The organism is Sphingobacterium phlebotomi, assembly GCF_008180195.1.
Taxonomy (GTDB): Bacteria; Bacteroidota; Bacteroidia; order Sphingobacteriales; family Sphingobacteriaceae; genus Sphingobacterium; species Sphingobacterium phlebotomi.
The window spans coordinates 1-115,343 of the sequence record NZ_VTAV01000001.1; the positions used below are offsets into that span (position 1 = coordinate 1).

Annotated in this window: 89 protein-coding genes (1 of these 89 running past the window's edge); 55 read left to right on the forward strand and 34 right to left on the reverse strand. The window is 41.6% G+C overall.

Annotation, left to right across the window (positions count from 1 at the left end; translation table 11 throughout):
- Positions 1-137: 137 nt before the first annotated feature.
- The 13 genes from FXV77_RS00005 to FXV77_RS00065 all read left to right on the forward strand — a co-directional run bounded on the left by FXV77_RS00005 (position 138) and on the right by FXV77_RS00065 (position 13,994).
- Entirely contained in the window at positions 138-788 is a 651-nt protein-coding gene (locus FXV77_RS00005; RefSeq protein WP_148917180.1) for a hypothetical protein, read from the forward strand.
- A 2-nt stretch (positions 789-790) separates the two neighbouring features.
- Positions 791-1,339 carry a 3-oxoacyl-ACP synthase gene (locus tag FXV77_RS00010; RefSeq protein ID WP_148917181.1) on the forward strand — a complete coding sequence of 183 codons (549 nt, stop codon included), beginning with the start codon at positions 791-793 and terminating at the stop codon, positions 1,337-1,339.
- A 47-nt stretch (positions 1,340-1,386) separates the two neighbouring features.
- A complete protein-coding gene (locus FXV77_RS00015; RefSeq protein ID WP_148917182.1) occupies positions 1,387-1,644 on the forward strand; it encodes a phosphopantetheine-binding protein in 258 nt (85 codons plus the stop codon).
- A 2-nt stretch (positions 1,645-1,646) separates the two neighbouring features.
- On the forward strand, positions 1,647-2,843 hold the full coding sequence (locus tag FXV77_RS00020) for a beta-ketoacyl-[acyl-carrier-protein] synthase family protein (RefSeq protein WP_148917183.1): 1,197 nt from the start codon (positions 1,647-1,649) through the stop codon (positions 2,841-2,843).
- Positions 2,840-3,904, forward strand: a complete 1,065-nt coding sequence (locus FXV77_RS00025; RefSeq protein WP_187443953.1) for a beta-ketoacyl synthase N-terminal-like domain-containing protein — start codon at positions 2,840-2,842, stop codon at positions 3,902-3,904. Before FXV77_RS00020 ends, FXV77_RS00025 begins: the two co-directional genes overlap by 4 nt.
- Positions 3,898-4,671, forward strand: coding sequence for a polysaccharide deacetylase family protein (locus FXV77_RS00030; protein WP_148917185.1), 774 nt, complete (start codon positions 3,898-3,900; stop codon positions 4,669-4,671). Before FXV77_RS00025 ends, FXV77_RS00030 begins: the two co-directional genes overlap by 7 nt.
- Positions 4,661-5,287: an outer membrane lipoprotein carrier protein LolA gene (locus tag FXV77_RS00035; protein WP_187443954.1), complete on the forward strand. Its 627-nt coding sequence runs from the start codon at positions 4,661-4,663 to the stop codon at positions 5,285-5,287. The genes FXV77_RS00030 and FXV77_RS00035 overlap by 11 nt, the downstream gene beginning before the upstream one ends.
- The gene (locus FXV77_RS00040; RefSeq protein ID WP_148917187.1) at positions 5,265-5,894 is read left to right on the forward strand and encodes a hypothetical protein; all 630 of its coding nucleotides are present in this window, start codon (positions 5,265-5,267) and stop codon (positions 5,892-5,894) included. Before FXV77_RS00035 ends, FXV77_RS00040 begins: the two co-directional genes overlap by 23 nt.
- Positions 5,895-5,904: 10 nt before the next feature.
- Positions 5,905-6,294: a 3-hydroxyacyl-ACP dehydratase gene (locus FXV77_RS00045; protein WP_148917188.1), complete on the forward strand. Its 390-nt coding sequence runs from the start codon at positions 5,905-5,907 to the stop codon at positions 6,292-6,294.
- 63 nt (positions 6,295-6,357) lie between these two features.
- On the forward strand, positions 6,358-7,542 hold the full coding sequence (locus tag FXV77_RS00050) for a DUF2062 domain-containing protein (protein ID WP_148917189.1): 1,185 nt from the start codon (positions 6,358-6,360) through the stop codon (positions 7,540-7,542).
- A complete protein-coding gene (locus FXV77_RS00055; protein WP_148917190.1) occupies positions 7,542-11,192 on the forward strand; it encodes a 1-acyl-sn-glycerol-3-phosphate acyltransferase in 3,651 nt (1,216 codons plus the stop codon). The genes FXV77_RS00050 and FXV77_RS00055 overlap by 1 nt, the downstream gene beginning before the upstream one ends.
- On the forward strand, positions 11,189-12,748 hold the full coding sequence (locus FXV77_RS00060; protein WP_148917191.1) for a phytoene desaturase family protein: 1,560 nt from the start codon (positions 11,189-11,191) through the stop codon (positions 12,746-12,748). Before FXV77_RS00055 ends, FXV77_RS00060 begins: the two co-directional genes overlap by 4 nt.
- Complete coding sequence (locus FXV77_RS00065) at positions 12,702-13,994, forward strand: phenylacetate--CoA ligase family protein (RefSeq protein WP_148917192.1); 1,293 nt, start codon at positions 12,702-12,704, stop codon at positions 13,992-13,994. The genes FXV77_RS00060 and FXV77_RS00065 overlap by 47 nt, the downstream gene beginning before the upstream one ends.
- A 17-nt stretch (positions 13,995-14,011) precedes the next feature.
- On the opposite strand, the gene FXV77_RS00070 is transcribed toward FXV77_RS00065, so the two are convergent.
- From FXV77_RS00070 to FXV77_RS00080, 3 genes are read right to left on the reverse strand one after another with little or no spacing between them, the layout of a single operon-like run.
- Positions 14,012-14,596, reverse strand: a complete 585-nt coding sequence (locus FXV77_RS00070) for a hypothetical protein (RefSeq protein ID WP_148917193.1) — start codon at positions 14,594-14,596, stop codon at positions 14,012-14,014.
- Positions 14,597-14,625: 29 nt separating this feature from the next.
- Complete coding sequence (locus FXV77_RS00075; RefSeq protein ID WP_246162116.1) at positions 14,626-16,392, reverse strand: RagB/SusD family nutrient uptake outer membrane protein; 1,767 nt, start codon at positions 16,390-16,392, stop codon at positions 14,626-14,628.
- A 9-nt stretch (positions 16,393-16,401) separates the two neighbouring features.
- Positions 16,402-19,653, reverse strand: coding sequence for a SusC/RagA family TonB-linked outer membrane protein (locus tag FXV77_RS00080; protein WP_246162117.1), 3,252 nt, complete (start codon positions 19,651-19,653; stop codon positions 16,402-16,404).
- A gap of 315 nt (positions 19,654-19,968) precedes the next feature.
- Between FXV77_RS00080 and FXV77_RS00085 the strand changes: the two genes are divergently transcribed.
- A complete protein-coding gene (locus tag FXV77_RS00085; protein ID WP_148917195.1) occupies positions 19,969-20,721 on the forward strand; it encodes a rhamnogalacturonan acetylesterase in 753 nt (250 codons plus the stop codon).
- 57 nt (positions 20,722-20,778) lie between these two features.
- Here FXV77_RS00085 and FXV77_RS00090 read toward each other — a convergent pair whose 3' ends face one another.
- Positions 20,779-22,221: a Gfo/Idh/MocA family protein gene (locus FXV77_RS00090; protein WP_148917196.1), complete on the reverse strand. Its 1,443-nt coding sequence runs from the start codon at positions 22,219-22,221 to the stop codon at positions 20,779-20,781.
- A 199-nt stretch (positions 22,222-22,420) separates the two neighbouring features.
- Between FXV77_RS00090 and FXV77_RS00095 the strand changes: the two genes are divergently transcribed.
- On the forward strand, positions 22,421-23,635 hold the full coding sequence (locus FXV77_RS00095; protein ID WP_148917197.1) for a Gfo/Idh/MocA family protein: 1,215 nt from the start codon (positions 22,421-22,423) through the stop codon (positions 23,633-23,635).
- 26 nt (positions 23,636-23,661) lie between these two features.
- Here FXV77_RS00095 and FXV77_RS00100 read toward each other — a convergent pair whose 3' ends face one another.
- Both FXV77_RS00100 and dapF read right to left on the reverse strand, forming a co-directional pair.
- On the reverse strand, positions 23,662-26,538 hold the full coding sequence (locus FXV77_RS00100; RefSeq protein ID WP_148917198.1) for a DEAD/DEAH box helicase: 2,877 nt from the start codon (positions 26,536-26,538) through the stop codon (positions 23,662-23,664).
- 186 nt (positions 26,539-26,724) lie between these two features.
- Positions 26,725-27,513, reverse strand: coding sequence for a diaminopimelate epimerase (gene dapF / locus FXV77_RS00105; protein ID WP_148917199.1), 789 nt, complete (start codon positions 27,511-27,513; stop codon positions 26,725-26,727).
- 306 nt (positions 27,514-27,819) lie between these two features.
- Here dapF and FXV77_RS00110 point away from each other — a divergent pair, with 306 nt between their 5' ends.
- From FXV77_RS00110 to FXV77_RS00125, 4 genes are all read left to right on the forward strand, one after another.
- A complete protein-coding gene (locus tag FXV77_RS00110) occupies positions 27,820-29,367 on the forward strand; it encodes a Do family serine endopeptidase (protein ID WP_187443955.1) in 1,548 nt (515 codons plus the stop codon).
- Between the two features lie 97 nt (positions 29,368-29,464).
- Complete coding sequence (locus FXV77_RS00115; RefSeq protein ID WP_148917201.1) at positions 29,465-29,815, forward strand: hypothetical protein; 351 nt, start codon at positions 29,465-29,467, stop codon at positions 29,813-29,815.
- A gap of 10 nt (positions 29,816-29,825) precedes the next feature.
- Positions 29,826-30,590 (forward strand): peptidylprolyl isomerase, encoded by a 765-nt coding sequence (locus FXV77_RS00120; protein WP_148917202.1) that lies wholly within the window; start codon positions 29,826-29,828, stop codon positions 30,588-30,590.
- Positions 30,591-31,355 (forward strand): exodeoxyribonuclease III, encoded by a 765-nt coding sequence (locus FXV77_RS00125; RefSeq protein WP_148917203.1) that lies wholly within the window; start codon positions 30,591-30,593, stop codon positions 31,353-31,355. It abuts the gene before it with no gap.
- 12 nt (positions 31,356-31,367) lie between these two features.
- Here FXV77_RS00125 and FXV77_RS00130 read toward each other — a convergent pair whose 3' ends face one another.
- The 6 genes from FXV77_RS00130 to FXV77_RS00155 all read right to left on the reverse strand — a co-directional run bounded on the left by FXV77_RS00130 (position 31,368) and on the right by FXV77_RS00155 (position 37,300).
- On the reverse strand, positions 31,368-33,488 hold the full coding sequence (locus FXV77_RS00130; RefSeq protein WP_148917204.1) for an ATP-binding response regulator: 2,121 nt from the start codon (positions 33,486-33,488) through the stop codon (positions 31,368-31,370).
- A 147-nt stretch (positions 33,489-33,635) separates the two neighbouring features.
- Entirely contained in the window at positions 33,636-34,637 is a 1,002-nt protein-coding gene (gene trhO, locus FXV77_RS00135) for an oxygen-dependent tRNA uridine(34) hydroxylase TrhO (protein WP_148917205.1), read from the reverse strand.
- Positions 34,638-34,711: 74 nt separating this feature from the next.
- Positions 34,712-34,948 (reverse strand): DUF3820 family protein, encoded by a 237-nt coding sequence (locus FXV77_RS00140; RefSeq protein ID WP_148917206.1) that lies wholly within the window; start codon positions 34,946-34,948, stop codon positions 34,712-34,714.
- Positions 34,929-35,687, reverse strand: coding sequence for a glycosyltransferase family 2 protein (locus FXV77_RS00145; protein ID WP_148917207.1), 759 nt, complete (start codon positions 35,685-35,687; stop codon positions 34,929-34,931). The genes FXV77_RS00140 and FXV77_RS00145 overlap by 20 nt, the downstream gene beginning before the upstream one ends.
- Before the next feature lie 8 nt (positions 35,688-35,695).
- Entirely contained in the window at positions 35,696-36,604 is a 909-nt protein-coding gene (locus FXV77_RS00150; protein WP_148917208.1) for a glycosyltransferase family protein, read from the reverse strand.
- Positions 36,605-36,658: 54 nt separating this feature from the next.
- Positions 36,659-37,300: an O-methyltransferase gene (locus FXV77_RS00155; RefSeq protein ID WP_148917209.1), complete on the reverse strand. Its 642-nt coding sequence runs from the start codon at positions 37,298-37,300 to the stop codon at positions 36,659-36,661.
- A gap of 93 nt (positions 37,301-37,393) precedes the next feature.
- On the opposite strand from FXV77_RS00155, the gene FXV77_RS00160 reads away from it, so the two are divergent.
- On the forward strand, positions 37,394-38,848 hold the full coding sequence (locus FXV77_RS00160) for a lipopolysaccharide biosynthesis protein (protein ID WP_148917210.1): 1,455 nt from the start codon (positions 37,394-37,396) through the stop codon (positions 38,846-38,848).
- Positions 38,845-40,212: an asparagine synthetase B family protein gene (locus tag FXV77_RS00165; RefSeq protein WP_148917211.1), complete on the forward strand. Its 1,368-nt coding sequence runs from the start codon at positions 38,845-38,847 to the stop codon at positions 40,210-40,212. The genes FXV77_RS00160 and FXV77_RS00165 overlap by 4 nt, the downstream gene beginning before the upstream one ends.
- A gap of 5 nt (positions 40,213-40,217) precedes the next feature.
- Here the strand turns inward: FXV77_RS00165 and FXV77_RS00170 are convergent, their stop codons facing one another.
- Both FXV77_RS00170 and FXV77_RS00175 read right to left on the reverse strand, forming a co-directional pair.
- Positions 40,218-40,961 (reverse strand): DeoR/GlpR family DNA-binding transcription regulator, encoded by a 744-nt coding sequence (locus FXV77_RS00170; RefSeq protein ID WP_148917212.1) that lies wholly within the window; start codon positions 40,959-40,961, stop codon positions 40,218-40,220.
- Positions 40,962-41,321: 360 nt separating this feature from the next.
- The gene (locus tag FXV77_RS00175; protein WP_148917213.1) at positions 41,322-42,311 is read right to left on the reverse strand and encodes an aspartate-semialdehyde dehydrogenase; all 990 of its coding nucleotides are present in this window, start codon (positions 42,309-42,311) and stop codon (positions 41,322-41,324) included.
- Positions 42,312-42,523: 212 nt separating this feature from the next.
- Here FXV77_RS00175 and FXV77_RS00180 point away from each other — a divergent pair, with 212 nt between their 5' ends.
- From FXV77_RS00180 to FXV77_RS00190, 3 genes are read left to right on the forward strand one after another with little or no spacing between them, the layout of a single operon-like run.
- On the forward strand, positions 42,524-43,471 hold the full coding sequence (locus FXV77_RS00180) for an NAD-dependent epimerase/dehydratase family protein (protein WP_148917214.1): 948 nt from the start codon (positions 42,524-42,526) through the stop codon (positions 43,469-43,471).
- A gap of 4 nt (positions 43,472-43,475) precedes the next feature.
- Complete coding sequence (locus tag FXV77_RS00185) at positions 43,476-44,201, forward strand: YebC/PmpR family DNA-binding transcriptional regulator (protein ID WP_148917215.1); 726 nt, start codon at positions 43,476-43,478, stop codon at positions 44,199-44,201.
- Positions 44,202-44,207: 6 nt separating this feature from the next.
- Positions 44,208-44,765 carry a hypothetical protein gene (locus tag FXV77_RS00190; RefSeq protein ID WP_148917216.1) on the forward strand — a complete coding sequence of 186 codons (558 nt, stop codon included), beginning with the start codon at positions 44,208-44,210 and terminating at the stop codon, positions 44,763-44,765.
- Between the two features lie 50 nt (positions 44,766-44,815).
- On the opposite strand, the gene FXV77_RS22635 is transcribed toward FXV77_RS00190, so the two are convergent.
- Positions 44,816-45,076 carry a DUF72 domain-containing protein gene (locus FXV77_RS22635; protein WP_148917904.1) on the reverse strand — a complete coding sequence of 87 codons (261 nt, stop codon included), beginning with the start codon at positions 45,074-45,076 and terminating at the stop codon, positions 44,816-44,818.
- 14 nt (positions 45,077-45,090) lie between these two features.
- Entirely contained in the window at positions 45,091-46,119 is a 1,029-nt protein-coding gene (locus tag FXV77_RS00200; protein ID WP_148917217.1) for a glycoside hydrolase family 5 protein, read from the reverse strand.
- 183 nt (positions 46,120-46,302) lie between these two features.
- On the opposite strand from FXV77_RS00200, the gene FXV77_RS00205 reads away from it, so the two are divergent.
- A complete protein-coding gene (locus tag FXV77_RS00205) occupies positions 46,303-47,739 on the forward strand; it encodes a glycoside hydrolase family 140 protein (protein WP_148917218.1) in 1,437 nt (478 codons plus the stop codon).
- Between the two features lie 180 nt (positions 47,740-47,919).
- Positions 47,920-49,017: a glycoside hydrolase family 5 protein gene (locus tag FXV77_RS00210; RefSeq protein ID WP_148917219.1), complete on the forward strand. Its 1,098-nt coding sequence runs from the start codon at positions 47,920-47,922 to the stop codon at positions 49,015-49,017.
- A gap of 75 nt (positions 49,018-49,092) precedes the next feature.
- Here the strand turns inward: FXV77_RS00210 and FXV77_RS00215 are convergent, their stop codons facing one another.
- The 9 genes from FXV77_RS00215 to FXV77_RS00255 form a co-directional block, all read right to left on the reverse strand.
- Positions 49,093-51,459: a cellulase family glycosylhydrolase gene (locus FXV77_RS00215; RefSeq protein ID WP_148917220.1), complete on the reverse strand. Its 2,367-nt coding sequence runs from the start codon at positions 51,457-51,459 to the stop codon at positions 49,093-49,095.
- A gap of 75 nt (positions 51,460-51,534) precedes the next feature.
- Entirely contained in the window at positions 51,535-54,198 is a 2,664-nt protein-coding gene (locus FXV77_RS00220) for an alpha-L-rhamnosidase (RefSeq protein WP_148917221.1), read from the reverse strand.
- A 59-nt stretch (positions 54,199-54,257) separates the two neighbouring features.
- Positions 54,258-55,418, reverse strand: coding sequence for a hypothetical protein (locus FXV77_RS00225; protein ID WP_148917222.1), 1,161 nt, complete (start codon positions 55,416-55,418; stop codon positions 54,258-54,260).
- Positions 55,419-55,447: 29 nt separating this feature from the next.
- The gene (locus tag FXV77_RS00230; RefSeq protein WP_148917223.1) at positions 55,448-56,815 is read right to left on the reverse strand and encodes an FAD-dependent oxidoreductase; all 1,368 of its coding nucleotides are present in this window, start codon (positions 56,813-56,815) and stop codon (positions 55,448-55,450) included.
- A 37-nt stretch (positions 56,816-56,852) separates the two neighbouring features.
- A complete protein-coding gene (locus FXV77_RS00235; RefSeq protein WP_148917224.1) occupies positions 56,853-57,755 on the reverse strand; it encodes a DUF5017 domain-containing protein in 903 nt (300 codons plus the stop codon).
- A 59-nt stretch (positions 57,756-57,814) separates the two neighbouring features.
- On the reverse strand, positions 57,815-59,611 hold the full coding sequence (locus tag FXV77_RS00240; RefSeq protein WP_148917225.1) for a RagB/SusD family nutrient uptake outer membrane protein: 1,797 nt from the start codon (positions 59,609-59,611) through the stop codon (positions 57,815-57,817).
- 16 nt (positions 59,612-59,627) lie between these two features.
- Entirely contained in the window at positions 59,628-62,855 is a 3,228-nt protein-coding gene (locus FXV77_RS00245) for a SusC/RagA family TonB-linked outer membrane protein (protein WP_246162119.1), read from the reverse strand.
- Between the two features lie 109 nt (positions 62,856-62,964).
- Entirely contained in the window at positions 62,965-64,161 is a 1,197-nt protein-coding gene (locus FXV77_RS00250) for a glycoside hydrolase family 130 protein (RefSeq protein ID WP_148917226.1), read from the reverse strand.
- A 44-nt stretch (positions 64,162-64,205) separates the two neighbouring features.
- Entirely contained in the window at positions 64,206-66,026 is a 1,821-nt protein-coding gene (locus FXV77_RS00255) for a sodium:solute symporter family protein (RefSeq protein WP_148917227.1), read from the reverse strand.
- Positions 66,027-66,362: 336 nt separating this feature from the next.
- Here FXV77_RS00255 and FXV77_RS00260 point away from each other — a divergent pair, with 336 nt between their 5' ends.
- Positions 66,363-67,241, forward strand: a complete 879-nt coding sequence (locus FXV77_RS00260) for an AraC family transcriptional regulator (RefSeq protein ID WP_148917228.1) — start codon at positions 66,363-66,365, stop codon at positions 67,239-67,241.
- Between the two features lie 39 nt (positions 67,242-67,280).
- Here the strand turns inward: FXV77_RS00260 and FXV77_RS00265 are convergent, their stop codons facing one another.
- A complete protein-coding gene (locus FXV77_RS00265; RefSeq protein WP_148917229.1) occupies positions 67,281-68,513 on the reverse strand; it encodes an NAD(P)/FAD-dependent oxidoreductase in 1,233 nt (410 codons plus the stop codon).
- Positions 68,514-68,649: 136 nt separating this feature from the next.
- Between FXV77_RS00265 and FXV77_RS00270 the strand changes: the two genes are divergently transcribed.
- The 8 genes from FXV77_RS00270 to proB all read left to right on the forward strand — a co-directional run bounded on the left by FXV77_RS00270 (position 68,650) and on the right by proB (position 75,612).
- Positions 68,650-70,167, forward strand: coding sequence for an HAL/PAL/TAL family ammonia-lyase (locus FXV77_RS00270; protein WP_148917230.1), 1,518 nt, complete (start codon positions 68,650-68,652; stop codon positions 70,165-70,167).
- 31 nt (positions 70,168-70,198) lie between these two features.
- The gene (fabG, locus tag FXV77_RS00275; protein WP_148917231.1) at positions 70,199-70,930 is read left to right on the forward strand and encodes a 3-oxoacyl-ACP reductase FabG; all 732 of its coding nucleotides are present in this window, start codon (positions 70,199-70,201) and stop codon (positions 70,928-70,930) included.
- A gap of 9 nt (positions 70,931-70,939) precedes the next feature.
- Positions 70,940-72,166, forward strand: coding sequence for a beta-ketoacyl-[acyl-carrier-protein] synthase family protein (locus tag FXV77_RS00280; protein WP_148917232.1), 1,227 nt, complete (start codon positions 70,940-70,942; stop codon positions 72,164-72,166).
- The gene (locus FXV77_RS00285; protein WP_222867669.1) at positions 72,156-72,410 is read left to right on the forward strand and encodes an acyl carrier protein; all 255 of its coding nucleotides are present in this window, start codon (positions 72,156-72,158) and stop codon (positions 72,408-72,410) included. Before FXV77_RS00280 ends, FXV77_RS00285 begins: the two co-directional genes overlap by 11 nt.
- A 12-nt stretch (positions 72,411-72,422) precedes the next feature.
- Complete coding sequence (locus FXV77_RS00290; protein WP_148917233.1) at positions 72,423-73,295, forward strand: LpxL/LpxP family acyltransferase; 873 nt, start codon at positions 72,423-72,425, stop codon at positions 73,293-73,295.
- Positions 73,286-73,720: a hypothetical protein gene (locus FXV77_RS00295; RefSeq protein ID WP_222867670.1), complete on the forward strand. Its 435-nt coding sequence runs from the start codon at positions 73,286-73,288 to the stop codon at positions 73,718-73,720. Before FXV77_RS00290 ends, FXV77_RS00295 begins: the two co-directional genes overlap by 10 nt.
- A 283-nt stretch (positions 73,721-74,003) precedes the next feature.
- Positions 74,004-74,840, forward strand: coding sequence for a pyrroline-5-carboxylate reductase (gene proC, locus FXV77_RS00300; RefSeq protein WP_262713615.1), 837 nt, complete (start codon positions 74,004-74,006; stop codon positions 74,838-74,840).
- Between the two features lies 1 nt (position 74,841).
- Complete coding sequence (proB, locus tag FXV77_RS00305; protein ID WP_148917235.1) at positions 74,842-75,612, forward strand: glutamate 5-kinase; 771 nt, start codon at positions 74,842-74,844, stop codon at positions 75,610-75,612.
- A 62-nt stretch (positions 75,613-75,674) separates the two neighbouring features.
- Here the strand turns inward: proB and xseB are convergent, their stop codons facing one another.
- Positions 75,675-75,917 (reverse strand): exodeoxyribonuclease VII small subunit, encoded by a 243-nt coding sequence (xseB, locus tag FXV77_RS00310; protein ID WP_148917236.1) that lies wholly within the window; start codon positions 75,915-75,917, stop codon positions 75,675-75,677.
- A 13-nt stretch (positions 75,918-75,930) separates the two neighbouring features.
- Positions 75,931-77,181: an exodeoxyribonuclease VII large subunit gene (gene xseA / locus FXV77_RS00315; protein WP_148917237.1), complete on the reverse strand. Its 1,251-nt coding sequence runs from the start codon at positions 77,179-77,181 to the stop codon at positions 75,931-75,933.
- Between the two features lie 92 nt (positions 77,182-77,273).
- On the opposite strand from xseA, the gene FXV77_RS00320 reads away from it, so the two are divergent.
- On the forward strand, positions 77,274-78,986 hold the full coding sequence (locus FXV77_RS00320) for a serine hydrolase domain-containing protein (protein ID WP_148917238.1): 1,713 nt from the start codon (positions 77,274-77,276) through the stop codon (positions 78,984-78,986).
- A 5-nt stretch (positions 78,987-78,991) separates the two neighbouring features.
- Here FXV77_RS00320 and FXV77_RS00325 read toward each other — a convergent pair whose 3' ends face one another.
- Positions 78,992-79,603, reverse strand: coding sequence for a hypothetical protein (locus FXV77_RS00325; protein WP_148917239.1), 612 nt, complete (start codon positions 79,601-79,603; stop codon positions 78,992-78,994).
- Positions 79,603-80,109, reverse strand: coding sequence for an RNA polymerase sigma factor (locus tag FXV77_RS00330; RefSeq protein WP_148917240.1), 507 nt, complete (start codon positions 80,107-80,109; stop codon positions 79,603-79,605). The genes FXV77_RS00325 and FXV77_RS00330 overlap by 1 nt, the downstream gene beginning before the upstream one ends.
- Before the next feature lie 92 nt (positions 80,110-80,201).
- Here FXV77_RS00330 and radA point away from each other — a divergent pair, with 92 nt between their 5' ends.
- Complete coding sequence (gene radA, locus FXV77_RS00335; RefSeq protein WP_148917241.1) at positions 80,202-81,587, forward strand: DNA repair protein RadA; 1,386 nt, start codon at positions 80,202-80,204, stop codon at positions 81,585-81,587.
- Between the two features lie 65 nt (positions 81,588-81,652).
- On the opposite strand, the gene FXV77_RS00340 is transcribed toward radA, so the two are convergent.
- A complete protein-coding gene (locus FXV77_RS00340; protein WP_148917242.1) occupies positions 81,653-83,077 on the reverse strand; it encodes an arylsulfatase in 1,425 nt (474 codons plus the stop codon).
- A gap of 103 nt (positions 83,078-83,180) precedes the next feature.
- Between FXV77_RS00340 and FXV77_RS00345 the strand changes: the two genes are divergently transcribed.
- From FXV77_RS00345 to FXV77_RS00380, 8 genes are all read left to right on the forward strand, one after another.
- Positions 83,181-84,047 carry a DUF808 domain-containing protein gene (locus FXV77_RS00345; RefSeq protein ID WP_148917243.1) on the forward strand — a complete coding sequence of 289 codons (867 nt, stop codon included), beginning with the start codon at positions 83,181-83,183 and terminating at the stop codon, positions 84,045-84,047.
- A gap of 106 nt (positions 84,048-84,153) precedes the next feature.
- Positions 84,154-85,839, forward strand: coding sequence for a DUF6377 domain-containing protein (locus tag FXV77_RS00350; protein ID WP_148917244.1), 1,686 nt, complete (start codon positions 84,154-84,156; stop codon positions 85,837-85,839).
- Positions 85,840-86,046: 207 nt separating this feature from the next.
- The gene (locus tag FXV77_RS00355; RefSeq protein WP_148917245.1) at positions 86,047-89,049 is read left to right on the forward strand and encodes a SusC/RagA family TonB-linked outer membrane protein; all 3,003 of its coding nucleotides are present in this window, start codon (positions 86,047-86,049) and stop codon (positions 89,047-89,049) included.
- Positions 89,050-89,068: 19 nt separating this feature from the next.
- Positions 89,069-90,556: a RagB/SusD family nutrient uptake outer membrane protein gene (locus tag FXV77_RS00360; RefSeq protein ID WP_148917246.1), complete on the forward strand. Its 1,488-nt coding sequence runs from the start codon at positions 89,069-89,071 to the stop codon at positions 90,554-90,556.
- A 19-nt stretch (positions 90,557-90,575) separates the two neighbouring features.
- Positions 90,576-92,039: a SusF/SusE family outer membrane protein gene (locus tag FXV77_RS00365; RefSeq protein WP_148917247.1), complete on the forward strand. Its 1,464-nt coding sequence runs from the start codon at positions 90,576-90,578 to the stop codon at positions 92,037-92,039.
- Positions 92,036-93,811 (forward strand): endo-dextranase, encoded by a 1,776-nt coding sequence (locus FXV77_RS00370; protein ID WP_222867671.1) that lies wholly within the window; start codon positions 92,036-92,038, stop codon positions 93,809-93,811. The genes FXV77_RS00365 and FXV77_RS00370 overlap by 4 nt, the downstream gene beginning before the upstream one ends.
- Before the next feature lies 1 nt (position 93,812).
- On the forward strand, positions 93,813-96,332 hold the full coding sequence (locus tag FXV77_RS00375) for a glycoside hydrolase family 31 protein (RefSeq protein ID WP_187443956.1): 2,520 nt from the start codon (positions 93,813-93,815) through the stop codon (positions 96,330-96,332).
- A 1-nt stretch (position 96,333) separates the two neighbouring features.
- Complete coding sequence (locus FXV77_RS00380; protein ID WP_222867672.1) at positions 96,334-98,499, forward strand: glycoside hydrolase family 97 protein; 2,166 nt, start codon at positions 96,334-96,336, stop codon at positions 98,497-98,499.
- Positions 98,500-98,525: 26 nt separating this feature from the next.
- On the opposite strand, the gene FXV77_RS00385 is transcribed toward FXV77_RS00380, so the two are convergent.
- Positions 98,526-99,197, reverse strand: a complete 672-nt coding sequence (locus tag FXV77_RS00385) for a peroxiredoxin family protein (protein WP_246162122.1) — start codon at positions 99,195-99,197, stop codon at positions 98,526-98,528.
- 63 nt (positions 99,198-99,260) lie between these two features.
- Here FXV77_RS00385 and FXV77_RS00390 point away from each other — a divergent pair, with 63 nt between their 5' ends.
- Both FXV77_RS00390 and FXV77_RS00395 read left to right on the forward strand, forming a co-directional pair.
- Positions 99,261-100,424, forward strand: a complete 1,164-nt coding sequence (locus FXV77_RS00390; protein ID WP_148917249.1) for a methionine aminotransferase — start codon at positions 99,261-99,263, stop codon at positions 100,422-100,424.
- 138 nt (positions 100,425-100,562) lie between these two features.
- Entirely contained in the window at positions 100,563-101,450 is an 888-nt protein-coding gene (locus tag FXV77_RS00395) for a helix-turn-helix transcriptional regulator (RefSeq protein WP_187443957.1), read from the forward strand.
- Between the two features lie 53 nt (positions 101,451-101,503).
- Here the strand turns inward: FXV77_RS00395 and nagB are convergent, their stop codons facing one another.
- Positions 101,504-103,426 carry a glucosamine-6-phosphate deaminase gene (gene nagB / locus FXV77_RS00400; protein WP_148917251.1) on the reverse strand — a complete coding sequence of 641 codons (1,923 nt, stop codon included), beginning with the start codon at positions 103,424-103,426 and terminating at the stop codon, positions 101,504-101,506.
- A gap of 264 nt (positions 103,427-103,690) precedes the next feature.
- Here nagB and FXV77_RS00405 point away from each other — a divergent pair, with 264 nt between their 5' ends.
- The 7 genes from FXV77_RS00405 to FXV77_RS00435 all read left to right on the forward strand — a co-directional run bounded on the left by FXV77_RS00405 (position 103,691) and on the right by FXV77_RS00435 (position 114,668).
- Complete coding sequence (locus tag FXV77_RS00405) at positions 103,691-106,126, forward strand: TonB-dependent receptor (protein ID WP_148917252.1); 2,436 nt, start codon at positions 103,691-103,693, stop codon at positions 106,124-106,126.
- Between the two features lie 33 nt (positions 106,127-106,159).
- Positions 106,160-107,599, forward strand: a complete 1,440-nt coding sequence (locus FXV77_RS00410) for a hypothetical protein (protein WP_148917253.1) — start codon at positions 106,160-106,162, stop codon at positions 107,597-107,599.
- 106 nt (positions 107,600-107,705) lie between these two features.
- Positions 107,706-109,223 carry an ankyrin repeat domain-containing protein gene (locus FXV77_RS00415; protein ID WP_148917254.1) on the forward strand — a complete coding sequence of 506 codons (1,518 nt, stop codon included), beginning with the start codon at positions 107,706-107,708 and terminating at the stop codon, positions 109,221-109,223.
- Positions 109,224-109,247: 24 nt separating this feature from the next.
- On the forward strand, positions 109,248-109,733 hold the full coding sequence (locus tag FXV77_RS00420; protein WP_148917255.1) for a DUF2271 domain-containing protein: 486 nt from the start codon (positions 109,248-109,250) through the stop codon (positions 109,731-109,733).
- Positions 109,734-109,742: 9 nt separating this feature from the next.
- On the forward strand, positions 109,743-111,923 hold the full coding sequence (locus FXV77_RS00425; RefSeq protein ID WP_148917256.1) for a PepSY domain-containing protein: 2,181 nt from the start codon (positions 109,743-109,745) through the stop codon (positions 111,921-111,923).
- A gap of 116 nt (positions 111,924-112,039) precedes the next feature.
- On the forward strand, positions 112,040-112,894 hold the full coding sequence (locus FXV77_RS00430; protein ID WP_246162123.1) for an FAD:protein FMN transferase: 855 nt from the start codon (positions 112,040-112,042) through the stop codon (positions 112,892-112,894).
- A gap of 79 nt (positions 112,895-112,973) precedes the next feature.
- Positions 112,974-114,668, forward strand: a complete 1,695-nt coding sequence (locus FXV77_RS00435) for a tetratricopeptide repeat protein (protein ID WP_148917258.1) — start codon at positions 112,974-112,976, stop codon at positions 114,666-114,668.
- A gap of 12 nt (positions 114,669-114,680) precedes the next feature.
- Here the strand turns inward: FXV77_RS00435 and FXV77_RS00440 are convergent, their stop codons facing one another.
- Entirely contained in the window at positions 114,681-115,028 is a 348-nt protein-coding gene (locus FXV77_RS00440) for a phage holin family protein (RefSeq protein WP_148917259.1), read from the reverse strand.
- Positions 115,029-115,178: 150 nt separating this feature from the next.
- On the opposite strand from FXV77_RS00440, the gene FXV77_RS00445 reads away from it, so the two are divergent.
- On the forward strand, positions 115,179-115,343 hold the 5' portion of the coding sequence (locus FXV77_RS00445) for a Crp/Fnr family transcriptional regulator (RefSeq protein WP_148917260.1). It continues 519 nt past the right edge of the window; the window shows 165 of its 684 coding nt (coding positions 1-165); it begins with the start codon at positions 115,179-115,181; its stop codon lies beyond the right edge, outside the window.

Genomic DNA, 115,343 nt, shown 5'->3' on the forward strand with positions numbered 1-115,343 from the left:
TTATATAATAGAAACGATAATTGATAATAATTTATCGTAATTCTATTATATAGAAACGTTAAGATGATATAGATTATCGATTTTGTTTGTGATTTAATAAATAAAATCTTATATTAGAAATGCTAATTTCTGTAATTATGAGTTATACACGAGCACTGAGCGGCTTCGGTCATCACAAAGATAACAACATACTGGTGGAAGCTGATGTAATTCTTTCCTCGATGCGGGAGAACTCAAACTTCCCTAATCCGGTACCATCGCTTTCCGAAATCGAAAGTGCCTACAATGAATACATAACGTGCTTGGCCCGTGTAAGCTGGACGCACGGTCGTATAGATCGGGAACTAAAACGTGAAAGTAAGGCTAAGTTGGCGAAATTGTTGGGCGAGTTGGCGGCTTATGTCAACTATGTGGCGAAAGGAAACCTGTCCGTGCTGTATACATCTGGTTTTCCGGTATTTACCGGAAGGAAGAAGGGCACGGCGCCAGAGGTGGCCACTGGCTGTCAGCTTTCGGAGGGACCAGTCAGCGGTGAGCTTCGATTCGATTTTTATTCGCTGGGCAGAGACATGACCTATGAATATACCTATGCGATATGGACATCAAGTGAGGAGGTACGACCCGAATCTCCCGAACTCCAATGGGAAAAGTCACTCTTCACTACTCGTTCCCGGAATAACTTGATTAAAGGTTTGCCATCCCGATCAATAGTCTTTGCGAAGGTGCGTGCGATAAATCGTCATGGCGTTGGTGATTGGAGTACCATCGTGCGTTCGATAGTGCGGTAATTATGCTAGAAAAAACCAATATACAAAAATCCTGTATTATTGAACAACATCGGATTGTTGTCGATGATAAACTGATCTGGTCGAGTGAACCCGAGGTATCGTTTTCTAACTTTTCCAAGGAAGCCTTTCATCATCTGGACATCGACTATCCGAAGTTTTATAAAATGGATGCGTTGAGCAAGCTGGCTTTTCTGGCTGCTGAATATATTTTACAGGGGGAGGATACCGGTGAGCTTGCGCTCGTTTTAACCAGCAAATCCGGTAGTCTGGATACCGATTTAAAACACCAGCAAAGCATTCGGGATTCGGAATATTTTTATCCACGACCAGCCACTTTTGTCTACACCTTACCGAATATCTGTGCTGGTGAGATATGTATCCGGCACGGTTTGCAAACAGAGAATGCTTTTTTTATTGCGGAGGAATTCCCCGAAAAAACTATTTTCGCTTATGCCGATTATCTGTTACAATCAAATAAAGCAAAACGGGTCTTATGTGGATGGGTAGAATACTTTCAAGAAAAGTATCGGGCATTTTTGTATATTTTTTAGTGAAAGCAGCGCATTTTATCTAAGTTTGTCTTTATTTTTTATATATAATGACAGCATTAAAAGAAGAGTTAAAAAGGCAAATTATTGATGTATTAAATCTGGAGGATATTACGCCCGCGGATATACAGGATGAAGAAGCGTTGTTTGGCGAAGGGTTAGGTTTAGACTCTATTGATGCATTAGAACTGATTGTCTTGATGGATAAAGTGTATGGAATTAAGTTGTCCGACCCCAAAAAAGGAAGAGACATTTTTCAATCTGTACAAACGATGGCAACCTATATTTCGGAAAATAGGACGAAATAATAATGAATGGAGGAGTTGCGGTTACGGGGATGGGCATTATTTCTTCGGTTGGTGATACCGTTGAAGAAAACCTGCAGGCGATATTGGCGGGTAAAAACGGCCTTTCCCGAATAGCAAACTTTCCCACACGTTTACAAGAACATATTTGGGTAGGTGAGATAAAACGGAGTAACGAGGAGTTATCAGATACTATAGGGCTATCATTACCTCATTCTTTCACCAGAACAACCCTTTTAGGGGCTTATGCCGCCCGCCAGGCGTTGGAAGTTGCCCATATGGAAGATGTCAACGACCTGCGGACAGGATTGATCTCCTCGACTAGCGTTGGCGGCATGGATTATACGGAGCGATATGGTCCGACCTATCTCACGTCGCCCGAATGGCATCGTTATATTTCCGCGCATCCGGCGGGCGATTCCTCTCATAAAATTGCACATTATTTGGGAATAAAAGGCATGGTGACCACCGTCAGTACGGCCTGTTCTTCCGCGGCAAACGCGATCATGACAGGCGCTCGTTTGATTCGTTCGGGGCGTTTGGATAGGGTAATTGTAGGCGGAACGGATGCCTTGAGCAAGTTTACCATTAACGGGTTTCACTCCTTGATGATTTTATCTGACGCGCTTTGCAAACCCTTCGATAAGCACCGTAAAGGACTTAATCTCGGAGAAGGTGCGGCGTATCTCGTATTAGAATCTGAAGACGCAGCAAAGCAGCAGGGTAAAAATGTTTTGGCATACTTGACAGGATATGGTAATGCAAATGATGCGTTTCACCAAACAGCATCCTCCGAAAACGGAGAAGGAGCTTTTTTGGCGATGCAAAAAGCATTGGCGACGGCGCAATTAACATCGCAAAACATCGATTATGTCAATGCACATGGAACGGCAACACCGAACAATGACTTGTCGGAGGGGCGGGCAATGCAACGTATCTTTAAAGACAATATGCCCCTATTTAGCTCAACGAAACCTTTTACGGGACACACGTTGGCTGCGGCTGGTGCCATCGAAGCGGTATACAGCATATTAGCCCTACAACAGGGCATTGTACCTCCTAATCTCCATTTTGATACGCCCATGGAAGAACTCGATTTGATACCACAAACAGCGTTACAGCACCAATCGCTATCCCATGTGCTTTCCAACTCTTTTGGGTTCGGTGGCAATTGTTCATCTCTTATTTTTTCAAAAGCGTGAAGAGAAGTGTATTCATAAACGGTATAGGTGCGGTGACGACACAAGGCGTGTGGCGGCAGGAAATTTTTTCAGAAGCCCAGGTATTGGATCATGCAATCACTTCCGCCAATCAACCCGCTTATAAAGGCGTTATTTCACCTGTGGCGATCCGTCGCATGTCGAGCGGGATAAAGATGGGTATTTACGCTGCGCGGCAAGCATTGGAAGAAGCTGTAATGAGCATGCCTGATGCGATTGTTACCGGAACGGGGCTCGGGTGCTCCGAAGATTCTGATAAATTCCTCCGCAGTTTGTGGGAAAACGATGAGCAGTTTCTTACACCAACTTCTTTTATCCAGTCTACACACAATACCGTTGCCGCGCAGATTGCTCTTCAATTGCAATGCAAGGGATATAATGTAACCTACGTAAACGGGGCCATCTCTTTTGAGTCGGCTTTGTTGGATACGCTTTTGTTGTTACAATCTGGCGAAGCTAAAAATGTACTCCTCGGAGGTGTGGATGAGATTGCTCAACAGACGTATGCTTTTTTGCAGGCCGGAGGATATATCAAAGCAGCGGATACATGTGAAACGGTGAAGACAAGTGCTTCTCCTGGCGTCAATTATGCAGAGGGTGCTCATTTTTTTTCGATAGGTCGAGACAAAACAGCGTCTTCTTACGCCCAAGTCGTTGATGTGGCGTTGAAAAATGAACTGGAAGTGCCGGAAACAGCATCCTTTTTACAAGGTTTCTTAGCAACAAACGATTTACCATCATCTGCTATCGATGCGGTCATCCTCGGCTACAATGGTGATAAACAGGACGATTTATTCTATGCGGCTATCCAACATATGCTTCCATCTGCGGTACCGTTGTATTATAAGCATCTAAGTGGTCAGTTTGATAGCTGTTCGGCTTTTGGGCTAATGGTTGCTGCTTTTGTGTTAAAACAGCAGACCGTTCCCCCCATTTTGCATTGGAACGAAAAAAATCCTTCGAAAACAACGTGGAAAAATATCCTCATCTATAGTCAATATAAAGGTAAAGACCATTCTCTTGTTTTTGTTAGCGCATGTTAAAACACACGATAGTATACCCCTTGTTTCTGCTGACGGGATTTATCGCTTTGCTCGCCGGAATCTTTGGTGGCTCTTTCGCATGGTTTTTTGTTGTAGTGCTATTGGCGGTTGGAATTACGGCTTGGGGGGCGTTTGATATACGTTTGGGATATTTTACGCCTACTTTTTTCCAGAAGAAATATAATGCAGAAGGACGGATTGCACTGACTTTTGACGATGGCCCATCCCCTTATACGACCGAAGTTTTGCAGTTATTGAAAGCTTATCAGTTTAAAGCAACCTTTTTCTGTATCGGAAAGCACGTGCTGGCGTATCCCGATATTACAAAGCAGATGATAGATGAAGGACATACCCTCGGTAATCATACCTACTCCCATCGTAAAAGTTTTGGTTTTTTAAAAGAAAAGGATCTTGTTACAGAGCTGGAAAAATGTAATTCCATTATCTACCAAACGGTGGGAAAAATACCTAAATTCTTTCGTCCTCCTTTTGGGGTGACTAATCCATCGGTCGCCAAGGCAGTCCAACGTACAAAACAGCAGATCATTGGGTGGAGCAACCGCTCATTGGATACGGTTACGTTGGAAGAGGACAAGATTGTTGAACGCGTGTGCAAAAAGTTGAAAGCAGGGGATATCATCCTTTTCCATGATACATCACAACGTACGGTAAATGTCTTGAAACGGTTGTTACCCTATTTACAGAAACAAGGATATATATCGGTTTCTGTAGATGATTTGTTAAATTTGCATGGATATGAGGAATAAACTGCTTTATTTTTTGGTTTTTTTGTTGCCTTATGGCGGATGGGCACAAACGAGGGAAATGACGGCGAGCGAGCAGGCTAGCTTTCAGAAATCCTTGCAGCAGCTTGTAGAAATCAAGACGATATCGGCAGATTTTGTACAATACAAGCACCTTAGTTTTATGAAAAAACCGGTGGAATCGTCTGGGAAACTGTATTTAGAACATCCGGATAAACTTAGCTGGGCGTATACGGCACCTTTTCAGTACAAAATGGTGTTTAAAGACCATAAGATTTTCATCGATGACCAGGGAAAGAAACAGACAATTGATATCGGAAACAGCAGGCAATTTGAAAAAATAAGTACGCTCGTTTCATCCAGTATGCATGGTGGAAAATACGATGAAAAAGAATTTGCGGTTTCTTATTTAAAGCAGGGCAACGCCGACATGGTGCGTTTGACACCAAAATTAGTTGGCGCAAAAAAGTATATTAAGGAGATTGTACTCTTATTTTCACCAACGGATAAGCATATAGAGGAGGTAAAACTTGTCGAACCTTCTAACGATTACACACGTTTTGTTATCAAGAATAGAAAAGTAAATACAACGATTAATGAATCGATTTTTAACCTTTAGTTTTTTCCTGCTGTTCTTTTTTGTTTCCTGTGGCACATACCGTTATCCAAATGCCTCGGGGATACGCGAATCAGCACCAAAGGAATTGAATAATTATTATCTCGACACCGCACAGACTTTTGTGTATCGAGCCAAACTGAATGCCTTTAAAAAGGATATTAACGGAAGCCTGATGGTGAAAATATTGGGTCGTAATGAGCATCGTATTGCGCTGGTGAGTGACTTCGGGCAAACGTTGTTTGACGTCAGTATTTCACCCAATGAACATGAATTGCATTATGCCATGCACGATTTAAATAAACGCATGGTGGTAAGAGAAATTGTCCATATTTTTCGCACCATGACAGCACAACGCTATGCCACGTCAGCGGTAATGTTTGCCAATCAACAGCATTATTATCCGGTGTATGTGGTGGATAACAACTACTATGTGGTAAAAGAACGTAAAGTGGAACGGATCCAGCAAGCGAAAGGAGCTAAGGAGTATTTAACGATTGTTTATCAGGAATGGAATGCAGAAGATATCCCAACAAGCATAGTGATAGAACATAAAAAGTACCCTATAACAATAGATCTTACATTAGATGTAAATCAATCGACCTTATAAAACGAGTGATATGACCTTGTTGCCGGACTTTTATCACGTGGAGAAAATCATATCTCCATCGGATAATATACATATTGCAGAGATCCATCTGAATCCTGCTCATCCGATATTTGGAGGTCATTTTCCGGATAATCCCGTAGCTCCGGGTGTTTGCATGATGCAGATACTGAAAGAATTGGTAGAAGAAACGGAACAAAAAACACTGTTTTTAATACACGCGTCAAATGTAAAGTTTACCGCTTTAATCAACCCCAATGAAAATCCAGTGTTACAGTTTAGATTCGAAATCTTACACGATGACGAAGGGCAGGTGAAGGTAAAGAATACAACAACTTTTGGAGAGACAGTTGCCCTGAAATTGTCAGTAACATATGGCGCTTCTTTTTCACGGGGAAAATGAAGATAAAAAACCTTATTTTTGTGCATGTTGTAGGGACGTGATTTATCACGTTAGGCTTGATAAATGGTTGAACACGATACAATAGCAAGAGAGATAGAACGTTTGGGCATTGTCGTTATTATACCCACGTATAATAATGAAAAGACCCTAAAACGGGTATTGGATGGTGTGCTCCAATATACCCCTCATGTCATCGTGGTCAACGATGGATCTACAGATACGACACCAACGATCCTACATCAATATTCCGGAATAGAAATTATCACATTGACGCATAATCAAGGGAAAGGTATGGCCCTGCGGAGCGGAATAAAACGGGCGAGAGATCGACGTTTCCAATACGCGATAACCATCGATTCCGATGGTCAGCACTATCCATCTGATATTTCGGTCTTTGTTGAAGCTATTGCTCAAGCGACCAGTCCGGTATTATTGATCGGAAGCCGTAACATGAGCCACGATTCCGTACCGCGGAAGAGCAGCTTTGGAAACAAATTCTCTAATTTTTGGTTCTGGTTCGAAACCGGAATAAAGCTGACCGATACGCAATCGGGATTTCGGGCGTATCCCTTAGCGGCTATATCCCAACGATACTATACCCGCAAATTTGAATTGGAGATTGAAATCATCGTGCGGGCAGCCTGGCGTGGTGTTGAAGTCAAGAATGTACCCATTCAGGTGCTGTATGATCTCACCGAACGCGTCTCCCATTTTCGTCCGTTTAAGGACTTTACACGCATTAGTATCCTCAACACTGTATTGGTTTTTTTAACGTTTTTTTATATCCTGCCACGTCATTTTTTTAGAAGTTTCAAAAAAAAAAGATGGTCTGACTTCGTTAAAGAAAATGTATTGGGCAATACCGATTCCCCTATAAAGAAAGCGCTGTCTATCGGGTTAGGTGTTTTTATGGGTATTGCACCTTTTTGGGGATTTCAGACGGCGATCACGATCACATTAGCGGTTTTCCTGCGATTGAACAAAGTGCTTGCCTTCGTTTTTTCCAATATCAGTTTTGCTCCACTGATTCCATTGGTGATATACGCTTCCTTATTAGTAGGGGGTATGGTATATCCCTCTTCCACCACTTTTCAACTTGATGGCGTGTCATTGGAAACCATTAAATCACACCTTTGGCAATATATCATAGGCAGCTTTTTACTCGCTAGCGGGATGGCTGTATTAATAGGTTCCTCCAGTTACTTTTTTATAAAACTATATCAACAAAAAGCTGTTTCAACGCCATAATGGAGGATATATGCTATCATATCTATGTTTGGGTAAAACGTAACAGGCTCCTTGCTGCTATCGTTGCATTATCGTTTTTAGCGGGCTGTGGTCTGCTGGCTTCCAAGCTTCGTTTTGAAGAAGATATTACCCAGATTATCCCAAAAAATGAGCGAACAGATGAATTCTCGAAGGTACTGAAACAGCTAAATTTTGCGGATAAAATAACGGTTTTAATCGAAAAGGAGGACAGGACTACAACACGTGTGTTAACAGCGGTGGCTACAGCATTTGTAGATTCTATTGCAACAGACAGTTCTTATATCCGTGGGATTACCGGCAGGATTGAACAGGAAGAAATGGAGGATACCTACGATTTTGTTTATCAAAATCTACCTTTATTTTTGGATAAGCGGGATTATCGTACCCTAGCAGACCGCTTGCAGCCTGACTCTATTTCGGAAAGGATGTCGCAAAATTATCGAACACTGATTTCGCCGACCGGTCTTATCATGCGCCGATTTATCCAAAAAGATCCATTGGGATTAGCCGTGTTGGGGTTGCAAAAAATGCAACAGCATACGGTAGGCGAAAATTTTATGCTATACGATGGATTTATAGCGACAAAAGACACCAGCCAATTGCTGCTTTTTCTAGATCCGACATTCCAAGGAGCGGACACCGAACATAATACCGCTCTGGTAGAACATCTTAAGCGTTTGCGGGACACCTTGCAGCAACAATTTGAGCAGAAAGCCGCCATTTCCTACTACGGAACAGCTTTTATTGCGGTAGCGAATGCCAAGCAGATAAAGATGGACATTTCAACGACGGTACTGATCTCCATGTCTGTATTAATGTTGCTGCTTATCTTATTCTATCGAAAAATCTATATTCCCCTACTTGTTTTTATACCCACTGTTTTCGCAGCCTTGTTTGGGATGGCTTGTCTTTATCTTTATAAGCCTGTTATTTCTGCTATATCACTCAGCGTGGCAGCCGTGTTGATCGGAATTACCATTGATTATGCTTTACATATCCTGACACACTATAAGAAATCAGGGAATGTTCGTGCGCTTTATCGTGAACTGACGCGTCCACTGCTCATGAGCGGAGCTACCAATGCGGTCGTATTTCTATGCCTGTTATTTGTACATTCGGAAGCGCTGGTGGATTTGGGCATCTTTGCATCGATATGTATTTTTTCTTCGGCTGTTTTCACGTTGCTTATCGTCCCACATCTTTATCATCCGCAACAAGAACTTCGGCATCATTCGGTATTGGATAAGCTGGCCGCATTCCCTTTTGAGCGGAGTAAGGTGCTGATCGCGGTTTGTTTAGTGTTGATCGTGTTGAGCTGCTTTACGAGTGCGCGAGTAAGGTATAATGATAATCTCGCTGATTTAAATTTTGTGCCGACAGCACTACAGAAGATAGCGCATAAATTAGATAAACTCACCAATACATCCGCTAAATCTGTGTATTTGGTAGCTACAGGCAAAACTTTTGAAGACGCGGCACAAAAGACAGATCGTTTGACGGCTTATCTGAACGAGGCGAAAGCAAAAAAGGATATTGTAGATTATAACGGATTACAGGTTGTGCCTTTATCGACGACTTTACAGCAAGGTAAAATAGCATCGTGGAACCAATTTTGGGAAAACCATAGTAAGGATGACCTGATCTCCCATCTCCAGCAGGAAGGCGGAAAATATGATTTTGACGTGGAAACCCATGCCGAGTTTTATAGATTTTTGCGTGAGCGGCCTCAAACTTTAGCATGGCGCGATTTTCAATCGCAACGCGTGTTGGGATTATCGGATTTTGTAGCCGAGCAGGATGGTTTCTTTACCATTTCCACCTTAGTAAAACTAGATGATGCTAAACGGGAACCGTTCCTTCGCGCTATGGAGGACAATGCGGACGTCTTCGTTGTGGACCGTCAACACCTGAACGAAACGTTTTTAGGGCAATTACGCGATGATTTCAACCGTTTGGTAAGCTATTCGTTCATCGCGGTACTCGGTATACTTTGGGTGTTTTTTCGCCGTTTCGAACTGGTCTTGTTGAGTGCAATCCCCATCGGTCTTACCGGATTGGTTACCGCAGGGCTTATGGGTTTGTTCGGGTTAGAATTTAATATATTTAGTGCTATTGTGTGTACGTTGGTTTTTGGACATGGCGTGGATTTCAGCATATTTATGACCGCCGCTTTGCAGAAACAGTATAGTACGACTAACGGTACGCTACAAACCTACCGTACGTCGATCTTGCTCGCCGTATTGACTACCGTATTGGCGATTGGTGCGTTGGTGTTCGCTAAACATCCCGCCCTGTTGTCTATTGCATCTGTTTCCCTGATAGGCGTATTTGCCGCCGTCATTATTACCTTCGTATTTTACCCGATTTTGTTCCACTTCTTTATTTCGAACCGGGCGAAACAGGGCAGGTCTCCCTTTACGATCACGATCCTATTACTGTCCTTGTTGTTTTTTGCTTATTATGGCATAGGGTGTTTGGTCGTTTCGTTTTTTTGTCGGGTGATCGTGGCTATTTTGCCCTTATCAAAGGAGAGGAAAGACGCATTTTTTAGGAAAACCATGTCTGCGTTTATGAAATCTGTGTTATACCTTCATCCCCCGACAAAGCATAAGACAATGAATGTGTACGGAGAAACATTTGATAAACCCGCTGTTATTATTGCCAATCATAGTTCATTTCTCGATACCCTATCTCTTGGTATGCTTGTTCCGAAGGGTATTTTTCTGGTCAACGACTGGGTCTGGAATTCTCCTGTCTTTGGACGAGCAGTAAGAGCATTAGGATTTTATCCCGTGAGTCAAGGGTTGGAAAACGGAGTGGATGTCCTTCGGGAAAAAGTTGCACAAGGTTACTCGTTGGTTGTGTTTCCAGAAGGTACGCGTTCCTACGAGAATGTAGTGAAACGGTTTCATAAAGGTGCATTTTATCTTGCCGAGCAATTGCAGCTGGATATCCTACCTATTTATCTTTTAGGGAATGGCGATGTATTGCCCAAAGGTGATGTGCTTATTTTCGGAGGAGCCATGACGCCAGTGATCGGAGAGCGTATACGCCCGGATGATGCTTCCTTCGGTAACGGCTATCTGGAACGAACCAAACGTATCATGCGACACTTCCGAAAGCAATATCGTGCGTGGCGCCAAAAAGAAGAAGACATGTTCTATTTCCGAAAGAAATTGCAACTTGCTTATTATTTTAAGGACGAGGATATTTTACGGTCGGTAAAGTATCATATAGCGCAATTTGCCGCTCACTATCATGAACTTCATCGATACTTGGGTGAGGCTGTTCAGGTAGCACATGTTTCAGATACACATGGTGAATTTGATTACTTGTTGTCGTTACAGAGCGGAAACCGGAAAGTGCTTGGTATCATTGCAGATGAAGAGAAACGTGCGGTGGCGGAGAGTATATATTGGATAAAACAGCGTCAAGTCCGTTTTGCACCGCATACGGAAGGAGGATATACGGTGCTCGTTGTCCATCCGCAGATAGCGGTAGCCAGTTTAACGGCTTCCTTTTTGGAGACCTTTGAAGAAATCTATATCTTTAGAAGAGTGCAGACATTACAGACTTTAGGATGGAAGGAAGATGCACTTTCTGATTCATTGATTCGCTATTATAAATGACCGAAGGATCACATAAACAATACGACGTCGTTATCGTGGGGAGTGGGCTCGGAGGCTTGGTGTCAGCGGTTATACTGGCAAAGGAAGGATTACGTGTTTGTGTGTTGGAAAAAAACAATCAGTTTGGCGGTAATTTACAGACGTTTTCCCGCGATAAAAAAGTGTTCGATACAGGAGTACACTATGTCGGAGGCTTAGCGGAAGGGCAGAACTTACACCGTTATTTTTCCTACCTCGGCATTATGCGACAGCTTCGGCTGGAACGCATGCCAAAAGTTTTTGACCAAATTTGTTTTGGCGATGAAGAAGTCTGTTATCCTATAGCGCAGGGCTACGATGCTTTTGTCGATTGCTTATCTGCGTCTTTCCCGGCGGAACGCTCGGCATTGATACAATATGTTGCTGATTTGCAATATACTTGTAGCGCATTCCCTTTATATTATGCTGAAGAGGGAGAAGGTTACGCATCGGAGGTTATAAATCAAAGTGTGAAGGCATATTTTACGAGACTGACAGCGAATGAAAGGTTACGTGCCGTATTGGTAGGGAATAATTTTCTATATGCAGGCGAAGATGATAAAACCCCTTTCTACGTTCATGCACTTGCCGTAAATTCCTATATCCAAAGCGCTTACAAATGTATTCTTGGCGGTAGTCAAATCAGTAAATTACTGATTCGTGAACTACGTAAGTTAGGCGGGGGGGCGTATAAACGGGAAGAAGTTGTGAAACTGGAAATCGAGGATGGACGAGTATGCCGTGCCATAACACACAGTGGAAAACAGGTTAAAGGAAATTTGTTTATTATGAATGTTGACCCTAAAAGAGCATTGCAATTGGTCGGAAAAGAGCATTTTCGAAAAGCTTTTTATGATCGCATTCAAGCCTTACCTGTTACGACGTCTTCGTTTAGTTTGCATGGTGTTTTGCAACCTGGACAGGTTCGATATCAAGCGCATAATGTTTATTATCAGCAGAATACAGAATCTGTTTGGCAGGCGGCGACCTATAAAAAAGAAGATTGGTCAAATATGTTTATGTTGTCTATGACGGAAGATCCACAACAGCCCGGTTATGCAGATACCTTTACCGTGCTAACCTATATGCATTTTGATGAGGTGGAGGCCTGGGCAGATACGATGAATACGATGGTTCAACCAGAGGACAGAGGATGGACGTACGAAGCGTTTAAAGAAGATAAAACGGAACAGTTATTGAACAAAGTGAAGCGTCATTTTCCCGAATTGGTGGAGGCTGTCCATCGGACATATGTATCGACTCCTTTATCCTATCGGGACTATATTGGGATGTATCGGGGGAATTTGTACGGGCATACGAAGGATGCGCGTGATCCGTTGAAGACATTTATCGCGCCGAAAACGAAGATAGAAAATCTGTATCTGACGGGGCATGGCGTATATATGCATGGTATTTTAGGGGTTACCGTTGGGGCAATAGCGACTTGTTCCGAAATATTGGGGAAATCGTATTTATTGAGGAAGATTAATAATGAAACAACAGATAATCATGGAGAGGCAGTCGCCACAGGAAATTAAGGCTTATCAGGAGGAACTCTTACGAAGGCAATTGATTTATCTGCAGGCGTACTCATCCTATTATAAACGATTGTTTGAGACCTATCATATTGACATCGATACGATTCGTACCTTAGCGGATTTGGAACGTATTCCGACGACGAGTAAAGACGATATTCAAGCGCATAACGAAGATTTCTTTTGTGTTGGACGGGAAAAGATTATCGATTATTGTTCTACCTCGGGAACCCTAGGTAGGCCCGTAACATTCGGGCTTACGGAAGAAGATTTGGAGCGTTTAGCTTACAACGAAATGCGTTCGTTTCAAACGATTGGTGTACAGCCAGGTGACGTCGTGCAATTGATGACGACGATAGATAGACGATTTATGGCGGGTTTGGCCTATTTTCTTGGTTTGCGGAAGCTTGGCGCTGGTATCTTACGGGTAGGCTCCGGGATTCCACCATTACAATGGGATGTCATCTTGCAACATAAACCTCGATTTTTGATCGCTGTGCCTTCTTTTTTATTGAAGATGATCGAATATGCTGAACAGCACGGTATTGATTACCGTAACACCAGTATAGAAGCTGTTTTGTGTATAGGCGAGTCCTTGCGGGATGCTTCGCTCAACGATTCCTTACTGACCCAGCGTATACGGGAAAAGTGGCCGTTAAAATTGTATTCTACCTACGCCTCAACAGAAATGGGAGCTGCTTTTACAGAATGTGATGCTTTTCAAGGCGGACATGTGCATGAAGATCTGATTATTATCGAGGTGTTGGACGAGGAAGGACAGCCCGTGCCCGATGGCGAAAGTGGCGAACTTGTCATCACGACCTTGGGCGTACAGGGCGTACCGTTATTACGATTTAAAACGGGTGACATTGTCCGTAAACATACTGCTCCTTGTAGTTGCGGACGCAATACCTATCGCATCGGCCCTGTTGAGGGGAGAAAGCAGCAGATGGTGAAGTACAAGGGCACGACGTTATATCCGCCAGCGATGCACGACCTGCTTGCAGGTTTTCCGGAAATCGAACACCACATCATAGAAATATCCCATAATGCTATCGGAACGGATGAAATTGTCATTTATGTCAGTTCAGAAGATACCTCGGAAAAATTGCTACAGCAAATAAAAGATCATTTTCGGGCAAAATTGCGCGTAGCGCCCCGTGTAGAAAAGCGATCGTCAGAAGAGCTACAGCGGATTATCTTTAATCCGCTGAGCCGTAAACCGATTACGTTTATTGATAAAAGATAATATTCTTTTTCTCGTTGTTATTTGTGATGCGTGGTTGTTTGCAGTTTCACGTTTACATTTTTTGAGACCAGATACCTGTTGCTCATCAAAGCCGTCGTCCATGGGTAAATCCGTAGGTATAATGATTTTCCGGCCGGAATTTCAATATCCAGATGATCAAATTTATGTTCAACAGGAGCAGATCCGGAAACAAGCGGTATATCCGCAGCCAGATCCCTAAAGTTTACACTGTCTGACGCCCAGGCAATTTTAGCATGACCATAGGAAGAGGAATTAAAACTCAATAGCATGCTGATTTCGTTAACGGTAAGATCGTAAGAGGCATCGGGGCTTATTTTATATTCTATAAACCTGTTGTTGTTTGGGCCGGTTTCTGCGGGCCAGCTCCCCGAAGGAGGTAGGATCCTTTGACCACCGTCGCCCGAAATATAATTGTTTACAGAAAGATTATGCAGTGTCTGATGATGGGCAACGATATCTCCGGTAACCACTGCACTTTGGTCAGCGGTAAGCACCCAGCTTGCATCGGCTTTTGACTGGGCAAGCGTATGATGGGTAACCATAATTAGGAGCATAAAAGCGATGAGCAGGAGTTTTTTCATGATTGTTTTTTTTGTTTATAGTGATCATTTTAATACCCATAATCCTGTTTCAAATTGGGGTTTGCATCTGTGGCAGATTGCGGTAAAGGCATCAATTCATTACGGTTCGGCTGAAACAGTTGCGCCACGTTGTTTATCCAAACATCTGTTAATGCGACTATCCAGTTTACTCTGGTAAATCCTGAAGGAGCCCGGCTTGGTGTTGGCTGATATAGTGAATGGCTCCAGATAACTTCTGTCGATGATGGTTTATAGTACATATGCTGAGGTAGGTTTTCATAGGGCGCTTGTTTGTTTCTCATCTTGGTGAGTTCTTCCCTTACTTCGGTGATTTTTGTCCCCAACAGGTTCCATCGGATGAGGTCGTATTTTCGGATACCTTCTCCACCAAATTCGAAAGACCGCTCCTTCACAATAGCCTCAAAAAAATCGTCTTTCGTCGTGGGGGTTGACCCGATTAAGTCCATGTCACCGCCAAACCCTCTTGTCCTTACCTCTTCAAAGGCAGCTATGGCTTCGGCCGTCGGGCCGTCCCGGAGTTCGTTTTCTGCTTCGGCAAACATCAATAGAACATCAGAAAATCGGATCAAAGGCCAGTTTAACCCTGTGGCCTGTATGGCCGAACTTAATCTCGGACTAATCCAGTCCGAACGGAATTTGCCACTGGTCATATTAAGCAATGGCTGGACGGTCTTAAAATATTCGGGACTATTATAATAAGGGGCCGTGGTGACGTCTCTTCGTATATCCAGCGAGTCAAAACTGTAGAAATAAGTCGGTATGACCCTTATCTGTCCGTTGCCCAACATGGACGTATTTCCCGGAACATAAAACCTTGGCCCATCGTAATAGCCGATATTACTATCCGTTTCGCGACCCATAGCCACTTCAAACAAGACTTCACCAAAAGGGTCAATTTTATAAGAATCTATACCGTCTTTAAACACCGCCTGAAAACTTGGGTTGAGTGTGTGCTGGTCGCGGTGTTGCATGATATCAAAACACTCATCCCTTGCGATCTGGTAGTACTTCAAATAATCTGGTCGACGTTCCATGATCCCAGAAACCCTTCGCAATGAATACCCACCACGATAAAGCGCTAGTCTCGCCCGTAATGCTTTCACGGCACCTTTGGTAATCCTTTCGTCAGATGCAACTTCCGTTCTCCAGGGAACGAGATCGGACGCGCGTGCCAGATCGTTGATCAGTCTGTCATATATCGTGTCGCGGTCTGTCTTATCCATAAACAGCTCGGTTTGATCGATGGATGGTTCGAAAGGGGCGGGGATATCTCCCCAGTTTCTGACCAGTTCGAGGTAAAACTGCGCCCTTAAGGTAAGGGCTTCGCCATGCAGTCTTTGGAGCTGTATTTTTTCTTCCGCTGAACCGTTTTGGTAAAGATCCATTGCCGGGATGTTCTTTATACAGATATTGGCCCTTTCTACACCTGCATATAATTGTTCAAATGGCAAACGCAGCTGGGCGTTGGTAGGATTCAGATTATATCTGGATAGATCCCTCGAACTGTTGTCGGGCGCGGTGGTATTCAAAACCCCTACCATCTCATCGTTGTCATAAGGATACATCATGCTGAGACGGCTGCCATAAGCTTGCAACCCGGCCAGCCTGTCGTATGCACCTAATACCGCACTGGTGGCATTGGGTACAGTACTGAATACATAATTTTCATCGAAGGCCGAAGGGGGATCGAGGTTTAGATAGTTATTGCAGGATAAGGTGCTTAGCAGTAATAAACTTATTGCTGTCAAATGGGTTAAGGTGTTTCTTTTCATCATGTAGAGGCTTTATAATGATAGATTGAGTCCGAAAATGAATGTCTTGCTCCTGGGATAGGCGGCATAGTCGACACCTGGTGTGACCGGTACGGATCTTCTGGTGTTGGCTTCGGGATCGTATCCGGAATAGTTGGTAAATACGGCGAGGTTATTTACCGTTGCGTAGACTCTCAGCCTATTTGCTTTGATGCGATTGGTGATAGAAGATGGGAGTGTATAACCTAACGTGATATTATTTATCCGTAAAAAGGAACCGTCCTCCATAGCCCAAGAGGTAGGGTACCACGCGCCTGTGCCGCTGATCGGCATCCACATGGAGGCATCTTTATTAACCTCGGACAGTATTTCGGGGGCTACACCGGTTACGTACTGTTGTCCACTAATGGTCTCTACCTGCTGTATCTTATTGCCCTGCTGGTCGATGGTTTTCCAGCGACCAGCAACCATGTCCAACGAATTGGCATAAGCACTGTAGGCATTGGTGAATTCTATCTTGTTGGCATTGTAAACGTCGTTGCCGACCACAAAATTGACAAAAACACTCATGTCGAAATTCTTGTAGGCAAACTGCTGGTTTAGTCCACCTGTAAATTTGGGGTTCGCGTTTCCGATAACCGTTTTATCGTTTTCATCGATAACATGGTTCCCATCAAGATCTTTTAACCGCATCCATCCGGGTTGGGCTATGCCTATTACATCCGAAACATCGGTCACGCCTTGCTTGAGGGTGTATCTTGACGTGGCAGCGTCGTAGTTAAAATCGTCCGTGGTATAAAACCCATCCGAAACAAATCCGTACATAGCGCCAACCGGTTGTCCTTCCTGTACGATGTAATCTGCGGGCTGTCCAGAAATTCCAAAGCCAGAGTTTGCAAAGTAATGATCTTGTCTGTTGGATATTTTTTCTATGGTGTTTCTATTGAAAGCGATGTTGAAATTGGTATTCCAGCTAAAGTTCTTGTTGTTTATCGGGGTGGCGGCAAGTTGGAATTCCAAGCCTTTGTTAGCCGTTCTGCCAATATTCTGTAGCTGTGTGGTGTAACCGGCTGTAGACGGAATAGGAACGCGTATGAGTAGATCATGCACTTTATTTTGATAAGCGTCTACCGTGAATTGAATGCGGTTGTCGAGCAAGGAAAGATCTAACCCGAGGTTTTTGGAAACTGTCGTCTCCCAAACGAGATTCTTATTAGCCAATTCTGGTGCTGCATAACCCGGTATAAGTTCTTCGTTCAAAGCGTATTTTGCACTGGCATTGTATACGTTCATGAATAGGTAATCGGGGATACGGTCGTTACCGGAAGAACCATAACTCGCCCGTATTTTCAAATCAGAAATCACCGAAACGTCTTTGAGAAAATCTTCCTGCGAGATTCGCCATGCTACGGATCCAGAAGGGAAGTACCCCCATCGATTTCCCTCGGCAAATCTGGAAGAGCCATCAGTCCGGAAGCTGAAGGTCGCTAGATACTTATCCTTATAGCTGTAGTTCGTGCGATTGAAAAAAGAAAGGGTTCTTGTTTCGGATTGGTAGGTTAGGGGGTACAGTTCAGGCGTTGTGAGCATCGTCCCGAGATGGAGCTGGCCTAATGCTTTCTCCGCCGTAATTCCTTCCGGGAAGTTTTTTAATTGTATCTCGGAAGTATTGTACGCGATGTTGTAAAACTCGTTGCCCAGTAATATATTCAATTTGTGACCGCTGGTCATTTTCGGACTGATAGTCAGTACATTGGAGAAATTGAGGTTGTTTCGATCAGCATCCAGTACGCCTGCCATTGGCAAGCGGGCGCCCAATACCCTTGACCGGGAGGTGATCCCGTCTTCAAAACTTTTGGTAGATTGCCTGTTATAGTTGACACCCAATGTGCTCCTAAACGAAATCATCCTATTAAAGCTGTAATTAAAATAGCCATTGAGATTAACGATCTGCATCTTCCTGTCTCTATACTGCGCATTGCTCAGCGCTACGGGATTGATGATGCCGATGGCATTGCCGGTATTGGTGTCTTCGTAGTAGGCTTCATCTATCTCATCTTCTGCTAGGCCACCGATGTCTAAAGGCATGTACTTAATCGTGTGCCGGAGCATATTGTAAGTGGTAGACCCCGCATCTGAAGTGCCTGCACCTAAAATACTTTGGTTGGTGTACCTTACGTTGAAGCCAACCCTTAGTTTATCACTTACCCTGTTGTCGAATCTAAAGTTGACCAACTTTCTGTCGAAACCAGAATTGAGCATAATCCCGTCTTCGTTATTGCTGGTGACACTGAGGTTGTATTGTGTCGCTTTGGTACCGCCCACTATACTCGCATTATGCGTCTGCATGAAGGCGTCATTGCCAAAGGTTCTTTCCTGCCAATCGATAAATGGTGTTTGTTGGTAGTGCGTTATATCATCCCATGTGCCGTATCTAGTCTCGAAGGCGGTCTCTGTGGTCGTTAGTCCCCGAGACCGTTCGTACTGATAGAGCACAAAATCATAGGGATTCATCACATCCAATTTATTCGCGAGGCTTTTCATGCCCAATATATTGTTGTAATTTACTTGCGTTTTCATCTCTTTACCACCCTTGGTCGTAATGATGACCACACCGTTAGCACCTCTGGCTCCATAAATAGAGGTTGCCGAGGCATCCTTCAGCACATCTACCGAGGCAATATCCTGTGGAGATAAGCTGGACAATCCGTCCTCTACTTGAACACCATCTATAATATAGAGCGGATCGTTGTTCTGCGTGATGGACCCGCCACCCCGTACTTTGATCTGCACTTCTGATCCAGGCGCTCCTTCTGAGGTCGTGACCTGTACGCCCGCAAGACGACCTGTAAGCGCTTCGGCTGCCGAGTTTACGGGAATGTCTTTTAGCTGTTTTTCGTTGACGGAGGATACGGAACCGGTGAGGTCTTTACGTTCTACCGTCGCGTAGCCAATGGCGACTACTTCTTCTAGTTGATACGAATCTTTCGCCAGAAGAAAATTGATTTCCGTTTGATTGTTTACTGCTACTTCCTGGAGCAAAAAACCAATGTATTTGGCGGTGAGTACGACATTTGTTTTTTTGGGCGTTGTCACATTTAGGGTATAATTTCCATTCTTATCGGTCAACGTTCCTTCAGCGCTGCCTTTAATGCCTACGCTGGCACCAATCAGCGGTTCTTTAGTTTCCTCGTCGAGGACTTTTCCCCTGATGACGGTTTGAGCGTGGAGAATGCTGATGCTGCTTACGAAGGTTATAACTGTTAGTTTAAGCAGTTTTATCATAATGCAATATTTAGTGTTTATAGTGATCGTCGTCCTTTATTTACCTTATAAAGGGGACTGTAGTTCCTTGTTTGCTATCTCAAAAGGCAAGTTGTAGAAGTAATTTGCCTTCCGCGCAAAACAAGATTACAACTTTATGATGAGGAAATAATCTAAATGGGTTAGAAAATTAGCGGAAGCGTTCTCGTTAACGGTTTCGGTAACGTTATCGAAGTTTTTTGGAAATGTCGCACGGGTTTTACGCCTTTTTTTGGTGGTAGTTTCCGATCTTTAAGATGATTAATTGATAAAATAACCGAATATATACATTAAGTAATGATGAAAGCTAATAAAAATTTGTTTCTTGTGGTTTTTCTGATCGTCTGCTGTGCTTTTAAATGGCCGAAGGAAAATATCACCGTGTATTCTATAGGAGATTCCACCATGAGTAAAGCCAACACGGCCGATAATTACCCGGGTAGGGGATGGATGCAAATGATAGATCCTTTTTTTGACGAGTCTGTTAAGGTAGTGAACCAAGGCGCAAGTGGCCGCAGTTCTAAATCCTATCGCGACGAAGGTCACTGGAATAAAGTGATTACCCGGGTTAAAGCGGGGGATTATGTTTTTATACAATTTGGGCACAATGATGCCAAGGAGGATTCCCTTCGTCATACGGATCCACAAACGACATTTAAAGAAAATATCCAGAACTATGTGAACGAGGTGCGGGCAAAAAATGCAAACCCTATATTGTTCACGTCTATCGTCAGGAGGAAATTTGATAAAAAGGGGAAACTTGTGGATACCCATGGTGAGTATGTTACCGTAGTAAGGAAGCTGGCCGCTGAAATGGACGTCCCGCTGATTGACCTTAACAAGATGACGGCTGAGGCGGTTGAAAATTTAGGCCCCGAAGAATCTAAAAAACTATACATCTACGTAGAACCAGGGGTAACGGCTAAATTACCTAACGGCAAGAAAGATGATACCCACCTTTGTGAGGCGGGGGCTATGAAAGTGGCTGATTTAGCGATAAAAGGCCTAAGGGATATCAAAAGTCCTTTAGTTGAATATTTGGCGAAATGAGGGGGTGTTTCCCCTCATTTCGCGGATAGTATTCGCCGTGTGTAAAGATTATTGCGTCTAAAATGTTTTGTTATTTCCTCTTTTTGGTAGAACACCGGTATTTGCACCGGTTAATAATTTTAGGTCTACCGGGTCGTTGGTTTGCCATTTCCCTCTTGTAAAATCCGGTACATCTACAGAATTAGACCTGTTGGCTACGGACTGCTCGCTTAGTGGTCCTAGAGCGCTCCATAAAGCGGTATCATATACATCAATATCAAGGGGAAGCCCATTGCGAAGGCAGTCTACGGTTCTCCAGTCCATAATGAAGTCCATGCCGCCGTGCCCTCCGAATTTTTTCGCTATATCCCCGATCTTTTTTGAAATTTCTGGTTTATATCTTTCTTTTAACGCATCAAACTCCTCTTCGGTGGCCCATGCATGCCCGGTAGCAATTTTTTCTGGAAGAGGGAAACCTGATGCTGTCGCTTTTGTGCCGCTCACCAAATGTATGCGTGAGTAAGGACGTGGAGAAGTCACATCGTGTTGTATCATGATGGATCGGCCTTTGCTGGTTTTAATGATACTGGTGTTCATATTGCCGCGAAACGATTTGTTGACATACGGTTTGTAGGCATCGTCTTTTTCCGCGAGTTCTCTGGCCATATTGCCCATCATGAAATCATGGGAAGAAAGCGATACGAGATAATCCATTTTGTCACCCCGGTTCAAGTCCATAATTTGGCTTACTGGGCCTAGTCCATGGGTAGGATAAAGATTACCGTTCCGAAGATTCTCTTTCAACCGCCAGTGCTCCCAATACTTTTCTTTGGAAAAATTACCTTCCAGTAAATCGTGTATATACGCCCCTTCGCAATGTACAATGTCTCCGAAGAAACCTTGTCTGGCCATGTTGAGTGTCAGCAATTCAAAAAAGCCATAGCAACAGTTTTCCAGCATCATACAATGTTTCTTTGTTTTTTCGGAAGTTTCGACCAGTTGCCAGCACTCGTCTATGGTGGTTGCCGCCGGAACTTCTACACAAACATGCTTCCCTTGGTTCATGGCGTACAATGCTATTGGCGTATGTAATTGCCAATGGGTAGAAACATACACAAGATCGATATCATTCCGGTCACAAAGCTTTTTCCATTCCTGCTCATTACTGGTGTACAACGTGGGATTATGGGTACTTCCGGTTAATTTTTGCTTAGCTGCGGTTGCCTTTTCGGGTCTGATGTCACATATGGCTTTAATGTCTACACCTTCTATATGGGACATCCGGAAGACGGCAGCGGAACCACGGTTGCCGACACCAATAAATCCAACGCGTACCGTTTCTAACTTTGGTGCTGCATAGCCAGACATATTGAAGATCTGCGAATCGGAGCGGTGGGCAGGCAGTAAAAGATCAGCTTTTAAATCGTTCGGATTGGTAAAACCTTGAAATAGATTGGTTCCGACAAAACTTGCCCCTGCCAGTCCTGTAAGCTTTAGAAATTCTCTGCGATTTTTTTTCATGATAATATTTTTGGGGTTTAATTTGATAGTTTATCAAATGTATTAAATACGGTTGTACGTTTTAGGTCATTTACAGGAATAATTCGCGAGAACGTTATCGAGAATGCAAACGAGAACGTTTTCGCTATTTTAGTTTAGTGAAAACGGAATATGACAGATAGAATTCAATAAATTAGTTTCTTAATTAAATAAAATGGCTATGTCGAATATTTTATTTACAAGAAGGAAATTTCTTTCTGCTGGGACGTTAGCCCTTTCCGGAACGGCTTTGTCTTATGCAGGCCTTACTTCTTTTATCTCCAAGAAAAACGAGGTAATCCGGCTTGGAATTATTGGCACCGGTACACGTGGTACAGGCTTGGCCCGGTTAATTAAAAATTTACCGGGTTTAACCGTTACAGCTTATTGTGATATTTTAGCTGTTCATGCGGCTAAGATAGTAGAACATGTATCAGCGAAAGCAAAAAAATATAACGACTATAGGAAACTATTAGAAGATAAAGAGGTGGACGCTGTCATTATCGCTACGCCCTTGTATTTGCATTATACAATGGCTAAGGATGCTTTGGCTGCGGGAAAGCATGTGTATGTAGAAAAATCGATGACTTATGATATCCCACAAGCGTTAGATCTGGAGAGAATCGTAAATAATGCTAAACTTGTTTTTCAGGTGGGACATCAATACCGGTATTTTAGTTTGTACCATCGCGTGAAGCAAACCATAGATGAAGGTTGGTTAGGCGATGTGACCCATTTCGAGTGCCAGTATCACCGTAATTCTGACTGGAGATTTCCGGTGGTAGAAAAGGGAACGGAGCGTATTGTGAACTGGAGAATGTATAAAGAATATTCGGGAGGTTTAATGGCGGAATTATGTGGACACCAGCTGGATATTGTTAATTGGATGACAAATGCACACCCAGAAAGGGTGACGGGTATGGGGGGAATTAATTACTGGAAAGACGGAAGGGAAACATATGACCACGTCAGGGCAATTTTTGAGTACCCGGGTGGTGTGAAAGCTAATGTGTCCTCGATTTTGTCTAATGCTTATCATGGCTACGAGATCAGAATTTTAGGATCTAAAGCAACGTTGCAGATTGAAAGAGACGAAGCATTTATTTATACAGAAGCCCGTAAAAAACAAACCGGTGTAGTAGATGGTGTTACCGGTGCTACGTTGTTAAATGCCACACAGGGTGAAGCCATGAAACTGGATTTTACCCATCAGGACGAAGAAAAAAGAAATCCTTCGTCTTACGCTTTATTAGATTTTGCCACCTGTATCAGAGAAAATAAAAAGCCTTTCGCTGACGTCCTAACTGGTAAATATGGCGCTATTGCTGTACATATGGCCAATACGGCAATGGATACCGGAAATATGCAACATTGGGAGAAAAAATATGGTGGGTAATCAAAAAAACTATAAAAAGGAAAAGGCTACCGTAATAATTCCTGTATATCCGCTGTCGATAACGATTTGATAAAACTTTCTTCCGTGGTAATGAGTGCCGTAGATAACGCCTTTTTTTGACCCTGGAGAGCGAGTATCTTTTCCTCAACGGTATCTTTACTAATAAACTTATAGATAAATACGTTTTTCGTCTGCCCGATACGATGTGAACGGTCGATAGCCTGTTGTTCTACCGCCGGATTCCACCAGGGATCTAAAATAAATACGTAGTCCGCTTCGGTAAGATTGAGCCCGACTCCCCCTGCTTTAATAGAGATTAAGAAGATTTGTATATTTTCACGTTCCTTAAATGTGTTTACCGCGTCGGCTCGGTTTTTGGTGCTTCCGTCAAGATAGGCGTATGCGATTTTTTCGCTATCAAAATAAGCTCTAAATAGCTGTAAATGTTTTACGAATTGAGAGAAGATGAGAACCTTATGATGTTCGGCGACAATAGATGCCAACATCGCTAAGACAGTATCGAATTTACCCGATGAAAACGTTTCGTTCTCTTCGACCATTCCGGGGTGATTTGCAATCTGCCTGAGCTTCGTGAGGCCCTGTAATAGCATAATTTGATTGCCTTGTCCATTTTGTTGTAGCTTGTTGTCGAGGAGGGCATTCCGGTATTCCGATTTTATCCGCTCATATAACTTCGCCTGTGCCTCCGTCATTTCACAATAAATGGTTTGTTCTGTTTTCGGAGGAAGTTCTTTTGCTACCTGGTCTTTGGTCCGGCGAAGAACGAAGGGCTTGATGATGGCTTGTAAGCGAGTAGCTTTTTCTTCGTCTTTCTTTTTTTCGATAGGTACTACAAATTCCTTTTGAAAATAGCTGTAGGAGCCGAGTAGACCGGGGTTTGCGAAATGCATTTGCGACCAAATATCTGCCACGGAATTCTCTATGGGGGTGCCGCTCAAGGCCAACTTATGTTTACTTTTTAGTCCTTTAATAGCCTTAAACGATTTGGAAGTCGGGTTTTTAATGTGCTGACTCTCGTCAAGGATGATATAGTTGAAGAAAAACTTGCTGAACATGTCTGTATCGCTACGTACAATCCCGTACGTTGTGATGACCAAATCGAAGTGTGAAAAACCAAACGTATCTCTTAAGCGGTTCGAACCCGTGTGAAGGTGTATACGAAGCTCCGGTGCAAATTTTTCTGCTTCTTTTTGCCAGTTATAAATAAGCGATGTAGGCAGTATGAGAAGAGAGGTTTTTGTGTGATCTGTCCCTCTTAAATGTTCTTTCTGCTGCTGTAACAACGCGAGTGTCTGTACTGTTTTCCCTAACCCCATATCGTCGGCAAGACATCCGCCAAACTTATATTCCTGAAGAAAGTGAAACCAATTGTAGCCAGCGTGTTGATAGGGCCGAAGATCTCCTCGGAATCCTGTTGGAATTGGTGCTTCGGGGATACTGTCGAAGTTTAATAATTGTTCTAGTTTGCGATGAAAGGAGAGTTCTGTATGCTCCGATATTTCATATAATAACCCGATATGCGTCTTGTTAAGCTTTAAACTATGCTTGTTTGTAGCAAAAAGGAACAAATGTTCATATTGGGAGAACCATTCCTCTGGAATAATAGCAATTTCGCCATTCGGCAATGTAAATTCTTTATTCTTATTTAAGATATGCTCCCGCAACGCTATAAATGGGATTTCATAGGGGCCAAAATGAGCTATGGCTTCTATATCGAACCAATCATTCCCCTCCTCGATGGCCATTTCCAGTGAAGTCTTCCCGATGAATAGGCGACGGTCGCTTTTTGCTTGGGTAATAGCAAACCCTTTGTCCAACAGTGTAGGCTGATTTCTGTTTAGCCAGTCAATAATAGATTCGTGTTCTGCTTCGACTATATAATTTGCAAACAACAAATCTTTCTTGCGAAGTCCTAATTCTTCTAGGTAAATGCCTTGATTTTTCTCCCAGGTCAAGGAGCGTTTTATTCGATGAAAAACATAATCGTCTGTTTCCTCCTCGTATGCTAATCGTACGGTAACGGGATGGTCTGTGCTTGCTGAAAATTCATAAGGGCCATAAGCAAAAGACAGTTGTAAAAAGGATTGACCGGTAGGAACGTAGAAGAGCTTAATAATGGGTGTTGCATTTTCTTTATGGGTCTTAATGTCAAAACCTTCGGCATAAACATGGTATTTTTCTATTAGCCCGCTCACAAAAGTTTCAAAGTATCGTCTCTCCGTACTGCGCGCCACACTTATATAACGTTTGTTCAGAAACGGGCTGAGTTTTTTACCGTCTATATCCTGTTCAAAATAATAAAGGGTATTTTCCAATAACAACCAAGCTTCTCTATTCACCACTACTTGCGCACCCTTATACATAAAATCCAGTCGATTGCCTTTGTGTTTTAATGTAGGGAAATAGCGGGTCTCTGTTTCGTTACGCCGGAAATGGAATAAGATGGAAGTAGGTTCGTCCGCAATTTTTATTTCCTGGTCGGCGGGATAACCATCTTTACTCATTAAAAAAAGAGGTTTACCAGATAATTGCTTTAATACCGTGAGCATCTTTAGCTCAATTTTGGGACGTATTCTATCGTAAATTTTATCATCGAAGACTTTCCCGAAGAAATCAACAGGGCGGATGGCTTTTTTGTTGAATGTCTTGATAATATGAGTCTGTTCGATCTCATCTAATAGCTTAATGAGGTGAAAGTCAGTTTCGTCCAATGCCGGTGCAAAGTCACCAACAGTATTGGTAAAAATACGTTTATAACTCAATGAATAAGATCCATTAGGGTTCAATTGAACAATATGGGGTTCTATCAGATAACCCAGATAAGGGTGTTGTCCTAGAGAATAAATTAACTTGAATGGTGATTTGCTATTAACCTGTTGCATTAAAAATCCTGACGCTTTCTAAAAAAGGTTGTAATATAGCGTTTTTTGTTGTTCTTTTTTTAGAAAAAAGAACGGAAAAAATCGTCGCTTCGAATGTTTTACATTTGGGATAGTGCTAAAAAATGGGTTCGTACAGTTGTAAAACATTCGGATGCGACATTGGATGTTAATGATGGGATGGTGCAATCACGAATCACGAACAACTCCTTCGAAAACAAATTGAGCAGGACCTTTAAGGCGTACGTTTGTAAAATGTTCCCCTTTTTTGTGAAAGCGGATAGCTAATTGGCCGCCGAGCACGCGTATGGGAATTTCCAGTTCTCCCTCTAAGTCGTTATTTAGGGCAATGGCCATAGCCGTCGCAGTCGCACCTGTTCCGCAAGCAAATGTTTCATCTTCTACGCCGCGTTCAAATGTGCGGAGAAAATATCCCTCTCCCTCGCGTTCAACGAAATTCACATTGATACCTTCTTTTTGATAAGTGTCGTTATTGCGGATAGCGGATCCGAGATGATACACATCCATATGTTGGAGATCTTTTGCCCAAGCCACGTAATGAGGAGAACCTGTGTTCAACACGTACGCTTCTCCGTCTCGTTCCACAGATGATACATCAATCATGCCCAGATCTACTTGATCGTCATGAATATAAGCGTCATGTTCGCCATCTACTGCCAAAAAGACAGTCTTTTCGGAAATAATGCCTAAGTCGCGCGCAAAGGCAACAATGCATCGCCCTCCATTGCCACACATACTGGCTTCTCCTCCGTTGGCATTATAATATACCATTTCAAAATCAAAATTTTTATTATTTTGAAGGAGCATCAAACCGTCTGCACCAATTCCAAATCGCCTATCGCATAATGATTGGACTAAATCATGATTGTCACGATCAAAAAAGCCACTTCTGTTATCGATCAACACAAAATCATTACCTGCTCCTTGGTATTTTGAGAACTGTATTTTTCCATCCATTTCTTTGATTTTTAATGAAAAATTTAATATTCTTGTTACAAAACGGAGCAGCACTGTTAAATCATGTTAAAAACCAATGTTAGGCCTGTTTCATTAACATTTTTTAACTGTCAAAACTTCCCGTGCAATTTCTAATGGTATTACATTTGAACAAGCCTTAGAACAAAAGTAAAAAGAAAATATTTTTAAAGAGAATAGATAATTACAGCAATTAAGAAACCGAGATGGAAATAACATTAGCTACAGTACAATGGTTGTTTACATCGAGCTCTTATCAGCCATTAAAAAAAGTAAATAGATAAAAAAATGAAGAAAATAGGAATGAGTTTATTAATCGCTGCTGTTGGAGGTGCAGTGGCTATCGGGGGGTACAAACTTTTCGAAAATAAACAGATCGAGAACATGACCTTCGAGGAAAAACAGAAGGTTTATTTTGCAAATAACTCAGAGATTGAGAGTATGTTGTCATCTACCGGAAATCCTGACTTTACGGAAGCTGCAGCTTCTGTAATACCGGGTGTGGTAAATATTAATGTGACGATGAAAGCGCGTAATTCCCGGAGTGGTGGCGGAGGCTCTCCTTTTGATATGTTCGAAGAATTTTTCGGAATGCCGCAGCAACGACGCCAGGCACAGCCCCGGGAAGCAAGAGCAAGCGGTTCCGGTGTGCTGATTTCTCCGGACGGTTATATCGTGACGAATAACCATGTGGTGGAAAATGCCGATAAAATTACGGTAGAGCTAACCGACAAACGGACTTTTGAAGCGAAAGTTATCGGTCGGGATGCCGATTTTGATATGGCACTATTGAAAATAAGTGCAGATAAGTTGCCCTTTGTGCGTTTCGGTAACTCGGATAATGTGCGTGTAGGTGAATGGGTGTTGGCTGTGGGATATCCTTTGGGGTTACAATCTACGGTTACAGCAGGTATAGTGAGTGCAAAAGGACGGGAAATCGGTATCCTTGGTGAACAAGGGCAAGGTTCGCCTTATGGTTATGGCCAACCGCAAGAACCTATTGTGCGTACTGCTGTAGAATCATTTATCCAAACCGATGCGGTGATTAATAAGGGTAATAGCGGTGGAGCATTAGTTAATGCACGTGGCGAATTGGTGGGTATCAATACGGCGATTATGTCGCCTACCGGAGCGTATGCCGGTTACGGATATTCGGTGCCTGTGAGTCTGGTATCGAAAATCGTGAACGACTTCAAGAAATTTGGAACGGTGCAACGCGGTTATGTCGGTATTCAATATCGTCCGATTAATGAGGCAACGCGCGAAGAATTTGGCATCAGCGATCTGCATGGTCTGTATGTGGCTGAGGTTGTGAAAGATGGCGGCGCTGCGGTTGCGGGTATCAAGAAAGGCGATGTGCTTACCAAAGTAGAAGACCAAACGATTTATTCATCGTCTGATCTGCAGGAACGCGTAGCACGGTTGAATCCTGGCGATAAACTTAAACTTACCTACAAACGTGATGGCAAAGAGCGGGATGTAACGGTGACGTTGAAAGCACAGGAAGCAAAAAAATCAGCTGCCGATGAAGAAACTAATGCCAGTGCTACGGAAATCTTCAACAAATTGGGTGCAAGCTTTACACCTGCTTCCGATGCACAAAAGAAAAAATTCGGTGTAAACTCAGGCGTTGTTATCACGCAAGTGCACCGCGGTGGAATGTTTGAATACTTTGGTGTTGAAAAAGGCTTAGTCGTAACACATGTAAACGGAAAACCTGTGAATAATGTGGATGATGTGGAGTCTGCGTTAGGTAGTACAAAAAGAAATATTGTCCGTATCACCGGCGTTTCGGAAAGTGGAACGGTTGAATTCAACTTCCCGATACAGTATTAGTAGCATAATTCATTATATATGATATATGTACGCGTCATCTGCTGAAAAGTAGATGACGCGTTTTTTATAATAAATAATTTCCTACTTTTGCTAAAGTATGAAAGCATCGGAGATTAATAAAAAATGGGTGGAATTGCAACGCGTTGTCGCAAAAGACTTCGATATGGAACTTCCCGATATTAAGGTTATGCTTTTTCTCATCGGTGTTCAAGAACTTGGAAAAGGTCCGCAGGAATTCTCTAAACGGCAAAAAGAAGAACTTATGCACATTGCTACTTGTCGTTTGTTTAGTGCTATGGGATTTTATGAACTGAATGGATTGGATGAAGAAGGCTGGCCGCATTGGGACCTAGTGAAACCTATCCCCAACTACACGCTGTTGGAACAAGAGATGATTCTCAAATCACTGATTATTGATTATTTTGAAGATACCTACACCTTATCGTAATAACATATTCATGAAAACATATTTTAAGGAAATAGGCTTGCTTATACTGGGCATGTTTTTAATGAGCATCGCGTGGGCGAAGACCCCGCAATACCATTATGTACTGATTAAAACGGGTAAAGGAGAATGCTTGTTAAAGTTGTATAATGAAACGCCTAAACATCGGGACAATTTTGTGAAGCTGGTGAAAGAAGGTTATTATGATAGTCTGATGTTTCATCGCGTTATCCATAATTTTATGGTGCAGGGAGGCGATCCCGATTCACGTTATGCTGCACAAAAGCAGCCACTTGGTGAAGGGGGGCCTGATTATAAGATTCCAGCGGAGATTCAGGAAGGTGTTATTCACAAGAAAGGAACAATCGGTGCAGCACGGGATGATAATCCGGCAAAGCAATCTTCGGCTTCTCAGTTTTATTTGGTACAGGGACGTGTATTTACACCGGAGGGATTAGATTCTTTGGAACAATTTCGATTGAAAGGGAAGAAGTTGACTGCCCAGCAAAGAACGGTATATACGACAATCGGAGGAACACCGCATTTGGATGGAAATTATACCGTGTTTGGAGAATTACTGAAGGGCATAGAAACCATCGATAAGATTGCGGTTGCCAAAACAGATGAACGAGATCGTCCGTTGGAAGATGTGCGGATGTCCATGAAGTTATTGACAAGAAGAGAGGCCTTAAATCTAGAACGGGAAATGGAAGGACTCCCTCCTAAAACAGATTTTTTTACAAAGGTTCTAGATATTTTTTACTCGAGATATTATTAAATGAAGATCATTACCTATAACGTAAATGGCTTGCGTGCTGCACTCAAAAAAGATTGGCTGGGTTGGATGAAGACAGTGAATGCGGATGTTGTGTGTTTGCAGGAAATTAAAGCTACCCAAGATCAAATCCCCGAAATTCTTTTGTTAGAACAGATGGGTTACGAACATTACTGGTATCCAGCACAGAAGAAAGGGTATAGCGGTACTGCTATTTTTACGAAGATCACACCAAGGCACATCGAGTATGGTTGCGGACATGAGGACTATGATTTTGAAGGACGTACCATCCGTGCCGATTTTGACGATTTATCTATTATGAGCGTATATTTTCCATCCGGAACTACAGGTGATATACGACAAGACTTCAAATACCGCTTCTTAGACGATTTTCAGGCATACAGCGATAAACTCTTACAGGAAAAGCCAAATTTGGTGATTTCGGGCGATTACAATATCTGTCACCGTGCTATTGATATTCACAACCCAAAGTCCAATGCCAACAGCTCTGGATTTTTGCCTGCAGAACGGGAATGGATGGAGAATTTTATTAATTCTGGATACGTGGACTCTTTCCGGCATCTAAACCCCGAACCACATTATTACACGTGGTGGAGCTATCGTGCAGGGGCACGCGCGAGAAACCTCGGCTGGCGGATTGATTATAATATGGTTTCGAAGCCATTGGAGAATAGAATCGTTACCGCAGAGATTATGCCTTCTGCAGTGCATTCCGACCACTGTCCGGTGTTATTGGAACTTCGGTAAAACCTCAATATTTTATTCCACCATACAAGCAACTAACTGGTGTTCATCCAATGGCTTGCTTAAGATACAGTCGAATGTATAAGATTGATTTTTCTTCATCTCGCCTTCGAGGTGCATGGTATCTGCGGTGAACGCAAACACTTTAGTGTCCTGTTTTTCCTTATTATTCCGGATTTCATGTAATACATCCCAACCGTCGACCTCAGGCATGGAGATATCCGTAATAACGGCATCAACTGGGTTTTGTTGTATAAATAATAAAGCATCGTGTGCCTTCTCAAATGTATATACGTTTGGAAAATCTTTGAAATAGTGTTTTAAATAGAGAATGTTGATGCGGTTGTCATCTATCAGCACTAGTTGGACGTCTTTCGAGAGGTCGGCCAAGGTATAAACTTTCGGCGCGGTGTCTTCCAGACGTTGTCGTTTAATCGGTACCGATAGGGTAAACGTAGAGCCTTTTCCAACAGTGCTGTTTAATGTGATATCCCCTTGCAATTGTTCCGATAGCAATTTAGAAATATAAAGCCCAAGGCCAAAACCTTTGGTTTTACTCTTGTTTTCCGTCATATAATATTGACGAAAAATTTGAGATTGGTGTTCGGTAGCAATTCCTAAACCGGTGTCTTTCACTTCTACAAAAAGTGTCTCTTGGTTACTTACTTTTCTTGTATACGCTTTGATGATGACCTTACCTTTAGGTGTATATTTTATCGCATTGCTAATCAGGTTAGAGACGATTTGTCTTACCCGGAAAGAACTACTGTAAATTTCCAATTTAGGGTCAATATCAATTTGCTGCGTTAAAGACAGGCCCTTTTTTTGTGCTTGATAGGTATGAAGCTTTATAATGTCCAATAATAACCGGTAAGGGGAAAAGTATTCATTTTTAACCTCTAACGCGCCTACTTCGAGTTTGCTAAGGTTGAGAATATCGTTTACTGTACTATTGATGACGGATATTTCATGTGCCGCCGAATCGAGGTATTCCGGCTGAATGGTGTCCTTGCTACCGTTCTTCCGCAAAATATCGATAATGCCCATGATTGAATTAATGGGCGATCGCACTTCGTGGCTTATATTGGCTAAAACACTTGTCTTTTCTTCCGCAACTTTTGCTGCATAATCTTTTTCTTCCTCGAGTTTCTTTTCGTAAGTAGTAGCCTTGGATTGGTAATAAAGAATAAACAGAATCATGAGCAACATGACCGATAGGGAGATGATGAGCTGTCGGCGAAGCTGACCTATATTTTCTTGATAGCGTTCCAGATCTCTGTTCTCGGCCGCTCGTAGGGCAGCACGCTCCAATTCTTGTATTTTTTCTACGCCTGTACGTAGATTGTTTAACAGCAGATAATTTGCCTGTATCAGATTGCGTTCTTTTTGCCGCATAACAGCGAAATTTCGCTGTAAGGTTCGCATACCGCGGTTGTAGGTTGTTCGGTTCTGTACAATCAGGCTCTCGACGTTGCGTTGCAGTACATCAATTTGCTGGGTGTTAAATTGTTGGGTGCTAGCGGAATTTATTAAAGTATCATCCTTAGCATTAAAAACGCGCTTGAACAAACTTTGTTTTTTGCGAACGGCGGTATCTACTTCAACTTTGTTAAGTGCGGTATCGCCCAGGATTTTACTCATTACAGCGTCTGTGGAGACGTGCTTCGGCGGCATGACCCGTTGACTCTGGGTCAAAGCTGATAGCGAATCCTGGGCCATGAAAACGAGATCATTAACGACCTTCTTGAGTTCGGCGAATTCTCCCGCCAAAAGATCTCTTTTTTGTATATCAGCGCCACTGTGTTGTAAAGAGTTGTTTCCTGTAGGGGTATTAGACAACGTGTCAAGATATAATCTAATCGTGTCGAGCTTAGCCCGATACCCGTTGTACGTTTCTTGGTCGAAATCCACCGTATATTGTCTAAACAGGTTATCTGCTTCCCCATAAACCGAAAACAGCTGATATAATGTGGAAGACTGTTTTGACCCGAGTGAATAAGCAGCATCTAGACGTTCTTTTACTTTTTGATACGCTGTATACTGATAAACAAAGACAATACTTATGTATACAAAAATGGCGATAATGGCACCGATAAGTACTTTACGCAGCAAAAATGTTTTCTTACCTTTTGGCACGGCTACTGTATTTAATTTGAGATTTAACCGTTAAATTTCTTGGAAACAGTCAGTTAATAATGTTCAAATATAAATAAAATGGCAAACAATAAATATTTATTCGTATTTTATTTACCTATTGTTTGCCATTGGCACATTTTTAAAACGCTATTGTTGATGATCTAAGAGATCTATTGTCTCCTTTGGTGGAAAGGTTTTATGCTTTCTTTTGCTGATTTTTTCTTCGTTGACCGGTTGCGGTACTTTTACATAATAGCCTGTACCATCATAAGGCCGCTTACGAGGATGTTCCATGCAAGCTGTCGAGCAGCAACCGTCCATTTCCCAGCCACATTCATCACATTGTGTGAAATGCTCATTACATTCGGGATTAGCACAGTTTATCATCTTCGAAGTCACCTTTCCGCAATTTCTGCAGGTAGAAACAATCGTTGGATTGACCTTATTGACACCTACCGTAACCCGGTTGTCGAACACGTAGCACTGACCGTCGAAATCTTTGCCGTCAACTTCCTTACCGTATTTGATGATACCTCCATGAAGTTGGTAAACATCTTTAAACCCTTCTTTGAGCAATAGTGCAGAAGCTTTTTCACATTTGATCCCGCCCGTACAATAGGTTAGTATCTTCTTGTCTTTATATTGTTCCAGTTTTTTTACCTTTTCCGGAAATTCACGGAAATTCTCTATGTCTAATGTGACAGCATTTTTGAACCGGCCCACAGCATGTTCGTAATTGGAGCGTACGTCCAAAATCACGACATCTTCCCGGTCCTTCATTTCCATAAAATCTTTTGGCTCTAGATGCTTTCCCGTTTCCTTATTTGGGTTGATAACTGTTGGGTTGCGTAAGCCAGAATGTACGATTTCGGATTTGTATCGACAGTGCATCTTGATAAAAGAAGGTTCATCGACGTCATCAACTTTGAAATCTGTTTTGCTGAATCGCTTATCGGCGTGTACAGCCTCCATATAGGTTTGACAAGCCGCCGGTGTTCCAGAAACGGTACCGTTCAGCCCTTCGTCGGCGACGATGATACGACCTACGAGACCTAGCGATTTACAAAATTCAAGATGTTCGGTAGCAAATTGTTCTGCGTTTTCGATTGGACTGTAACAATAGTACAGTAATGTTTGATATTTTGCCATATTCATTGATACCGCTGCAAACGGCGTTTAATGTTAAAAAATTATTTCTGGCTGCAAAAATAACGAAAACTTTCTTATTTCTTTATAAGCGGTTTAAGCAGATACTCTAAACCGTTCAGCTTTATTTCATAGAGAGTTGCCAATTGCATGCCGAGTTTACCTTTGGGGAACCCTTTTTGATGAAACCAGTTCAAATAAGGTTCAGGCAGATTACATAACAACCAACCTTGGTATTTGCCAAAAGGCATTTTGGTGTTGGCTAGTTCCACCAGTATTTCGGGATGGAATAGATTATTCTCTTGTTTTGCCATGCTTTAATCGGTATAAGATAAGGCGAGCGGCGATAACGCCATGATTGACGATATTGGAGAAAGCGCCATAATGCGTTTTGAAAATCGTGTAGCGTTCTTTCAAGCTCTGTCGATGGCGTTTTTGAGTCGTCCCGCCGACAAGGTATTTAGCCACATATTGGTTGACATTTACTATTTTGTTTGCTTTTTTCGCGGAGCGGATTACCCAATCGACATCAGCACTGAGCTCGTATTGTAAATCATAAGGTTCAGCGATACTCCGTTTCACGTAAATGGCTTGATGGCATATATTCATGCCATAACGGAACGATTTCCAATCAAATCGTTTTGGTGCATGATGACGGCGGTCGCCGATAATATTGCGTTCCTCGTCGATCAATTTCGTTTCTCCATAATAAATATCTGCATTTTCCGCCGAAGAAAAGACTTTTTCCAGCGTCATGTCTTCATATAATTCATCTCCGGAATTGAGGAATAGAACGTAGTCTCCTGTGGCGACGGCAAGCCCCTTATTCATCGCATCGTAAATACCATGATCCTTCTCCGAAATGAGCTTGGAAATCTCTTCTCTGTATTGGTCTATTACATCGAGTGTGCCGTCAGTAGAATGCCCATCCACAATAATATATTCCAATTCGACGTAGGTTTGTTTCATGACTGATCGAATGGTGTATTCGATCCCTCGGACATCATTGTAAACAACGGTGATGATGGAAACTTTGGGTAAAAGTTTATTCATGTTTTGCATCATTTCCTCCCAAATTTCTTGATTAAAAAACGGATTAAACGTTCAGCGATATTTCCTTTTCTATACGCATAAAAATATTTAATGGCTTCATAGGCCTTTTCGTTCTCTACAATTTCCTTGGGGAAATACTTTACTTTTTGGGTTGCTAGTTCCACATGATAAACGTTGTCAAGATCCGAATGGGTGCCGGAACCATCCGTTCCGATATTTTGTATCATGGATTGTCGCGGGTATAACACCAAACCATGCTGGTTGAAGACCGAAAGATACCAACGGATAGCCCAAGAATTGATCTTTCCGGCTTTAAATTCTTTAACCTGCTTCCAAAAATTTTCTTTTCCTTCTATGCTAAAACGCCTTATATCCTTCCGCTTGAAATGTTGCGTCAAGGCATTGATATCGGGATTGAAATGGTTCCACGCTCTTTTCCAGGTAGCCCATCCCCAACTATTTGCCACCCGGAAAAAGAACGATTTAGGCAAGCGTTTCGGGTGTTCTACCGGATACATATAACCGCTGATTTCCATGACCCGTTCCTCATGCTCATAGCGATGAAGGGCATCATTAAAATAAGTTAGGGCGTAGGGAGAGGTCTCCAAGTCATCTTCCAGTACGATGGCTTTATCATGTTCGTTGATGATTTTGGTGACGCCATCGATCACGTTTTCGGCAAGCCCCCAGTTCTTCTGGCGCTCGATAATGGTAATATGCTTAAAATCCCACGGCTCGCGGATAATGGCACGTATCGTATTGACATTTTCCACGGCATCTGCATTTTTCGCTGCGTCCGAAATAATGTATAATAAGGAGTCTTTGGCCAATAGATTCTTTTCCAAAGCCTCTAACGTCCGCCGCGTATGCTTAGGACGATTGTATACGAATAGTATGATAGGAGCAAGTGTCTGCATGCGTTACAAAAGAACAAAGAATGATTCAAAAACCGTGCTAATATTTAGTTAACCTCAGATTTCCAAGCAATTTTCTTCTTTATAAAATACCACTGTCTGCTTATCATGGATGGCTCCGATAGCGATTCCGGAAAAAGGAATATATTTAAAACCTAAGCTTTTCATAAAAGAGAAAGCCTCTTTATATTTACAGCGCTCGGCATCATCTAAAAGAATAACACCTTGTGGCGTCAAGCGTTGAACAGCATTTTTTAAGCACTTTAAACGTTCTCTTCCATCAACAAGGACAATATCGTAATGCTTCTCTTCCTGTAAAATAACTGTTTCGTATTGCTGATTTTCTAGTGGGACATAACTGATTTCTGCATTGGAAGGAAGGTCTGATTTTATTTTGTTGTACCACTTTTCATCGTGTTCGATAGAACGGACAAACTGGACCTGCTTTGCAAAAAACAAAGTTGAATTACCAGAACCATATTCAAATAACGATAACTCCTTGTTTAGCCGACCAGCTAAAAAATCGAGGAAAGAATATGTCAACCAAGGAATGGGTTCGCCATCCGCAGCTATCGCCTGCTTTGTTAAGTAGGCATTTAGCCATCCCTTTTGTACGAAATATCCTTTTATGGCCAACGACAGCAATCCTCGAAATATTCTAGGTTTTAAAAGGGTGGAATACGAACCTTCTTTTTGCATATAAACCAAATATAATGAGTTATTCTTGTAATGGTACTATTTTCTCCAATTTCTATAGAAATCTTGCTAACTTTGTGACTTCAATATCTTTGCATGAGCGAGAATATCAAGCAAAATACCCTTAAAGGATTGTTTTGGAATGCTGTCGACCGGTTTGGATACCAATTGGCGATAACATTAGTGGGTATAATCACTGCTCGTGTGCTACCCGAAGAAGATTTCGGTGTAGTAGCAGTCTTGGTGATCTTTACAAACATCGCCACATCAATTGTGGACAGTGGCCTGGCGACTTCATTAGTGCGTTCCGTTAAGGTTGATGAAAAAGACTATTCCAGTATGTTTGTTTTTAACCTATTGGTCAGTGTAGCGCTGTATCTTATCCTTTTCTTTGCTGCACCCGCCATAGAACGTTTTAACCATATTGACAACCTTGCCTTATACGCCCGTGTGCTCTTCTTGCAAATATTGACGCATTCGCTTGGTCTTGTACAGTATGTTAAGTTATTGCGCCGATTCGCATTCAAGGAAACTGCGCGTATCAATGTCCTGGCCGTTACATTTTCGGGTGTATTGGTGATTTTGTTAGCCTTGTTTAGTTTCGGAGTTTGGGCATTATTGTTGCAAACCCTTCTTTATTCCTGTTTTCGCACCATTATGCTATGGATATGGGGCGACTGGCGGCTGAACTTTTTCTTTTCAAGACGCATCCTGCGCAAACATTTGAAATTTTCTTCTTCCTTTATGGTTGGGAGGATATTGAGCAGATCCTTTTCACAGGCATACTATTCCTTTATCGGAAAGCATTTTACATTACAGGAGACAGGTTATTATTATCAGGCAAACAAATGGGGAGAAACACCCAGTATGCTGATTTCTTCCATTATACAGGGAACGACATTGACGACGTTGGCATCGATACAAAACGATTATCCACGTTTTCTGAACGCGTGTCGAAAGTCGATGCAAACGTTGGCCTTTGTACTGTTGCCGGCCGCTTTTTGTGCTATTGCCATTGCCGAGCCGGCCTTTGTACTGGTATTGACTGATAAATGGTTGCCTTCGGTGCCCTATTTTCAGTTGTTGTGTTTCATCGGTATATTTTTTTCGCTAATCGATTTAAATACCAATTTTTTAAATGTAAAAGGAAAAGCGCATTACACCCTGTGGTTGGAGCTTACGCAGATAACATTGGCGTTGTTGGTGTTGTGGCTAACCTATCCGTTTGGTATCCTGAACATCATCTACGGTCAGATGGGCGTACGGCTAGTGTCGTATGGTGTCAACACCTGGGCTAGCAGAAAAGTATACGGATACGGGCTGTTCAAACAGCTTAAAGATATAGGGCCTTCCTTTGTCATGAGTCTGATCGCTTTTGCTGTGGTGTGGACATTAGCCTATTTTATAACCGATGTGTCCTATCTGGCTATGTTATTGTTGCAAAGCACTATATTCGTGTCAATTTATCTATTGGGGAGCTATCTATTGGGAAATGTGGTGTGGTTGGAGCTACTGGAAATAGGAAAGCGCAAGTTATCGAAGTGGAAATGATGGAAACAATAAAAGGGAATTGGGTAGGATGCGGAACGGTATTCTATCATGAAAAAACAGGGGCTGTTGGCGCCTCCATAGAAGATGTTATTGACTACGCTAATCTGGAAATAGACTTGAAGGGGCTTGCCGCTTATCTGGATTATGGTTATGCGGTTTTTGGACATACACCTGTTAAGTATGTGAAATTCCTACTACCGAATGAGACGTTGCGTGTAGTAAATGGTAAGATTCAGGTAGCGGAACAGGAGGACCGTATCGTAGACGAATTGGGGAAGCAGACAAAAGAAGGAGATGTGCTGGGCTTGATGGAAGAGCGGGTGAATACCTGGGCATCATCATTTCAAGAAGATATTTTGATTCCGACCAGCGGTGGCTTTGATTCCCGCTTGCTGAATGTGTTATTAAAGGATCGGAAGAGGATTCATGCCTATACTTACGGAACTTCTTACAATCAAAATCTGTCGAGAGAGGTTGTCTATGCTAAAGCCCTTTCGGAGAGATTGGGTACACATTGGCAAAGAATAGACCTCGGTAAGTTCAATACTTACATGCCGGAATGGTATGCACGATATGGTGTTTCGATAGCCGCATCCGGCACTTACCATATGGAATTCTTTGACCAGATCGCCAACATCGAAAAGCACAAGAAACTGCATCTGTTAAGTGGGATTATAGGTGACGCGTGGGCCGGTGCTGTCGCTATCCCAGAAATAAAAACGCTGGAATTATATCGCAAGCTTGGACATACACATGGCATGAGTGCGGATGCAACACAGGCAATGGATGTAGGGTATAAAGATGAGTTGGTCGCGCCACTCTTCGAAAAACAAAAGGAATTCTTGGAACTTCCAGCATACCGCATACTGGCCACGATGCGGACAAAGATGATGATGTTGCAGTTTTTGATTACACTGCCGGCGCATTATGGTTTCGAAGCATATTCTCCTTTTCTGGATCAGGATATTGCCATAGCGATGTTGAACTTAGCTCCTGAAAGAAGGGCTAACAGACAATGGCAACGGGATTTCTTCAAGAAACATAACTTGTTATTTGAAGAGGAGAAGCATCAATATACCTATCAAAACTCCCTCAACTATTACGCCCTTCTTAACCACCCACTGGAACCGTTGAATGTTTCGGTGTTACGGGAGGTTATTCGTCCGGCTTATTTAGAGTGGATTAATAGCACGTTGGGGCGTATAAATTGGAAGGAACGTGTTTTTCAGACACTCATACATACACCGAAAGTAAAAGAGGGGCTTAAGCTATTGGGTTTTAAGAATAAATTGATGCAAGCCTATTTTGCCTATATCACGATCAAGCCAATAGAAATGATGTTGTTGAAACGGAATATGTTATAAAACTTCTATCTCACCTCAATTTGATGTGCAAACTCCCTTAATTTAGGATGTTTGGGATCGAGATCTGTAACAAGATAAGTGACATCTCGTAGTGGAGCAACACGCATCTTTTGATTAGAATTTAATTTCTCTGCAATACTGAGGATAGCAAGGTTCTTAGAACATTTGATCATTGCCCGTTTAATTTGGACAACTTCCCAATCTGAATCCGTGATTCCTTCGTCTAGCGACAAACTGTTTGTTCCAAGCAAACAAAGATCCACCCGTAAATCAGAAAGCTCATTGATGACCTGTGCCCCCGTCACAATATTCGTGTTTCGGGATAATTTTCCGCCAATAAGAATAACATCAATGTTGTCCTTCTCTGCTAATTCCAGCGCAACGAGTGGACTGATGGTAAAGAATGTACATTGCAGATCATTGGGGACAGATCGCGCCAATTCAATCATGGTTGTTCCGCCGCCCACTAATACCGTCATGCCGCTTTGTATGAGTCCGATAGCCTTGTGGGCGATCTCTTTTTTTGATTCCTTTGCATACACGTTTCCCTCCTGAAAAGGGAATTGAAAAGATTTAGATAACGCACCTCCATATACTTTTAACACCTGCCCGTTCTCGGCCAGTTCGTTCAAGTCGCGTCGTATGGTATCTTCCGACACGTTGAGCTGTACACTTAAATCGGATGATAATACCTTGTTGTGTAGGTTTATCTGATGGATAATATAGGCTTGTCTTTCTTCCTTTAACATGATATGAAGTTTACCTTCTTTTTCCCCGCGAAAAAGAAGCAAAAAGCTCGTCGCTTCAGATATTTGAGATCGTGGATAGTACTAAGAATGAGTTTCTACATACCTCAAACATCTGGATGCGACAATTAAAGTTAAGGAAGGGATCATGCAATTGTATTGTCCCTCCCTTAATCCTATATGCCACATGTAAAATTTTGAATATGTAGAAATATAATAAATGTACTATCCCTTCATTCAAAATTTTAAAGTGGCGAGTTTATGAATTCGTGTTCATTCTAGTATTCATGAGCTCACTACGTTCGGTTTTTTGCATACTTTTTTTGCGGAAAAAAAAGTATGAGCCAGTCGCGGCTTGAGCGACTAAATTAAACCTCTTTTAAGGAGTAATTCAGCGATTTGAACCGCATTTGTTGCTGCTCCTTTCCGAAGGTTATCTGCTACAACCCAAAGATTTAACGTTTTGTCTTGTGATTCATCACGACGGATACGCCCTACTAAAACCTCATCTTTACCATGTGCATCTTTCGGCATCGGATATTGGAGATTAGCAGGATCATCGACGACAATAACACCTTCTTGTTCAGCTAACAGCTGACGTACTTCAGCTAAATCAAAATCATTTTCAAATTCTATATTCACAGCTTCTGAATGCCCTCCCATAACGGGGATACGCACGGTAGTTGCTGTAACGCGGATGGAATCGTCACCCATGATTTTATTCGTTTCCTGAATCATCTTCATCTCCTCTTTTGTATATCCGTTGTCTTGGAATACGTCGATATGTGGGATGACGTTTAAATCGATTTGATATGGATATGCTTTTTCCCCTTCTTTTCCTGCCCGCTCATCCATCAATTGATTAACCGCTTTTACACCGGTTCCGGTAACGGACTGATAAGTAGATACAACAACGCGTTTGATTTTATACTTCGCATGTAGCGGCTGAAGAACAACCACCATCTGGATAGTAGAACAATTTGGATTGGCGATGATTTTATCCGCTGCGGATAGTACTGTACCGTTTACCTCCGGAACAACCAACTTTTTCGTTGGATCCATGCGCCATGCTGACGAATTATCGACTACCGTAATCCCTGCTTCGGCAAATTGAGGTGCATATTCTGTTGAAGTACCGCCTCCCGCAGAAAACAAAGCTACATCAGGTCGAAGTGCAATAGCTTCGGCTGGCGTAACGACCTTGTACTTCTTTCCCTTAAAATCGATTTCCTTACCCTTGCTCCGCTCCGATGCTACAGGAATCAACTCTGTTACCGGGAAATTACGTTCCGCTAAAACGGTCAAAATCTCTGACCCTACAAGGCCCGTTGCGCCTACTACTGCAACTTTCATAATTGAATTTGTTTTATTGTTTAAGATGTTAAATAAATTACGATTAAATCTAGCATGTAAAAGTACGAAAATAAAAAGATATTTTGCAATTTATTAAACACAACGCAACGTTTTTCCGCGAATATTTGGAGATTTGTAATTCTTATAAAAGGGCAACTCAAGCAATCGATTGCCATCCGATTTTACCTAAAAAATGCGCTAACTTTGTCGCAATGAAAGAGCGTATAGTAATGATTGGAGCGAATGGCCAAATCGGATCAGAGTTGGCAACAGCGCTTCGCCATAAATTCGGTGCCGAAAATGTCATCACATCAGACATTCGAGAACCGGCTACATTAAAAGAAGGTGAAATTTTTGAAATCATCAATGTGCTGGACAAGCCTGCATTGAAGAGTTTATTGAAGAAGTACAAGCCTACGCAGATTTATTTGCTGGCGGCAATGCTTTCCGCGACTGGGGAAAAATATCCACAAAAAGCTTGGGATCTTAATATAAACGGTCTATTGAATGTGTTGGATCTAGCTTTGGAATTTGGTATTAAGAAGATTTTTTGGCCGAGCTCCATCGCGGTTTTTGGACCGCACTCTCCGAAACAAAACACCGATCAATATTGTGTGATGGACCCTGTTACGATCTACGGCGTCAGTAAACTGGCAGGCGAAAGACTTTGTGAATATTACCATCATAAATATGATCTGGATATTCGCAGTGTTCGCTATCCGGGAATTATCTCTTGGAAGACTGCTCCCGGAGGAGGAACAACGGATTATGCTATTGATATTTATATTGAAGCGTTAAAGCATGGTAAGTATACATGCTTTCTTTCTGCTGATACTGCTTTGCCTATGCTTTATATGGAAGATGCGGTACGTGGAACGATCGAACTGATGGATGCCCCCATCGAACAAATCTCCATCCGTTCCAGCTATAATCTCGAGGGATTATCTTTCACGCCTGCGGAGATTGCCAAAGAAATTAAAAAAATTCTTCCTAATTTTGAGATGTCTTATGTTGATTACGACCCACGTCAGGCAATCGCTGACACTTGGCCTGCAAGCATCGATGATCGTTACGCACGTACCGATTGGGGCTGGAAGCCAAAGTTTGATTTGGCGTCGATAACAGAAGACATGATTGCGAACCTCAAAACAAACGTATAGAAAAATGGGCAGAGCCTTTGAATTTAGAAAAGAAAGAAAATTTAAACGTTGGGCCAAAATGGCCGTTCAGTTTACACGCCTAGGAAAAGAAATAGCCATTGCGGTAAAAGAGGGCGGTCCACACCCGGAAAATAATTCCCGTTTGCGTACAGCCGTTCAAAATGCGAAAGCTGTTAATATGCCGAAAGATCGCGTTGAAGCAGCTATTAAAAGAGCTTCTGAAAAGGATGCGAAAGGATATGAAGAATTTGTATATGAAGGATACGGCCCTCATGGCGTACCGGTTTTGATAGAAACGGCTACTGACAATACCAACCGCACGGTGGCAAATATCAGAAGTTATTTTACCAAATCAGGGGGCTCATTGGGTAAGACCGGATCGCTTGACTTTATCTTTCAACGGAAATCGATATTTCGCTTCGAGGCTGCGGAAGACCTTGATGTCGAAGAATTAGAATTGGAACTTATCGATGGAGGACTGGAAGAGTTATATGTAGAAGCTGATGAAGAAGGTAATGATATTGTCGTTGTTCAAACTTCCTTTGAGGATTTTGGAAACATGCAAAGCCTTTTAGAAGAGAAGGGACTTGAAGTGAAATCTGCTAAGCTGGAGCGTATTGCTTTGTCTCATAGTTCTTTAGATGAAGACCAGGCTGCTGATGTACTCAAGCTAATCGACAAAATTGAGGAGGACGACGATGTGCAGGCAGTTTATCATAATATGGAGTAAGTGTTTGTGATGACATTTGAGGAGTTTTTTGCCAAAAAGAAAATAGATTTACCCCTATTGCAGGGGGATAATCGCTCGTTATATGATGAGTTTAGGCAACATTATGCTCAAATGGGAGAAAAAAGTTTTGACCATACGAAGAAATTTTGGTTTAATAAATTGAGAAAGCAGTACGCGTTGATTGAAGAAGAGGAAACTGCTGTTAAAGATCAGGCTGTTTCTGCTGAGATATTGGAGGAAATGTCTCCACATCCAACAGAAACGGTTGTCTCATCAAAGCCTTCTGGTTTCAAGCCGCGTTTCAAAGCTGGGGCCACCAAAGCCGCCGAGCCAGAGAAACCGAAGGAGGAGGAAGCCAAGCCTGTGGAGTCTGCATCTCCAGCGAGCAAGCCTTCTGGTTTCAAGCCGCGTTTCAAAGCCGCTGAGCCAGAGAAACCGAAGGAGGAGGAGGAAACCAAGCCTGTGGAGTCTGCATCTCCAGCGAGCAAGCCTTCTGGTTTCAAGCCGCGGTTTAAGGCGGGTGTTACTAGAAGAAGCTCCGATCCGGAGAAACCAAAAGATTGAATACTTCCTTGTGTGTCAAATAAAGTTCTTCTATTTCTTTGTCACATTGTTCACTCTTTTAATGTGCATGATTGTTTTTTTTGAGCTTTGAAGCTGAATTTAAAATCACCGGCAACCTTATGATGCCATGAAAACGAGTTTTCTACTGTTGAGAATTTATAAAATGTCCCATTAAACCCATAGGTATTAAAGCATTTGGAATAGTATTCAAACCAATTTTTTCGCAGATGGCTTAGATAAAATAACGTTTTCCAAGTCGCTGTAACAAATTGACTTGATACAATAATGCTATCGTGACTTGGCTTAGCCAGTTATTGGCCATTGATCAATATTTTACTTTATCCGCGAACTTATATTTTTCCAATACCTTCATTTGAGGACGATCTACTCCATTAATTGGTTCAACGGCCAGCTTATATTTACCCCATTGAGGCCCAGCAGCCCAATACGTACCATTTACTCCGTTTTTTTGCAAATAGGCCAATAGTTTATCTAACGTCACTAACCATCTTGGATCAGTATCTGGTACCCCATATTCCCCAATAAAACCGCGCAGGTTATTTTTCTTTAACCATTCCACAAAAGGAATCGCCCGGCTTATACCTGTGGTTTCACTCGCTTTCTCATCTTCATAGGAACCTTTGTATGATCCGGAAGCATCATCATCAAAATAAATATGACCTTCAAAAATCAGATTATCAGACGGATCTTTAAGATATTTTAAATTCCCGCTAAAGGTTGGCCAACGTGATGCAGAGCTCCAGCTATCCCCAGCCACAATAATAGTTGTCTTCATATCTTCTTTTCTGATTTCCTGGATTGTGGCCTGTACGATAGAGAACCAAGATACGTTTTCTAATAGATCATGAGGTTCATTCATCACTCCATAGCCCCAGATATTATTATAAGATTTTAACTCAGCCGCCAATTTTCTCCATGCATCTGCAAGGTGGGATATAGTTACTTCAGAAGACCCGATAATGTAACGTGTTCCACCAACATAACGACGACAATAATTGTGCATATCTGGGATAATCCAAACGTTTCTTTCTTGAGCAGCATTTATGAATGTTTTTAATCTATTTAATTCGATTGGATCTAATTCGCCACCTAGAACAGGCTGCATGCGCTCCCATAAAAATGGAACCCTTAAAAGAGTTAAACCTTTAGATTTAAAGTAATCTATTTCCTCTGTAGTCGGATAGATATAGTTTTTGCCGTATATGCCGGGGATCTGATCATGTGCAAACTCAGCACCAGCTAAATTTACCCCAAAAGGCATATCTAAGTCTTGTGCTTTAATAGTGAAGGATAGGCTTACGATCAAAAGGCTCAAAAAAATAATTCGTTTCATCTTCTTTTCTTTAATATGTTTAGTTCTCTCAGCTTATAAGAGCTAAGGGGTTGAATACAAAAATATACTTCGCAGCAATCTGTTTATAATACTTTTTTAACCTATAATAGTCCCTATTTATCTCACTCTTTATATTGTCAATATTATCTTTTAATTTCAAAAGCATAAACTATCGTTTCATAAATGAAAAGTATTGTTATTTTAATGTTTGCACTTATCGTTAACGAGGTTGTATTTGGTCAATCTACCAGCCTTAAAATAAGTCAGGATAAGCGCTATATCGAAGATCAAGACGGACAACCGTTTTTATGGTTAGGGGACACCGCATGGGAATTGTTTCATAAGTTAAACAGGGAAGAAGCCGATCATTATCTTACAAAAAGGGCAAAACAGGGGTTTACTGTTATACAAGCTGTCGTACTGGCAGAAGATGATGGTTTAGGAAAGCCAAATGCTTACGGGGAAATTCCGCTGATAGATCTAGATCCGAAAAAGCCAAATTTAAAATACTTCGAACATGTGGATTATATTATAGAAAAAGCTGAAAAATTAGGGTTATATATTGCATTATTGCCGACCTGGGCGGATAAGGTACCTAACAATAGACCAGGTATAGACCCTGTTATTTTTAACGAAAAAAATGCAAGTATATATGGGGAGTTTTTAGGTAAAAGATATGGTAAGCGTAATATCATATGGATATTGGGAGGCGACCGGAATATCGATAATGATACCGCTTTAGGCGTTTGGCAAGCAATGGCCGCAGGTATTAAAAAAGAAGATCAAGGTAGAAATTTGATGAGCTATCATCCGGCCGGAGAAAATTCATCTTCGTCCTATAGAGAAGATTGGATAGATTTCAATATATACCAAAGTGGACACGCCCATAGGTATATGCCTGTTTACCGCTTTGCGGAAAAAGATGCTGAACAATTTCCCCGAAAACCTTTTATTGATGCAGAACCTGCTTACGAAGATATACCTGTTCGATTTTGGAAATATATCGATTGGGAAAGCAAGGAAAAAGTGCCTGTGCAAATATTGGACAAGAACAACCTTCTGAAAGCTAAATCTACACATTTTAAAGAAGGTTTTTTTACGGATCACGACGTACGGGTTCATGCATATTGGAACTTTCTTTCAGGTGCATGTGGTTACACCTATGGAAATAATGCAGTCTGGCAAATGTTTAAAAAAGGGGGATCCTTTACTATCCCCTGCTTGACAGACTGGAAAGAAGCCTTAAACAGGCCAGGAGCTCATGACATCAAACACCTGCATAAAATCTTTAGTATTTTTCCACTGGGAATGTTTAAGGCAGACCAATCATTAATTTTGAATACATATGGAACGGATAATACCTACATCAGTTCTGCTCTTGCTAAAGACCTTTCTTTTGCACTCATATACTTGGCACTCGGACAAGCGGTAAAAGTTGACCTTCACAAATTGAAAGGCGACAAAATCTTTACCTTCTGGTATAACCCCCGAATCGGAAAATTATCCACGCCGACCTTAATAACACAAACAGGTCCGTTTGAATTTATACCTCCCAGCTCTGGAATAAACAATGATTGGCTGCTGATATTAACAACGTCTGATTTAATACAAGTCCCCTAATTCTTGATGAAGATAGTATGATTTGCACCTACAGTATAGGGGTAGACATATCGTAATATCAATTGAAACCAGATAACCCGCTAAAACCATAAAGGCAATTATGTATTAATTACGGCTAAAAAAGTCTCATCATAAACGGCTGTTAAATCCTATTTTGCAGATTATCAAAAGAACTAAATCATGAAAGAATTACAGTCAAAGTTATTTATTTTCTGCTTTTTATTTTTAAACCTTTCTTTAACGAATGCGCAACCCGGTCTCCGGAGCAACGAAATAAAGAAAGAATGGTGGCATATCAATAAAATCACACCCTTTATTCAACAATACCCAGAGATAAAAAAACTGAGCATCATCAAGGTAGAGGGAAATTCTTTTATTGACGATAGCGGAAAGGTTATTGTCTTCAAGGGTTTATCCATTTCCGATCCCGATAAACTCGTTAAAGATAACCAATGGGACAGAAAGCATTTTGAAGTAATCAAAAGCTGGGGCGCAAATGTGATCAGAATACCCGTGCATCCCATTGCTTTTCACCAAAGAGGTGTTGAAGAATATATTAAGTTACTGGACCAAGCCGTAAGATGGTGTTCAGAACTGGATATCTATGTCATCATCGACTGGCATGCTATCGGAAATCTTCATATGGAACTACTTGCACATGATATGCACAACACGACAAAACGTGAAACGTTTAACTTCTGGAGAACCATATCTGCACATTACAAGGACGTTCCTACGGTTGCTTTCTACGAGCTTTTTAATGAACCTACTACATATAATGGGCAATATGGTACTTGCAGTTGGGATGAGTGGAAAGCTTTGATGGAACAACTGATTGATGTTGTTTATTCACTTAATGACAAAGCTATACCTTTGGTAGCGGGTTTTAACTGGGCATATGACCTTACTCCGGTTAGATTTAAACCTATCGAAAGGCCAAATGTGGCCTACGTAACACACCCTTACCCAGGAAAAAGAAAATATCCGTGGACTGATGAATGGGAAAAAGATTTTGGTTTTGTAGCGGATAATTATCCTGTTTTTGCTACTGAGATTGGGTATATGACAGACAATGATGAAGATGCTAACCTCAATGATGACGGGAAATATGGTCCAGCTATTATGAACTACTTCAACAAAAAGGGTATTTCCTGGACGGTTTGGATCTTTGATCCGGTTTGGGTGCCGCAAATGATTATAAACTGGGACTATAAACCTAGCCAACAAGGAAAATTTTTTCGGGACGTCATGCAGGGAAAGCTTAAATATAAAGAATAAATACACGAACGATCGCATAAAAAGGGGGTACATTTGATTTGAGCCCCTTTTTTAATAATCCGCATTCTCTAAAAATTATTTGGAATAGGGTTCTGCGTATTTATACTTTTCTAAAACTTTTATCTGAGGCCGATCCATCCCATCACGGGGTTCTATCGCCAACAGATATTTCCCCCACCATGGCCCTGCAGACCAGTAGGTGCCGTTTACATTGTTTTGTTGTAAATAACGCAGCATATTATCCAACGTAACTAACCATCTGGGGTCGTTATCTGGAACACCATACTCACCCACAAAGCCTTTGAAGTTGTTTTCTTTCAACCACGTTACAAATGGCTTCGCTCTTTCTACTCCTATAGTTGGGGTTGCTTCTTCCTCTTCATATGATTTTTTATAACCACCGGAAGCATCCTTATCGAAATAAATATGGGCTTCGAAAATCAAGTTGTTTGCAGGGTCTTTTAAGGTTTTAAGATTATCACTTGCTTCTACCCATCTTTCGGCTGAGCTCCAACTGTCCCCACCGACCATAATAGGAGTTTTCATATCTACTTTTCTTATCTCGGTGATTAAGCGCTGTGCAATATCTATCCAGGGAGTTGATGCCAACATAGCATTGGGCTCATTCATTAAACCATAGCCCCAAATATTATCTTTATATTTAAAACGAGTGGCTATTTTCTGCCAGACATCTGTTACATGTTCTATCGAGAGCGCGGGAGAACCAATCGTTTCCTTATTTCCATTTACATATCTCTTCCCATAATTATGCATATCAAGGATAACCCATAAATTTCTTTCACGAGCGGCGTCAACAAATGTCATCATCCTTGCCAGTTCTTCCTCATCCAGTTCGCCGTTTAAATCTTTTTGAATTCGTTCCCATAAAAAGGGTAATCTAAATAAAATAAGGCCTTTAGATTTAAAATAATCCAGCTGAGCAACTGTTGGGTAAGTATATTCCCTGTTGTAAAGACCTGGCGCCTTATGCGGAGCGAACTCCGCGCCTGACACATTGGTTCCAAATGGAGCATTGTTCCTGTCCGGCATTCTAGTATCGGCCCGCTTGATTTGAACAATATGCGCTACAGGCGTACTTTCATTATATATCAAATCAGGTAATTGCGCTGCTTGTTGCTCTAATGCTTCTTGTTCTGGTTTAATCTTGAGATAATCATCGAATATCTTTTTAAAATGATCATATCTTTTATCATTAGAAGCGTGCATAAACCCAAGGTAACTCGTGATAAATTTCTCCACTTCGGTAATATCAGATTTTCCCCAGAGGTTTTCGGGAAAATAACTGAACTCTGTAAATTTGATATCCCTTAACTTTCGCTGTACATTTCTATATTTCGTGGCTTTTTCTAGCACCTTTAACGCCTGTTTGTACTGCGGTGTGCTGTTAATGTTTGCAAGGTTGATACCTTCGGAAAACTCCTCTGCTGTAAAAGAACCGATAAAAGCTCCGTCAATGCTAATGCTGTATTTCCCATCTGAAAGACCGGATATCTTTAACATTTGCTTGTTGAATTCTTCTGAAAACGGAACCAGGGACAGTGCCTGTTCGGCATTGGGAGGAACGGGAAATGGCAAGCTTTCTTCTTGTATTTTAAACTGTATAATTTCTTCTGTTACACTTAATTCAGAAACTTCAGCATATCTGACGTTCGTTAATTTCCCCGCTTCTAACGCTATAGCAGACACATATTCTGGAGCATCTGTTGATTTTAAAAATTGATAAGCCATGATAAAATTACCTATCGCTCCCGGGTGTACCCTATCGTTACCAATAACGGTCGCTTTCGGATCAGTCTCCTGCAGCTTAAGGTTTATTTGGTTCAAGATTGTCCAGTAATCAATAGTACTCAGCTTATATTTTTTCGCAAGTTCATCCATGATCTGCGTACATTCTTCTAAGGCATTGTTTACCCCTATGAAATTAGGAGTGGGCAAATCGCCTGTCTGATCATAAATACTGGGCTTTTGTAGTATGATCGTTGTTTTCGATTTTAATAGCCGTCGAATAACATTTTCCAGATATCCTCTGTAATCTGAAAGTGCCCTTTCTTTTCGTGTCGGAATATCAGAGCTCTCCTGTATCTCGGGATTGTATAAACTTCTGTTTACATCATTCATTCCAGCCATGACTATCGACCAATCTGCCTTTTTGGGAAGGATATCGGCGTCCATTCTACGGAGAAAGCTATTGGCATTGTCGCCTTTTATGCCAGAATTGTAAAAATGCACCTTTTCCTGTGGAAAACGAGTAGCATAAAACGTGAGGATATAATGGTGGAAATCTCCATTATGGGTAATGCTATTTCCGATAAAATTAACACGCTCTCCATCTTTAAAAAAACTATCGGTCCGCGTCTGTGAATACGTCGGGATAAAGAATGTATTGAATAAGAATAACAGGATAATTAGGTTTGTTTTCATCTTTTTTTAATAGTTATACGATAAAGTCAATTTATTGGTTGTAAATCCGTTGTATTGTAATCGAGACGAAATATATTATGGGTACCTCAATTCAAAATTATACGTTCCAGCAAGTAACTTGATATTTTTCTTAACCGTTGAATTTCCTCCATGAACTTTATCAACTATGCCGAAAGGTTTGCCTCCTTCGTAAACGTCAATATTTGAGGGTAGTATAAGCCTTGCTGTAGAATTAGCAGGAATAGTTACTTCATATGTTGTTTTCTTGCCTTCTTTCTTCCAGGATGAAAGAATAGTGCCATACGGCCCATTATAGCTGGCGGAAAACCGATCTAAACTGTCTACGAAATGAGGTTCTAGCAGGACATTTTTAAACCCCGGCTGCTCGGTATCCGGTTTTATCCCACCTAGACCTTTATAAAACCATGCACTGATTTCTCCAAACATGATATGGTTTAATGAAATATCTGTATTTCCTTCTATTTTCCAGTTTTCATATAATGTCGTCGCACCGTTTTTCATCCACCACCCCCATGAGGGATATTCTTCATTAGACGCTAGCTTGTAAGCCAAGTCTGCATATCCATTTTCGCTGAGGGCATTTAATATCGTTTTTGATCCTAGTAATCCAACATCAAGTCCTCCATCGGCGTCTACTCTCTCGGCGAGCTTTTTTGCTACAAGACTTTTCAGTTCGTTAGGAACTATTCCCCAGTATAAGGGGACACTCAATTCAGTTTGTAAACCGGCTGCGTATATCCCCGTTTCCCCGTTCAGATATTTTAAATTTATTGCATCCTTTATTTTGCTTGATAATGATAAATATTTAACGGCGTCTTTCTCCTTACCCAATAGTTCGGCTGCCCTGGCCAATATTTGCGTATCGACATAAAAATAAATAGAAGAAGTTAACTCCTTATTAGCGACAGACTTAATTTGAATCCAGTCGCCCAGACCCCAATCTGTTAAGCCTGTTGGACTGTTGGCATCTATATAGTCTACATACCTTTTTATATTATCGTAAGCTTTTTCCAAAAGATGTACGTCACCGTAGAAAAGATAAATATTCCATGGGATAATAGCAATAGAACTGGTCCAATCTACGCCATTTGCCCAATCGTAGCCCCAGACGCCTGTTGGAATAATAGCCGGTAATACGCCATTCGCCTGTTGTTCATCCTGATGGTCTGCGATCCACTTTTCATAAATGGTTATAGCATCAAAATTGTATAAACCAGTTTCGATGGCAATATGGCCATCACCTGTCCATCCGTTCTTTTCTCGCTGCGGACAATCAGTGGGATAACCAAATAAATTAGATAAATAAGAATTATTGGTAGCCGTCCATATCTTATTCAGCGTTTCATTGGATGTTTCTATTTTTCCGATAACAGGGACATCGCTATGCATAAAATAGGCGGTAAGACTTTCTTTTTTCAATTCTATAGGTTTATCACTAAGAATCTCTATATATTGAAAACCTTTATAATTAAACTTCGGCCTAAAAGTTTCATATCCATTCCCGCTAAGGATAAAAATATCTGTTTGGAATGGGTCTCTATCATCTGTCGGTCTATAATGGTAATCTAAATTAGATAAATCCGCTGTCCCTTCCTTCGTTAAACGTTCGGAGTGGATTAGGAGAATGGTTGTTCCGGCCTCCCCTCTTACCTTGAACTCGCTTACGCCAGCGATATTCTGTCCAATGTTATACACATAATGGAAATTGCTGAACTTGCGGATGCTTACCGGATGGATACTTTTTACATCTCTAATGGGATGCATTTGCTGTGAAACGATATTTTGTGTTGGTGCAGGTGTGTAGGAGACATTTTTCCACGCCGTATCAACGAAATTAATGTTGTTCCATCCCTTTTGTTCTAAACGCGCATCATAATGCTCAGCGGTGTAAATGCTGTTAAAGATAATTGCCCCCGTCGAGGTTTTCCAGGTTTTATCTGTTGAGATGGTTTCTACGCTGCCATCTTCATAGGTTACTTTAACATCCATACAAAATTTGGGCCGCGCCCGCCAAGGTGCTTGATCGAAAAACCATACTGCCGTTGACTGATGATTGTACCAACCATTTCCTAATATAACGCCAATTGCATTTTCCCCATTTTTCAGTAATGATGTTATATCGTGCGTGACGTATAGCGTTCTTCGGTCATACCGTGTAAAGTTTGGATCTAGACGATGGTTTCCTACGTTTTCTCCGTTGATAGTAAGCTCGTAAAAACCTGCTGCAGCGATATATGCCCTCGCTGTTTTTATTTTTTTGACCGATTCAAATTCTTTCCTGAAATAAGCTGCAGGCTTTAAATGAATATCGTGATTGTCTGTGATCCATGCCCCCTTCCAATTGGTGGTTTCCTGCATTCCTGTCTCAAAACTAGAGATATGTAAAGATTTCACTTCTCTATGTTCATGGTCCCAAATGTCTACCACCCAAAAATATTTAGTAAAGGGCGTCAGGGGTTCTCCCTTATATGTTATAAGATTTCTGTCAGCATCAACCTTGCCTGATACCCAGACATTTCCTTTTCGGTTTACGACCGCTAACGAATCTGTCCCCATGACAATACGATAGGCTGTTTGTACGGCACCTTTTCTATCGTCTTTCAGAAGCCAACTTAAACGAGGCTTAGGAGTATCCACACCTAGCGGTTTTACGAGATGTTCACATCTTAGATCTTTGACAATAGGTTTTTGAAAAGCAAGGCCATGTAAGGGAACCATTATTATTAGCACTATTACGCCTAAAATATTTTTTAAAACAGCGTTTACGTATTGTTCTTTTATAACCATTGCTCCGATTCTTTATTGTTTGATGTATATTCTTTCAACGCATCCTTAATATATTGATTTTGGTTTTCTATACTCATTAACAGCCCGTAGGCTTTTCTTCTCACAAATGAGTTTTCGTGTTTGAGTAAAGGTATTACTTTCTTCAGGGCTTTATCGTCTACAACATGTTGTTTCCTAAAGAGGTCTATAACCCTTCCGAGCATCGCTACATTCAGTGTCCCCATATTATCGGCCAATTTGCAAATGACATTCGCACTCAATTTGTCAACCTCCGTCAGCTTATCTATTAGCTGCTGTTTTAAACTATAGTCTGCCGTGAAAAACTTTTCCAAAATGGCTTCCTGAAAGATTTCATCCGCTAATTCGAGCGGGGAAATGGCTGAAATTGCCCGTTCTGCCAGACTATAATTGTCGTTATTGATAAACTGCAATATCTTTTCCCTCAATACTGGGGCTAGCGTGACATATCCCTTGATATGATCTAAAGCCCACATCTTATCAGCGTCATTTTCACTATCTAAAATTTTTAATATTAAATCTACAGAAAGAAATTTTATAGTTAACTTTTCTACTTCCTCTTTTGCCTGTCCATATGTAAAATGCCATAACTGGTAAGTCGTGTAGACCGCCCCCTGGACAACATAGTCTAAAACTGCCGGTGCGGTAGGTCCTGTAATAGCATCGACATCCAGAAAACTAATTTGTGGCGTTATCAATTGATTATAGGAGAAGTTTGCCAGCGGCGAATGTTCATCGGCCAGAATATTATGCAATCGTTCATATTCATCTTGTCTAAAAGGTTCGTGGTCCGTTTTACTTAAAAACTCCCCTTCTGGGAGTTCGAAGCCTAAATATCGTCCCGTAATATCCCAAAGCAAAATGATATCGAGCATCCTACATTTATTATCGAAGCAGATTCCCGTTGTGATTTTTCGATAATAAGAGAGTGGGTAACCTTCTTTTGATAGGTTTTGATAAAGCGTATCATTCGGAATAGTATCGTTAAAATTAACCGGATATTTTTTGACAGTCGTGATATCACCTCTAATTGAGGGAGAAAGAAAATAACGAATTCTATCTACTGGAAAGAACGCCGATGTAAGTAGCACAAATACCGACAATAAAAAATATAATTTTATCCTATTTCTCATACCTCTTATAAATAACCGACACATTTTGATTATTTCGGAACTATTCCTCCATATTCTGTTATCATTTGCTGTATTTCTTTGATTGGTACTTCTAAAGGAGACTTATTTTGTTTATTTGCTAAAACCGCTGCAACAGCAGCAGCCTGTGCCATAGCCATACAAGATGCTTGCACGCGTAAAGCAGAGTTCGCCAATCGGTCACTACTTATACTGCGGCCTGCAACGATAAAATTACGGCTATTCTTTGGCACTAAGGCTCTTAACGGAATCACGGGAACAGTCCCTATTTTTAGCTGACTGGGAATGACCCCGTGTTCATCGTGAAGGTCTATTGGATAATAGGAGTACCCAACCGCATCATCAAATGTCTTGGCCGTAATGTAGTCTTCATGTGTTATTTTATAGTGTCCGTCAATTCTATAGGTTTCGCGTACGCCTGTTTCTGTCTGCATGGTGATGATTCTTGCCTTCTCACATCCGGGCAACGTCCGTATAAATTTTAAATGTTTCAACAAGGACATCCGCCCGTTAATATTTGCTAATGTGTGTGTTTCCGACGTAGTTGAATCAGCGTTGGCTATGTGCTGTATGTTATCGCCCCTACTTCTTAATAAGCCAACAATATCTCCTCTGGACTCTTTCCTAACAAGCTCCCCCTTTTCCAAAGCTTCGGCATAGCGCTTTTTTATCAATTCAAGGTCTAATGAGTCGAAATTGTAACCTCCCAGTTGGAACATTAAAGTTCCCGGCTGTGTTTCTGCTTCTCTAATCAGGTTAAATCCTGCTATGGAAGCCATAAAGGCATTCCCCGTACAGTCTATTATCTGATTACAAGTTATTTCTGTCTGAACCCCTTTCCCCGCGGTCCTCACCATCCAGTTGTTTTCCCTAAAAGTTGCTTCTGTTGGCGTTTCATAATACCTGATATGCACACCGGCATCCAAGCATTTTTCTTCAGCGAGTACCGCATACAGGTATCCGTTTAACCTGACTTGGTGGTGCCAGTGCTGTTCACCATGCGGAGCGGAAAAATTGGGCAGTTTATCATCATTTAACGCGACGACATCTTTCACTAATTCCCAACCGACTCCACCGATTACTTGTTTGCCCCACGCAAAAAAAATACCTGGGAAAGCAACACCTGCTGTCGAAATAGTACCACCCAGCTGACTTCCATTTTCCACAAGAATAACTTTACTCCCGCCTCTTGCTGCTTGGATAGCAGCAACCACACCGGCAGTTCCTCCTCCAACGACGAGGATGTCTGTTTTTATGGCTTCTGTTTTAATTTTATAAGGCTTACTCAGCACCTCTCCTTTTGAAAGATTGGGAACAACGGCTCCAATAGAGGCAATACTCAACGATTTCAGCAATAATCTTCGATTAATCTTCGTCATGTTATTTCTATTTATTGTTTTCACTTACAGGCTTAATTTACGGATCTATAGTAATTTCCAACTGTTTTACTACGGATACTTGTCCGTCGGCGTTGGCATTTGATGCTACAAAAACAACAGTATAGGTTCCTGGTTCATCATACGCTGAAAAATTATAATGAGATAGTACATTACCACTGATATATTGGATTGGTTTACCTATATCTGGCGTAACCTTATTAAAATACAGTGGTTTTGTAATAGCCCAGTCTTCAATTTCAGGTTCATTTGCACCTCCTCCTACCAATCGAAGATCAGGAACTGATGCGCTAAAATTTAGCGCCCAGTTTCTCGCAGCGTTTTTTATATCAAAAAGAGACCAATCTGCAGTTAATAATGTTGTAACGACGCTTGATGTCCCATCAGGAAGTTCCGCTGTTACGTGAAATTTTTGTATCAATCTATTTCCAACTGGTTTTGTATCCGTATAACCAACATGCTTAAAAGCAACAAAAAAAGGCTTATCATTCTCCAATAAATCTGAAAGATCTATATCTCCCGACGAGATAGTTTGACCAGGTGCCGTATGCCAGATAGCCCTATCCGAGATATCCTGCCATTCTGCTTCCAAAACCGCCTCATTTGTGTATGCTTCCAGATTGGTAGTAGTCATAACACGTAAATTATCATACTGGGTGCCCGAGCCGTAAACACTGGTGAATGAAAGCTTCGGAACAACCCCTTCTACGGTAGTTCTGTTTCTGAATTGATAATTTTCTCCATCTTTACCGGAATAAAAGGTGACATTTTCCGCTCTTCCCGAAAAATTGAAGGTCACGGTGTCTCCAACGTTATAGGTGTCTTTTTCTACCCAAACATCAAAATCTGGCGATTCTAATTTAATTTCCTTACTGCATGACCACAGCACGCATGCCAGCAATATAATATATATTCTTTTCATCTACTTATTTTTAGGATTATTGATCATGTTCGTTTTATAATTCTGTCGTCGTTTTAACATTAATATCCTGGATTTTGTTCCAATGCTTTATTTAACGTCAGATCATAAATAGGAATAGGCAACAATACAGATCTTTCCGTAACATTGTTTGTCCAAGCTACCATGCCGTCACTCATACCCAAGGCTCTGCCATCGATAGCGTATTGTCGGATATCTCTTACAAAACTGCCCCATCGGATCAAGTCTGGGCGGCGTGAAGCTTCGAAACAAAATTCTCTAGCTCTTTCGTCTTTTATCGCTTGTAACAATGCAGGAGCAGAGGCCGTTTCTGTGACCGTTAAATCTGCATCGGTGCTTTGTGTTAAGACCGCCTCTGCAGTCGCACCTGATCCACCTCCACCACTAATTGTTATTACCGGAGGGGCAACATAACCGGTTGACTGGGTAATAGTTCCGTGATCCGTAATATTTATTTCAGTAACCACCCCGGCAGAAACAACAGCCGTAGCATTAATCAAACCTCCTTCAATCGTAATGGTCGGGGTTGAGGTATATCCGCTACCCCCATTTGTCACAATGATAGTTTTTACCGTATTCCCATGCAAAATTCCATAGCCCCTCCTTCTCACATCATTTACATACTGGTAAGCATTATCTGGTCCATTCAATTCATTCTCTGCTTCCGCTATCATCAGTAAAATATCTGCATACCGTAAAATAGGGAAGTTCTGCCCACTAACATTATTTCCTTTCGGTGTAAGTGTTTCATACTCCCGCCTCCATTTGCCGGCATATCTTCTAAATAAGTCGGTTATAGGCGTATAGACACCTGGCACTGAACCGCCCCACGAATACGTCGCGATGTTCCAATCCCTTCTAATATCGGGGCTACTAGCTGTCGTACCTCCATATAAGTCAAAAAGCTTTTTGGATGCCATAATCAGCCCGCCGCTTCTTCCGATTTCCAAGTCAACTGAGAGAATCCCACAGCGAGCTCCTACATAATATGTATACTCCTGTAACCCTCCGGTTCCGTTACCATAATATTCTACTTCCCAGATACTTTCTTTGATATCATACTCATCACGAGCGTATCGCTTAAAAATTTCGCGATAATCAGGCGCCAGCGCATGTAGACCAGAATCTTCAACTTTTTTCGCCCATCGTAAAGCTTCCTCATACATCGGTCTTCCTCCATTTAAAGGATAGCCCGCCATTTTTAAATAAACACGAGCAAGAATCCCCTGAACGGCAGATTTTGATATGCGCCCTCCAAATGTCGCTTTTCCGTCACCAGCTGCATCTACTAGGCTCTCTGCTTTTATCATATCGGCTACCACTTGGTCGTAAATGTCCTTCATTGGGGTAGCCGGAACATTCAATTCCGTAATGGAAGGATCAGCGGTTAGAAGTAAAGGGACATTCCCAAAGTTACTCACCAACAAGAAGTTATAGTAGGCACGTAAGAAAAGTGCTTCACCCTCAATTCTCGCCTTTTCCTCCGGAAGATTGGGGTTTTTTACCGCTTCCAATATAACATTTGCTCGGTAAACGCCTTGATATAGTACCCTCCAGAAACTGGTGATACGGATATCTGCCGGACTATAGATGTATATCGTTGAATTCTGCTGCCCTGTTCTATCGTATTCTATGTCTGATGTAGCGTTGAGCCAGTATGGCCAATCGTCTTGATACACCGTTCCAAGAACATCGTACACACCGGCCAACCCAGTTTCAAGCTGTGCTATATTTTGATATTCCGGTGTAATAAAATTTGTGGGTTCGGTATTGAGAAATTTTTGGCATGAAGTATTGCAAACAAGCAACACAATCACTATTATCATATATCTTTTCATCGTATTAGTTTATGTTTTATAATGATGTGTTAATTCCAAAAACAATAGTTCTTGCTAAAGGATATGAAGCAAAATCAAACCCCGGTGTTAAGACAGAATGTCTTGTAGACACGTCAGGGTTTGAACCGGAATAGCTACTCCAAGTATATAAATTTTGTGCGGACACATAAGCCCTCAGCGTTTTAAGTCGTGCTCTTTTTAGGAAAGATTCTTCAAAATTATACCCTAATGCAACAGTTTTTAATCTTAAAAAAGAACCATCCTCTATAACCCTGCTAGAGAAATATGCATCTCTTTGTCCACCGGTACGGAAGAACTCGTTGCTTTGATTTTCCGGTGTCCAACGATCTTCATAAGAGGCATACTGATTTAACGCTCTCATACGTTTGGCATTACCTTCAAAAAGAAGCCGGTTGGCATTCACGATATCATTACCGTAAGACCATTGGAAAAGTATGTTCAAGTCAAAACCTTTATAGGAAAAGTTATTGGTAAAACCACCCACATGGATAGGAACACCCCTTCCAACTACGGTAAAGTCAAACAAGTCAATTTTCAAATCTCCATTTAAATCTTTGTATTTGATATCCCCGGGTTGAACGTTTTGTTGTCCGTTTGTAGTGATATGACTTTTCAAAATATAACTTCCTGCCACAAGGTCAAAATCATTATATTGGTACACGCCGTCCCACACCAATCCGTACATTTGTCCGGCAGATTGGTGAAGAGGAGAAATGTAAGATGGTACACTTGAAAAATCGCTATCAAAAGCAACCTGACTTGTTATCGAAGAAATATCTTCATATAACTCCATAATTTTATTTTGGTTAAAACTGATGTTAAAATTTGTAGACCATTTAAAATTAGGTTTTTCTATATTAATTGTATTCAACGTAAATTCAAGTCCCTGATTACGAAGTTTTCCTATATTCTTAAATGCCGTTGCCCGATTGTTTATATTATACAATCCTGTAGAATAGGGCAGGTTTGCTTCGATCAAAAGATCACTTGTTGTTTTCCGGTAAACATCAGCTGTAATACTCAAGCGGTTTCTGAATAAGGAAAGATCGTAGCCAATATTGGTTTGTACAGTCGTTTCCCATTTGAGATTAGGGTTACCATAGCTAGACAAGACTGAACCACGAGTCGGTATTCCATTATTAAAGGAGTATCCGCCAAAACGTGGAACGGTTAGCTGAGACATATACGGAAAATCTGACACCCGATTATTTCCTGATGCACCGTGGCTTACACGGAGTTTGGCTTCATTAACAAAATCAACATCTTTAAGGAACCGCTCTTCTTTCATCCGCCAAGATGCATCTGCAGAGGGAAAAAATCCCCATCTGTTATCAGGCGAAAATTTTGAAGATCCGTCGTAGCGGAAAGAAACCGTGGCATAATATTTTGATTTGTAATTATATGCCACCCTTCCCAAGACAGACGCCATTGTCCATTTGGATCTATTGGAGAAGTTTATCTGTGTTTCTGCTTCGTCTAGACCATCTAGTCCTAAATTTTCATTCAATACTTGCTGTGCCTCTAAGCCATAATAACCATTGTGTTGTTCTTGCAAGGTAAAGCCACCCATTACGTTCAGGTTGTGAAATCCGTTTAATGTCTTTTTGAATGTTAAGATATTTGAATTTGACCAAGTATTTATAGGGTTATGGATGATAGAACCATTAACGCCCTCCACTCTTCTATAATTTCCGTTTGCCGTTAATGAATTGAAAAAATTGTTCCTGTTTACCATCGTATTGTTGACTCCACCAGATGTTCTAAATGTCAACGCTGGCGTAATTATAAATTCCGCGTAAGCATTCGCATTCAGCGTAGTCACATTCGTTTCTCTCAGTTCATTTTCTGCCGAAATAATCGGGTTTACCCGGTAGTCGCCGCCAGCAACATCTGGATCGAAAAACTCATCCAGTAACAGTTCATTATTTGCCGCGACTGGTCTGAAACCCCATACAGAGTACATTAAGGCCAAACTACTATACGTGAATTTATATTGGGTTTCTGATGCTACTGCCCCAAAGGTATTATTGACTGCATAATTCAGATTAGTCCCTATTTTTACTCTTTTACCCAATTTTTGGTCTAAACTAAATCTTCCTTGGTAACGCTTAAACCCAGAATTAATGATTAATCCCGTTTGGTCAAGGATATTTCCAGATAAAGAGTACGTAGTATTTGCATTACCTCCGCGGATGGATAGCTCATGGTTATGCATTGGAGCCGCTTGATAAATCAGACCTTGCATGTCAATAGATGGCTCATCCCTATATTTTTCAATAGCTTCTTCGACTGTAGATCCTTCCTTCGTAAACTTATTTAAATAGGCATTTTGTGCATATTCGGGGTCGAGTTCGTATTGATATTTCACAAATTCATAAGCCTTCATAAGCTCCAGGTTTTTTGGATTGTCAGAAAGACCTAAGTATCCATTATAGTTTATTACAGGGTCTCCTGCTTTCCCGCGTTTTGTGGTAATCATGATAACGCCGTTCGCTCCTCTTGATCCATATATCGCTGTTGCGGAAGCATCTTTGAGAACCTCAATAGATTCAATATCTGATGGGTTTATGGAATTACTATTAGCGTCTTCCATCGGAAATCCGTCAATAACATATAACGGAGACGGATCTTGCGTTAATGTTCCTGCTCCTCTAATAATAGGTGTTGTATTAGCCCCTGGCTGCCCATCTCTTGTTCCAATGGTTAAACCTGCGACGCGCCCAGCTAAAGCTTCATCAAAGGATTTTACCGGAGCTTTTTCGAGATCAGCCATATTTACTTGGCCTACCGCCCCAGTTAAATCTCTCACGGTAGTTGTTCCATAACCTATTACCACTACCTGATCCAAGGAATTATCGGTTTCCAGAAGAGTTACATCTAAAACGGTGTTTGCCCCAACATTTACCTCACGCATTTTCATCCCCAAATAAGAGAACACTAGAATCGTCTGGTCATTTGGTACGGTAATGCTAAAGTTTCCATTCACATCTGCCACAGTTCCTGATGGAGAGCCCTTAATTTTTACGTTAGCTCCTGGCAACGGGTTCTGTTGAGCATCCTTAACTTCCCCGGTAACGGTAAATGGAGTACCTGTACGCGGCGTCTGGGCATTTACAGCGGAGATGCTACACATCAGCAGAATCACCAAACAAATTTTTCCTGTAATCAGAAAACTCTTAGCGACTCTGTTACAGCCAACTTTTCGTTCTGTATGCCTTGACATACTTAAAAAAAGTGGAGATAAATTGCTAGTTACTTTCATTGTTTTTTGGTTTAATAGAAATTAATTGGTTTATATATTAATGTAGGTTCACTTCAACGTCTTTTTTGATTTATCTTTCTTCCCCAAATACTTCCGGTATTTTTTTATTGTTATCTATTATCCGACAGATTGCCTCCACCGATCGGGAAGATCTTAACTGATCTTCCGGGGTGTTAATTACGTAATCTACTAGTTTTTCAATAGAGGAGACAGCGACATGCTGGCGTGTATCAGATGAGGCATAATAGATATACACAGCTCCATCATCATCTGTGATCCAACCATTACTGAACAAAACGTTTGAGACGTCTCCAATGCGTTCTTCACCTTCGGGAGCCATAAAATACCCGGACGGCTTATGAATTACGTTTGTTAAGTCGTCAAGGCTGGTCATAAACATATATAAAACATAACGCAACCCTGCCGCCGTATTCCGTACTCCGTGGGCTAGATGTAGCCAGCCTTTATCTGTTTTAATAGGTGCCGGACCGAGGCCATTTTTTGCTTCATATACCGTATGATACAGCTTCCTGTCTATTACTATTTCTTCCTGTACAATTGCATTTTCAATGCTATCGCTTATTCCGAAACCGATTCCACCTCCTTTTCCCGCATCAATGAAACTATCTTGGGGGCGGGTATAGAAAGCATATTTGCCATTTACGTATTCGGGGTGGAGCACTACGTTTCTTTGCTGTGGTGATGGTGTTTTCAAGTCAGCAAGTCTTTCCCATATTACTAAATCTTTAGTACGGGCAATACCACACTGAGCTACCGCTGCTGACTGATCTCCTTCTGTAGCTGAAAAATCTCGGCGCTCTGTACAAAACAATCCATAAATCCAACCGTCTTCGTGTTGTACGAGGCGCATGTCATAGATATTTGTATCGGGGATATCGGTTTCTGGCATAATAATAGGATACTCCCAGAAACGGAAATTATCTATTCCATTGGCACTCTCCGCCACAGCAAAGAAAGACTTCCTGTCCAAGCCCTCTACCCGAGCTACAATAATATATTTTCCGTTGAACCTTATGGCTCCGGAATTAAAGGTTGCATTAATGCCGAAACGTTCTAACAGATAGGGATTTGTTTTCGGATTAAGATCATAACGCCATTCCAGCGGAGTATGAGCTGCCGTAAGCACCGGATTTTCATAACGATGAAATATCCCGTTTCCTAACTCTTTCTTTCTATTTTTCTTGTTAATCAGTTCCTGGTAAGCATGTTGCAATGCCGAAAATCGTTGTTCAAAATTGTCGATCATATATATTTTTTATAATTTTTCTAACAAAAACTACTGTCGCTATGTTAGTCTTCCAGCTTATCCCACCATGTTTTTTTAAGAATAAAACCAATGACCACCAGCAGAATGACAACAATAATAAAGGGTAATTTCATGGATAGCACGAGGTACATGGGTAATAACGTCAGACAGCATTGTCCCACGATACCGATGGTGACATTAAACATATCCAACTTAAATCTTTTATTAGGTTGAAAAGAGGGATTTTCTGCCATCACTTCGTTTGCAATTGGTTCCCACACACCCCAAGGCTTAACTTTTTTATAAAATGATTTTAGGACTTCTCGTTCGGTGGGTGGACTTAAATAAGTGCCGGCTACCGATGCGACAAAAGAAATTACAAAAAGTAATGGCCAGCTGTATAACGGCACTCCTGTAAAAATATAGGGGAATACCAGCGCAGCAAGAATACCGGTTACCATGCCCCAGAAGAATCCAGTTGCATTGAACCTCCACCAATGCCATTTCAACACATTCGCCGCTATAAATCCACCATATAAAGCCCCCACTATCCATTGCAGTATATCATTCACGTTTTTTGCAAAAAAACCAAGTGCAATACTGACGGCAACGACCAGTATTCCCGCAATGTATCCTACTCTTGTTACTTTCCTCCCTGAAGCTCGACGGTCTATATATTTTAAATAGATATCATTCAAAATATAAGCTTGCGCCGCATTTAATGTGCCTGCAAAAGTACCAATGAAAGCAGCTAACAGACCCGCTAAAAGCAACCCCACTAACCCAGGGGGGACAAAGCTGTTTATACCCGCCGGAAGGATTTTCTCGAAGTCTATTCCAGAGGCACTTTCCAAATTCATTTCTTTATAAAACAAGATGCCTAAAACCGCAAATCCCATAATCATTAAATAGCGTGTTGGCAACAGGATAACATTCACCAACCCGCTCATCTTTGCTGCATCTTTTGGAGACTTAGCAGACAATAATTTTTGCATATCATAATTGGGCGCAGGACCAGCAAGACTACCTAAAACGCCTTTTATTAACATTAGGGTAAAGAAAATCCCGAAAGGTTCATATCCATCTGCTATAATCTTTTCATTTACTTCGGGGATAATATGATTCCAGTCCAGATTCATATTCAGGCCGAAAAATGGGTTGTTCCATCCTTCCGGAACGATCAGCTCATGAGAAGCAAGTTGTATCATTGCTATCGCAGCGATAGCAATAGCCGCTATCGTCATAATAATATATTGGACAACATCAGCAATTACGATACTGCTCATCCCTCCTAGTATAGCATATATGACAGATACCAAGGTAAAAACAACGCCATAAAAGTGAGGTACATATTTTAGCGGGAGGTCAAACGGAATATAGGGTTGCACCATTTCCCATGGAATAAATATTTCTACAAATTTTCCTAATCCAACAAACCCATAAGCAAGAAAACCCAGACAGCTCAAAATAGCAAACACTACGATTATCCATTGCGCCATAGCAGACTGCTTTCCTGTTCCAAAACGAGTTTCCATCCATTCCGCCCCCGTGGTTACGTTTGATCGCCTTAACCACACGGACAGATACATCATCAGAAAAATCTGATTAAAGACAGGCCATAACCAGGGTAGCCATAAACTTTTTACCCCATATATGAAAGCGAGGGTTACCATCCACATTGTTCCAGAAATATCAAACATGCCTGAAGCGTTGGAAAGCCCTAAGTAATACCACGGCAGTGATTTTCCACCAAGTAAATAGCTTTCTTTATTGATACTAGCTTTCTTTTGAAAGTACCAACCGATTATTACCATGGTAACCAGGTAAAGAAGAATTAATAAAGTATCAATAGGGTGTATGTTCATTTAATTAAAATAATATTATCAAGGAGTTATAAAGTTAGAGTAGGCTAGAGAGTTAGAGCCTTTCTCACTTCTTAACTGTTTAACTTTCTCACTTTTTAAAATAATAAAATAAGATCATTTAGATTCTGAATGTTACTTTAATGCTTAGCGTATAGAATTCAAATCTCGATATAAAACAGTGCAGACTATAATACTTTTTTAGCCAAAGCTTATAAAAAAACCTTAATTATTTATAGATTCAAAGGATTATAGTTGATATATGGCGTTAAAAGCGTATGATTGCTATACCAGTTGTTGTATTCTTTTAGCCTATTCGTTAACAGAAAATAGATAGATATGCATAAAAAAACGATAAAAGAAATAACCCCATTAACGCCAAATGATTGTTTCACAATATTCACGCGCGTAAAAAAGGAGTTCGATTTTCCGTTGCACTTTCACGAAGAATATGAACTAAACCTAATTATGAATGGAAGTGGGGCTAAGCGGATAGTAGGAGATCATATCCACGTTATCGATGACCTTGAACTGGTATTGGTTGGCCCAAATCTTCCACACGCTTGGTTTACACACGAATGTAAAAGTGAAGCAATTACAGAATTGACGATCCAATGGCATCGGGATTTATTTGATGAAAAATTATTACGTCGAAATCAACTTAGTTTTATACGTAATATGTTTGAAAAGAGTAGTATGGGTATTTCTTTTACCAAAGAAACCATACAGTCGGTTTTACCCAGAATACTTTCGCTTAGCCAAAGAAGCGGCTTTGACTCTGTAATAGATCTTATTAATTTATTACATGACTTATCCGCATCAAGAAGTTTGATTACATTATCTGACACAACCTTTGTAAACAATCCAAGCTTTAATTACAATAGTAGGCGACTGGAAAAGGTTTTTGAATTCATGAACAATAACTACCATAAAAACGTCAGTCTCAAGGATGTTTCTATGCTGATAAATATGACAGAGGAGTCTTTCAGCAGGTTTATTAAGAAAAGAACAGGGAATACGTTTATTAATAGCATAAATGAAATAAGGTTGGGCCATGCGTCAAGAATGCTGATAGATACTACGCATTCGATCAGTGAGATATCCTATCAATGTGGTTTTAATAACATTTCAAACTTTAACAGGTTGTTCAAGAAGAAGAAAAATTGTACTCCAAAAGAATTCAGGGAAAATTATTCGGGTAATAGAGTGTTTGTTTAAGTACTGAGCTTATGAAAGTATAGCCCATTCATTGAAAAGTTAATTATTTTCTAACATGTATGCTAAGGTGCGGATCACCCGGTCATGCTTTTTGACAAAAGGATTCTCTTCGTTCCAAACATAACCCGCCAATACGGCACATATCTTACGCTTGACATCTAGGTTTTCGGGGCGGTGGAAGAAAAGCGTTTGCAGATTACCCGTATACCATTCTTTCACGTAACTAGTAAAGACATTGATGCCACGCTCCATATAATCGGCATATTCCATCTGCCAGTTAACCTTCTCTCCTTGTAATTGACGGTAGGCTAGTTTCGCGGAAAGAATGCCCGATTCTGTCGCAAAGCAGACACCGGAAGAGAAGACCGGATCTAAAAATTCTGCGCTGTTGCCCGTTAGTGCGAATCCATCTCCAAACATTTTAGAGACAGCAGCAGAATAGTTTTTGAGATGAACAGGTTCAAATTCGAAGTCTGTATTCGCAAAACGCTTGACATAAAAATCGGAGAGCTTAATCGCTCTTTTTAAGGCTTCTGCAGTGCCTTTATCTCCTTTCAGCTGCTCGATAAAATCAGTATGTGCAACGATACCCAAGCTCGTTACCCCATTGGAAAAAGGAATGACCCATAACCACACTTCTCTATCTAATACATCAAATGAAATTTGTGTGCCTTCTATACCTTCGGGGCGATTAATGTCTTTTACATGGGAGAAGATAGCAGAATGTGGGTTTAGCTCCGATGGTTTATCTAAGTGCAACAGGCGGGGAAGTACACGTCCATATCCACTAGCATCGATGACAAATTTGGCTTTTATTTGTGAGCGGTTTCCTTCCTTGTCTTGAATAGTAGTCAAAGAGTCGGTTCCATCAAATTCAATCGCCGTAACAGCTGTCTCAAAAGCAATATCTACGTGCCTTCGTTGCAGTTCTTGTGTCATGATGTAATCGAAATCTGCCCGCGGCACTTGCCAGGTCCAATTCCACCCCTCTCCAAATTTGTCGCCAAAATCAAAGATGCTAATGACCTCGCCCCGAATAAAGCGTGCACCAGGCTTCTTTTCAAAATTTTGAGCTTGTAGTGCAGGCAATAACCCGGCTTCGTCGAAGTGGTCCATGACGCGAGGAATAAGGCTTTCACCTACAACCAGACGGGGGAACTTGGATTTCTCGATAACCTTGATACGGACATCCTGTTGTTCCAGGTAACCCGCAGCAACACAGCCCGATGGGCCAGCGCCGATAATTAAAACATCTACCTCCTCGACATACATAGCTTGATGAATTAAGCGAATAAAATTAAATTATAGTATTTTTGCAATCGTTCAATATAACACAGCCCTACAAAAATAACAGTAAAATCTGTGCTTTTGGCGGTAAACGAAAAATTAGCGAAGAATACAGGAGTAAATGATTTCCGTGGATAAAAAATTAACGCTGTCTCAATTTTATGAGATTATATTTAAGGGTGAACCTCTTGATGTAGAACAGGGGGTGCTTAATGCAGTAAAAGAAAGCCATGCTTTCCTGAAAAAATTTGCCGCAAACAGAGTGATTTATGGCGTAAATACGGGATTTGGACCGATGGCACAATACCGTATACAAGATGAAGATACGAATCAATTGCAATACAATTTGATCCGTAGTCACGCTGCCGGTACAGGTGATGTTTTGTCACCGCTCCATGTAAAAGCAACGATGCTCACGCGTTTGAAAAACCTCTCTAAAGGTAAGTCCGGTGTCCATCCAAGTGTAATTGAATTGCTCAAAGAATTGATCAATCGGAATATTACACCTGTCATTTTTGCTCATGGTGGTGTGGGGGCGAGTGGCGATTTGGTGCAACTTGCACATTTAGCTCTGGTGCTAATTGGGGAAGGAGAGGTTATCTATAAAAATGAGCGTCGATCTACAGTCGCCGTTTTTGAAGACGAGGGGTTAAAACCTATTGAAGTGGTGGTGCGGGAGGGGTTGTCTTTGATTAACGGTACCTCCGTGATGACAGGAATCGGCATCGTCAATTACTTCTATGCTTCTAAATTGCTTGACTGGTCCGTTTGGCTTTCGTGCGCAATGAATGAAATCGTGAAGGCCCATGATGATCATTATTCAGCGAGCCTAAATGCGGTGAAGCTACATGTAGGACAAAGTCGTGTTGCAGCCCGTATGCAGGAGCATCTACGGGATAGTGCATTGATAAAGAAGCGAGAAGAAGATTTATATTCCGGTACTAACCAAGAAGACATTTTTAAAGATAAAGTACAGGAATACTATTCTTTGCGTTGTGTTCCCCAGATTTTAGGACCTATTTTAGAAACTATCGAACAAGCAGGAAAGGTACTTGAAGATGAACTGAACTCGGTTAGTGACAATCCAATTATTTCTGTGGAAGACCAAAATGTATATCACGGAGGTAATTTTCACGGTGATTACATCTCGTTAGAAATGGATAAACTGAAGTTAGCTATTACACGGTTGACGATGCTATCGGAACGGCAGTTAAATTATCTCATGAATGCTAAAATTAACGAATTACTACCCCCGTTCGTAAATATGGGCAAACTCGGCTTCAATTTCGGTATGCAGGGTGCCCAATTCACGGCTACATCGACTACGGCTGAAAACCAAACGTTATCCACTTCCATGTACATACACAGTATTCCGAATAACAACGACAATCAAGATATTGTTAGCATGGGAACGAACGCTGCGGTGATAACAAATCGGGTGATCGTGAATGCATTTGAAGTACTTGCCGTGCAAATTATTTCCGTTCGGCAAGCAATTGATATTTTAAATTATCAAAATTTTGTATCTTCAAAGACGAAAGCGGTGTACGATGAAATTAATGAGATTATTCCCGCATTTTCAGACGACAAACCTCTTTATCCTGCCATTCAGCAGGTCAAAGAATATTTGATGAGATAAAATGGAATCTTTGAAGGTTAAGATATAACAGATGAAATGTGCACTAGTAACAGGAGGGGCGAGGGGTATTGGACGGGTAATCTGTAAAAAGTTAGCTGTCGAATTGGGATACCATGTGCTGATTAATTATCAACGGAATGAGCAGGCTGCTACGGAAACATTGGCTACATTGAACGATGAGGGCGCAACAGGTGAAATCATCAAATTTGATGTGGGGAATGCGACGGAAGTAAATGATGCATTGCAAACATGGAGCGAGCACCATCCCGAAGCGGTAATGGAGGTTATTGTTAATAATGCGGGGGTCACAAGAGACGGGCTGTTCATGTGGATGTCTCGAGAAGATTGGTCTTCGGTGCTGGACGTCTCGTTGCAGGGCTTCTATAACGTAACACACTTTTTTATCCAAAAATTATTACATCAGCGCTACGGTAGAATTATCAATATAGTTTCCGTTTCGGGCGTTAAAGGTACTGCGGGACAGGTTAATTATTCTGCGGCAAAAGCTGGTGTTGTAGGTGCTACAAAAGCGTTGGCACAAGAGATTGCTAAGCGAAATATTACCGTCAACGCTGTTGCTCCCGGATTTATCCGTTCGGACATGACCGAAGGAATGGATGAAAAGGAACTGAAAAAGATTATCCCTGCGAACCGCTTTGGTGAAGCGGAGGAAGTCGCCGATTTGGTTTGTTTTCTGGCCTCTAAGAAAGCAGGCTATATTACGGGAGAAGTTATCAATATAAATGGTGGAATTTATGCTTAGGATTGTCGGATGAGTATACGTGTGGTCATTACAGGAATGGGCATCTATTCCTGTATCGGTACAAATTTAGAAGAGGTCAAACAATCGCTTTTTGAAGGTAAATCGGGTATTGTGGTTGATGAAGAACGCTTGGCGTTTGGCTTTAAATCTCCGTTAACAGGAATGGTGCCTGTACCGGATTTAAAGAAAGTGCTCAACAGACGGCAGCGCATCAGTATGGGAGAGGAGTCGGAGTATGCGTATATGGCAACAACGGAAGCATTGGCGCAAGCGAAGTTGCGGGAAGAAGATCTTGGTAATCGGGAAGTAGGGATTCTGTTTGGGAACGATAGTGTTTCTAAAGCCGTTATCGAAGCGACAGATATTGTGCGCGAAAAGCAAGATACCCAGCTTATTGGCTCTGGCGCCATCTTTAAATCCATGAATTCTACCGTCACCATGAATTTGGCGACAATTTTTGGACTATCTGGGGTTAACATGACGATTAGTGCCGCCTGTGCTAGTGGTTCACATGCTATCGGCCTAGGCTATATGTTTATCCAGCAAGGTTTACAAGATATGATTATTTGTGGAGGAGCGCAGGAAATCAATCCTTATGCTATGGCAAGTTTCGATGGTTTGGGTGTCTTCGCAACAGATATTAGCCATCCCCAACAGGCATCGAGACCCTTTGATAAAAAACGTACCGGATTGGTGCCTAGTGGAGGGGCAGCGACCGTGATTTTGGAGAGTTACGAATCGGCTGTGAATCGCGGAGCACCAATTATTGCAGAAATAATAGGTTATGGTTTTTCTTCTAATGGTGGCCATATATCCACACCGAACATTGACGGACCGGCGAAAGCCATGCGACGGGCACTTGATCAGGCCAAGATACAAGCAGACGATATCGCTTATATTAATGCACATGCCACATCGACACCTATCGGTGACGCCAATGAAGCAAAAGCAATCTTAGATGTATTTGGGGATAAGCCGTATGTTAGTTCTACGAAATCCATGACGGGACATGAATGTTGGATGGCTGGTGCATCCGAAATCGTATACTCGACGTTGATGATGCAACATGGATTTATCGCTCCCTCTATTAATTTAGAAGAACCGGATGACGATATCAAGGAATTAAATTTTGTTTCCCACACTATAAAACAAGAATTTGATATATATTTGTCTAATTCTTTCGGATTTGGTGGAACCAATTCCGCATTGGTGGTCAAGAAATTTAATGATGGATAAAGCGAGTATATATCAAAAGATAAATGAAATCTTGGTAGAAGAGTTTGAGGTGGATGAGAAGGTTATCAGTCCGGAAGCATCTTTAAAAGAATCTCTTGACTTGGATAGCTTGGACTACGTGGATTTGGTTGTTATTATCGAATCCAATTTCGGCGTCAAATTAGTAGAGACGGATTTTGACGGCGTGATCACTTTTCAAGATTTCTATAATATCGTAGAACAAAAAATGACGGTGAAGAATTAAGCAGGGGGTAAGATGAGCCAATGGGACGGAAAATCAAAGGGAACACTCCTTGGCTATAAGATATTTGTTTTTTTGATTAAAAAACTGGGCGTCCGCGCCGCATATGGATTACTCGTTTTTGTAGCCTGTTATTATTTTCTTTTCTTCCCCAAAAGTTTTCGAGCTATTTATTATTACTTGCGCCAACGGCAAGGTTACGGTGCTTGGAAAGCCTTTTGGAAAGTTTACCAGAGCTATTTTGTCTTTGGACAGACTATTATCGATAAGGTCGCTATCTCCTCCGGCTTACGGGATAAGTTTACCTATGAGTTTGACGGAATAGACATCTTAAAAGAAGTTCTGGCGAATAGAAATGGGGGTGTGCTTATATCCGCGCATGTGGGAAATTTTGAAATTGCCGATAAATTTTTTGCTGATATTGATTTGGAGCTTCAAATCAATTTGGTGACGGTTGACCAAGAGCGCACGATAATCAAAGAATATATCGAAAGCATTTCTGAAAAACCGAGTGTTAAATTCATCCATATCCAAGAGGACATGTCACACGTGTTTGCTATAAATGAAACGCTATCGAATAATGAATTGATTTGCTTTACAGGCGATCGGTATTTTGACGGCGCTAAGACGCTAACCGCCTCTTTGCTTGGTAAAGAAACTCATTTTCCTGCGGGGCCGTTTCGTATCGCTTCGCGTTTATCGGCTCCTGTTATTTTTGTGTATGTCATGCGAGAATCCGGACTTCATTATCACCTTTATGCACGTCGTGCGGTAGACGTAAAACGACGTGATCCACAGTCTTATCTTATGGCCTATACCGATAGTGTGGAAAACATATTGCAGAAATACCCGCTACAATGGTTTAACTTCTTTGATTTTTGGAAATGATGCCTCTGCCCATTTTAGGTGAAAAATTATTAATGCTCATCCCACAACGAGCACCTATCGTCATGGTATCTAGCTTGGAAAGCTATGACGAAAGGGGTTTGGTGTCAACTTTTTTAGTAAGCGAAGGAAATATGTTTGTCGATGGCGAGAAGTTGGTAGAAAGCGGTCTACTTGAACACATGGCGCAATCTGTTGCGCTGCATACGGGGTATAGTTATTTCCTCAGAGGAGAACATGCTCCTAAAGGCTATATCGGTTCTATGCAGAATGTGGAGATTCATGGGCTGCCGAAAATAGGAGAGACCGTTTTTTCTACTATACAAATTATACAAGAGTTTATGGGGGTTACCCTCGTGGAAATCGAAACGAAACTCGAAAACAGCGTCATCGCATGCGCCCGCATGAAAACGGTGATCGCAAAGTAGGAGTAGATCTATGCGTATGTCGGCTTTTTTGGTCATTTTGGCAGGGCTAGTATTTTCCTTATTTGAAAAAATATGAAAAAAGTTAATGTGTAGGATAAACATCTACTTAACAGTGGGTTGTGCTGTTTGTTTTTAAGGATATTCCGACATATTTTGCATCTTATTAATTTTCAGCACGTTCCTTGTGGGGTTATGTCTGAACTAATATTATTACAATAAAAAATTTAATCAGATGGAACCTGCATAAGCTACCTTCCAAAAAGGATAGTTTAAGCAAGCTTTTATCACTTTTAAAACACTTATTAAGATGAAAATTCTAGTAATTGGCGCCGGAAACATGGGGCTGACGTATGCCCATGGGATGGCCCAATCAGATTTATTGAAAGAGAAAGATTTAATGATTTTAGACAACTCGGCGGAAAAAATTGCCGAATTACGAGCGGAAGGAACGTTCGATGTCTACGAAAAATTGGAAGACTGTTTGCCTAAAGCAGACATTGTATTTATTGCTGTGAAACCTTATCACAGCGACGAAGTTTTTGAGGCTATCAAAGCGCATAAAAAGCCTGATCAGATTTTTGTATCCATTATGGCTGGCGTTACGATAAAGACCATGCAGGAAGCAATGGACATTAAGAAGGTGGTGCGTGCGATGCCAAACCTCGCCGCACAGGTTGGTCATGGGTTTACATCGTTTATAGGCTCCAAAGAGGTTTCTCGATTGGAACTCCTGACGGTAGAAAAATTGATCGATACAACCGGTCGTTCCATCAAGCTTGCCAACGAAATGGAAATCGATAAGTCTACCGGTATATCAGGTTCAGGTCCCGCTTACGTATTCTATTTTATGGAATCGATGATGGAGGCCGCCGTTAAAATGGGTTTCTGTGAAAAGGATGCTCGTTTGATGGTCGCACAGACTTTTCAAGGAGCCGTAGAGCTCTTTAATAGCTCAGACCTTAACCCCACTGCTTGGATGGATAAGGTGGCCTCTAAAGGAGGTACAACACGTGCCGCACTAGATTCTATGGAAGAAAATAATGTCAAAGAGTTGATTAAAGATGCAGCTTACGCCGCGTTTGACAGAGCGGTACAGTTGGGAAAGGAAAGCAACAAGTAGCATGTATAAAAAGAGAATTGTAATTAAAGTGGGTACAAGCGTAATGGCAAATCGGGATAATCGGATTATGCTATCGGCTTTAAATAAACTGGTTGATCAAATAGCACAATTGTATGAAGACAATATCATGACGGTATTGGTCTCTTCAGGTTCGGTAAATGCCGGACGCGAGATACTGGGAGACAGTGTGATAGAAGACAAATCGCAACGAAGACAAGTGTATTCTGCTATAGGACAGCCGCGATTGATGCGACATTACTATACCCTTTTCCAGAATTACGGAATGCGCTGTGCACAAGTTTTAGCGACCAAAAGAGATTTTAATCCGGGAGAGCATCGTACGAATATGATTAATTGCTATGAAGGATTAATGTCAGAAGGCGTTATTCCGATTGCAAATGAGGATGACGCTGTTTCCGTATCGCATTCCATGTTTTCAGACAACGATGAACTGGCTAGTTTAATTGCCGAATTGATTCATGCCGATATGCTTATTATATTAACCGATATTGATGGTTTTTATACGGGGCATCCTGCGCATGAAGACTCTAGGTTGATCAGCGAAATTAAGGTCGATCAACCTGTAGAGCAATACGTCGCAAAGACAAATAAAGGTGAAACATCCGGTCGTGGAGGCATGGAGTCGAAACTTAAGGTGGCTAAACATACTGCCGCTAAAGATATTCCTACGTATATCGCTAATGGTAAAAGGGATCGTGTTATTTTAGATATAATAGCAGGCAAACCTGTTGGAACAAAGGTTACGATATAATTTCTTCCAATGAACAACATAGCCCCGCGTAGCACTGATGTGGGGCTATGTTTTTTATAACATTATTCCTCTTCGGAATTTGCTTCTTCGATGATATCATCGGTTGCGGTCTCTGCGAGTTTTGCCAGCAATTTTTCTACTTCTTCTTCGGAGGAAGTTAGTTTGGCTTTGCAAATAGCGATCAGTTGAGAAGCTCTGTGTATCTTCTCTGTAAGTTCATCGACATTGGTTTGTCCAGATTCGATTTCCGATACAATCAATTGAAGTTCTTCAAAGGCTTCGTTATACGTATATGTGTTTTCCATAATTGCTAAATGATTATTTTACGACTTTGCTGTATACTGTTCCCTGATACAAGATGGTTTCGATTTTGTCACCTACTTTCACAGAAGTATCTCGCGTAATGGCATGGCCGTTAATTTTAGTTATGCTAAACCCTTTTTTGAGTAGCTGTTTTGGATCTGCTAATTGCAGTAGTCTTTGCATACTATTAAGGTCTGCTTTCCGGTCTTTCAACAGTTGCCTGCAGAAGAGTTGCAAGTGGTTCGTTAATAATGTCAATTTATGTTCTTGGGTAGCGAGTATGGTTTTGCTGTTCCAAGATATGGATTGGCTACATTGTGCCAAAAGGCGTTCTTCTTGTTCAAATAAATTTTTTGAGGCCTGTATGATACGGTTTTGAGCGTCATCTACTGGGATAGCAAATTGGTGAAATTTCTGTATCAAAAAGTCGGCTAGCTCACTAGGCGTGATCGCATTCTGGTAGGCAACCATCTCGCTGACTGTCTCATTGGTGGAATGTCCAATACCGGTGATAACGGGCATTGGAAAAATAGCGATGGCCTTGGCCAGTTGATAGTTATTGTAAGAGGAAAGTCCGACCTCTCCTCCGCCACCCCGAATGATAGCTACTGCATCAAAATCGTCGGTTTTGTTAGCAATATTTGCTAATTGCCTGATAATCGATGGAATAGATTTATCTCCTTGTAACAGCGCAGGGAACAAGGTATATTCAAATTTATATTTCCAGGGGTTTCGTTGAATAATTTTAAAAAAATCGGATAGCCCTTTGCTCGTTTCTACGGATATGATGGCAAGACGTTTGGGCAGTAGGGGAAAAGGCAAATTTTTATTAGCGTGGAATATGCCCTCTGTTTGAAGCTTCCGGACGCTTTCTCGTTTCTCTCTTTCCAGCTCACCCAACACAAACGTGGGATCTATATCGACGATTTTAAGGCTAAAGCCATACAACGGGTCGTAAGAAATGGCCGCTTGGAATAAAATGGTGATGCCGTCTCTTAATGGTTCATTTAAAAGTTTATGAAACTGATCATTAATTCGTTGGTAATCGGCTTTCCATAGTATAGAGCGCATTTCTGCTACTATCTTACCATCTTTTTTCTCGACCAGTTCCGGATAACAGTGTCCTGAATGTGTATAATGATTGAGCTTGTTCATCTCGGCCTTTATCCAATACAGACTTTTATAGCGTTCCGCAATGGTTTTTTGAATACTACGGGATACTTCCAAAAGTGAAAAAATAGTCTTATTGTCTATAACTTCAGGCATAGATCAAATATAGAGTTTTTAATGTAAATGAGAGGAAGGTACAAATCTTCAGTTGATTTTAATACATTTATAGTTTAAAATCATTGAATGAAATGAAAAGTACGATAACTTATTTATGTTTATTACTCCTATTATATACGTCGGACAGCTTTGCTCAATACAAACAGACTGTTGTCAACAAAGCTATTATGACCCAAAACGCGGGAAGTATAGTTCCTTTAAAGCGTTTAGATAGACATCGCATCGCGGTGATTACGCCTTTTTCTAACAAATATGTCCATTTTGTAAATATGGTAAAGCGTTATGCTGATGTGGAAAGTTTTGATTTCAACCGTTACGAAGAGCATACGAAATATCACAATACGATCATTATAGCCGGGACAAAGGAGGACCTCCGAAACGACTTATTATTAATGATTCAACAATCGATATTGCATAATAAACAGGTTATTGTAGTGCGATTTGAAAATAAGCCTACGACTTCCAGTTGGTTGACAGGGCGTTTACAAGGTCGGTTTTCAGAGTTGATTTACCCCGAATTTAATCAGGAAGCACAGCGGTATGCTGCCATGTCTATTTTTGGTGGGTTAGCCATCACACAAGGACAAAATAAAACCGAACAGACGCGCTTGCAGTATGCTACAGAAAGTTCTTGCGCGCTGGATATCGAGGGAATGACTAAGAAGATCGATGCCATCGCTGCCGAAGCAATCCGGGAGCGCGCCACACCGGGCCTGGTTGTTATGGCGGTGAAAGACGGACAGGTTATTCTTGATAAAGCGTACGGCACCCATACTTATAGCAGCAATGTAAAGACGAAAACCTCCGATATATTCGATCTTGCATCTGTCAGTAAGATTGCAGGTACAACACCTGTGGTGATGCATTTGCAGGAGAGAGGTGTTATTCAACTGGACAGCACCATGGGATGTTATTTGGGACAGGCAAAGGAAACGAATAAGAAAGACATTATATTACGTAGTGTTTTATTACATGAGGCGGGTTTTATCCCCTATATCCCGTTTTATCGAAATCTAAAACCGGGCGAATTGGTGCATAAACCAGATACCGCCCATCAAGTCCGAGTGGCGGACAAAGCTTATCTCCGGAACAACTATTACAGGGATGTGATGTGGCCTCAAATGTTACAATCTTCGGTAAAACCGTTTGGCAACTACGTTTATAGCGACATCAGTATGTACGTCATGAAAGAAATTGCGGAACGCATGACGTCTAAGCCCATGGAAGAATACGTACAGGAACTGCTGTATCAACCCATAGGTATGAAAACAGCGGGCTATAATCCCCGTCAGCGTTTTGCAAAAGATCAAATTGTACCCACACAGAACGATACCGTTTTTAGAAAAGAGCTATTGCAAGGGTATGTTCATGATGAAGGAGCAGCGATGGCCGGAGGTGTAGCGGGGCATGCTGGTTTATTTGCGACGGCAAATGATTTAGCTATTTATAGTCAACTGCTTTTAAATAGAGGTGATTATGGTGGTATCCAGTATTTCAGACCGGAGACTGTGGATTTATTTACTTCCAAACAATCGTTGACCAGTCGACGCGGATTAGGCTTTGACCGTGCAGATCCGGATAAGAAAAAAGAATATCCCTCCCGATTAGCAAATGAATCTGTATTTGGACATACCGGTTATACGGGGACCTGTATATGGGTCGATCCAAAAAATCAACTTATCTATATTTTCTTATCGAATCGGGTTCATCCACAGGTCTCGACAAAGTTGTTGGATTTGAATATAAGAAGCCGTATACAGGATGCGATTTATGAGGGTATTTAGTTGCTTTATCCTTTGTCGATACGGATTAATTCTTCGTAGTTGTCGTCCAGTTTGTTTATCAGCCTACGGTAGAGGATTCTATAATATAGTTTCATCAAGTAGATCGTTATAAACACGATCGGGGCTATAACAATAACGACTAGAAAGGACATCAAGATACCTTCTCCTATCGACTTTTCGACAAAGGTTATGACGATATGTTGCAGTCCTCGCCATGTCATAATAAATATAAAAAAGTAGACATTGAACTTAATATAATGGTCTACATATTGTTGCGTCGTCAAGATTGTTATCAAGAGCGTCTTTGTATCTGTGGTATTCTTTATTTTCCTGTAATTTTTAAAGAAATTATAAATAAAATAAAGAATGACTGCTCTGAAGGCTATACCAAAAGTTAGACCCAGAAATGATTCAAAGGATGACGTGATTTTTTGATCTATCGGTAAGATAAAACCGAGTACAATGCCAACGGATAACTCCATGATACTAATTATAAAAACCCATTTTATAATCGAAGAAGATCGTTGGTATAACATGTACTTTATCTCCTCTTCGTTTACTCTCGGGAAATTATTATCGTTATTCCAATGTTGTTTCAATAAATCCAGTCCGTCCATTATATTCCTCCTTTTTTGTTTAGTGTAGCTTTCAATTTTGTCTTAATTCGATTCATTTTTACGCGGGCATTTCCTTCACTGATGCCCAGGGTCGCCGCAATCTCTTGATAATCCTTGTCTTCCAGGTACATATATACGAGTGCCTTCTCAATATCGTTGAGCTGTCGGACAGATGTATAAAGAAGCTTTAACTGTTCTTCATCCTCGGGATTGTATTCTTCATAACGTATATGGTGCAAAGAACTGTCCCACTCGACAGTAGTTATGGTTTTCTTTTTGTTCCGGTATAAGGAGATAGCGGTATTTAGACAAACACGGTAGGCCCAAGTCGAAAATTTGGAGTCGCCTTTGAAATTAGGATAAGATCGCCACAACTGTATAACCATTTCTTGAAATAGGTCTTTATGCATCTCGTTATCTTCGGTATAGAGCGAGCAGATTTTATGGAGGATATTTTGATTTTCCTCCAAAAGATTAATGAAGCTTGATTCCAGATGTTTGGTCATGATATGTTATATGTCGAAGATAATGAGAAGATGTTACAACGGGATTAGGTTATTTTGAAAAAAAGTCTTTTTGTTTTTCTTATTTTCGCTTAATGGCTAAAGCAAAATCAACATATTTCTGCCAGCATTGCGGATATGAATCTGCCAAATGGCTTGGACAGTGCCCATCGTGCAAACAATGGAATACCTTTGTCGAAGAGGTAGTAGAAAAGACGAGTTCCAAAGTTCCGGAATGGCGAAGTACATCTGCACCCACATCATCACGACGGACAAACAAAGCCGCTATCATTAATGAAATCGTTTATCAAGACGAACAACGCCTAGAGACACCCGATAAGGAGTTTAATCGCGTGTTGGGCGGAGGCATTGTACCGGGATCACTTGTATTGATCGGTGGTGAACCGGGCATTGGTAAATCGACGCTGATGCTGCAACTGGCATTGGGTATACCGAAAGTCAAAACACTTTACATTTCAGGCGAAGAGAGTGAACAACAGATTAAAATGCGTGCAGAGCGGTTAGCACAGCGTTCTACAGCAAATTGCTATATCTTGACAGAGACTTCTACCCAGCAGATTTTTAAACAGATGGAGACAGTACAACCGGATATTGTGGTCATTGATTCTATACAAACGTTGCATTCGTCGCACATTGAATCGGCTCCAGGCTCTGTATCTCAAGTGAGGGAATGTACGGCGGAACTCTTACGTTTTGCGAAAGAGACCAGTACGCCTGTATTTATTGTGGGGCATATTACGAAAGACGGTTCTATTGCGGGGCCAAAAGTATTAGAGCACATGGTAGATACCGTGTTGCAGTTTGAGGGCGACCGAAATCATGTGTATCGGATATTGCGCGCAGTTAAGAACCGTTTTGGATCTTCGTCCGAACTGGGAATATATGAAATGCAGGGATCGGGTCTTCGAGAGGTTTCCAACCCGTCCGAAATTATGATCTCACAGCGTGATGAACCTGTAAGCGGCGTCGCCATTGCCGCTATGTTAGAAGGTATGCGTCCACTCATGATTGAAGTACAGGCTCTAGTAAGCAACTCCGCCTTTGGAACGCCACAGCGGACCTCCACGGGGTTCGACACGAAACGTCTAAGTATGCTATTGGCAGTGTTGGAAAAGCGCTTTGGTTTCCGACTCAGCGCGCAAGATGTCTTCTTGAATATTGCCGGAGGGTTGCGGGTGGAAGACCCCGCGATTGACTTAGCTGTTATTGCGGCGTTAATATCCTCCCAACAGGATATTGCACTACCGTCGCAGGTAACATTTGCGGGAGAAGTAGGGCTTTCCGGCGAAATTCGAGCCGTAAACCGCATAGAACAACGGATCATAGAGGCGGCGAAGTTGGGGTTCGAAGGGATTTTTATTTCCAAATATAACACGAAAGGGCTGGACGTCAAAAAGTATGATATTGCAATTCGCCCACTGGCTACACTAGAAGATTTATTCAGGGCATTGTTTGGGTAGTAGAGACGTTGCTCCTGTCTCAGCATACACGAGATGTAACGTCTCTACTACTATACCAAATCAGATTAATGACGCCCAAGTAACGGAAATGTCGCGCTTTCTTGATGCGCCTCATCGATGTGGTTTCCTAATTTTTTGGCTATTTTGTGATGTTTATGGATCACATTATGCCTTTCTGTAGGGTCATCCTTTAGATTGTATAATTCTTCCACGGTTTGCGTTCCATCTTTTACCTTTAACCTTACCAGCTTCCAATCGCCCGCGCGAACAGCCTGGCGTCCACCGTCTTCGTGAAACTCCCAATACAGATAACGATGCTCGTGTTGTACTCCTTTCTCGATGAGTGTGGGCAATATCGAAATCCCATCTGAAAAACCGGGTTTCGGTATACCCGTTATTTCTGTTAGCGTAGGCAATACATCCCAAAACGCAGCAACGTGCGAAGCCGTGCTAGCAGGTGCTATCTTAGCGGGCCACACAGCCAACATCGGTACTTTAATTCCTCCTTCATAGAGATCACGTTTATACCCCTTTAATCCGGCGGAGCTATTAAAAAACTGTGGGTCAGCTCCACCCTCGCGATGTGCTCCGTTGTCACTGGTGAAGATAACCAAGGTATTGTCCGATAATCCTAACGCTTCTAACTTGGCGATGATCTCCCCCACATAGTGGTCCAGTCTGCTAACCATAGCGGCAAAAGTAGCGCGAGGTTTTTCGACAGAAGCATATCCAGGGATAGTAGCATTTGGTCCGTAATCGTTCCCTTTGTGTGGAGTCTCGGGAAAACTGTTACTGTATTGAAGGTAGAATTCGTCTTCCGGACCGGCCAATTCCGCATGAGGGAGAACCGTTGGAACAAAAAGGAAGAAGGGTTTATGTTGGTTTTTTTCAATAAATGTCAGTGTCTTTTGTTGAATAAGTTCCGGTGCGTACTGTGTTTTTTGCTGCAGGTCATTTCCTTCCAATACTACCTTTTCAGCATTATGCCACAGATGGGTAGGGTAGTAGCGGTGGGATTGGCGTTGACAATTGTAGCCGAAAAACTCGTCGAACCCTTTTCGGATTGGATCGCCAGTAGTACCCACCATGCCCAATCCCCATTTACCGAAAGTACCTGTTGTGTAACCGGCTTCTTTCAGCAACATAGCAATCGTCGTGATACTGTCGGCTAAAGGTTCCTGTCCTTCCGGTTGGATTTCTTTGTTTCCACGAATGTAAGTATGCCCGGTGTGTTGTCCTGTCATCAATGCGGAGCGGGAGGGAGCACACACGGAGGTGCCCGCATAGAAATTTTCAAAGCGCATACCACGACTAGCGAGTTTATCTAGATTGGGTGTTTTTATTTTTTCCTGTCCATAAGGTTCGATGTCGCCAATCCCAAGATCGTCCGCCAAAATAAAGACAATATTGGGTTGTTGAAGCTGCGCCATGGCGGGCAGGATCATATTGCCCAATAGAAGAACAAATAAAGGAAACGTGTTTAAATTCATATGATCAAAATTATCAAACGCGATATAAAAAACTGAAAATCTAAAACTACAACTTTAAATATAAGATTATTTTCTATTTTTATTTCCTATTATATAGACGAATATGGCATCAGGTATTTTTGCGATTTTGGACGATATCGCAGCATTAATGGACGATGTAGCCGTGACGGCTAAAGTCGCTACTCGTAAAACCGCAGGTATTTTGGGCGACGATTTGGCTGTCAATGCAGAGAAAGCAACAGGCTTTTTGTCGTCCCGGGAAATACCTGTTCTATGGGCGATTACCAAGGGTTCGTTCATCAATAAGCTCATTATTGTTCCGATTGCTTTATTGTTGAACGCTTTTTTTCCGATTGCCATAAAGATAGCCCTGATTTTGGGAGGGTTTTATCTTGCTTATGAGGGAGCAGAGAAGATTATTGAATATTTCTTTCATCGTCCAAAACAAACGGCTCCGGCGGTAGAAAAAAAAGTAAAGGAGGATGAGACAGCGGAGAACGCAAAAATAAAATCAGCGATCACAACCGATTTTATCCTGTCTGTCGAGATCGTCATTATCGCTTTGGGAACGGTGTTGGATAGAAGTTTGACCATACAGATTCTGACTGTCTCTATCGTGGCACTTTTGGCGACGGTAGGCGTGTATGGCATAGTGGCACTCATCGTTCGGATGGATGATACCGGGTATAGACTCATTAAATATGGTAATGGAAAGGGCTTTTCCTCTAGCTTGGGAAATCTGTTGGTAAAATCCTTACCTGTTATTATTAAGGCTTTGGCTGTTATCGGTACCATCGCGCTGATACTGGTTTCAGGCGGTATCTTCGTACATAATATTGACTATATTCATCATCTTTTTCCGTCATTACCATCCGTATTGAAAGAGTTTGTCGTTGGCTTAATCGCCGGGATACTCGTGGTGCTAATTGTTACGGTAGTTAAGAAAGTTCTTGTGAAGTGTGAGGTATAGAGAGTGGCTGCTAGAATGTTACCTCCGATTTAGTTATTTTTGTTATTTTCGTCGGATGACTAAACGGAATGTATTCCTGTAACCATCCTATGTTGGCGTATTGATTATGTATAGACCGCTTCTTCTTCTTCTTCTTCTTCTGGTAACGATTTCATCGTCAGCTACCTTATGTCAGACGGCAGGGAGATATGATGCTACGTTGACCGACTTGATACCGTTGATTGATAGAAAACAGGATTTTATGGATGTTAAAGAAATGAAAATCCAGGAACTAGCACGTACATTCAATCAACTCAGCACGCGCGATACCATCAAATATTCCATTGCAAATCAACTTTATAAAGAATATACCCCCTATAAACTGGACTCGGCTATAGTATATGCTGAATATAGTTTGCAATTAGCGCAACAATACCGCGATGAAGACTGGGTTATGGAGAGTTATCTTGACTTGGCGGCTCTACATTTTACTGCAGGGATGTATATCGATTCATACAATATTTTAACGAGTATATCGAGCGAACAGCTGTCACAGCACCTACGTGTTAAATATTATGATGCTTGGAAAAGATTATATAAGTTTTATTCTTCTGCCAATCATTACGATGAGCAATATGAAGCGAAAAGTAATACTTATCGAGATTCGTTGTTACATGAATTAGATCCACAAAACAATCAATATCAGATTGTATATGCCGAAAAGCTACTTGATCATCAGAAAACGGAAGAAGCAAAAAAAATATTAATACACCTGCTGGACAAATCAGAAGAAGAAGACCACGAACGAGCTATTCTTTGCTTTGCCTTAGCGACGGTTTTTAAGCAGGAAGGGAATATTCTGCTTCAGCGTAAGTACCTAATACAATCTTCTGTATACGACATCAAGAATGCTATTAAAGAGAATGCGGCTATGCAGGCGTTGGCCTCTTTGCTTTATGAAACAGAACACATTGAAGAGGCGTATAAATGTATACAGTCTTCTATGGAAGACGCTATTTTTTGTAATGCGCGCTTTCGCACGTATGAAGCATCGCAGATTTTTCCCATTATTGATTCAGCCTACCAGGAAAATGAAGCACAGAAAAAATCTATCTTGACACTCTTTTTGGCTGTGGTATGCATCTTGTCTATTTTTCTGACTATAGCCATTATTTACGTCTATAGGCAAATGAAAAGAATAAATCGGGTACGGGAAGAATTGTTTGAAGCAAACCAACGTTTGCAAGAGCTAAATGTGCAATTAAATACGACCAATGAAGCATTACATACAACGAATCTTGAAGTATCCTCCGTTAATAAAGAATTGGCAGAAGCCAATCATATTAAGGAAGCCTATATTGGCCACTTTTTGGATCTGTGCTCTACTTATATCGATAAACTGGAGCACTTTCAAACCGTACTGAAAAAGATGGTTATGGGAGGCAAAATGGAAGAGCTCCTAAAACGTTTGAAATCAAGAGATATGATCGAAAGAGAAGTAAAGGAATTATTTTCTACATTCGATCATATTTTCCTTCATATATATCCCAATTTTGTGGAAGACTTTAATTCCCTGCTACTGGAAGAAGAACGTTTTGTCCTGAAAAACAACGAGCTTTTGAATACGGAGCTGCGAATATTTGCTTTGATCCGACTGGGTATTACTGACAGTTCAAAAATAGCCGGTTTTCTTCACTATTCTACCAATACCATTTATAGCTATCGCACCCGAATACGAAATAAAGCCCGAGTTCCGCGGGAAGATTTTGACGATATGGTGATGAAAATAGGAAGAATCAATAAGATATATTAATATACTTTCTATATTTTTCATCAATTGGAAGACGTGTAATTTGCTTATTTTTAGTTTGTTGTGTTTTTTTAGCGTCTATATTTTATCTTGTAGCCCTTTTTTAGACTTAAAACCCTACTTAGCTTTGTCTACAGACTTCCAGATATAAACCTTAGCTGGGTGGTAGTCAATTATAAATTTTGTTATCAATAAAATAAAACGGTATTTATGAAGATTTTTCTACGTCACACGCGTCCTCTCGTGGTGTATCTCCTACTTGCTATAGTAAGTGTGCTGCTACATACAAATGTGTATGCGCAACAAAGAAGTATTTCCGGAACGGTATCGGATCCGACAGGAAATCCTATTGAAGGTGCTTCGATTGCTGTATTAGGAAAAAGCGCAGCTGCGCGAACAGATACAAAGGGATATTTTTTACTACAGGCAGAAACGGGCGATATATTGCATGTTACATCTGTAGGATACCTGTTTGCTGAGCAACAGATTGATGTTTCGTCGGTATATACTATTGTGCTGCAAGAAAGCGAGGAAGCATTGGATGAGGTTGTTGTTATTGGGTATGGTACCGTCCGTAAGCGGGATTTGACTGGTTCGTTGGCTTCCGTAGGTTCAGAAGCTATGAAAGATCGCCCCGTAGCCAATATCGGAGAGGCATTACAGGGACGCGCATCGGGTGTACAGATTGTGAATAGCGGTGCCCCCGGGAGCAATGTAGCGATTCAGATACGGGGTTTAGGTTCTATCAATAATAGCGCTCCTTTGCTGGTTATAGATGGTGTGCCTACAGATCTCGCCTTAAACGCCTTAAATCCGAACGATGTAGAGACTATCGATATCTTGAAGGATGCTTCGGCGACAGCCATATACGGATCCCGTGGTGCAAATGGTGTGGTGTTAATTACGACCAAAAAGGGAAATAAAGACAAAGGCACGGTGACAGCGAGTGCAAATTTTGCCATCCAGGAAGCGACAAGCCTTCCCAAAATGTTGAATGCTAGCCAATTTGCGTCCTTACATAACGAAATGATGTTCAATAATAATAACAGGCAGCGGCCGGATTTTGCAGATCCCACTCTTTTAGGGGAGGGAACAGATTGGATCGATGCATTATTACGAAGGGATCGCCTGTCTAATTATTCTGTAGCATATTCCGGAGGAGGAGAAAAAAACACTTATTATGTATCCGGCGGCGTGTTGAATCAGGATGGTATTGTATTGAATACTTCCTACAAGCGCTATACATTCCAATTTAATAATGAAACGAAACAAACTTCTTGGTTAAAATTGGGGAATAATCTGACCTTGAGCCATGATGTTAAAAACCAGGGCGCATACGATGTGCTGAATACATTGGCATCGCTCCCTACACAACCGATATACAATGAAGATGGAAGTTTCTCCGGACCCGGTAATGAAGCCATTTTCTATGGCGATATTCGGAATCCGATTGGTACAGCATCGTTAGAACAAAACACGACAAACGGGTATAATTTATTGGGTAACTTATATGCAGAAGCAACTTTTCTAGATCATTTTACGTTCAAGTCCATCGTAGGACTGGATTATAAAGTGTGGGATAATGTGAATTTCTCACCAAAATACGACTGGAAACCTATACCTGTACCCGATTCCTATCGTGGAGAAAGCTTTAACAAGAGTTTGACCTACCTCTGGGACAATACACTAACCTATACCAATACCTTTGCTGGTTTACATGATGTCGATGTAATGGTCGGTTCCAGTGCCCAAAACAATGAATATAACTACATGAGTGGTAGTATCAAGGAATTTTTATCCGATAACAATAACCAGCTGAACAATGGATTACTTGATCCTCTGGTTGGAGGCAGTCGCAACGAATGGGCATTGTTGTCTTTCTTTGGTCGTGCCAATTATACATTCAGCAATAAATATTTATTGACGGCAACAGTACGCCATGACGGTACATCCCGTATTACAGCTGCTAATCGGTGGGGAACATTTCCATCGTTCTCAGCGGCCTGGAGGATATCCGAGGAAGATTTTTTTAATAAGAATCCTACATTCGGTGATTTGAAGCTACGTGCAGGGTATGGTGTTACGGGTAATCAAGCGGTTTTAGATACCTATGCCGCTGCAGCACGTCTTAATACATCGCGATACGTATTCAACGGTACGCCCGTTTCGACCCTTTATCCCTTGGTGATGCCCAATCAGAACATTCGTTGGGAAACCATCAAACAAACGAATATCGGTATAGACGCAGCATTTTTCGAAAATAGAATCAATGTTACGTTCGATGCTTATGTGAAGAAAACATCCGATATGCTGGTCAGCATGGTCGTGCCCATCACAACAGGATATTCCGATATCTATACCCCGATGATCAATGCCGGTGAGGTAGAAAATAGAGGATGGGAATTGACCATTGGTAGCGATAATCTGCGTGGCGATTTCCAGTGGCATTCTGATTTCAACGTCTCCTATAACCAAAATAAAATTGTTAATCTACACGGAGATGTCCCGATTTATTTCGGTTATCAATCTCATACGGTGGGTCAACCCGTTTCTGCTTTCTACGGATGGAAAACGAATGGTGTTTTCCAGAACTGGGAAGAGGTAAATAGCTATGCTCATCAATATCAGGGGGCAGATCCGGCGAATAGTACAGCGCCTGGCGATATGAAATTTCTAGACTTGAACAAGGATGGTGTGGTCAATGATTATGACCGTGCCTATTTGGGAAACCCGACGCCAAGCTGGTCTTTTGCGATGGGAAACAGGTTCTCCTATAAAAACGTCGACATGGAGTTATTCTTACAGGGGGTAGCAGGCAACCAAATATACAATGCTAACCGTGTGACACTGGAAGGAATGTACACGATCCGTAATCAGACAACCAAAGTATTAGACCGTTGGACTGGTGAAGGAACGAGCAACGAAATGCCGCGTGCCATTTACAGTGATCCCAATCGAAATACACGTACGTCCGATCGTTTTTTGGAAAACGGCAGCTATTTGCGCTTGAAAAATGTGACGATCGGTTATACGCTTCCGACTGCTGTATTGGAACGTATGAAAATAAGCAATCTACGGTTTTACCTTTCCGGACAAAATTTACTGACCTGGACGAACTATTCGGGCTTTGATCCGGAAGTCATCGGAGGTGTAGATAACAGTAATTATCCCATTACGAGAAACTTGAGTTTAGGAGTAGATTTCAGATTCTAAAATATTAAGAATGACGATTATGAAAAAGATATTTTATACAGCACTTTTTGTTCTCCCTTTGCTATTCCATGCCTGTTCCGGTTTTTTGGACAAAGAGCCTTTTGAAGATCCAAGTGCCGAATCGGTGAAAGACGCCGCGTCAGCCGTAGCGATGGTAAATGCAGCTTATCAGCCTTTACAACGCCCGAAACTATATAATATGCGTATCTGGACATTGGATATCATGGCGGGAAATAGCGTCGTGGGTGCCGGTGGGGGGGATGATGGTATTGAGACTATACAGTTATCGAACTTCTCTACGGGACCGGATAACTTTGCAGCGGTGGATTTATGGCGAGGACCAAATCCCGGTATATTATACTGTAATACGGTATTAGAAAATATCCCCGATATGGAGTTGGACGAGACCCTTAAAAATCGTCTTATAGGCGAAGCGAAATTCCTCCGTGCACATTATTATTTCCTCTTGGTGCAGCTTTTCGGTGATGTACCGTTGAGCTTAGTACCACCAAAACCCGATGATGACCTAAATCAACCACGGGTTGATAAGAACCAGATTTATAGCGAAGTGATTATCCCTGATTTAACCGATGCAATCAACCTGCTTCCACGTCGGGAAGATTACAGTGATGAGGATAAAGGTCGTGCAACGAAAGGTGCAGCAGCAGGCATGTTGGCAAAGGTATATCTGACATTGGGACAATATGAGCAGGCTATCGAGATGTGTGATCTAGTGGAAGACTATGGCTATATACTAAATGCAGATTACAGCGATTGTTTCGGCGGCGAAAACCGCCATAAAAATACGCCTGAATCACTTTTTGAAGTTCAATATTACGGACTCACAAATGCCGATTTTTGGGACGATGAAAATCAGGCAAATTGGTTGAGTACCTACATGGGACCACGTAATTCCGGATGGGTAGGCGGAGGCTATGGTTGGAACCAACCGACAGAAGAATTTGTAAGCCAATACGAGGAAGGCGATTTACGTAAAGATAAGACGGTATTGTATGAAGGCGGTCCGCTGTTCGATGGTAAGCAATATCGTTCAACTATGTCTTCAACAGGCTATAATGTCCGGAAGTTTTTGGTACCGCTGTCGGTATCACCAGACTATAACACGAATTCGGCCAGCATCATGGTGTTGCGGTATGCTGATGTATTGTTGATGAAAGCGGAAGCACTTAATGAGCTTGGCAATACCCAACAAGCGATAGCGCCGTTGTATCAAGTTAGAGAGCGGGCTGGATTAACGAACAGACAGGAGTTAGAGGGCTTGTCTCAAAGTGAAATGCGGGATAAGATACGGCATGAACGACGCATCGAGCTGGCTTTTGAAGGACATTACTGGTTTGACATGATCCGTTGGGATAATGGGCAATATGCTTTGGATTTTCTGCAGGGTATCGGAAAGCTGAATGCAGCAAGAAAGCATTTGTTATTGCCTATTCCACAGGTAGAAAGAGATGCTAACCCTAACCTAACACAGAACCCTGGTTATTAAACAGCTAAATATGAAGACGATGAAGAAAATATATCATATCCTGCGTTTATGTTTGGTATTACCCGTAATATTTAGCGCTTGTAAGGATGATTTTGGAAATATAGATTATCCCGATGGTCCTTTGGTATTGTCTGTAAGTGAGTCTGATGTCACCTTAGAGATTACGGCCCCAGAAAGTGATGCGGTTACGTTTCAATGGACGCCGGGTTCTAATTTTGGTTCAAACGCGGCTATTAAGTATACTTTTGAGCTGGCGTTGAAAGGCACAGATTTCGAAGAATCCGTCCATAGTTCGTACAACCAAGGAAATACGGAACATATCTATCGGACAGCAGCACTCAATACGTTATTGATGAACGAGTTTGGCGTAGCGCCTGGTGATGTGGTGGAACTCGAAGCGCGTGTTACGGCTGAGGTGCAGGCTGATAATATCGAGCCGCAGATATCCGAAGTGGTATCGATTACCATACAGACCTATAAACCCGTCAGTTCGACCTTATTCTTGATCGGTAGTGCTACGCCAAATGGTTGGAGTGTGGATAACCCGGCCCAGATGAATGCTGTGCAGGGGACACCTGGAGCATTCGTATGGCAAGGATCGCTAATGCCGGGCGAGTTTAAGTTTATTACGACCGAAGGAAACTTTGTACCATCCTATAGCAGAGGAACGGACAATAGTTCACTTTATTTCCGGGAATCGGAAGAAGATCCTTATGACGAACCCTTCCACATTACGGAAGCAGGTGTTTACCAGTTGAAGGTCAATCTTATTTCCCTAGCCATCGAAATTGTACCGACAGAGGATGCGCCTTATAGTGAGTTATGGCTTGTCGGCGGGTTTACGGACTGGTCTTTCCAGCCAATGGTGAGAGATGTGAATGATCCATTTGTATTTCATTACAATGCACTACTAAGTTCTAATGAACCGGCAGACGAATTTAAGATTGCTACGCTCCCTGACTTTGACCCGAGCGTGGTGTTCTTAAGGCCGGAGACCGATGGTCAGGGAGCCGGGACAGATCTACCGGTTGTCAGCTGGTCGGAAAGTGAAAACGGAGATGACTATAAATGGAGGGTTCCGAACGGTACGTATAAAATCAAACTGGATTTACGCGAAAACAAAATGGATATTGTGCCTTTCGCACCTTATGCAAATATATACCTCGTAGGAGATGCCGCACCAAATGGATGGGATGTAGGAAATGCTACCGCAATGGTCAAAGGAGATACCCCCTATCTTTTTACTTGGACAGGAACGTTACAGGCAGGTGAATTAAAGTTTAGCTGTGATAAACAGACCGACTGGAATGGCGCTTGGTTTGTCGCACCCACAGATGGACTAGAACCAACTGGAGAGACAGAACAAATGCTGTTCAGCTATCCGGGCTCCAATCCGGATAATAAGTGGATGATCGTAACAGGAGGGACATACACCATCACACTAGATCAATTGAAACACACTGTAATTATTGAAAAACAATGAGAAAGAAGCTAATGAAAAAAGTATCATGGTCTTTGTTGGTTTGTGCTGCACTCTTATCGGGAAGCTGTAAAGATTATTACGACGTAGATTCCGATCCAATCACTTTTGGTGAAACATATTTTAAACCTGTGCTGAACACGGATATGGCGGTGTATAAACCTGGTGATCAGGTGAGATTCTCTTTGGATAGCGACGTCAATCCACAGGAGCTGACCGTATGTTATACCCATTTGGGAGAAGTGTTGAAAGAGGAGAAGCTAACAGGCTCTTCATGGACCTGGTCGCCTCCATCAGATGATTTTAAGGGTTATCTGGTGTATGTATACAAGCAGGACGATCCACAGAAAAAGGCGTTATATAGTATAGCGGTTGATGTATCGTCGGAATGGACAAAATTCCCGAGGTATGGCTTCGTTTCTAGCTACGAACGGCTGTCCACGGACGCTATCCAACGGAATATCGAAAACCTCAGTCGTTTCCATATCAACGGTGTGCAGTTTTACGATTGGAAATACGACCACCAGAAACCACTAGCCGGAACACCGGAGAACCCGGCGGAAAGCTGGCCGGATTTGATAGGACGCATCAATTACAAGTCTACGGTAGACGGCTATATTCATGCCGCACAAGATAAGGGTATGAAGGCCATGTTTTATAACCTTTTGTTTGGAGCATTATCGAATGCCGCAAGTGATGGTGTTCGGGAAGAGTGGTATCTTTTCAAGGACGCTGACCGGCAGGAAAAAGATCTACATCCACTTGATCCCCCGTTTCGCAGCAGTATATACTTGACTAATCCCGCAAATGTGGAATGGCAGGAATATCTCAATAGGCGTCATCAAGAGGTATATGATGTGTTTGACTTTGATGGTTTTCATATTGACCAACTTGGTGGCCGTGGTACGGTTTACGATTACAATGGCAATGAGGTCGATCTGGCACAAGCCTACAAACCGTTTATTGAATCGACCATTGCTGTATTTCCGGATAAATACCATGTGATGAATTCGGTGACGCAATACGGACAGGAGAGTCCGATTGGAACATCGGAAGTAGACTTTTTGTATACCGAGATTTGGGATCCGTTCAATTCCTTTGATCAACTGGTTGGGATTATCCATGATAATTACCGTTACAGTGGTTATAAGAAAAACAGTGTGTTAGCAGCCTATATGAATTATGGGCGTTCGAATCAACCCGGATTTGTGAATGAGCCGGGCATTGTATTGACGAATGCTGTCATTTTTGCCAATGGGGGAGCACATCTCGAAATAGGGGAACATTATCTAACCAATGAGTATTTCCCCAATAATAATCTGCAATTACGAGGAAGGACTAAGGATAAGCTCATCACCTACTACGATTTTATGGTCGGCTATCAGAATCTGCTTCGAGATGGGGGAGATGTCTTTGAGTCCGCTGTCCAAGCGCAGCGTGAAGATGTTCAGATTTCCAATGGAAATGCCGTACAGGGGCGCGTGAGTACCTACGGTCGTCGGTTTAGCAACCGGGATGTGATTCACTTTGTCAATTTTAACAACGCCAGTACGATGGAATGGCGGGACAACAACGGTACGCAGCGTGAACCGAACACCTTAACTGATGCTACTTTCAAGGTTCCGGTTGCCGGGTCAGTTCAAAAAGTATGGACGGCATCACCGGATGTGGATGCCGGTGCACCTCAGGAATTGCCCGTGGAACAACAAGGAAACGAAATTACGGTAACATTACCCCGTCTCCAATATTGGGATATGCTGGTTATAGAATATTAAGATGATGATGAAAAAGATATTGAAATGTTTACTCCTATTGCTATTCGGGCTTTGGATGTCTCCAAGCCTGTTTGCACAAGAATTAATAAAACCGAAAGATTGCTCTAGTTACACAGTAGAAGGGAATGTCGTCACTTTTCATTGTGATGCCGGCGCAAAATTGCAATTAAAGTTCAACAGCAGCTCGGTCGTGCGGATCTGGTTTGATCCCAGTGGTGAGCTGAAGAGAAGCAATCCCTCCTTTGCCGTTGTGAATGAAGCGTTGGAGGATGTGGGAAAAATCACGGTGAACGATGAGCCGTCGAGCTTTGAGATTTACACTTCCAAACTACGGGTGAGGTTGCACAAAAAGGATATGCAATTGCTTATCTATGACAAATGGCAAAAACTGATTTTCAGTGATTACCAAGACCGCGGGCATGAGAGCGATGGTACGCGAGTTGTCGCCCATAAAGTCCTACGTAGTGATGAGCAGTTTTACGGTTTGGGCGAAAAGACAGGGCCGTTGAACAGACGTGGACGTTCTTATAAGATGTGGAATAGCGACAGGCCTTGCTATAGTACCCAGGAAGATCCGCTCTATAAGAGTATCCCGTTTTTCATGAGTAGCTATAACTACGGTGTTTTTTTGGATAATACCTACAAAACCGAGTTTAAATTCGGAACGGAGTCAGACGAGTTCTACTCCTTTGAAGCACCGGGCGGAGCCTTTATTTACTATTTTATCTACGGTAAGGATTATAAAGATATACAAAGCCAGTATATTGCCCTAACAGGCAAGCCTATTATGCCGCCGAAGTGGGCATTTGGGTTTGCACAGAGCCGGGGAATGTATACAAAAGAAGATCAGGCTTTGGAAATAGCTGCGGAATTTAGAAAACGGCAGATACCTATCGATATTATATACCAGGATATAGGCTGGACGCAATGGTTACAAGACTTTAACTGGCGGGAAGGGAATTATAAAAACCCGAAAGCTATGTTGACGGAATTGCAAGGCAATGGGTTCAAGATGATTCTGTCGCAGGATCCTGTCATATCGCAGGCGAACAAGAAACAATGGCAAGAAGCGAACGATAAAGGGTTTTTGGTTAAAGATAGCCGTACCGGCAAAGCGTATGATATGCCTTGGCCTTGGGGCGGTAACTGTGGTATCGTGGACTTTACGATTCCAGAAGTAGCAGACTGGTGGGGCGAGCTGCAGCAAAAACCGCTGACTGACGGTGCGCACGGCTTTTGGACGGATATGGGCGAACCGGCATGGAGCAACGAAGAAGATACCGATCGTCTGTATATGCAGCATCATATCGGGATGCATGACGAGATTCATAATGTATATGGATTTACATGGGATAAAGTGGTGAAAGAACAGTTTGAAAAGCGCAACCCGAATAAGCGTGTGTTTCAGATGACCAGAGCTGCTTATGCCGGCTTGCAACGGTACACGTTTGGTTGGTCGGGCGATAGCGGAAATGGAGCGGATGTGTTGCAGGGATGGGGGCAATTTGCCAACCAGGTGGCAGTGGGTATTTCCGCCGGGCTTGGTGGGATTCCTTTCTGGACCACCGATATAACGGGCTATTGTGGCGATATAACCGATTATCCCGCCATGGCCGAGCTCTATACGCGTTGGATGCAGTTCGGTATCTTTAATCCACTGAGCCGAGCACACCACGAAGGCGACAATGCAGTAGAACCGTGGCTTTTTGGTGAGGTAGCGGAGAAAAATGCCAAGACAGCAATCGAACTTAAATATCAACTCTTCCCCTATCTATACACTTACGGACGACAGGCGTATGATACGGGGCTTCCTATTCTACGCGGACTATTCATGGAATATCCGGATGACGACCAGGCGGTTAAAGTGGAGGATCAATTTATATTCGGACAAGAATTGTTGGTCGCACCTGTACTGAAAAAAGGTGAACGGGTAAAACGGCTTTATTTGCCGGAAGGTGAATGGATTGACTTTAATGATAAGAAAACGACTTATTTCGGAGGAGAAACGATTGCTTATCGGGCACCGTTACACGTCATCCCGATGTTTGTGAAAAAGGGCTCGATTGTTCCGATGATGCCGGTTATGCAATATATCCATGAAAAAGCTGATTATCCGCTTCAAGCACATATATTCCCGAACTATGAAGGGGAAGATGCTTCCTTTACCTTATATGAAGATGATGGCGAGAGCTTGGACTATCAAAAAGATGTGTTTTCACAAACAGGGTTTACCTGCACCACAACCGATACAGGATATAGCATGGAGATAACGCCGCAAGATCAAGGTTATTCTCCGGCAGCGGGACGTAATATCGTATTGTATTTCCATATTGAAAATGCACCACAGGAAGTAAAAGTTGATGGTCAGTCTGCTGCTAATAAACGAAGCTTGTTTGAAGATGTAGCGTTAGCGAACAATAGCCAGGAGATAGCCTGGTCATGGAATGAGGAGACGGGCGAATGTATGGTTCGTTTTCCGGATAATAGAAAGAAAGTAATGATAAGTATAAATGGAAAATAATATGAATAAATGGTTTTGGATAATCGGGTGTTGTTGTGTGAGTTTATGGAGCCAGGCGCAAAAACTGCAGTCGCCGTCGGGAGCATTATCGCTTACGTTCTCTATAGAGGAGGGGGGAGTGCCGACGTATGCGCTGCAATATAAAGGGCAAGCGGTCGTGAAGCCTAGCCGCCTGGGATTCAGCTTGACGGGGAATACGCGAAAATCCGAATTTGGCGAACAAACAGATGGGGGAGAAGAGGTTGAGAGCAGTTCGCTAGCAACCGGATTCAAACTGGTGGGTCAAGAGGAGTCATCTTTTGATGAAACCTGGCAGCCTGTTTGGGGTGAGACCAAAGATATCCGTAACTATTACAACGAATTGGCGGTGACATTGGAACAGGAAGAAACAAAAAGAAAAATGCTTGTTCGCTTTCGTTTATACGATGACGGTATAGGCTTTCGTTACGAATTTCCGGAACAACCAGATTTGACCTATTTGGTAATTAAAGAGGAAGAAACGGAATTTGCGATGACGGGCGACCATATAGCATTTTGGATTCCGGGAGATTACGACACGCAGGAGTACGACTATACGACGTCGCGATTATCTGAAATTCGGGGATTAATGCAAGAAGCTATAACACCTAATGCTTCACAGACACCTTTTTCTCCAACCGGTGTGCAAACATCGTTGATGATGAAAACAGACGACGGTCTGTATGTCAATATCCACGAAGCGGCATTGGTGAATTTCGCCTGTATGCACCTGAACTTGGACGATGAGAATTTCGTCTTTAAATCCTGGTTAACGCCGGATGCCAACGGAACGAAAGGTAATCTGCAAACACCGGCTCATAGCCCCTGGAGAACCATTATCGTTAGTGATGACGCGCGGAACATTTTGGCGTCCAACCTGACGCTGAATCTGAACGAGCCATCTAAGATTGATGATACCTCGTGGATTAAACCGACAAAATACGTAGGTGTATGGTGGGAAATGATTACCGGAAAAAGCGAATGGTCGTATACGTATGATTTGCCGAGTGTACATATCGGAAAAACAGATTATTCAACCGTAAAACCGCACGGTAAACACGGCGCGACGACGGCAAACGTTAAGCGGTATATCGATTTTGCGGCAACACATGGTTTTGATGCCGTGTTGGTAGAGGGGTGGAATATCGGATGGGAAGATTGGTTTGGAAATGCAAAAGACTACGTATTTGATTTTGTAACCCCATATCCGGACTTCGATTTAGACGAAATACGCGCGTATGCGAAAAGTAAAGATGTAAAGGTGATGATGCACCATGAAACATCCGGTTCGGTGCGCAATTACGAACGACATTTAGATCAAGCCTACCAGTTTATGCATGACAATGACTATGATGCGGTAAAAAGTGGTTATGTAGGCAATATTATTCCGAGAGGCGAATATCATTATAGCCAATGGATTAACAACCATTATCAATATGCATTAGAGAAAGCTGCGAAATATAAAATTATGGTTAATGCACATGAAGCGGTGCGTCCAACAGGATTGAGCCGCACCTGGCCGAATCTTATTGGAAATGAATCTGCTCGTGGAACAGAATACCAGGCATTTGGAGGCAATAAACCAAATCATGTCACGGTTCTTCCTTTTACCAGGTTAGTGGGCGGCCCTATGGATTATACACCGGGTATTTTTGAAATGGATATTAAAAAAATCAATCCGAACAATCAATCCCACGTGAATGCCACATTGGCCAATCAGCTAGCACTATATGTAACGATGTATAGTCCTTTACAAATGGCTGCGGATTTGCCGGAGAACTATGAGCGGTTTATGGACGCGTTCCAGTTTATTAAAGATGTCGCATTGGACTGGGATAATAGTATATACTTAGAAGCGGAACCCGGAGAATACGTGACCGTAGCACGTAAGGCAAAAGGAACGAGCACCTGGTTTGTGGGGAGTGTTGCGGGAGAAAAAGGTCATACTTCTAAGCTTGATTTCGGGTTTCTGGATCCGGGAAAAAAATACTTGGCGACGATATATGCGGATGCAAAGGATGCAAATTATAAGGATAATCCGCAGGCATATACCATTTCTAAGAAAACAATAACGAGCAAATCCACATTAAAATTGAAAAGCGTACCTGGTGGCGGATACGCTATTCATATTGAGGAAGTGGAGAGGTAAAACCAGGGCGCGCATTCATTGCGCCCTTAAAGAAGCTCTCGTAGCTTCGTGTTCAGCTCTTCGCCGCGCAGATTACGTGCTACGACGATTCCCTTTGGGTCGACGAGGATATTCTGTGGAATCGCGCGCACCCCGTATAGCGTTCCTGCCGCATTCTGCCACGATTGCAGATCAGAGATATGCTTCCAGGTTAACTTTTCTTTTTCAATAGCAGCAACCCAATCATCAAGTTTACGATCAAAAGAAACGCCTAGGATCTCAAAATTCTTATCCTTAAATTCAGCATACGTCTTAACCAAGTTGGGGTTTTCTCTACGGCAATCCGGACACCAAGAAGCCCAAAACTCAATTAATACATACTTGCCTCGAAGATCCGAAAGGGAGAAAGGTTCGCCTTCAGGAGTAAGCTGGGTGATGCCTGGAGCTTTTTTGCCTACTGATGAATTTTCCAGACGTTTAAGGTAATAATCAAATTGCTTGCCTTGTGCCGACCGACGTACAGTCTTATCTAGGCCTTTAAATAATTCCCGTAGCTCTTTATAATCAGGATCGTATCCACCGACCCGCTGTATTGTTTTTAGCGTCTCCTCACTGGAGGGATTTGCCTTTACCTCCGCTATGAGCTCCTCTTTTGTTTGAGCAAAAAGCAAGATGGGAAGAACCAGCAGCCATGTTAAAATTAAATTTCTCATCATCATTTGTTAAATATACAATTCAAAGATAAAAATCTATTATTTTAGTAGGGTAATTAAATCATCAAAATGACAGAATCCTTTCAATCGGTGAAATTTTCTTCTAAACTTCCAAAAACAGAGGTTAGTATATTCTCCCGTATGTCTACTTTAGCGCAACAACATCAGGCCATTAATTTATCACAAGGGTTCCCGAATTATCCGGTATCCGAACGTCTGATCTCTCTCGTGGAACAGTATATGCGGAAAGGATTTAATCAATACGCACCCATGCCTGGCATTCTCGTGCTACGGGAAACTATCGCCGAGAAAATAGCTTCGCTCTATGCTGTTGATGTAGATGCCAACGATGAAATCACGATCACATCGGGAGGTACACAAGCTTTGTTTACTGCCATAGGGACGGTCATCAAACCAGGAGATGAGACCATTATATTTGAACCAGCTTATGACTCTTATAAACCAACTGTAGAGCTTTTCGGAGGAAATGTTGTTCCGATTAGGCTAAAGGCTCCTGATTTTTCCATCGATTGGGCTGAGGTAAAATCACGGATTTCGGAAAGGACGAGGCTTATCATCTTAAATAACCCAACAAACCCTTCGGCTAAAATCTGGAAAAAGCAGGATTTTGAGATGTTGGAAAAGCTGGTGAAAGATACCTCCATCATCATTTTAAGCGATGAAGTATATGAACATATGGTATATGATGGCTTACAACATTGCTCCGTGTTGCAATTTCCACGTCTCAGAGAAAGAAGCTTCGTCGTAGCTTCCTTTGGCAAGCTCTTGCATACTACTGGTTGGAAATTGGGCTATGCGGTAGCGCCTAAATATTTTACAGAAGAGTTTCGGAAGATACATCAATTTAATGTATTCAGTTCAAATACACCTGTACAGTTTGCCGTTGCCGATTATATTAAAGACAAAAGTACGTATTTGGAATTGAACGCCTTTTTTCAGAAAAAACGGGATTTAATGTTAACCGGATTGAAAGCGAGCCGTTTTAAGGGGATTCCCTGTGAAGGAACATATTTTCTATTGATAGATTATGCGCAGATCAGTGACGCTGCCGAGTTAGCTTATGCGATACAGCTGATTCGCCAGTTTAAAGTGGCTACCGTTCCGGTTTCGGCATTTTACTCCACTTTTTTCGATCAGAATTTGTTGCGTATTTGTTTTGCTAAGGATGATGACACATTGGATCAGTCCTTAGCGATATTAACGAAGTTGTAAACAAACTCCTGCGCTGCGATATGCTTTTTTATAAGAAGCCTCTCACCGGTTAACGTCATGTATTTCTGTGTTAATCCCAGATTTGGCTACAATAAAAATATAAGTATATTTGCTCTGCATAGAATCAATCTAAATAAAATGGAGAATAGTTGTGCATTGACGCTTACACAATACGCTTTTCAGCATCAATATATTAAAGGGAGTGCGCTGTTTTCTTATCAAACAGAAGAGACGTGTTATATTAACATCCTTTCCCATGATTGTTCACAAACTGTCCATTACACATTGTCCCATACATCTTGCATTTTACCAGAAGGACACAATGTTATTCACTATCTCGATGCGCATGATACTATTGAAATACGAAGCGAGGCTGAATGTAATCATCTAGTGATCGTATTGATTACACCGGAAAACCTCTACTTTTTTCATGAGAAATATCAACAAGATTCTGGAAGATTTTCAAAAGGTTTTGTGACGAAGAGTGATACGCGTTTTCGCCTTTTATTCGAACAGCTCAATTCGTTGTCAGAAACGGATTTGCTTTACAGGATGCGTTCAGAGTTGATTATCTTGGAAATTATATTTCATCAAATAGAATCACTGGCGGTAGAAAGCAAAAATACACAGCAGGTAATTGTGATGAAAGACCACTATGAAAAAATCTTACTAGTCAAAGAGATTATTGAAGAAGACTTGTCGAAGAATCACAGTATTCCAGAGCTGGCCAAACAGGTAGGTACGAATGTGCAATATCTAAAAAAATATTTCAAGCAATATTTTGGCAAAACGGTGATGAGTTATATTACTGATAAAAAGATGGAATATGCTAAAAAGCTTATTCTCACGGGTAACCACCGGGTATCAGATGTCGCTCGAATGACGGGATATAAGCATGCTACCCATTTCACTACCGCTTTTAAAAAACATTTTGGCTTTATTCCTAACTCATTAAAATATAGCTTTCTGCTTCAACAGGGAGCGGAGATCCTGATGGAGTTGGAACATGTTTTTGGTTGCTTGTAAATCGCGATTCGTGACTTGTTCTAACAACTAATCACGAATCACGAATTTATAAGTTAATCAAATTTCCATCTTACAAAGGCTTCGATAGCTTCGTAATCTGCCAATCCTAGTTTATGGTATAGCTCTGCCGTTTCACTTGTACGATCTTCCGCACGTACCCAGAATTCACGTGGGTCATCGCCTGGAAATACAGGTACATCTTTCTGCGATTGGTGCTTGAAGATAGCAAGACGCTTGCGTTTCACTTCCTGTGGAGAAAGTGGAACCGCCATTTCAATTTCGTGGATTGGATATTCGTGCCAAGCTCCTCGATATAGCCATAACCAGCAGTCTTTTGTCCACTCATCTGTTTTTGACAGGCGTCTTAAAGCTTCGAAAAGAATATCAAAACAAACCTTGTGCGTTCCATGCGGATCTGCAAAATCACCGGCAGCAAATACCTGATGTGGTTTTACTTTTTGGAGCAATGCCATGGTTTGTTGGATATCGTCTTCATAAGAAACATCCTTAGAAAACTTACCGCGATCATAGAAAGGTAAATCTTGGAAATGAATGTTACCGTCTGGAAGCCCAACAAAACGTGCTCCCGCGATTGCTTCTCCTTTTCGGATTAGCGCCTTAATTGTACGAATGATTTCGGGGTCGACCTGATTTGGTTGCTTTGTTTTGAAAAACTCTTTCGCCTCGTTGTAGATTTTGGCCGTAACGCCGTTGTCGTCATCAACAGCGACTGCAAAATCTTGAACAAACTCAAGGTATCGCAAGACATCATCGTCCCAAACGGCCGTATTGCCTGAAGTTTGATAAGCGACATGCACATTGTGCCCTTGATCCGCTAAACGGATGAATGTTCCGCCCATAGAAATGACATCGTCATCGGGGTGAGGAGAGAACAGGATAACATTTTTGCGTCCTGGTTCCGCTCTTTCTGGTCGGTTAGTATCGTCTACACCAGGTTTTCCTCCAGGCCAACCGGTGATGGTATGCTGCAATTCATTGAATATTTTGATGTTGATGCTGTATGCCGGGCCTTTCTCTGTCACCAATTGCGCCATACCATTGTTGTTGTAGTCATCATCGGTTAGCTTCAAAATGGCTTTACCCAATTTCAATGATAACCATACAACCGCTTTTTTTATCAATGTATCCGTCCATGTTACCTCATGTGCTAGCCAAGGTAAGTCAAACCGGGTCAATTGTGAGGCCGCGTCCGTATCCAATATAAATTCTACTGAACTGGAAAGCTGAAGATATGTTGCCGGAATGTCAGATGATATTTCACCCTCTACGGCTTTTTTTACGATTTCCGCTTTTTTCTCATTCCAAGCCATGAGTACAATCTCTTTCGCTTTAAAGATTGTTCCCACCCCCATCGTTAGCGCCTTGGTTGGCACGTTTTCTTTACCTCCGAAATCACGCGAAGCGTCGCGGCGAGTTAGATCGTCCAATACAACCAAACGAGTACCGGAGTTTGGTGCTGAACCTGGTTCATTAAATCCGATATGCCCTGTCCGACCTATACCAAGAAGCTGAATATCGATGCCTCCTAAATTGGAGATCTTTTGCTCATATGCTTCACAATAGGCATGTATAGCATCTTCTGGCAGTGTGCCATCGGGGATATTGATATTCTCTTTAGGAACATCAATATGATCGAACAAATTTTTGTTCATAAAGGTCACATAACTTTGGGGAGCATCAGGTTTCATAGGGTAATACTCGTCCAAATTGAATGTGATAACATTTTTAAAGCTTAGCCCCTCTTCTTTGTGAAGACGGACCAGTTCTTTATACACTTTAACAGGCGTAGCACCCGTAGCTAGACCTAGTACTGCTGTCTCGCCTTTTGCCTGCTTTTCTTTGATGATGTTAGCTATACGATTAGCAACATCCACAGAAGCCTCATCTTGATTAGCATATACCTTGACCGGTACACGCTCAAAACGAGTTTCCTCCAATAAGTTTAATCTTGCCATTGAATAAGGAATAATTTATAATGTTCACAACCTGAATAACAAATTTAAAAATAAAACCGGTCTAAATAGAAAAAAATAGGCAAAATCATGCAGAAAAAAGCATAAATGGGACTGCAATCGGTTGTCTGATTACGTGCCTTATCTAAAAAGGTATAATATAAATTTCCATTTTCCGAATTTGAACATTTATTTTCCGATTACGTTATTTACTTATTTAGAATTATTCTATATTTGCACCGCATTATTATTTAGACCAGTTCTAAAATGAAGTTAGGAGAATCCATATCATATACATTATTCTGTTTATTAACCTTATTGTCGATAACTGCATTCGGACAACAAAGTATAGTAAAGGGAAAAATCCATTTAGAGTCGGGAGAGCCAGTCAGCCATGTCTCTGTACGGCTAAAAGGAACGAACATCAGTAGCATGTCTGATAAAGATGGTTTATATTCATTGAACAATGTGCCTTATGGAAATCATGAAATTCAAGTAACTTCTGTCGAGATTCAATCTAAAACTGTTCGATTAAAAGTGAATAACCCAGCACAGGATTTCTCTATTTCTGTATTGGCAACAGGTGATATCACGTTGGAAGGTGTGGAGGTAGAGCGCAAAACTGTAAAAAGAGATATGGAGACGAGTGGTTTTGCGGTTGCGGTTATCGAAACTAAAGAAGCTTCTCTTAGAAACCTAACCACTAACGAATTATTGGATCGCGCTGTTGGGATACGGGTGCGGCAGAACGGTGGAATCGGTTCGCAAATAGAGTACAATTTGAATGGTATTTCGGGCAGTGCTGTCGGAATATTTCTGGATGGAACACCGATATCGACCTTTGGATCTTCTTTTAACCTAAACAATATTCCGCCGGCGATGATTGAACGAATAGAAGTCTACAAAGGTGTATTGCCTTCGCATTTGACGGGAGACTATGTAGGAGGAGCGATCAATGTCATCATGAAAAAAGATGCCTCGGCTAATAATGTTACAGCGGCAGTGTCCTATGGTTCATTCAATACTTTTCAGACGGATATTGGAGCTTTGTATAGAGATCAAAAATCGGGTTTTACAACAAGAATTTCCGGTTTTTATACCTACACAGATAATAGTTATGAGATGTGGGGAAAGTTTGCGATGATCACAGATGCTGAATTAAAATTGAAAAGATATCAAAGGTTCAAGCGATTTAACAATACGTATAAATCTGTTGGAGGACGCTTTGAGTTTGGTTTTACAGATGTGAAATGGGCTGATCAGTTTTTCTTAGGGTATAATATATCAGATACCTACCAAGACATTCCCCATGGAACAACTATGGCACAGCCTTATGTCGGAAGATTCAATGAATATCAGGCCCATGTGTTTAGTTTAAATTATAATAAAGCAAATCTATTTATTGAAGGATTGGCGCTTAATGTGAACGCTGTCTATAGCAACAGAAGTACCTATCTCCAGGATACAGCAAGAACGATGTACAATTGGGATGGACAACCGGCTTCCTTCGTTAGAAACGGTGTGCTTACTCCGTGGGTTAAAAGACCCGGTCAGGGACAACAAGGCGATGCGGTTATTACTAACATAGACCGAAAGATTATAAATGCGCGTACGAATCTATCCTATACAATTGCGCAAGGACATCGTATATCCTTAAATCATAATTTGAATTCTACACGCCGGGAAGATGAGGATTTGCTCAACCCCGGTGCGGTGTTAAATTCAGGGAATGATCGCAATACTTCGACTAATATATTTGGATTTAACTATGAAGCGCAGACGCTAGGTAACAAGTTGAGGACAAATCTCCTGGCTAAATATACGATTAACCAAAATCATTATAATAATGCAGGACAAGTAACCACACTGACCAATAGCAATCCCGGATATGGTATTACCGTTTCCTATAATGTGATCCCCAAATTATTTGTGATAGCTTCTAACGAGAATTCTTTTATCTCTCCAAGAGACGAGCAAATTTTTGGAAGCCCCGAAACGAATATCGTAGAAAATTTGGATTTGAAACCTGAGCGAAATGTCAATTATAATTTAGGTTTTAGATACACAGCTTTAGAAGGGAAAAAAAATAGGCTTTCGCTTTATGCCAGTGCTTTTTGGAGAAATGGTTACGATAAAATAGCCGTGCAGGCTGTCGATTCGGTGATTGCAGGGCGTGAAAGTGATGCCAACATAGAAACATCAAGGTATATTAATCTTGGAAGGACCCAATCCAGAGGATTTGAAGCAGAGGCTATTTATGTGTATAATAATAAACTGAATGTGCTGGTTAACCTTTCCAGGTTTAACACCTTAATGAAAGTAGAGTTTGATGAAAATGGTCAACCTCATCGTTTTTATAATCGGCAATTACCTAATGAACCCTTCTTTATGTTAAACGCAAGTTTGCAATATCGAATGGACAATCTCATTCAGAGAAAATCAACTTTCAATGTTTTTTATAACGCTGGCTACGTGGCGCCTTTTCAAACAGTTTGGATTGATTCGGACAAGTGGTTTACTACCCCAACTCAATTTTATCATGATTTAGGGGGAAGCTATCGTACGCCGAATGGTCGGATAGTGGTCAGCTTGGATTTGAAAAATATAACGAATGCGGAAGTGTATGACAATTTTGGTGTCCAAAAGCCGGGACGCGGTGTATATCTAAAATTGAATTATATGCTTAGCCATTTCAATAAATAAATAATTAATAATAATTTTTAATATACAGACATAATGAAAAAGAGATTACTAAAGTCCCTATTGTTCGGTTCTACTATTGTACTAGGTACAATGGTATCCTGTGATAAGAATGATGGCCCAGGTGATAATACAGATGGTGCTTCCGGTCCGGATAATAGTCCGAGACAATATGTCACGTTGACAGCTGCGTTTCCAGATGACGAGGGTACGGCGGGCAATGGAGGAACATTAGCATATGCTTTGACACTAGAAGAAGCAAGTGATGACTCAAAAGAAATTGATATATGGACAGATGGATATAGTTTACGTTCTCAAAGAACTGCACGTGTCCAGGGTTCCATTAATGGTAACTTCTTGTATAATATACAATATACAGGTCCTAATGGAGGTATCTTTAATAAATATCGAGTATCAGGAGGCAAAAATTTTGAAGATACAAACGAAGAGTTAAATGTTTCGGGTATCCTAGGTGCAGCACCTCGTTGGGTCAAAGCTGCTGAAGGAGTTGGAGTAGGCGTAAATATTTCGGGAGCATCTGCTCCTATCGATCCGGAGAAAGCAGAAGCAGGTACACAAACGTATGAGTATACAAGAGGGACAGCAAGTATAGCCATTATAGACTTGGATGATCCGCGGGTACCCAACACCACTGAATTTGAGTTTCCTCTGACCCAAGCTGAAAAAGAAGCTGGTTATTCTGTAGGACGTCTTGATGTTCCGATAATACGTGGGAATAAAATCTTTATCGGATGTGCTGTTAGCAAGGTAGATCCTACAAATCTTGTGAGAACAGTAAATTCAGAGACACAGGCGGTGACCTGGAGTTGGGGTAATGATGCAGGGAATATAAAAGGTACCGCTACCTTAGTAATTGATTATCCTTCGTTAGCCAATCCGAAATTAATTTGGTCTACACAAAGTAATTATGGCAATAATAGCTATCGTACCATGACGCAGTATATAGGCGATGATGGTCATATCTATCAATCAACAGGCGTTAATACAACAAGTCATCCCCACATTTTACGTATTGACAAAAACACAAATGATTATGACAATACCTATTTATTTGATTTGTCTCAAGCTTTGGGAACAAGTAATCTTACCGGTATCAGAGCGTGGAGATACATTAAAGACGGTATTGGTATTGTTTTGTATACCGAAACAGGTGTTGCCGGTGGCTATGTTGCCCTTGTAGATTTGAATGCTAAAACAGCGACAAAATTGGCTACAGAAAACCAAACGGATGTAGGTTTCTCCGGTCTTTCCGCGGCTCAGAATGGTGGTAAGGCTTTGCAAGGATCGCTTACTCAATTCCAGAATATTGGTCTCGCAGGAGATTACGTATACGTTCCGTTGACACCTAATGGCAAAGATGGAAATCTCTATATTGTCAATTGGAAAAATAAAACAATTGCCAAAGGAATTAAATTAAAAGGTCAAACGGGTAGTTTCTACTTAGGAGCTTATTAAGCAACTTGATAACAATTCTTTACAAAAATGATCAGGTAAGGTGGCCTCCCACCTTACCTGATTTTCACGTTAAATAGAACCTTCACTCATATATAATTATATACAAATGAAAAAAATATTTCTAGCATCACTTTTACTGACATCCGTATATGCTACGGCACAGCAACGTGAAACCAATACCTTGATGGATGCTGATTTTTGGAAATCAAAGCCGACCATAGAACAAGTAAAAGCAGAAATCGCGAAAGGTCATAGCCCGTCGCAGCCCAATGCTGCTTCTTGGGATCCAACAGCAAGAGCCATCCTTAATGGTGCGCCTTTGGAAACCATCAAGTTTATGGTGGAACAAGAAGGTAATGGTGTCGAAAAAAAGACGCACCATAGTGCTTCCTACTTACATTGGGCAGCAGGAAGAGGAAATGCGGATTTGGTTACCTATCTCATTGAAAAAGGATCGGATATACATCTAAAAGATAGCCATGGACGTGCTGTTATCGAGAATGCTGCCGTGAGCGCAACCGATGACTTTTCTGTTTTGGAAGCACTGTTCAAAGCGGGCGTAGATCCGAAGCAGAAATTTGAAGATGGTGCATCATTGTTATTACTCGGTGTTTCCACAGATAACGATCTTTCTAAATCAGATTATTTTGTATCTAAAGGTCTGTCATACAATGATACCGATGAATATGGAAGTACAGCTACTGATTATGCCGCAAAGCTGGGTAATAGGGCGTTGATGCAAAAATTAATCGCTAAAGGAATACAGCCTACAAATCGGGCTCTTTTCTTTGCAACACAGGGTTCCAGGATGTCTCAAAATGGCATCGAAACATACCAGTATTTAGTGGAAGAACTGAAATTAGATCCGAAAGCCATTAATCCGAAGGATGGTGCCACGATCTTGCACACATTGGTACGCCGACCAAATGCCGAAGTTATCGACTATTTCCTGATAAAAGGAGTGGATGTAAATAAAAAAGATCACGAAGGTAATACGGTACTGATCAATGCGGCCGGAGGTAGAGATGCGGCCTTAGTAACAACATTCATTACTAAAACGGCGGACATCAATGCCGTGAATGTAAAGGGTGAATCTGCATTGACGAAAGCAGTTGCCATGGGTTCAGCAGAAACCGTAGCTTTATTATTGAAAAACGGAGCAGATATCAAGGTTACGGATAAGGATGGCCATAATCTGGCTTATCATTGGTTTAATTCATTCAGAGAAGGCAGACCTGGCGGACCTATGGGGGGAGCTCAAGGTCAACCACAGACAGATGATTTTGCCGAAAAGTTGACTATCTTGAAAAGTAATGGTCTTGATGTAACGGCTCCCCAAGGAAACGGAAGTTCGTTATTCCATTTAGCTGTTACGAAAGAAAACGATGCCCTTATCAAAAAAGCAGCTGAACTGGGTGCGGATATCAATGCACAAGATAACGAAGGCACTACGGCTTTGCATAAAGCGGCATTAATTGCGAAGGATGACCAAATCCTAAAAGAGCTGGTTGCTTTGGGTGCAAAAAAAGACTTGAAAACAGAATTTGACGAGACGGCTTATGATCTGGCGCAAGAAAATGACTTCTTGAAAAGTAATAACATTGCCATTGATTTCTTAAAATAGAACACTATAAGAAAAATTATCCGAATGAAAGTATACATAAAGTTTATCGTAGCAATCTGTAGTTTATTTCTATTAACCAATTCGTCTTTTGCCCAAACAAGCAAATATAAATGTATGCTCCAGATGGTTAGTTACCAAGGGGAAAAAGCCTATGTCATTATCTCCTTGATCAATCCAAAGGGCGAATATGAAAAAACACTTTCCGTACTTGGACCAGACAAGCAATGGTTCAATACGCTAAAGGAATGGTATAAATTTCAAGCGAAGACCAAAGAGAAAATTAGTGCGGTAACCGGAGCCTCGGTGGGTGGTGGTGACCGTGCTGTTCGTACCATCGAAATAGATGATTCCAAATTGAATAAAGGGTATAAATTACGCTTTGAGTCGGCGGTAGAAGAGCAAAAATACCACGTAAAAGATGTAGAGCTTGCCGTAACACCTCAAGGATTGGTAGAACGTACGGAAGGTATGGGATATATCCGTTTTGTGAAACTAAGCAAAGTTCAGTAGACTAAGAAAATGACCTTATCCATTTGGAGATATGCCCATTTGGCTTTAGCCATCGTTTCTTCGTTGTTTTTGCTGATACTTTCGGTGACGGGCGTGATTTTGGCGATCGGGGCAGTCGGCGAAAAGACACAAGGGTATAAAGTCCAAGATTTTGATAAAATAAACCTTGCACAGAGCATTCCGGCACTGTGGGAGGTTTATTCCGAAATAACGGAACTGACGGTAGATCATAATCAATTTACGACTATCGACGCTTTTGATGAAGAAGGTAATTCCATGAAGGCCTATGTCGATCCAAGAACCGGAGCCGTCCTGGGAGAAATAAAACTACAAAGTGACTTTATACAATGGAATATTGCGCTACATCGTTCCCTTTTTTTAAAAGAACCAGGGCGTATTATCGTTGGTGTTGTTTCTTTTCTACTCCTTTTAATTACTATTTCGGGGATTGTATTGATTGCCAAACGCCAGCAGGGGCTACGAAATTTCTTTGCTAAAATCAATAAAGATTTCTTTTCGCAGTACTTTCATGTCGTTAGTGGACGAGTTTTTCTTATTCCCGTGCTGATGCTTGCCCTTACGGGTACGCATCTTTTTATGGTTAGAGTCGGCTTGGCAGGAGGTGAAAACCGAACAATCGACCATGTGTCTGCGGAAGATATGGAGCAGAAAGCTTTGGCCGATTTTCCCGTCTTTCAACAGACATTACTCGCTGATGTGGAGAAGATAGAATTTCCGTTTATGCCCGACGATCCGGACGAATTTTATGTATTGAAACTAAAAGATCGGGAACTGTATGTCCATCAGATTACAGGAGAAATCGTAGAAGAAACCCGCTACCCCTATAGCTTGCTGTTGGAGAAACTGAGTTTCGATTTGCATACTGGGCGGACAAATGCTATTTGGGCAGTTATTTTGGGTTTTGCATCGTTAAATATCCTGTTTTTCATTTATACTGGTTTCGCGATTACTTTTCGGAGAAAAGGAACAAAAGTCAAAAATAAGTTCCATGCATCTACAGCAGAACAGGTAATTTTGGTCGGAACAGAAAATGGTAGTACATTGGCCTTTGCCAACAAAATCCATCAGCAATTGCTGGTGCTTGGGCATAAATCTTTCCTGACGGAAATGAATCGCTTCACATCTTTTCCCAAGGCAACGCATCTGCTGGTTTTCAGCTCCACCTATGGTTTGGGTACAGCGCCAGCGAATGCTACACTCTTTGATAGGTTGCTCGCCAAGTATCCGCAAGATCAGCCGGTGCAATATGCCGTGATCGGATTTGGATCAAAGGCTTATCCCGACTTCTGTGCTTACGCCAAACAGGTTGATGAACTATTGGCGAAACAAAGCTGGGCGACGCGGCAGCTGGATCTACATACCGTAAACGACCGCTCAGCAGAAGAATTTGTTGCCTGGGTGAAGGCTTGGAACGGAAAGTCATCCGGCGAATTGGGAGTCACTTCCGCCTTGTACGAAACAAAAATAACCGGATTGAAGAAGTTCAATGTTTTGGAAAAAACGAAAGTTACGGCGGATAATTCTACTTTTAAAATGGTGCTTCAGCCGCAAGGCAGACAAACGTTCCAATCGGGTGATTTATTGGCTATTTATCCTACAAATGACGGACGAGAACGACTATATTCCATTGGCAAAAAAGGTAGAAATATCCAGCTGATGGTTAAGTTGTACCCCAATGGATTGGGATCTGAATTTCTGTATGATTTAGCCAAAGGCGACAGCATTTCAGGTCGGATTGTGGTCAATAAAAGATTTCATTTCCCTGCGAAAGCTCCAGCGGTCGCTATGATTGCGAATGGAACAGGCATCGCGCCTTTTCTCGGTATGATCGAGGAAAACAAAAACAAGATACCCGTCCGGCTATATGCGGGTTTCCGGTACAACAATGTACTTTCTAAACAATACCGTCAATTTGCGGATGAGGCCATAACAGTCGGAAAGCTAACAGATTTCCAAATGGCTTTTTCACGGGAACAAGACCGACGATATGTAATGGATTTGATTCGAAAAGATGCACCATTCTTTTCCGAATTATTGGAAAAGAATGGTGTCATTATGATCTGTGGTTCATTGGCAATGCAAATGGACGTGGAGGATGTGCTTTCCCAAATATGTCTAACCAAAGACTTGCGTAATTACAATGATCAGATTTTAACGGATTGTTATTGACGGTTACGATTTAGATATTTTGATTTCTTATGCGGTCTCTTTTCACCATTTCTTTTATTCTCCTTAGCCTGACTTACGGCTTTTCCCAGCAGATATTTAAGAGCCAAACTACACAGATGGGTTCGGTTTTTGAGTTTGTTTTGGTGGAAAATGACTCGATCCAGGCACAGCAATACTTTCAGTTAGTAAAAGATGAAATAGAACGCATCGAAAACTTGATCTCCGAATGGAGACCGCATACGCAAATTTCACAGATAAACCAAAATGCTGGTATTCGACCTGTACAAGTTGATCGTGAAGTTTTTGAGCTGACCCACCGTGCTATTCATTATTCCCAACTCACAGACGGTGCATTTGACATCAGCATAGCTGCGCTGGATAAAATTTGGCTTTTTGACGGAAGCATGGAACAGTTGCCCGCAGATGATGTTATCCGTAGTTCTGTGCAACATGTGGGTTACCAACACATCATTTTGGATAACGTAAACTCAACTATTTTTCTGAAAAAGAAAGGAATGAAAATTGGCTTTGGCTCTATCGGAAAAGGTTATGCGGCGGACAAAGGCAAGGAATTGCTACAATCTTTGGGTGTCGTAGGTGGTATAGTCAATGCTTCCGGCGATCTCGCCGTCTGGGGAACGCAACCCGACAGAAAGCCATGGAAAATAGGCATACGTAATCCTTTCAAAGGTTACAAAATGATAAAGGTCTTGAAGTTGAGAGATGGTGCTGTGACGACATCTGGAAGCAATGAAAAGTTTGCAGAAATAGGTGACAAACGCTATTCACATATTATAAACCCGAAAACAGGTTGGCCATCGACTGGGTTAACAAGTGTTACCGTGTCGGGTTCATCAGCGGAATTTGCCAATTTTTTAAGCACATCCATTATGGTTTTAGGTAAAAGAAAAGGCAAAAAACTACTTAAAGAATTTCCCGATTACAAAGCCATCATCGTGAAGGATCGGTAATACGCCGAAGTTATTTCTTTGCTTTTTTATTATTATCTTCGTGCAGACTATGAAAAAGTAGTATTAACCGTAAATATACATGTTGGGAAATAGGTGGTATAGACATTTTTTATTTCGTCTATTGTTATTTATTGTCGTTATAGCCATCGCGATGCAGTTTTTCTTTGGCCATCCTACAACGGCAGAGAGTCAACGGGCCACCTTTGTAGAGGAGTTCAATAAAATACAAACGGTTTTTCAAGAGGGCGATTTCGATGGGTTAGGGGAGGAGATACAGCAGAAGGAGAACCCTCTTGCCTCCATTGCCTACCAAATTAATCTGGCAAAATTTTATGCGAACGAACAATCCGCCAGAAATCAAAAAAGCGATCAGCTTTTTAACCAGGCGATAGAAGCTTCGAAGACATTGCAAGATTCTGGACTATTGGTTTTTGCGCTTGCTCAGCGCGGACATTATTATTATCGGATGCGAAAGATTTCGCTGGCAATGCCAGATATGGTAGAAGTCGTTTTCCTTTTGGAGCGGTATCCCAACATACAGCCACCTTTCGAACAAAAAGTATATAAACAAGTTGGTTTTTTTCTGGGGACGATAGGTGATTTTGAAAAGGCGAATAAATTTTTACATCGCTCTTTGGCATTAACCGAGCCTACAGATACCCATGAACGCGCCGCTTTGTTGGATAATATCGGGTTCTATGCCCTACAATCAAAAGATACTTCGGGGGCATCACATTATTTTGATCAAGCCCAATCATTGGCAAAACAAAGCAGAGATACTATTCGACAGGCAAAAATATGGGGCAACCGAGCGCTTATAGCTTGGAGCAAAGGGGAAAGAAAACAAGCCTTGGAATTTCTGAGAAAAGATATAGCGATATCTGATGACAAAGGCGATAGCCTGAATACACTTTATGCCACAAATATATTGAGTACATTTCTCCTAGAGGAAGGAGAGGTTACAGAAGCGAAATACTATTTGAGGCGTATCCAGCCGTTCGCTGAAAAGCATAGAAACTTGATTGTACATAGACATACGCTTCACCAGCTCTTTTTGAAGATCGCGTTGGCCGAAAGTAATGAAGAGGTAGAATTCAATCAACGGAGATTACTTTATAGTATGCAGGACAGCTTGAACCTTTTTGATGGCGAAAATGTAACCAAACAAACCCGTTGGCAAGCTGAAAGGGAAATGATCGCAGAGCGCCTGGCACAATCCAATCACGAATATGCATTGGAGAAGAAAAAGAATAGTGTTTTGATGGGATTGGCAGTTAGCGTCGTGTTGCTCTTGGGGGGCGTCTACGGAACAACTTATCGGAAAGCTCGGAAAGAGAAACGAGCGTTTCAACAGCAGATGAGGCAGATTGAAATAGATGCAAACCAACAGGCGAAGCAACTCCAAATGAATCAAACGTCGTCCATCGCGTATGCAACAGATAATGATTCCGTACAGCGAGCAGGACGAGATAAGTTACAGCAACTATTGTCCTCCAGCCTAATTACCGATGAAAGTTGGAGAACATTCAAACGCACCTTCTCCAATATTTACCCAGATTCTTACCACGAGTTAATGTCCAAATTTCCGGAATTGTCAGAAAGCAACCTGAGGATAGCTCTCTTGCAAAAATTAGATTTGAGCAACAACGAAATCAGTGACTTATTAGGGGTGACACCAGGAGCTATTAAAAAATCTAAACAGCGATTGCACAAAAAAATGGGAGAAGAACGATACGTTCTTTTCCAAGATGAAATGAATAAGCCGCTTTTATAGACGGCTATTATACTACTTTTTGGTACCTGCAATAGCACCTACAATCATGTCAATGATTGCAACGACGATAGCAAACAGCGTAGCTGTCCAAAAACCATCTACATCAAATTTGCTTCCCATAAGCTTGTCACTTAATAATATCATTAAAACGGTAATGATAAAAGAAACTAATCCAAACGTAAGCCAGTTTAACGGAAATGTGAATAACCTTAAAATACCACCTACAACGGCATTTACTAATCCGATAACCAAACCGGTTACAATTGCCCAGCCAAAGCCGGCTACCTGTGCTCCCGGAACAATATAAGCAGCGATAGCGACCACTGCACCGGTAATTAATAAGCTGATAATAAACCTCATAATAAGTCGTGTGCTAATGTAATTTATGCTGTAAACTAATCAAAAAAAGTGCCAAATCCATATCAAGTTTAGAGTGAGGATAGCGCTTTTGGAACATTTCTATAAAAATATTAATATTGTAAGTAGAGAAGAATAGTATCAAGATAGCAAATGAGCAAAAAACTGAAGGTATGTGACCATTCCTGTTTTATGTGTCGCTATGTCATAGCAGATTGGTGGCAGAATATCGATATGAGACGACAAATAATAAAGGTGAAAAAAGGACAACGATTTATCGATGAAGGAGCCGGAGCAGAGGGAGTTTATTTTGTGCAG

What these genes read in the sequence shown, in the direction of transcription:
- fabG (WP_148917231.1), top strand. Translation starts at nt 70,199, where the DNA reads ATGAAATGTGCACTAGTAACAGGAGGGGCGAGGGGTATTGGACGGGTA.
- FXV77_RS00425 (WP_148917256.1), top strand. Translation starts at nt 109,743, where the DNA reads ATGACCTTATCCATTTGGAGATATGCCCATTTGGCTTTAGCCATCGTT.
- FXV77_RS00185 (WP_148917215.1), top strand. Translation starts at nt 43,476, where the DNA reads ATGGGCAGAGCCTTTGAATTTAGAAAAGAAAGAAAATTTAAACGTTGG.
- FXV77_RS00265 (WP_148917229.1), bottom strand. Translation starts at nt 68,513, where the DNA reads ATGTATGTCGAGGAGGTAGATGTTTTAATTATCGGCGCTGGCCCATCG.
- FXV77_RS00125 (WP_148917203.1), top strand. Translation starts at nt 30,591, where the DNA reads ATGAAGATCATTACCTATAACGTAAATGGCTTGCGTGCTGCACTCAAA.
- FXV77_RS00345 (WP_148917243.1), top strand. Translation starts at nt 83,181, where the DNA reads ATGGCATCAGGTATTTTTGCGATTTTGGACGATATCGCAGCATTAATG.
- FXV77_RS00155 (WP_148917209.1), bottom strand. Translation starts at nt 37,300, where the DNA reads ATGCAAAAAGAAGGTTCGTATTCCACCCTTTTAAAACCTAGAATATTT.
- FXV77_RS00370 (WP_222867671.1), top strand. Translation starts at nt 92,036, where the DNA reads ATGAGAAAGAAGCTAATGAAAAAAGTATCATGGTCTTTGTTGGTTTGT.
- FXV77_RS00235 (WP_148917224.1), bottom strand. Translation starts at nt 57,755, where the DNA reads ATGAAAAGAATATATATTATATTGCTGGCATGCGTGCTGTGGTCATGC.
- FXV77_RS00085 (WP_148917195.1), top strand. Translation starts at nt 19,969, where the DNA reads ATGATGAAAGCTAATAAAAATTTGTTTCTTGTGGTTTTTCTGATCGTC.
- FXV77_RS00070 (WP_148917193.1), bottom strand. Translation starts at nt 14,596, where the DNA reads ATGAAAAAACTCCTGCTCATCGCTTTTATGCTCCTAATTATGGTTACC.
- FXV77_RS00225 (WP_148917222.1), bottom strand. Translation starts at nt 55,418, where the DNA reads ATGAGAAATAGGATAAAATTATATTTTTTATTGTCGGTATTTGTGCTA.
- FXV77_RS00095 (WP_148917197.1), top strand. Translation starts at nt 22,421, where the DNA reads ATGTCGAATATTTTATTTACAAGAAGGAAATTTCTTTCTGCTGGGACG.
- FXV77_RS00360 (WP_148917246.1), top strand. Translation starts at nt 89,069, where the DNA reads ATGAAAAAGATATTTTATACAGCACTTTTTGTTCTCCCTTTGCTATTC.
- FXV77_RS00160 (WP_148917210.1), top strand. Translation starts at nt 37,394, where the DNA reads ATGAGCGAGAATATCAAGCAAAATACCCTTAAAGGATTGTTTTGGAAT.
- FXV77_RS00090 (WP_148917196.1), bottom strand. Translation starts at nt 22,221, where the DNA reads ATGAAAAAAAATCGCAGAGAATTTCTAAAGCTTACAGGACTGGCAGGG.
- FXV77_RS00220 (WP_148917221.1), bottom strand. Translation starts at nt 54,198, where the DNA reads ATGGTTCCCTTACATGGCCTTGCTTTTCAAAAACCTATTGTCAAAGAT.
- FXV77_RS00350 (WP_148917244.1), top strand. Translation starts at nt 84,154, where the DNA reads ATGTATAGACCGCTTCTTCTTCTTCTTCTTCTTCTGGTAACGATTTCA.
- FXV77_RS00145 (WP_148917207.1), bottom strand. Translation starts at nt 35,687, where the DNA reads ATGAATAAACTTTTACCCAAAGTTTCCATCATCACCGTTGTTTACAAT.
- FXV77_RS00055 (WP_148917190.1), top strand. Translation starts at nt 7,542, where the DNA reads ATGGAGGATATATGCTATCATATCTATGTTTGGGTAAAACGTAACAGG.
- xseA (WP_148917237.1), bottom strand. Translation starts at nt 77,181, where the DNA reads ATGCCTGAAGTTATAGACAATAAGACTATTTTTTCACTTTTGGAAGTA.
- trhO (WP_148917205.1), bottom strand. Translation starts at nt 34,637, where the DNA reads ATGGCAAAATATCAAACATTACTGTACTATTGTTACAGTCCAATCGAA.
- FXV77_RS00005 (WP_148917180.1), top strand. Translation starts at nt 138, where the DNA reads ATGAGTTATACACGAGCACTGAGCGGCTTCGGTCATCACAAAGATAAC.
- FXV77_RS00060 (WP_148917191.1), top strand. Translation starts at nt 11,189, where the DNA reads ATGACCGAAGGATCACATAAACAATACGACGTCGTTATCGTGGGGAGT.
- FXV77_RS00290 (WP_148917233.1), top strand. Translation starts at nt 72,423, where the DNA reads ATGAGCCAATGGGACGGAAAATCAAAGGGAACACTCCTTGGCTATAAG.
- FXV77_RS00200 (WP_148917217.1), bottom strand. Translation starts at nt 46,119, where the DNA reads ATGAAACGAATTATTTTTTTGAGCCTTTTGATCGTAAGCCTATCCTTC.
- FXV77_RS00040 (WP_148917187.1), top strand. Translation starts at nt 5,265, where the DNA reads ATGAATCGATTTTTAACCTTTAGTTTTTTCCTGCTGTTCTTTTTTGTT.
- FXV77_RS00410 (WP_148917253.1), top strand. Translation starts at nt 106,160, where the DNA reads ATGAAAAAGAGATTACTAAAGTCCCTATTGTTCGGTTCTACTATTGTA.
- FXV77_RS00430 (WP_246162123.1), top strand. Translation starts at nt 112,040, where the DNA reads ATGGGTTCGGTTTTTGAGTTTGTTTTGGTGGAAAATGACTCGATCCAG.
- FXV77_RS00405 (WP_148917252.1), top strand. Translation starts at nt 103,691, where the DNA reads ATGAAGTTAGGAGAATCCATATCATATACATTATTCTGTTTATTAACC.
- FXV77_RS00115 (WP_148917201.1), top strand. Translation starts at nt 29,465, where the DNA reads ATGAAAGCATCGGAGATTAATAAAAAATGGGTGGAATTGCAACGCGTT.
- FXV77_RS00285 (WP_222867669.1), top strand. Translation starts at nt 72,156, where the DNA reads ATGATGGATAAAGCGAGTATATATCAAAAGATAAATGAAATCTTGGTA.
- FXV77_RS00210 (WP_148917219.1), top strand. Translation starts at nt 47,920, where the DNA reads ATGAAAGAATTACAGTCAAAGTTATTTATTTTCTGCTTTTTATTTTTA.
- FXV77_RS00270 (WP_148917230.1), top strand. Translation starts at nt 68,650, where the DNA reads ATGATTTCCGTGGATAAAAAATTAACGCTGTCTCAATTTTATGAGATT.
- FXV77_RS00030 (WP_148917185.1), top strand. Translation starts at nt 3,898, where the DNA reads ATGTTAAAACACACGATAGTATACCCCTTGTTTCTGCTGACGGGATTT.
- FXV77_RS00150 (WP_148917208.1), bottom strand. Translation starts at nt 36,604, where the DNA reads ATGCAGACACTTGCTCCTATCATACTATTCGTATACAATCGTCCTAAG.
- FXV77_RS00255 (WP_148917227.1), bottom strand. Translation starts at nt 66,026, where the DNA reads ATGAACATACACCCTATTGATACTTTATTAATTCTTCTTTACCTGGTT.
- FXV77_RS00205 (WP_148917218.1), top strand. Translation starts at nt 46,303, where the DNA reads ATGAAAAGTATTGTTATTTTAATGTTTGCACTTATCGTTAACGAGGTT.
- FXV77_RS00320 (WP_148917238.1), top strand. Translation starts at nt 77,274, where the DNA reads ATGAAAAGTACGATAACTTATTTATGTTTATTACTCCTATTATATACG.
- FXV77_RS00240 (WP_148917225.1), bottom strand. Translation starts at nt 59,611, where the DNA reads ATGAAAAGATATATGATAATAGTGATTGTGTTGCTTGTTTGCAATACT.
- xseB (WP_148917236.1), bottom strand. Translation starts at nt 75,917, where the DNA reads ATGGAAAACACATATACGTATAACGAAGCCTTTGAAGAACTTCAATTG.
- FXV77_RS00260 (WP_148917228.1), top strand. Translation starts at nt 66,363, where the DNA reads ATGCATAAAAAAACGATAAAAGAAATAACCCCATTAACGCCAAATGAT.
- FXV77_RS00340 (WP_148917242.1), bottom strand. Translation starts at nt 83,077, where the DNA reads ATGAATTTAAACACGTTTCCTTTATTTGTTCTTCTATTGGGCAATATG.
- FXV77_RS00100 (WP_148917198.1), bottom strand. Translation starts at nt 26,538, where the DNA reads ATGCAACAGGTTAATAGCAAATCACCATTCAAGTTAATTTATTCTCTA.
- FXV77_RS00110 (WP_187443955.1), top strand. Translation starts at nt 27,820, where the DNA reads ATGAAGAAAATAGGAATGAGTTTATTAATCGCTGCTGTTGGAGGTGCA.
- FXV77_RS00440 (WP_148917259.1), bottom strand. Translation starts at nt 115,028, where the DNA reads ATGAGGTTTATTATCAGCTTATTAATTACCGGTGCAGTGGTCGCTATC.
- FXV77_RS00010 (WP_148917181.1), top strand. Translation starts at nt 791, where the DNA reads ATGCTAGAAAAAACCAATATACAAAAATCCTGTATTATTGAACAACAT.
- FXV77_RS00395 (WP_187443957.1), top strand. Translation starts at nt 100,563, where the DNA reads ATGGAGAATAGTTGTGCATTGACGCTTACACAATACGCTTTTCAGCAT.
- FXV77_RS00435 (WP_148917258.1), top strand. Translation starts at nt 112,974, where the DNA reads ATGTTGGGAAATAGGTGGTATAGACATTTTTTATTTCGTCTATTGTTA.
- FXV77_RS00080 (WP_246162117.1), bottom strand. Translation starts at nt 19,653, where the DNA reads ATGATAAAACTGCTTAAACTAACAGTTATAACCTTCGTAAGCAGCATC.
- FXV77_RS00325 (WP_148917239.1), bottom strand. Translation starts at nt 79,603, where the DNA reads ATGGACGGACTGGATTTATTGAAACAACATTGGAATAACGATAATAAT.
- FXV77_RS00280 (WP_148917232.1), top strand. Translation starts at nt 70,940, where the DNA reads ATGAGTATACGTGTGGTCATTACAGGAATGGGCATCTATTCCTGTATC.
- FXV77_RS00420 (WP_148917255.1), top strand. Translation starts at nt 109,248, where the DNA reads ATGAAAGTATACATAAAGTTTATCGTAGCAATCTGTAGTTTATTTCTA.
- nagB (WP_148917251.1), bottom strand. Translation starts at nt 103,426, where the DNA reads ATGGCAAGATTAAACTTATTGGAGGAAACTCGTTTTGAGCGTGTACCG.
- FXV77_RS00365 (WP_148917247.1), top strand. Translation starts at nt 90,576, where the DNA reads ATGAAGAAAATATATCATATCCTGCGTTTATGTTTGGTATTACCCGTA.
- dapF (WP_148917199.1), bottom strand. Translation starts at nt 27,513, where the DNA reads ATGGATGGAAAAATACAGTTCTCAAAATACCAAGGAGCAGGTAATGAT.
- FXV77_RS00390 (WP_148917249.1), top strand. Translation starts at nt 99,261, where the DNA reads ATGACAGAATCCTTTCAATCGGTGAAATTTTCTTCTAAACTTCCAAAA.
- FXV77_RS00250 (WP_148917226.1), bottom strand. Translation starts at nt 64,161, where the DNA reads ATGATCGACAATTTTGAACAACGATTTTCGGCATTGCAACATGCTTAC.
- FXV77_RS00230 (WP_148917223.1), bottom strand. Translation starts at nt 56,815, where the DNA reads ATGACGAAGATTAATCGAAGATTATTGCTGAAATCGTTGAGTATTGCC.
- FXV77_RS00215 (WP_148917220.1), bottom strand. Translation starts at nt 51,459, where the DNA reads ATGAAAACAAACCTAATTATCCTGTTATTCTTATTCAATACATTCTTT.
- FXV77_RS00380 (WP_222867672.1), top strand. Translation starts at nt 96,334, where the DNA reads ATGAATAAATGGTTTTGGATAATCGGGTGTTGTTGTGTGAGTTTATGG.
- FXV77_RS00140 (WP_148917206.1), bottom strand. Translation starts at nt 34,948, where the DNA reads ATGGCAAAACAAGAGAATAATCTATTCCATCCCGAAATACTGGTGGAA.
- FXV77_RS00165 (WP_148917211.1), top strand. Translation starts at nt 38,845, where the DNA reads ATGATGGAAACAATAAAAGGGAATTGGGTAGGATGCGGAACGGTATTC.
- radA (WP_148917241.1), top strand. Translation starts at nt 80,202, where the DNA reads ATGGCTAAAGCAAAATCAACATATTTCTGCCAGCATTGCGGATATGAA.
- FXV77_RS00015 (WP_148917182.1), top strand. Translation starts at nt 1,387, where the DNA reads ATGACAGCATTAAAAGAAGAGTTAAAAAGGCAAATTATTGATGTATTA.
- FXV77_RS00175 (WP_148917213.1), bottom strand. Translation starts at nt 42,311, where the DNA reads ATGAAAGTTGCAGTAGTAGGCGCAACGGGCCTTGTAGGGTCAGAGATT.
- FXV77_RS00120 (WP_148917202.1), top strand. Translation starts at nt 29,826, where the DNA reads ATGAAAACATATTTTAAGGAAATAGGCTTGCTTATACTGGGCATGTTT.
- FXV77_RS00415 (WP_148917254.1), top strand. Translation starts at nt 107,706, where the DNA reads ATGAAAAAAATATTTCTAGCATCACTTTTACTGACATCCGTATATGCT.
- FXV77_RS00075 (WP_246162116.1), bottom strand. Translation starts at nt 16,392, where the DNA reads ATGATGAAAAGAAACACCTTAACCCATTTGACAGCAATAAGTTTATTA.
- FXV77_RS00170 (WP_148917212.1), bottom strand. Translation starts at nt 40,961, where the DNA reads ATGTTAAAGGAAGAAAGACAAGCCTATATTATCCATCAGATAAACCTA.
- FXV77_RS00245 (WP_246162119.1), bottom strand. Translation starts at nt 62,855, where the DNA reads ATGTCAAGGCATACAGAACGAAAAGTTGGCTGTAACAGAGTCGCTAAG.
- proB (WP_148917235.1), top strand. Translation starts at nt 74,842, where the DNA reads ATGTATAAAAAGAGAATTGTAATTAAAGTGGGTACAAGCGTAATGGCA.
- FXV77_RS00355 (WP_148917245.1), top strand. Translation starts at nt 86,047, where the DNA reads ATGAAGATTTTTCTACGTCACACGCGTCCTCTCGTGGTGTATCTCCTA.
- FXV77_RS00045 (WP_148917188.1), top strand. Translation starts at nt 5,905, where the DNA reads ATGACCTTGTTGCCGGACTTTTATCACGTGGAGAAAATCATATCTCCA.
- FXV77_RS00375 (WP_187443956.1), top strand. Translation starts at nt 93,813, where the DNA reads ATGATGATGAAAAAGATATTGAAATGTTTACTCCTATTGCTATTCGGG.
- FXV77_RS00180 (WP_148917214.1), top strand. Translation starts at nt 42,524, where the DNA reads ATGAAAGAGCGTATAGTAATGATTGGAGCGAATGGCCAAATCGGATCA.
- FXV77_RS00020 (WP_148917183.1), top strand. Translation starts at nt 1,647, where the DNA reads ATGAATGGAGGAGTTGCGGTTACGGGGATGGGCATTATTTCTTCGGTT.
- FXV77_RS00065 (WP_148917192.1), top strand. Translation starts at nt 12,702, where the DNA reads ATGAAACAACAGATAATCATGGAGAGGCAGTCGCCACAGGAAATTAAG.
- FXV77_RS00050 (WP_148917189.1), top strand. Translation starts at nt 6,358, where the DNA reads ATGGTTGAACACGATACAATAGCAAGAGAGATAGAACGTTTGGGCATT.
- FXV77_RS00330 (WP_148917240.1), bottom strand. Translation starts at nt 80,109, where the DNA reads ATGACCAAACATCTGGAATCAAGCTTCATTAATCTTTTGGAGGAAAAT.
- FXV77_RS00035 (WP_187443954.1), top strand. Translation starts at nt 4,661, where the DNA reads ATGAGGAATAAACTGCTTTATTTTTTGGTTTTTTTGTTGCCTTATGGC.
- FXV77_RS00385 (WP_246162122.1), bottom strand. Translation starts at nt 99,197, where the DNA reads ATGATGATGAGAAATTTAATTTTAACATGGCTGCTGGTTCTTCCCATC.